93 protein-coding genes are annotated in these 111,359 nt (G+C 59.9%); 59 read left to right on the top strand and 34 right to left on the bottom strand.

The features are described from left to right. Positions 1 to 73 precede the first annotated feature (73 nt). The 6 genes from HW554_RS10240 to HW554_RS10215 form a co-directional block, all read right to left on the bottom strand. Positions 74 to 781, bottom strand: a complete 708-nt coding sequence (locus HW554_RS10240; protein WP_176908487.1) for a hypothetical protein — start codon at positions 779 to 781, stop codon at positions 74 to 76. A gap of 361 nt (positions 782 to 1,142) precedes the next feature. Beyond that, complete coding sequence (locus tag HW554_RS10235; protein WP_176908486.1) at positions 1,143 to 1,895, bottom strand: hypothetical protein; 753 nt, start codon at positions 1,893 to 1,895, stop codon at positions 1,143 to 1,145. A 324-nt stretch (positions 1,896 to 2,219) separates the two neighbouring features. After that, a complete protein-coding gene (locus HW554_RS10230; protein WP_176908485.1) occupies positions 2,220 to 5,189 on the bottom strand; it encodes a DEAD/DEAH box helicase in 2,970 nt (989 codons plus the stop codon). Between the two features lie 200 nt (positions 5,190 to 5,389). Continuing rightward, positions 5,390 to 6,679: an FtsX-like permease family protein gene (locus HW554_RS10225; protein WP_317170866.1), complete on the bottom strand. Its 1,290-nt coding sequence runs from the start codon at positions 6,677 to 6,679 to the stop codon at positions 5,390 to 5,392. Between the two features lie 24 nt (positions 6,680 to 6,703). Then, on the bottom strand, positions 6,704 to 7,543 hold the full coding sequence (locus tag HW554_RS10220; protein WP_246285186.1) for a class I SAM-dependent methyltransferase: 840 nt from the start codon (positions 7,541 to 7,543) through the stop codon (positions 6,704 to 6,706). A 110-nt stretch (positions 7,544 to 7,653) separates the two neighbouring features. Continuing rightward, positions 7,654 to 8,109: a ribosome-binding factor A gene (locus tag HW554_RS10215; RefSeq protein ID WP_176908484.1), complete on the bottom strand. Its 456-nt coding sequence runs from the start codon at positions 8,107 to 8,109 to the stop codon at positions 7,654 to 7,656. Between the two features lie 247 nt (positions 8,110 to 8,356). Between HW554_RS10215 and HW554_RS10210 the strand changes: the two genes are divergently transcribed. Then, positions 8,357 to 9,772 (top strand): hypothetical protein, encoded by a 1,416-nt coding sequence (locus HW554_RS10210; protein ID WP_176908483.1) that lies wholly within the window; start codon positions 8,357 to 8,359, stop codon positions 9,770 to 9,772. Between the two features lie 133 nt (positions 9,773 to 9,905). Here the strand turns inward: HW554_RS10210 and def are convergent, their stop codons facing one another. Together def and ruvX are read right to left on the bottom strand one after the other, a co-directional pair. After that, positions 9,906 to 10,511: a peptide deformylase gene (gene def / locus HW554_RS10205; protein WP_176908482.1), complete on the bottom strand. Its 606-nt coding sequence runs from the start codon at positions 10,509 to 10,511 to the stop codon at positions 9,906 to 9,908. Next, positions 10,508 to 10,918, bottom strand: a complete 411-nt coding sequence (ruvX, locus tag HW554_RS10200; RefSeq protein ID WP_176908481.1) for a Holliday junction resolvase RuvX — start codon at positions 10,916 to 10,918, stop codon at positions 10,508 to 10,510. The genes def and ruvX overlap by 4 nt, the downstream gene beginning before the upstream one ends. A gap of 402 nt (positions 10,919 to 11,320) precedes the next feature. Here ruvX and HW554_RS10195 point away from each other — a divergent pair, with 402 nt between their 5' ends. Beyond that, complete coding sequence (locus HW554_RS10195; protein ID WP_176908480.1) at positions 11,321 to 13,003, top strand: S41 family peptidase; 1,683 nt, start codon at positions 11,321 to 11,323, stop codon at positions 13,001 to 13,003. Between the two features lie 33 nt (positions 13,004 to 13,036). Here HW554_RS10195 and HW554_RS10190 read toward each other — a convergent pair whose 3' ends face one another. Beyond that, complete coding sequence (locus tag HW554_RS10190; RefSeq protein WP_176908479.1) at positions 13,037 to 14,017, bottom strand: transglutaminase-like domain-containing protein; 981 nt, start codon at positions 14,015 to 14,017, stop codon at positions 13,037 to 13,039. A gap of 172 nt (positions 14,018 to 14,189) precedes the next feature. On the opposite strand from HW554_RS10190, the gene HW554_RS10185 reads away from it, so the two are divergent. Next, positions 14,190 to 15,395, top strand: coding sequence for a homogentisate 1,2-dioxygenase (locus HW554_RS10185; protein WP_176908478.1), 1,206 nt, complete (start codon positions 14,190 to 14,192; stop codon positions 15,393 to 15,395). Between the two features lie 175 nt (positions 15,396 to 15,570). On the opposite strand, the gene HW554_RS10180 is transcribed toward HW554_RS10185, so the two are convergent. After that, on the bottom strand, positions 15,571 to 16,761 hold the full coding sequence (locus HW554_RS10180) for an SMP-30/gluconolactonase/LRE family protein (protein ID WP_176908477.1): 1,191 nt from the start codon (positions 16,759 to 16,761) through the stop codon (positions 15,571 to 15,573). 463 nt (positions 16,762 to 17,224) lie between these two features. On the opposite strand from HW554_RS10180, the gene HW554_RS10175 reads away from it, so the two are divergent. Beyond that, positions 17,225 to 17,746, top strand: a complete 522-nt coding sequence (locus HW554_RS10175) for an RlpA-like double-psi beta-barrel domain-containing protein (protein WP_176908476.1) — start codon at positions 17,225 to 17,227, stop codon at positions 17,744 to 17,746. A 90-nt stretch (positions 17,747 to 17,836) separates the two neighbouring features. On the opposite strand, the gene HW554_RS10170 is transcribed toward HW554_RS10175, so the two are convergent. Together HW554_RS10170 and HW554_RS10165 are read right to left on the bottom strand one after the other, a co-directional pair. Continuing rightward, positions 17,837 to 18,859, bottom strand: a complete 1,023-nt coding sequence (locus HW554_RS10170; RefSeq protein ID WP_176908475.1) for a hypothetical protein — start codon at positions 18,857 to 18,859, stop codon at positions 17,837 to 17,839. 92 nt (positions 18,860 to 18,951) lie between these two features. Next, on the bottom strand, positions 18,952 to 19,347 hold the full coding sequence (locus HW554_RS10165) for a hypothetical protein (protein WP_176908474.1): 396 nt from the start codon (positions 19,345 to 19,347) through the stop codon (positions 18,952 to 18,954). A 160-nt stretch (positions 19,348 to 19,507) separates the two neighbouring features. On the opposite strand from HW554_RS10165, the gene HW554_RS10160 reads away from it, so the two are divergent. Next, positions 19,508 to 21,529, top strand: a complete 2,022-nt coding sequence (locus HW554_RS10160) for a WG repeat-containing protein (protein ID WP_176908473.1) — start codon at positions 19,508 to 19,510, stop codon at positions 21,527 to 21,529. An 18-nt stretch (positions 21,530 to 21,547) separates the two neighbouring features. Here the strand turns inward: HW554_RS10160 and HW554_RS10155 are convergent, their stop codons facing one another. Then, positions 21,548 to 21,949: a DUF6799 domain-containing protein gene (locus HW554_RS10155; RefSeq protein WP_176908472.1), complete on the bottom strand. Its 402-nt coding sequence runs from the start codon at positions 21,947 to 21,949 to the stop codon at positions 21,548 to 21,550. 226 nt (positions 21,950 to 22,175) lie between these two features. On the opposite strand from HW554_RS10155, the gene HW554_RS10150 reads away from it, so the two are divergent. Further along, a complete protein-coding gene (locus HW554_RS10150) occupies positions 22,176 to 22,496 on the top strand; it encodes an entericidin EcnAB (protein ID WP_176908471.1) in 321 nt (106 codons plus the stop codon). A gap of 147 nt (positions 22,497 to 22,643) precedes the next feature. Here the strand turns inward: HW554_RS10150 and HW554_RS10145 are convergent, their stop codons facing one another. Further along, the gene (locus HW554_RS10145) at positions 22,644 to 24,179 is read right to left on the bottom strand and encodes a hypothetical protein (RefSeq protein WP_176908470.1); all 1,536 of its coding nucleotides are present in this window, start codon (positions 24,177 to 24,179) and stop codon (positions 22,644 to 22,646) included. A gap of 172 nt (positions 24,180 to 24,351) precedes the next feature. On the opposite strand from HW554_RS10145, the gene HW554_RS10140 reads away from it, so the two are divergent. From HW554_RS10140 to HW554_RS10110, 7 genes are all read left to right on the top strand, one after another. After that, on the top strand, positions 24,352 to 25,107 hold the full coding sequence (locus HW554_RS10140) for a hypothetical protein (RefSeq protein WP_176908469.1): 756 nt from the start codon (positions 24,352 to 24,354) through the stop codon (positions 25,105 to 25,107). A 65-nt stretch (positions 25,108 to 25,172) separates the two neighbouring features. Further along, positions 25,173 to 25,889 (top strand): hypothetical protein, encoded by a 717-nt coding sequence (locus HW554_RS10135; RefSeq protein WP_176908468.1) that lies wholly within the window; start codon positions 25,173 to 25,175, stop codon positions 25,887 to 25,889. An 81-nt stretch (positions 25,890 to 25,970) separates the two neighbouring features. Further along, a complete protein-coding gene (locus HW554_RS10130) occupies positions 25,971 to 26,687 on the top strand; it encodes a hypothetical protein (protein ID WP_176908467.1) in 717 nt (238 codons plus the stop codon). Between the two features lie 76 nt (positions 26,688 to 26,763). Further along, positions 26,764 to 26,982, top strand: coding sequence for a CsbD family protein (locus tag HW554_RS10125; RefSeq protein ID WP_176908466.1), 219 nt, complete (start codon positions 26,764 to 26,766; stop codon positions 26,980 to 26,982). A 297-nt stretch (positions 26,983 to 27,279) separates the two neighbouring features. Further along, the gene (locus HW554_RS10120; RefSeq protein ID WP_176908465.1) at positions 27,280 to 27,732 is read left to right on the top strand and encodes a BLUF domain-containing protein; all 453 of its coding nucleotides are present in this window, start codon (positions 27,280 to 27,282) and stop codon (positions 27,730 to 27,732) included. A gap of 222 nt (positions 27,733 to 27,954) precedes the next feature. After that, a complete protein-coding gene (locus HW554_RS10115; protein WP_176908464.1) occupies positions 27,955 to 28,530 on the top strand; it encodes a DNA-binding protein in 576 nt (191 codons plus the stop codon). A gap of 139 nt (positions 28,531 to 28,669) precedes the next feature. Beyond that, positions 28,670 to 29,500 (top strand): DUF1206 domain-containing protein, encoded by an 831-nt coding sequence (locus HW554_RS10110; RefSeq protein WP_176908463.1) that lies wholly within the window; start codon positions 28,670 to 28,672, stop codon positions 29,498 to 29,500. Positions 29,501 to 29,743: 243 nt separating this feature from the next. Here HW554_RS10110 and HW554_RS10105 read toward each other — a convergent pair whose 3' ends face one another. Beyond that, positions 29,744 to 30,961, bottom strand: a complete 1,218-nt coding sequence (locus HW554_RS10105) for an NAD(P)-dependent oxidoreductase (protein ID WP_176908462.1) — start codon at positions 30,959 to 30,961, stop codon at positions 29,744 to 29,746. A gap of 179 nt (positions 30,962 to 31,140) precedes the next feature. On the opposite strand from HW554_RS10105, the gene gcvP reads away from it, so the two are divergent. Then, on the top strand, positions 31,141 to 34,065 hold the full coding sequence (gcvP, locus tag HW554_RS10100; RefSeq protein ID WP_176908461.1) for an aminomethyl-transferring glycine dehydrogenase: 2,925 nt from the start codon (positions 31,141 to 31,143) through the stop codon (positions 34,063 to 34,065). 220 nt (positions 34,066 to 34,285) lie between these two features. Here the strand turns inward: gcvP and HW554_RS10095 are convergent, their stop codons facing one another. Further along, positions 34,286 to 34,921 carry a hypothetical protein gene (locus HW554_RS10095; protein WP_176908460.1) on the bottom strand — a complete coding sequence of 212 codons (636 nt, stop codon included), beginning with the start codon at positions 34,919 to 34,921 and terminating at the stop codon, positions 34,286 to 34,288. A gap of 454 nt (positions 34,922 to 35,375) precedes the next feature. Between HW554_RS10095 and HW554_RS10090 the strand changes: the two genes are divergently transcribed. The 9 genes from HW554_RS10090 (at position 35,376) to HW554_RS10050 (ending at position 47,908) form a co-directional block, all read left to right on the top strand. Then, on the top strand, positions 35,376 to 38,813 hold the full coding sequence (locus HW554_RS10090; RefSeq protein ID WP_176908459.1) for a DUF4175 family protein: 3,438 nt from the start codon (positions 35,376 to 35,378) through the stop codon (positions 38,811 to 38,813). A gap of 51 nt (positions 38,814 to 38,864) precedes the next feature. Further along, on the top strand, positions 38,865 to 39,338 hold the full coding sequence (locus HW554_RS10085) for an ATP-binding protein (protein WP_176897477.1): 474 nt from the start codon (positions 38,865 to 38,867) through the stop codon (positions 39,336 to 39,338). A gap of 67 nt (positions 39,339 to 39,405) precedes the next feature. Then, positions 39,406 to 39,888 (top strand): rRNA maturation RNase YbeY, encoded by a 483-nt coding sequence (ybeY, locus tag HW554_RS10080; RefSeq protein ID WP_176908458.1) that lies wholly within the window; start codon positions 39,406 to 39,408, stop codon positions 39,886 to 39,888. Between the two features lie 70 nt (positions 39,889 to 39,958). Next, a complete protein-coding gene (locus HW554_RS10075; RefSeq protein ID WP_176908457.1) occupies positions 39,959 to 40,645 on the top strand; it encodes a GNAT family N-acetyltransferase in 687 nt (228 codons plus the stop codon). Between the two features lie 224 nt (positions 40,646 to 40,869). Then, positions 40,870 to 42,738, top strand: a complete 1,869-nt coding sequence (gene mnmG, locus HW554_RS10070) for a tRNA uridine-5-carboxymethylaminomethyl(34) synthesis enzyme MnmG (protein ID WP_176908456.1) — start codon at positions 40,870 to 40,872, stop codon at positions 42,736 to 42,738. Between the two features lie 294 nt (positions 42,739 to 43,032). Next, on the top strand, positions 43,033 to 43,911 hold the full coding sequence (locus HW554_RS10065; RefSeq protein WP_218134686.1) for a class I SAM-dependent methyltransferase: 879 nt from the start codon (positions 43,033 to 43,035) through the stop codon (positions 43,909 to 43,911). A gap of 214 nt (positions 43,912 to 44,125) precedes the next feature. After that, the gene (locus HW554_RS10060; RefSeq protein ID WP_176908454.1) at positions 44,126 to 45,748 is read left to right on the top strand and encodes an Ig-like domain-containing protein; all 1,623 of its coding nucleotides are present in this window, start codon (positions 44,126 to 44,128) and stop codon (positions 45,746 to 45,748) included. 948 nt (positions 45,749 to 46,696) lie between these two features. Next, positions 46,697 to 47,188: a DUF4385 domain-containing protein gene (locus HW554_RS10055; protein ID WP_176908453.1), complete on the top strand. Its 492-nt coding sequence runs from the start codon at positions 46,697 to 46,699 to the stop codon at positions 47,186 to 47,188. A 237-nt stretch (positions 47,189 to 47,425) separates the two neighbouring features. Continuing rightward, on the top strand, positions 47,426 to 47,908 hold the full coding sequence (locus HW554_RS10050; protein ID WP_176908452.1) for a hypothetical protein: 483 nt from the start codon (positions 47,426 to 47,428) through the stop codon (positions 47,906 to 47,908). Between the two features lie 203 nt (positions 47,909 to 48,111). Here HW554_RS10050 and HW554_RS10045 read toward each other — a convergent pair whose 3' ends face one another. Continuing rightward, positions 48,112 to 49,518, bottom strand: coding sequence for an inorganic phosphate transporter (locus HW554_RS10045; RefSeq protein WP_176908451.1), 1,407 nt, complete (start codon positions 49,516 to 49,518; stop codon positions 48,112 to 48,114). Positions 49,519 to 49,788: 270 nt separating this feature from the next. Here HW554_RS10045 and HW554_RS10040 point away from each other — a divergent pair, with 270 nt between their 5' ends. Beyond that, positions 49,789 to 51,312 (top strand): glycine--tRNA ligase, encoded by a 1,524-nt coding sequence (locus HW554_RS10040; RefSeq protein WP_176908450.1) that lies wholly within the window; start codon positions 49,789 to 49,791, stop codon positions 51,310 to 51,312. A gap of 117 nt (positions 51,313 to 51,429) precedes the next feature. Here HW554_RS10040 and HW554_RS10035 read toward each other — a convergent pair whose 3' ends face one another. Further along, positions 51,430 to 51,828 carry a hypothetical protein gene (locus HW554_RS10035; RefSeq protein ID WP_176897461.1) on the bottom strand — a complete coding sequence of 133 codons (399 nt, stop codon included), beginning with the start codon at positions 51,826 to 51,828 and terminating at the stop codon, positions 51,430 to 51,432. A gap of 235 nt (positions 51,829 to 52,063) precedes the next feature. Between HW554_RS10035 and HW554_RS10030 the strand changes: the two genes are divergently transcribed. The 5 genes from HW554_RS10030 (at position 52,064) to rnr (ending at position 64,160) form a co-directional block, all read left to right on the top strand. Further along, entirely contained in the window at positions 52,064 to 54,496 is a 2,433-nt protein-coding gene (locus HW554_RS10030; RefSeq protein ID WP_176908449.1) for an efflux RND transporter permease subunit, read from the top strand. 79 nt (positions 54,497 to 54,575) lie between these two features. Next, positions 54,576 to 57,977 (top strand): isoleucine--tRNA ligase, encoded by a 3,402-nt coding sequence (gene ileS / locus HW554_RS10025; RefSeq protein ID WP_176908448.1) that lies wholly within the window; start codon positions 54,576 to 54,578, stop codon positions 57,975 to 57,977. Positions 57,978 to 58,240: 263 nt separating this feature from the next. Next, positions 58,241 to 58,900 (top strand): lipoprotein signal peptidase, encoded by a 660-nt coding sequence (locus HW554_RS10020; protein WP_176908447.1) that lies wholly within the window; start codon positions 58,241 to 58,243, stop codon positions 58,898 to 58,900. 206 nt (positions 58,901 to 59,106) lie between these two features. Further along, entirely contained in the window at positions 59,107 to 61,209 is a 2,103-nt protein-coding gene (locus tag HW554_RS10015; RefSeq protein WP_176908446.1) for an ABC transporter ATP-binding protein, read from the top strand. Positions 61,210 to 61,508: 299 nt separating this feature from the next. Next, complete coding sequence (gene rnr, locus HW554_RS10010; protein WP_176908445.1) at positions 61,509 to 64,160, top strand: ribonuclease R; 2,652 nt, start codon at positions 61,509 to 61,511, stop codon at positions 64,158 to 64,160. A gap of 129 nt (positions 64,161 to 64,289) precedes the next feature. Here rnr and HW554_RS10005 read toward each other — a convergent pair whose 3' ends face one another. Further along, a complete protein-coding gene (locus HW554_RS10005; RefSeq protein ID WP_176908444.1) occupies positions 64,290 to 64,796 on the bottom strand; it encodes a TonB family protein in 507 nt (168 codons plus the stop codon). 80 nt (positions 64,797 to 64,876) lie between these two features. On the opposite strand from HW554_RS10005, the gene HW554_RS10000 reads away from it, so the two are divergent. From HW554_RS10000 to HW554_RS09990, 3 genes are all read left to right on the top strand, one after another. Beyond that, positions 64,877 to 65,848 carry a polyprenyl synthetase family protein gene (locus tag HW554_RS10000; protein ID WP_176908443.1) on the top strand — a complete coding sequence of 324 codons (972 nt, stop codon included), beginning with the start codon at positions 64,877 to 64,879 and terminating at the stop codon, positions 65,846 to 65,848. 230 nt (positions 65,849 to 66,078) lie between these two features. Then, complete coding sequence (locus HW554_RS09995; protein ID WP_176908442.1) at positions 66,079 to 66,717, top strand: rhomboid family intramembrane serine protease; 639 nt, start codon at positions 66,079 to 66,081, stop codon at positions 66,715 to 66,717. Positions 66,718 to 66,816: 99 nt separating this feature from the next. Further along, positions 66,817 to 67,104 carry a PLD nuclease N-terminal domain-containing protein gene (locus HW554_RS09990; protein ID WP_176908441.1) on the top strand — a complete coding sequence of 96 codons (288 nt, stop codon included), beginning with the start codon at positions 66,817 to 66,819 and terminating at the stop codon, positions 67,102 to 67,104. A 93-nt stretch (positions 67,105 to 67,197) separates the two neighbouring features. On the opposite strand, the gene HW554_RS09985 is transcribed toward HW554_RS09990, so the two are convergent. Then, complete coding sequence (locus HW554_RS09985; protein ID WP_176908440.1) at positions 67,198 to 67,821, bottom strand: hypothetical protein; 624 nt, start codon at positions 67,819 to 67,821, stop codon at positions 67,198 to 67,200. A gap of 134 nt (positions 67,822 to 67,955) precedes the next feature. Here HW554_RS09985 and HW554_RS09980 point away from each other — a divergent pair, with 134 nt between their 5' ends. The 3 genes from HW554_RS09980 to HW554_RS09970 all read left to right on the top strand — a co-directional run bounded on the left by HW554_RS09980 (position 67,956) and on the right by HW554_RS09970 (position 70,280). Next, positions 67,956 to 68,795, top strand: a complete 840-nt coding sequence (locus tag HW554_RS09980; protein WP_176908439.1) for a glycerophosphodiester phosphodiesterase family protein — start codon at positions 67,956 to 67,958, stop codon at positions 68,793 to 68,795. Positions 68,796 to 69,024: 229 nt separating this feature from the next. Next, on the top strand, positions 69,025 to 69,423 hold the full coding sequence (locus HW554_RS09975; RefSeq protein ID WP_176908438.1) for a hypothetical protein: 399 nt from the start codon (positions 69,025 to 69,027) through the stop codon (positions 69,421 to 69,423). 284 nt (positions 69,424 to 69,707) lie between these two features. Beyond that, complete coding sequence (locus tag HW554_RS09970) at positions 69,708 to 70,280, top strand: acyl-CoA thioesterase (protein ID WP_246285185.1); 573 nt, start codon at positions 69,708 to 69,710, stop codon at positions 70,278 to 70,280. 358 nt (positions 70,281 to 70,638) lie between these two features. Here HW554_RS09970 and HW554_RS09965 read toward each other — a convergent pair whose 3' ends face one another. Further along, positions 70,639 to 70,962, bottom strand: coding sequence for a DUF721 domain-containing protein (locus HW554_RS09965; RefSeq protein ID WP_116942620.1), 324 nt, complete (start codon positions 70,960 to 70,962; stop codon positions 70,639 to 70,641). Between the two features lie 67 nt (positions 70,963 to 71,029). After that, positions 71,030 to 72,145, bottom strand: a complete 1,116-nt coding sequence (gene recF, locus HW554_RS09960; protein WP_176908437.1) for a DNA replication/repair protein RecF — start codon at positions 72,143 to 72,145, stop codon at positions 71,030 to 71,032. 69 nt (positions 72,146 to 72,214) lie between these two features. On the opposite strand from recF, the gene pdhA reads away from it, so the two are divergent. The 12 genes from pdhA (at position 72,215) to recJ (ending at position 87,284) form a co-directional block, all read left to right on the top strand. After that, positions 72,215 to 73,390, top strand: a complete 1,176-nt coding sequence (gene pdhA / locus HW554_RS09955; RefSeq protein ID WP_176908436.1) for a pyruvate dehydrogenase (acetyl-transferring) E1 component subunit alpha — start codon at positions 72,215 to 72,217, stop codon at positions 73,388 to 73,390. 54 nt (positions 73,391 to 73,444) lie between these two features. Continuing rightward, positions 73,445 to 74,215, top strand: coding sequence for a tetratricopeptide repeat protein (locus tag HW554_RS09950; RefSeq protein ID WP_176908435.1), 771 nt, complete (start codon positions 73,445 to 73,447; stop codon positions 74,213 to 74,215). 273 nt (positions 74,216 to 74,488) lie between these two features. Then, complete coding sequence (gene ribH, locus HW554_RS09945; protein WP_019948742.1) at positions 74,489 to 74,965, top strand: 6,7-dimethyl-8-ribityllumazine synthase; 477 nt, start codon at positions 74,489 to 74,491, stop codon at positions 74,963 to 74,965. A gap of 323 nt (positions 74,966 to 75,288) precedes the next feature. Beyond that, on the top strand, positions 75,289 to 75,672 hold the full coding sequence (locus tag HW554_RS09940; RefSeq protein WP_176897415.1) for a TraR/DksA family transcriptional regulator: 384 nt from the start codon (positions 75,289 to 75,291) through the stop codon (positions 75,670 to 75,672). 239 nt (positions 75,673 to 75,911) lie between these two features. Beyond that, positions 75,912 to 77,828, top strand: a complete 1,917-nt coding sequence (locus HW554_RS09935) for a pseudouridine synthase (RefSeq protein WP_218134684.1) — start codon at positions 75,912 to 75,914, stop codon at positions 77,826 to 77,828. Positions 77,829 to 78,034: 206 nt separating this feature from the next. After that, positions 78,035 to 78,778 carry a type III pantothenate kinase gene (locus HW554_RS09930; RefSeq protein ID WP_176908434.1) on the top strand — a complete coding sequence of 248 codons (744 nt, stop codon included), beginning with the start codon at positions 78,035 to 78,037 and terminating at the stop codon, positions 78,776 to 78,778. Then, positions 78,765 to 80,123, top strand: a complete 1,359-nt coding sequence (locus tag HW554_RS09925) for a porin family protein (RefSeq protein WP_176908433.1) — start codon at positions 78,765 to 78,767, stop codon at positions 80,121 to 80,123. The genes HW554_RS09930 and HW554_RS09925 overlap by 14 nt, the downstream gene beginning before the upstream one ends. 121 nt (positions 80,124 to 80,244) lie before the next feature. Beyond that, on the top strand, positions 80,245 to 80,844 hold the full coding sequence (gene lptC / locus HW554_RS09920) for an LPS export ABC transporter periplasmic protein LptC (RefSeq protein ID WP_176908432.1): 600 nt from the start codon (positions 80,245 to 80,247) through the stop codon (positions 80,842 to 80,844). A 2-nt stretch (positions 80,845 to 80,846) separates the two neighbouring features. After that, a complete protein-coding gene (locus HW554_RS09915; protein ID WP_176908431.1) occupies positions 80,847 to 81,134 on the top strand; it encodes a hypothetical protein in 288 nt (95 codons plus the stop codon). Between the two features lie 133 nt (positions 81,135 to 81,267). After that, positions 81,268 to 83,397 (top strand): peptidylprolyl isomerase, encoded by a 2,130-nt coding sequence (locus HW554_RS09910; protein WP_246285184.1) that lies wholly within the window; start codon positions 81,268 to 81,270, stop codon positions 83,395 to 83,397. A 188-nt stretch (positions 83,398 to 83,585) separates the two neighbouring features. Next, positions 83,586 to 85,418 carry a tetratricopeptide repeat protein gene (locus HW554_RS09905; protein ID WP_246285183.1) on the top strand — a complete coding sequence of 611 codons (1,833 nt, stop codon included), beginning with the start codon at positions 83,586 to 83,588 and terminating at the stop codon, positions 85,416 to 85,418. A gap of 96 nt (positions 85,419 to 85,514) precedes the next feature. Beyond that, positions 85,515 to 87,284, top strand: coding sequence for a single-stranded-DNA-specific exonuclease RecJ (gene recJ, locus HW554_RS09900; protein ID WP_176908429.1), 1,770 nt, complete (start codon positions 85,515 to 85,517; stop codon positions 87,282 to 87,284). 110 nt (positions 87,285 to 87,394) lie between these two features. Here recJ and HW554_RS09895 read toward each other — a convergent pair whose 3' ends face one another. Next, complete coding sequence (locus HW554_RS09895; RefSeq protein WP_176908428.1) at positions 87,395 to 87,889, bottom strand: hypothetical protein; 495 nt, start codon at positions 87,887 to 87,889, stop codon at positions 87,395 to 87,397. Positions 87,890 to 88,045: 156 nt separating this feature from the next. After that, positions 88,046 to 88,405 (bottom strand): DoxX family protein, encoded by a 360-nt coding sequence (locus tag HW554_RS09890; RefSeq protein ID WP_176908427.1) that lies wholly within the window; start codon positions 88,403 to 88,405, stop codon positions 88,046 to 88,048. A 179-nt stretch (positions 88,406 to 88,584) separates the two neighbouring features. Here HW554_RS09890 and HW554_RS09885 point away from each other — a divergent pair, with 179 nt between their 5' ends. The 4 genes from HW554_RS09885 (at position 88,585) to HW554_RS09870 (ending at position 93,422) form a co-directional block, all read left to right on the top strand. Then, complete coding sequence (locus HW554_RS09885) at positions 88,585 to 90,423, top strand: M61 family metallopeptidase (RefSeq protein WP_176908426.1); 1,839 nt, start codon at positions 88,585 to 88,587, stop codon at positions 90,421 to 90,423. Between the two features lie 156 nt (positions 90,424 to 90,579). Further along, on the top strand, positions 90,580 to 91,311 hold the full coding sequence (lptB, locus tag HW554_RS09880; RefSeq protein WP_176908425.1) for an LPS export ABC transporter ATP-binding protein: 732 nt from the start codon (positions 90,580 to 90,582) through the stop codon (positions 91,309 to 91,311). Positions 91,312 to 91,384: 73 nt separating this feature from the next. Continuing rightward, positions 91,385 to 92,911, top strand: coding sequence for a GH3 auxin-responsive promoter family protein (locus HW554_RS09875; protein WP_176908424.1), 1,527 nt, complete (start codon positions 91,385 to 91,387; stop codon positions 92,909 to 92,911). Positions 92,912 to 92,945: 34 nt separating this feature from the next. Next, positions 92,946 to 93,422: a toxin-antitoxin system YwqK family antitoxin gene (locus tag HW554_RS09870; RefSeq protein WP_176908423.1), complete on the top strand. Its 477-nt coding sequence runs from the start codon at positions 92,946 to 92,948 to the stop codon at positions 93,420 to 93,422. A gap of 485 nt (positions 93,423 to 93,907) precedes the next feature. Here the strand turns inward: HW554_RS09870 and HW554_RS09865 are convergent, their stop codons facing one another. From HW554_RS09865 to HW554_RS09840, 6 genes are all read right to left on the bottom strand, one after another. Continuing rightward, entirely contained in the window at positions 93,908 to 94,678 is a 771-nt protein-coding gene (locus tag HW554_RS09865) for a TIGR00266 family protein (protein WP_176908422.1), read from the bottom strand. A gap of 66 nt (positions 94,679 to 94,744) precedes the next feature. Beyond that, positions 94,745 to 95,113, bottom strand: a complete 369-nt coding sequence (locus HW554_RS09860) for a hypothetical protein (protein ID WP_176897391.1) — start codon at positions 95,111 to 95,113, stop codon at positions 94,745 to 94,747. A gap of 161 nt (positions 95,114 to 95,274) precedes the next feature. Beyond that, complete coding sequence (gene gltX, locus HW554_RS09855) at positions 95,275 to 96,816, bottom strand: glutamate--tRNA ligase (protein WP_176908421.1); 1,542 nt, start codon at positions 96,814 to 96,816, stop codon at positions 95,275 to 95,277. 204 nt (positions 96,817 to 97,020) lie between these two features. Further along, a complete protein-coding gene (locus tag HW554_RS09850) occupies positions 97,021 to 97,632 on the bottom strand; it encodes a pentapeptide repeat-containing protein (RefSeq protein WP_176908420.1) in 612 nt (203 codons plus the stop codon). Next, positions 97,632 to 97,874 (bottom strand): hypothetical protein, encoded by a 243-nt coding sequence (locus tag HW554_RS09845; RefSeq protein ID WP_176908419.1) that lies wholly within the window; start codon positions 97,872 to 97,874, stop codon positions 97,632 to 97,634. The genes HW554_RS09850 and HW554_RS09845 overlap by 1 nt, the downstream gene beginning before the upstream one ends. An 89-nt stretch (positions 97,875 to 97,963) precedes the next feature. Next, positions 97,964 to 98,353, bottom strand: a complete 390-nt coding sequence (locus HW554_RS09840) for a RidA family protein (RefSeq protein ID WP_176908418.1) — start codon at positions 98,351 to 98,353, stop codon at positions 97,964 to 97,966. Positions 98,354 to 98,420: 67 nt separating this feature from the next. Here HW554_RS09840 and HW554_RS09835 point away from each other — a divergent pair, with 67 nt between their 5' ends. Further along, positions 98,421 to 99,086 carry a 3-hydroxyacyl-CoA dehydrogenase family protein gene (locus HW554_RS09835; RefSeq protein WP_176908417.1) on the top strand — a complete coding sequence of 222 codons (666 nt, stop codon included), beginning with the start codon at positions 98,421 to 98,423 and terminating at the stop codon, positions 99,084 to 99,086. A gap of 14 nt (positions 99,087 to 99,100) precedes the next feature. On the opposite strand, the gene HW554_RS09830 is transcribed toward HW554_RS09835, so the two are convergent. The 4 genes from HW554_RS09830 to HW554_RS09815 all read right to left on the bottom strand — a co-directional run bounded on the left by HW554_RS09830 (position 99,101) and on the right by HW554_RS09815 (position 104,918). Then, positions 99,101 to 100,546, bottom strand: coding sequence for a DUF6056 family protein (locus HW554_RS09830; protein ID WP_246285182.1), 1,446 nt, complete (start codon positions 100,544 to 100,546; stop codon positions 99,101 to 99,103). An 84-nt stretch (positions 100,547 to 100,630) separates the two neighbouring features. After that, a complete protein-coding gene (gene glmS / locus HW554_RS09825; protein WP_176908415.1) occupies positions 100,631 to 102,469 on the bottom strand; it encodes a glutamine--fructose-6-phosphate transaminase (isomerizing) in 1,839 nt (612 codons plus the stop codon). Positions 102,470 to 102,583: 114 nt separating this feature from the next. Next, positions 102,584 to 104,122, bottom strand: a complete 1,539-nt coding sequence (locus HW554_RS09820) for a DUF4270 family protein (RefSeq protein ID WP_176908414.1) — start codon at positions 104,120 to 104,122, stop codon at positions 102,584 to 102,586. Further along, positions 104,106 to 104,918: a glycogen/starch synthase gene (locus tag HW554_RS09815; protein WP_176908413.1), complete on the bottom strand. Its 813-nt coding sequence runs from the start codon at positions 104,916 to 104,918 to the stop codon at positions 104,106 to 104,108. The genes HW554_RS09820 and HW554_RS09815 overlap by 17 nt, the downstream gene beginning before the upstream one ends. Positions 104,919 to 105,037: 119 nt before the next feature. Here HW554_RS09815 and panC point away from each other — a divergent pair, with 119 nt between their 5' ends. The 7 genes from panC to HW554_RS09780 all read left to right on the top strand — a co-directional run bounded on the left by panC (position 105,038) and on the right by HW554_RS09780 (position 111,233). Next, positions 105,038 to 105,892 (top strand): pantoate--beta-alanine ligase, encoded by an 855-nt coding sequence (gene panC, locus HW554_RS09810; protein WP_176908412.1) that lies wholly within the window; start codon positions 105,038 to 105,040, stop codon positions 105,890 to 105,892. Positions 105,893 to 106,040: 148 nt separating this feature from the next. Then, positions 106,041 to 106,388, top strand: a complete 348-nt coding sequence (gene panD, locus HW554_RS09805) for an aspartate 1-decarboxylase (RefSeq protein ID WP_019948715.1) — start codon at positions 106,041 to 106,043, stop codon at positions 106,386 to 106,388. Between the two features lie 41 nt (positions 106,389 to 106,429). Then, positions 106,430 to 107,485: a lysylphosphatidylglycerol synthase transmembrane domain-containing protein gene (locus HW554_RS09800; protein ID WP_176908411.1), complete on the top strand. Its 1,056-nt coding sequence runs from the start codon at positions 106,430 to 106,432 to the stop codon at positions 107,483 to 107,485. A gap of 77 nt (positions 107,486 to 107,562) precedes the next feature. Next, positions 107,563 to 108,042: a D-glycero-beta-D-manno-heptose 1-phosphate adenylyltransferase gene (gene rfaE2, locus HW554_RS09795; RefSeq protein WP_176908410.1), complete on the top strand. Its 480-nt coding sequence runs from the start codon at positions 107,563 to 107,565 to the stop codon at positions 108,040 to 108,042. 62 nt (positions 108,043 to 108,104) lie between these two features. Beyond that, positions 108,105 to 108,794 carry a zinc metallopeptidase gene (locus tag HW554_RS09790; RefSeq protein ID WP_176908409.1) on the top strand — a complete coding sequence of 230 codons (690 nt, stop codon included), beginning with the start codon at positions 108,105 to 108,107 and terminating at the stop codon, positions 108,792 to 108,794. Between the two features lie 216 nt (positions 108,795 to 109,010). Next, complete coding sequence (locus HW554_RS09785; RefSeq protein ID WP_176908408.1) at positions 109,011 to 110,150, top strand: acyl-CoA dehydrogenase family protein; 1,140 nt, start codon at positions 109,011 to 109,013, stop codon at positions 110,148 to 110,150. Between the two features lie 159 nt (positions 110,151 to 110,309). Further along, positions 110,310 to 111,233: a helix-turn-helix domain-containing protein gene (locus HW554_RS09780; protein ID WP_176908407.1), complete on the top strand. Its 924-nt coding sequence runs from the start codon at positions 110,310 to 110,312 to the stop codon at positions 111,231 to 111,233. The last annotated feature ends 126 nt before the right edge of the window (positions 111,234 to 111,359 follow it).

The raw sequence follows: 111,359 nt of genomic DNA, 5'->3' as shown, positions 1-111,359 counted from the left end.
TTTTCGATTCGAAGCGGATATAGTGTTATATATCAGTTTAAGGAATGTCGATGCAGAACGTTGAGAATATTGCCTACTGCTCTAGTTTCCGAAACACATCGAAGCGGATGTCGTACGTCACTGACGCTACATCGAGCCGCCCCAGGCGGGTGGTTTGGCCATCGGCCGCGAGTTCGGAACGAAGTACCCGGGTAGCGTTGCGCACGTAGTTGGCTTCGAGATGAAGCCGCCCCAGGCTCAGCCCCGCGCCAATTTTCACGGCCCCAACATATGGGTTGAAGGACCGGTCCAGGGCTAGGAAGATAGCCTGACGGCTGGGACTATAGGCATAGGCCTTTCTGCCTGTTGAAGCATCAAATACGTGCCACCCGGCCAATCCCGCGTGCACATGCCAGAAGCGGTGCTGTGAAACCATTAGCATGGTTGCTTCCAGGCGATTGTAGGGGTGTCCACTGCCCGAGGATATCCAGGTTTCCGCTTCCTTTTCCGAATCGTGAAACGGGTTCTGCGCGCCCGTCCAGAGACTGTGATTGACGTAACTGAGTTCGGGTCGCAGCAGCAAGCGGGTGCGCGGCAGCGCGAAGCTGGCATAGGCACCCAGCCGCAGATGATCCATATCAGTCTGCCCCATATTGACGGGGTAGCGGCCAACCATCTGGGTCAATTCATTGGCGTATAATTTCGTGTATCCAACAATAGGCCCGGCGTTACGGAACTTGAGTTGCGCCAGCGACGGGAGGCTGCCAAGTAGCAGCGCCAGTAACAGAAATTGTTTTTTCATGATGACAGCAAAATTGATCCCGTCAAGTAATTTATATACTTGGCGGGATCAATTTTTATTATTTAAAAATCATTGTTACAGTCGGGTGAGTATACTGTATGACGTCATTTTTATGAACAATCTCCTGGTATACCCTAAATCCATTTCTTAATGAGCCGCCCAAGAGTGGGATAGTATTTGTATTAAAAAATGCTTTTCGCCCATAAGTCTGATTTCCCCACAATCTGTGGTCCGTGGAATAAGTCAACGTATTTTCTAGTGAGTTATTGACAGTGTTACCTGTAGAAATAGTAAGGGCTACGCTAGTAGTTGTTTTCTGGGTTTTAGTCTGATGCGGATCGTGTTCGTAAACAGCGAAATGTTATGATTGCTCTGTTCGGTCCCAATCGGAATCGAAAAAAATATTTTTATCCACCCATCTCTTATTTGACGCGTCATACCTTCTGACGTCTGCGTTCTTAGTTATATATCCTTTTGAACCCGACTCGACCTGACCAGTTGCGTTAAGCCTTATGAATGTGTCAGAGCGTACGAAAACCACTTCGTTGTTACCATCGAACAGGCCGTCCATATTTTTGGTAAGCCGCACAGCTCCTACGTATACTTCGTTTACCGTGTCACCGATTGCGGTAGGGCGCATAACCTGTAATTGGGTATCCGGCAGCACATACGCAGCAGCATCTTCCATCACAATAAGTGTAGGATGCTGTTGAGCATACAAATCGTTAACAGTAACTTCTACTAGTTCTCCGTTAGCATTGTACTGAAAACCCGTAGAAACATCTGCGTTGTCAATTGGGTCGTACGCTACTGTAATTTCTTCAGAATAGGAGGGATACAGCTCCTCATAAGGAAAATAAATTTGTGCCCCATCTTCTACCAGAGTATTAAGTAGCTCATTACCCGTAGTAGTAACTACGGAACTAGTAGTTCGGTGCGCATTCTGATTCGCAACGGCGGCCACAAACTTGTTCGTAAAAGACTCAGTACCTCTCGATTTAATAGCGTTATCCTCTGCTACTAATTCTTTAAAAGATACGTTTTGTTGACCCGGACGACTAAGCGATATATTTGAACGAAGAGATGCGGCTAAGTCCTTGTCCGTTTTAATCATTTCGCTAAGCACACCTGCTGCTTGCTTGAAATTCTCAACACGCTGCTTTTCCTCCTGTGAGAGCTGACGCTTTTGAATAATTTCTTGCGGTTGCGGTTGATCTGCACTCTGCTCTTCGCAGGATGCGAATACTCCGCTCGTAACGGCAAAAGTAACAACTAGCAGCTTTCTAAGGCTGCGGGGGGGGGGGTAAATTGCTTAAACATAAAAGGAAAAAGGAAGGATGAATGATGCACGAATGTATAGGGAGTTTTTATTGTTTGATACCCTGCACTAAAAATAATTTTATAGCCCATTCATACTTTTGGACTTGCCATCCCGCTCTCACCCCAGCAGTTCCTCAATATCTTCCTTCGTGAGGTTCTTGATGACGGCTTCGTCGGTGGAAATCAGGTCCGTCACGAGCTGAATTTTCTTGCGCTGCAGGGCCAGGATTTTCTCCTCAACGGTGCCGCGGGTGATGAACTTGTAGGTGAACACCGTGCGCTCCTGGCCGATGCGGTGGGCGCGGTCGACGGCCTGGGCCTCCACGGCGGGGTTCCACCAGGGGTCGAGCAGGAACACGTAGTCGGCGGCCGTGAGATTGAGGCCCACGCCACCGGCTTTCAGGCTGATAAGGAACACGCGCAGTTCGGGCGTTTCCTGGAAGCGGGTGACCTCCTTGTGCCGGTCGCGGGTGTTGCCGTCGAGGTAGGCGTAAGCGAGCTGCCGCTCATCGAGGGCCGTACGCACCAAATCCAGGTGCTTTACAAACTGGCTGAACACCAGAACCTTATGACCTTCGGCTGCCACGTTCTTTATCATCCGCACCACCTCGCGCAGCTTGCCCGACTCGTGGGCGTACTCCGGGTCGGCGAGGCGGGGGTGATTGGCAATCAGGCGCAGCTTGGTGAGGCCCTGCAGCAGCACGAACTGGGTGTTGGCCGAGCCGGTTTCCTCCAGGTTCTGCAGAATCAGGTTGCGGTAGTGGCTTTTGGTTTCCTCGTAGAACTGCTGCTGCTCATCGGTCATGGCGCAGTAGTTCAGGTTCTCCACCTTGGCGGGCAGCTCGGTGGCTACTTGGGCCTTGTGGCGGCGCAGAATAAAGGGCTTGATGAGTGCATGCAGCCGGCGGCGCTTGTCCTCGTCCTGGTGCTTTTCAATAGGCTTGAGAAACTCCTTGCGGAAAAACGCCTGGGTTCCCAGCAGCCCGGGGTTGATGAACGACATCTGCGACCACAAATCCATCGTGCTGTTTTCGACCGGCGTGCCGGTCAGAATCAGGCGGTGGCGGGCCGGCAGCTGGCGCACGGCCTGCGAGGTGGTCGATCCGGGATTCTTAATGGCCTGCGACTCGTCGAGAATCACGTAGTCGAACTGGTAGGTTTTGAGCAGCTCAATATCCAGCCGCACAATGCCGTAGCTGGTCAGCACCACATCGTAGTCGGCGAACTGCGCCACGTTTTTCTCGCGGTAGGTGCCGGTATAGATGAGCAGACGCAGGCCGGGCGCAAACTTAAAGGCCTCGGTCATCCAGTTGTATACCAGCGAGGTAGGCATCACCAGCAGCGAGGCCGCCCCGCGGGCTGTAGCCATTTCCTTGCGCTGCAGCAGCAGCGCAAGCGTTTGAACCGTTTTGCCGAGCCCCATATCGTCGGCCAGGCAGCCACCAAACTGGTAGTTCTGCACGAAATGGAGCCAGTCGTAGCCGGCCTTCTGGTAGGGGCGCAACTCACCCCGGAAGGTGGTTGGCATGGGCTGCTCAGCCACAGCTTCGAACTCGCGCAGCTGCTCCAGCTTACGCGACATAAGCACGGTGGCCAGGTTGCCGCTCTGCAGGTCGGCCACCAGCGACACGTGGTGCTTGCGCAGGCTCAGGCCCTGGTTGTGCTCCTCGGCGAAGGCAAATAGCTCCAGGTACTGCGCAAACCACTCTTCCGGAATGATGGCAATCTGACCGTTGGGCAGCCGGAACTCGGGCCGCTTGTTGAGAATGTAGGGCCGCAGCTTGATAAACGGAATCTCAAACTCGCCGAAGCGCACCACACCATGCACGTCGAACCAGTCGTTGGTTTCGGTGATGCCCACCTCTACCGATACGGAACCGATGAAATAGTCTTTGCCCGAAGAGCGGCCCTGCTTCACTGTAAAGCCGCGCTGGGTCAGCTCGTCGGTGTGGTCGTGGAGCCAGCGGAAGGCGGTGGCCTTTTCGAGCATGGCGCGACCATCCTGCACCTGCAGGGCGCGGGCCTGCAGCTCGCGCACAATTTCCTGTTCCTGGTCGAGGTTCCGGATGAGGCGGTGGAAGACGTAGTTATCGGCCTGCTTTTCCAGCTTCACACACACGCGCTTGTCGTGGTCGGAGGGCACCGTGTGGGGGCCGTAGCGGAAGCTCAGGTCGAAGTGGATATGGTTGGCAGGCGGTGCCGATGCCACGGCCGCAACGGCTCCGGCCGCCCGCCGCCCTGGGCGCGGGGCAGCGGCTGGGGTGGCAAGGGCCGCAGCGGGGGCCGGCGCGTCGGAGAACGTAAGCTGGGGCCGGGCCACGTAACGCTCCGAGCGGATGTCGAAGCCGCGGGCGTGCACATCGAACGACTCGACCAGCGGAGCCACGAACTTATGGAAGTAACTGTCCTCGACCTGACGCGGAATAACGATGAACTTCTTGTTGAGGAAGGGCTTGATCTTCTTGCCGTCGACTTCGTTGCGGAAGTTATGCAGCACGTCGCCCACCAGCAGCCAGGCCGGCTGCTCGCACACAATTACCGTGTTTTTGTACTGGAAATCGAGCTTCTGGCCCTGGTACTGAATGGTAGGGAAGTAGTGGGTATTTTCCTCGTTGCGCCGGAAGTGAAACAGCACCGAGGCTGGCTCGGGAGCCAGGGAAATCTCGCGCCAGGTAGGCTCACCGTCGCGGCCCATAATAAACACGCACTTGCCCGCCAGTCGCGCCAGAATCTGGCCCATACGCTCCTGCACGTAGCGGCAGATGGCATCCTGCAGCACCTTATCGCCTTTTTCGGGGTCATAGGTTTTCAGGAAGAAATCGGCTGGTGTTGTTTTTTTCTTGGGCCCGAATTCCTTGATAACCGCGTCCTGGCTTATCTGGTCGGTGAGGGCCACCAGCTCGAAGTCGGTGGCGTCGAGGCCGGCCCCAAACTCGGCCGCATTCTTGGCCGATACAGTTTGGTGCAGCAGCGTCAGCTGCCCCCGCTCGTTGCGCTGCACCACATACGACTCGAATAAATACCCCAGATATTCATGCTCCAGCAGCGAATAAACAATCTGAAACGGCTCAGTAGTCGAGACCTTCATGGTCGGGCTTAATAGGGGCAATAAAACAAAGACAGCCCGCTAAATAGCGTAATTTTAATCAATAAGAAAGTTCGTCCGCTGAATAAACATACTAAAAGCGGGTATCCTTTCGTTTTAGCGCGCAAATTCGGCCAGCAGCATTCCGTCAACTGCCCACGGAGTGTATCAAAAACGCGGTGCAGGGGGCGCAGGCGGATGGCCTACAGGTTGTCGCGCACGTCGAGGCGCGAGGCGTTCAGGGCCGGCTGGATAGAGACGCTGATGGTGATAAAGACGATGGCAATGCCGGTGAGCACAATATCGGAGAGCTGCATCTTCACCGGGTACGCGTCCACCACGCTCGTGGCCATGCCCATGCTCACCACATGAAACGTTTGCTGAATCCAGCAGATACCCACGCCCAGCACCAGCCCGACAATGGCGCCCACCTGGGCCACAATGGCCCCCTCGAACAGGAAAATGTTGCGAATCGTCCGCTGGTCGGCCCCCATGGCCATCAGCACGGCCATATCCTTCTTCTTGTCAATCACCAGCATCGAGAGCGAGAAGAAGATGTTGATGCTGGCAATGAGCAGAATGAAAGCGAAAGTGATGAACACAAACATCTTCTCCACCTTAATGGCCTTGAGCAACGACACGTGCTGCTCGTCGGAGTTGAGCACCTTGAAAGTCGGGCCAAGCCGCTCGCGCAACGTTTTCTGCACGCTTTCGATGTCCTGGCCGTCCTTCACCTTCACCTCCAGCCCCGTGCGGCGGGTGCCATAGTTGAGCAGGTCGCGGGCGAAATCGAGCGGCACAAAAACATAGCTGTCGTCGATGCGCTGCTCGATTAGGAAAACGCCCCCAGCCAGAATATTTTTCTGGGTGAAGTAGGCGTCGGGGTCCATGGAAACCTTGAACTTACCGGCCTTGGGGTACAGCAGGCGCATGGGCGCGAAACGGTTGTCGAGGGCGATGCTGAGCTCGTGCTGCACGCCGGCCCCCAGCAGGGCGTAGTCGCGGCCCTCGCGCTGCAGGCCCGAACTGCCGTCGACAATAGCCGAGTCGATGTTACTTTGGTGCTGGTAGTTATCCGAAACGCCCTTCATCTTCACCACCATCTGCCGGTCGCGGTACTGCAGCAGGGCGTTGTCCTCAATCACCTCGGTTACCATGCGCACGCCGGGCGTGCGCTGCACGCGCACCAGCAGCGGAGCCGTCAGCTCGAACGACTTGCCCTGCACGGCCGTCACCACCAAATCGGGGTCGGACTTGCCGTAGAGGCTGCGCACCAAATCTTCGAGGCCGTTGAAAACGGAGAGCACGATAATCAGCGCCGTGGTGCCCACCGCTACCCCCACCATTGAAATGTTGGAGATGATGCTGATAATGTTGCGCTTCTTCTTGGAGAGAAAATAACGCCGGGCAATGAGCAAGGGTACGTTCACGTGCGGGGCGGGCCGAAGCTGGGCGGAGTGTGAGAGTAAAAAAGCGGCGGGTTCCGCAGCCAAGATACGCCGTTGAGCCGGAAAGGTCTATTTCCAGGCCTTCACGATGAGGCCGGTGCCCGATTCGTGCTTGGTGCTGGCATCAAGCCAGTTCAGCAGCAGGCAGAAGGGGAAGGTAACCAGGTAGTAGAAAGGCAGCAGCAGAAAAAACCACTTCGACGCGCCCAGCAGCTGAATCGGGTACTTCATGCTCAGGCGCCACGAAATCTGGCCCGGCTCGCCGTAGCTGTACTGGGCCTCAATACGCTCGAAACCGGCCGTGCGCAGCTTCTGCTGAATTTCGTGGATGTTGTAGCCGTCGCGCACGTGCTCCTCGATAAAGCTGGTTTCGCCGTCGGAATGCACGTCGGAGCCGCCTTGGTCGCTGGGGGTGGAGATGAGCAGCATGCCACCGTCTTTGAGCGAGGCATGGATGTTTTTGAACACCTCCACGTCTTCCAGAATATGCTCCATCACGTCAACCGACAAGGCCAGATCGAAGGTGTTGGGCTGCTGGTAAAGCACCAGGTCCTGCACGGCAAACTGGGCATTCACGCGACCAATCTCGCGGAAAAAGCGGTTGGAATCGGCTACCTGCTCCTCCTTCACATCGACGGCCAGAATTTCCCACTTCGGGCTCTGGCCCGCCAGCCAGTAGGTATACTGCCCGTAGCCCGAACCGGCGTCCAGAATCGTGAGCTGCTCCTGGGTGCGGCCCTTGCTCCAGGCGCGCAGCTCGCGGTGCACGTGCCAGGTACGCAGCAGCAGCAAATCGAGCAGATGATAAAAGAGCCGCCGCAGCCAGGGAGTGCGGTTGAACACGTCGCCGAGCGACTTTTTAATCGGGTCGTAATGCAAGGGGTGAGCCGGTGAGTGGGTGAAGGCCAAAGATGGTCATCCTGAGCAGCGCGAAGAACCTGTACAGATGCGAATGTCGATCGACTCGTTCTGCATGGGTTCTTCGCGCTGCTCAGGACGACAGGCGGTATTTTGTTCGGTTACTCGCCCCCAAACAGGCGCGGGCGCTTACCAATGCTGGTAGCCGCATCGGTGCTTTCGGCGGGGGTGGGCTCGGTGGGGGCAGCCGGAATTTCCAGGTCGCCGAACACGCGGTCCATCTGGGCAGCATAAGCGGCCGAGTCGTCGAGGAAAAATACCAGCTCGGGCACAATGCGCAGCTGGCGCCGGATGCGCTTGGCCAGCGCCTGCCGGATGGGCTTGCCGTTGTCCTTCACCAGCACCATCTGCGCCTCGCCCTGGTTGGCCTTGTCGGCCGCGCTACCAATGCTGAGCACGCTCAGGTATACCCGGGCCACGCCCAAGTCGGGCGATACGCGCACCAGGTTGATGCCCGGCGGCAGGCCTGGAAACAGGTGGGGCAGGTCGCGCTGAAATACGGCCGCCAGCTCCTGCTGAAGCAGGCTGGCTACTTTTTGTTGTCGTTTGCTTTCCATAAGAATAGGCAAAGGTACGAATTGGGGCCTAGAGGATTGGAGACCCGGGCGGCTAAAAGGTTGAGGGGGGCAACGGGCAAAGATACTGTCATCCTGAGCGCAGCGAAGGACCTTGTAACGCTGGATAGAGTTGTCATCATGATATTGCTTCCCTGATAAGGTCCTTCGCTGCGCTCAGGATGACAGTATCTTTGCCCACTACCCAGCCCCAGTCCCGTAGTTCCCTGGATCTTCACCTCCCTGACCTTTGCTTACGTTTTTTAAAAGCACCCTGCTTACCCGCCTGCTGCTGTTGCTGCTGCTTGCTCTGGCACTGCGGCTGCCGCTGCTCTGGTGGGGCCTGCCCCTGATGCCCATCGAGCTGCGCGCCATGCTGGTGGGCGAGCGGCTGGGCGAAGGCGTGCGCCTCTACCGCGACCTGTACGACAGCACTGCACCGCTGGCTGCTGCGCTGGCCGGGCTGCTGGAGTTGCTGAGCAGCCGGACGCTGTGGCTGTACCGGTTGCTGGCACTGGCGCTGCTCACGTTTCAGGCCATCCGCTTCAATTTCGTGCTCAACCGCGCCGATGTGCTGCCCGAGCGCGGCTACCTGGCGGCGCTGGTGTACCTGCTGGTGGGTTCGGCAACTACCGACCTCGACATTTTCTCGCCCCTGCTGCTGGGCCATACGTTTCTCATTGCCGGCTTCAGCGCCCTGCTGCCCACCTCGCGCGAGGGCTACGATAACCGCCGCCTGTTCCGGGCCGGCTTCCTTATTGGCGCGGCGGCACTGTGCTATCTGCCGCTGGCGCTATTTCTGCTGCTGGGCCTATTTGCCGTTATCATTTTCGCGGCCAACTCGTTCCGCAGCTTTCTGCTGCTCGTGTGCGGTTTCCTGTTCCCGTACGCGGTAGTGGCCTCGTTCTTTCTCTATACCGGCTCACTGCCAGGTTTTATACAGTTTCATCTGCAGCCCACCGTTAGCGGCCTGGTGGCCGGCACCGATGGGCTGCCGCTGCCCGTGCAGTTGCGGCTGCTGGCGCTGCCGGGAGTGGTGCTGGCGCTGGGGCTGGTGCGCAGCCTGCTGGGGCCGCCGGGCCTCGTGTTTCAGGTAAAATTTCGGCAGTTGATGCTGGTGTGGGTACTGGTGGCAGCCGCCATGGCCTTAGCCGGCCGCGGCGTGGCGCCCGGCACGGCGGCGCTGCTGCTGCCGCCGGTGGCCTATTTCAGCCTGTATCTGTGGCAGAAAACCGCACGGGCCTGGGTGCCCGAGGTGGGGCTGCTGGTGCTGGTAGGCGCCGTGCTGCTGGTGCGCTACCGGGCGGTTTTCTTCCTCGACGACGCCCTGCAGCTGCCGCTCGAAGCCCGCTACGCCGTGCAGCCCGACCCGCGCACCAACTTCCTGCAGGGCCAGCGCCTATTGGTGCTCGGCCCCAGCCTGCGACCTTACGTGCACAACCGCCTCGCTTCGCCCTACCTCGACTGGCGGCTGGCGCAGGTCGATTTTGGCCACCTCGATGAGTACGCGGCCGTGTTCCGGCTCGCCCGCAGCCTCGGCCCCAACCCGCCCCAGTATCTCATCGACCAGCGCAACCTGCTACCCGAGCTCCGCTACAAGCTCCCGCACCTGTTCGGCCGCTACCAGCCCACCAACACCAAAGGTGTATACCGGCTGGGGAAGTAGCTAGTCGGTACAATTTCTTGTCATCCTGAGCGCAGCGAAGGACCTGGAAAGAAGCTATTGTTCTTAGGAAGTCAGCTTCTTTCCAGGTCCTTCGCTGCGCTCAGGATGACAGGCGGTTATACTTCACACCCAACTACCGCCGGCTACCGGCCGGGGCGGCGAAGCGCATCCGGTAGTCGGCATCCACGTCGCCCTTGCTGATGCGGGCGAGCTTTCCCTTGAGTAGCTGCTTGCGCAGGCCCTTGGTGTAATCGGTGAACAGCACCCCCTCCAGGTGGTCGTACTCGTGCTGAATAACGCGGGCAGTGAGGCCCGAGAAGGTTTCTTCGTGTACCTGGCGCTGCTCGTCCTCGTAGCGCATCCGGATAACCGGGCAGCGCATCACCCGCTCGCGGATGCCGGGAATGCTCAGGCAGCCCTCTTCGAAACCCCACGGCTCGCCGGTTTCGCTCAGCATTTCGGGGTTGATGAAGACGCGCTTGACGGGAGCCGCTGTGGGCTCGTCCACAATCGGGTTGCCTTCCTCGTCCTCGTCGAGCATGGGCGCCGAGTCGATAACGAACAGGCGGATGCCTTTGCCCACCTGCGGGGCCGCCAGGCCCACGCCGTGGGCGTGGTACATGGTTTCGTACATGTTGGCAATCAGCAGGTCGAGTTCGGCCGCCGGAAAGTTGGCGGGCAGGGGTTTGGCGAGGGTTTTCAGTACCGGGTCGCCGAAGGCAACAATGGGGAAAATCATCGGGATTCGAGGTAAGATTGAAGGATAATGGTGGCCGCCACCTTATCGACGGTGGCCTTGTCGCGGCGGTCCTTTTTACCCAGCCCGCCGGCCAGCATGGCCGCGTGGGCCATGCGCGAGGTAAACCGCTCGTCGATTTCGTGCACCGGCACCTGCGGGAACTCCTTGCGAAGCCGCCGGATCAGGCCCACTACGGCACTGGTGGCATCGGTGGGCTCGTTGCCGAGGGTGCGGGGCATTCCAACCACCAGCGCCGCCAGCGGCTCACGCTCGTGGTAGGCTTTCAGGTAGACCAGCAGCTCCTGGCTATGGATGGTGGTCAGGGGCGTGGCAATCAGCTGGAGCGGGTCGGTAACGGCCAGTCCCACGCGTTTGTGCCCGTAATCAATGGCCATCACGCGCCCCATTGCATCAAAAAAAGAGTGTAGCGCGGGGCCGCCAACCAGCGGCCACCGCTCCGCAAAGGTACGACAGTCCGCCCGAATCATCCGGCCGAAGTTGGTTGTTGGCCACGGCCTCCACGCCGCCGTCGGACGAGCAAAAGCTGCAGTTGAGCGAAAAATTGAATCGTTCTATAATTATAGAAAAACCTTTGTATTGAATAGGGATTGGCATAGCTCTTTGTTAGGATAAAACAACTAAAAAGCCCTGTTTATTGACTTAATATTATAAAATATTGGACACTTATTCGAAAATTGATATACCACTATGTAATGCGCCGGATTCTTTGAAAAGTTTCAATATGTTTGAAGAACCGTTCCATACCTATTGCCCGTTTATTGACTGAACTTATACTCGCTTAGCGCTTTATGACCTTTCAGCCAAAGCAGCTACCTCGGCCCAATTCGGAGCCCGGAACCCGCAATTGGCGGTGGCAAGTGCGCCAGCCCTGGCTGCTGGGCCTGGTACTGGCCTGTGGCGTGCTGATTGGGGCCAACCCCTTCCGACCTTCCAGCCAGAACCCCGACCTGACGGCCCGCGGCTACCTCAAGTTCAAGGAAATCCTCAGCTACATCGACCGCGACTACGTGGACTCGGTGAATGCCGAAGAGCTGTCGGATTACGCCATTACCCGCATGCTGGAGCGCCTCGACCCGCATTCAGTGTTCATTCCGGCCAAGCAGCAGCAGCAGGCTTCTTCTTTTCTGCAGAGCGATTACGATGGTATCGGTGTCGAGTTTAACCTGTTCCGCGACACGGTAACGGTTGTGGCGCCGCTGAGCGAAGGCCCCGCCGAACAGGCCGGTCTGCAGCCCGGCGACCGGATTCTGGCCGTAGACGGGCAGGCCGTATCAGGGGTGCACTTCACCACCCAGGATTTGTTCGACAAGCTGCGCGGCCCGCGTGGCAGCCGGGTGCAGCTGCGGCTGCTACGCCGGGGCCTGCCCCGCGCCATCACCGTGGCCGTTATGCGCAACCGCATCCCCAATTCGTCGGTCGATGTGGCTTACATGGTGGACAACGAGACGGGCTACCTGAAAATCAGCCGCTTCGCCAGCGGTACTTACGACGAGTTTAAAGCTGCTTTGGGCGATTTGCGCCGCCAGGGCCTTACGCGGCTCGTGCTCGATTTGCGCGGCAACCCCGGCGGCTACCTCGACCGGGCCACCAAAATTGCCGATGAGTTCATCGGGGGCACCAAGAAAATTGTGTATACCGAAGGCAAGGGCGACCAGTACGACACCCAGACCTATTCGCGGGTGGCCGGCGAGTTTGAAGATGGTGCGCTGGTAGTGCTGGTAGATGAAGGCAGCGCCTCGGCCTCCGAAGTGCTGGCCGGTGCCCTGCAGGACCACGACCGGGCCCTGCTGGTGGGCCGCCGCACGTTCGGCAAAGGCCTGGTGCAGCAGCCCATCACCCTCAACGATGGTTCGGAGCTGCGCCTGACCATTGCCCGCTACTACACGCCATCGGGCCGCAGCATTCAGAAATCGTACGGCCGCGGGCTGGCCGAGTACGAACAGGAACTGCAGAAGCGAGCCCGCAACGGCGAGTATTTCCACGCCGACAGCATCCACTTCGCCGATTCGCTGCGCTACCGCACGGCCCGGGGCCGGATGGTGTACGGCGGCGGCGGTATCATGCCCGACCTGTTCGTGTCGCGTGATACCTCGGCGCAATCGGGCTACTACCTAAAGCTGCAAAGCCTGAACCTGGTGCGCGAATTCGCCCTCAGCTACTACCAAGACCATAAAGCTGAGCTGGAGGCGCTGCGCTTCGAGCAGTTCGGCGAGCAATTCCGCATCAGCGACGTGCAGCTGCAGCTGCTGGCTACGCGCGCCATGCAAAATGGCCTCCCCGCCGACGCGGCTGGACTGCGCCGCTGCGCCCCGCTGTTGCGCACCCAGCTCAAGGCCTACATTGCCCGCAACGCCTACGGCAAGCCCGCCTACTTCCGCGTCCTCAACCAAGACGACACCGAGATGCGGCAGGCCCTGAACGCCATTCGTGAGCCCGGCAACACAGCCCTGCTCGGGCTGGCCGGGCAGTAGGATTTTAGTGGTTGGTGCTGACAACTGCAGACCTTACTTATCCTGAAAGCGGAAGCGGTGGCTTACGCCAGCTAATGGCTGTCCATCGGCTTCGGCGTAGGGGTAGATGAAGTAATTGAGCGCCTGATCCTTCTGGCGCGGAGTCAGGACCAAGTCGCGGCCCCGGCTAAATTCGAGGCGGTTTTCGTCGTGGGCGCCAAAGAAGTAGTTGCGGCGGGCAGGGTTTTTGGCGGCTTCGGAAGCATCGATGGGCACCCAGCCGGTTTCGGCTGTGAAGAACTCGGCCCAGCAGTGGTAGCCCTTTATTTCGGCCGCACCGCGCTCGGCCGGCAGCGGAAAACCAATGCTGAAGCGGGCCGGGATACCCAGCGCCCGGCAGTAGCCAATGAACACGGCGTGGAAGTCGGTGCAGTTGCCGCGGCGGGCATCGCAGGCGTAGTAGATGTCGCCCCGGCCCCAGCCCTGGCCGGTTTTATCGTAGCTAACGGTGCTAACGACGTGCTCGTAAATGGCGCGGGCCTTTTCGAGGTCGGTTTTCGCGCCGGCTTTCGCTACAACTTCCGTAGCCCAGAGGCGGATTTTGGGGTCGAGCGGTACCAGGTTGTCGGGAGCCAGCCAGCGGGCCAGGTTGGGGTCGGGTGCTTCGGAAGTGGGGCGCGGGCCGGCGGCCTGGCTCAGGCTTAGGTGCTCCTGGCGGGTGGCTTCCAGGCTCATTTTCACCTCAAACCCCTTGAGTTCGGCCCCCGTGGCCCGCAGGTGCAGGATGCGGTTGCCATATTCGCCGGTCTGGATATCGTAGGCAACCGGCGCCGTTATGCGCAGCTGGCGCACCTGCTGCGAAGCATCATCGTGGGGCACGGGCAGCCATAGCTCCACGGCCTTGGTACCAGCCGGGGCAGCAGGCACGGTAGCCGTATAGTCGAAGCGAAAGGTGCGGCTACGAGGCGCCGATGCCGAATCAGCGGGGGCAAGCAGGGCCAGCAGCGGCAGCAGCGGCAGCAAGAATGAGAGCATATAAGTGGTAAAGCGCCGACAAAGGTATTTGGTTGCCAGTTGCGAAGCTGAACGTCATTGTTCGCTTCGCTCTGCATGACGTTCAGCTTCGCAACTGGCAGCCCAGGCCTAGCAACTGATAAACTTTGTACCTTCACCGACCGGTATTTCCCACCCGAAAGGTTCGTTTGTTATGCCCTTTTATCAGCGTTTAGGCCAGATTCCGCGCAAGCGACACACCCAGTTCCGGCAACCCGACGGCTCGCTCTACCACGAGCAGCTGGTGGGTACGCTGGGGTTCCACGGCGTGTCGTCGCTGCTCTACCACCGCCACGCGCCCACCGAAATCCGGCGGGTAGGGGCGGCCCGTCCGTTTGCACCCAAGCTGCTCAAAGACCGGCCGCTGGCCCCGGCCCACCTGCGCACGCTGGCCCAAACCAGCACCGGCGGCGACTACCTCGAAGCCCGCCAGACCCTGCTCGGCAACTCCGACGTGACCATGAGCGTCTGCAATCCGACGGAGAAGCGCATGGATTACTACTACAAAAACGCGCTGGCCGACGAGGTAATTTTCGTGCATGAGGGCCGGGGCGAGCTGTGGAGCCAGCTAGGCAAGCTCGCCTTCGAGCCCGGCGACTACATCGTGATTCCGCGTACCATCATCCATCAGATGCACTTCGAAGAGGGGCCGGTGCGCCTGCTCATCATCGAGTCGTTCAGCCCGGTGGAGACCTGCCGGCGCTACCGCAACCACTTCGGGCAGCTGCTGGAGCACGCGCCTTATTGCGAGCGGGACTTCCGAGGGCCTTCGGAGTTGATTGAAGACGACGTGCGTGAGTCGGGCGAGTACGAGGTGCGGGTGCAGAAGGACGGATTGCTGCACTCGCTTTTCTACGGCAACTCGCCGTTTGATGTGGTGGGCTGGGACGGCTATTTCTACCCCTACGCCACCAGTATCCACGATTTCGAGCCCATTACCGGCCGCATTCATCAGCCGCCACCGGTGCACCAGCAGTTCGAGGGCAACAACTACGTCATCTGCTCCTTCGTGCCGCGGCTGTTCGACTACCACCCGCTGGCCATTCCGGCCCCCTACAACCACTCCAACGTCGATTCCGACGAGGTGCTGTACTACGTGGCCGGCAATTTCATGTCGCGCCGCGGGGTGGATCTGGCCTCGTTCACCTGGCATCCCAGCGGCATCCCGCACGGGCCGCACCCCGGTACCGTGGAGGCCAGCATCGGCAAAAAAGAAACCCATGAGCTGGCTGTTATGCTCGACACCTTCCGGCCGCTTTATTTAACTGAAGTTGCTCTGGCCTACGAGGACGAAGGCTACCCGCTCAGTTGGCGGCCCGAGGCCCACAACCCGCCCAAGGCAGCCGATATGATGGATTAGGCGGCCTGAACGAGTACCTCAGGTTGCGCAGAACGGCGTAGGGGCGGGGCTTGTTCCCGCCCGCCAATAGAGCGGATACTCCGGCTAAATCGGCCGTTCAGCGTCTCTGTTCAATGGCGGGCGGGGACAAGCCCGGCCCCTACGCCGTTCTGTTTCTCTCAACCGCCGATGCGGTTTACTTCCCGATTGCCATTTTAAAAATATGGTAAGGCTGGTCCTGCTGGCCGACGCCCTTATTCCAGGTGGCCGTTTTGTGGATGGCCGAATTGGCGACGTAGAGCGTGCGGCCGTCGGCGGAAAAGGCGAAGGTATCGGGCCACTCCAGGCGCGGGTCCTGCACCACGGTTTCGATTTTGCCGGCGGGCGTGCGCCGCTTAATAGAGTGGTCTTCGAAAGCCGTGAGGTAAAGGTTGTTCTGGGCATCGAGAGTCATACCGTCGGAGGCGGGCACTTTGCCCAGGTCTTCGATTTGGGCGATTAGCTGCGCCTCCGTGAGGGCCGGGTTGCGCAGGGCTTCGGTTTTGATTCGGTAGAGCGCGTAGCTGGTCAGGGGCTTCCAGTACAGGTATTGGCGGTCATGGCTCAGGGCAATGCCATCGGCGTTGAACTGGCCCTGCCTGCCGCTGGGGTCCACGAGCAGCTTGCCATCGGCCTTGATATTGAGTGTGGTGTCGCCGAGCATGGATTTATGGCGCGCCAGCAGTTGCCGCGACTTCCCGGTTTTCAGGTCGATAACCACTAAGCTGCCAATACCCGACTCGGTGATGTAGGCGTACTGGGCCGCGGGGTCGACGCGCACATCGTTGAGGTAGGAGTTGCCGGGGGCCACGTTGGCGGGGATGGCAATGTTCTGCACCACTTTATCGGTGGCCGGGTCGATTTTAACCAGCTTGGGGCCGCCGGCCACCGTGCCCTTGATGCCGGGCGAGGCCGGGTCGAGCACCCACAGCATACCGCTGGGGTCGGCGTACACGCTTTGGGGGCAGATCCAGTGTTTCTGGGGTTCGTTGCGCACCGTTTCGTCCCACTTGCACCACTCAGCATCGGGGTAGGGCGTCAGCGTATTGCCGGGTCCGATTTCGGCCACCGGGGCCACCGGGTTGTTGTCCCAGCGCGGGAAGTCGCCGAACACCCGACCATCGGGTAGCACGGCTACGCCTACAATTTGCGGCTCCCGGAACTGCGCCACTATCTGCAGCGGCGAATCGGTCGGAGCTGTTGGCGCGGCTGTGCCCAGCGAGTCGGCAGCGCGGGCGGAGCTAGTGCCTGCCGTAGGGTCGGAGGAAGGTGTGGAGCAGGCGCTCAGGCAACCCAACGCCAGGAAGGCGGTGGCGCGGGCAGGTGCAAAAAACGAGTTGGAGAGCATAAAAACGCGGGTTGGCCGGAAAGGGCACCGGCTACAACAACAGTGGTCGGCTGCATACCATACGCGGCCTGCCACACCGGGTTCGGTGGCCTGGGGCAACCCTGATGCCATGCGCGCCGTATGCGCGTTCCATTATCCGAGGTCAGGCTCCCGCCCGTTGGATGAAGCTCCGCACGCCATATGCCTGCGGACGGGCCAGAAACGCCTGTTTATGGCCATATTGAAAAAATGCCTTACCTTTGGCCCCTCCAAATAGAAACGGTGTACTTAATACAATTCAATCATCGAATTATATCAATTTACATCGGTTTTCACCTTCTATTGACTGCATTCGGTCTTTCGACCGTGACCATAGAAAAAGAAAACGCTAATTTTTTCAAAAAAAGCGTTTTTGCCCTTTTGCCGAGTCGGGCCGGCTGCCTACCCTCTCCAGGCTAAGCGAGAGTTCACTGACCCAATTGCCATGTCTATTGCGTTACTGCTGCTGACTTTCCTCTTCCCCCCCCGTACTGTTTCCTCAACGGCGTTGGCCCTGCCCTCCACCGTTGCCACCCTGACCCCCCGTCCGGTAGCCGTGTCGCTACCGGTGCTGCCTGTTAAAAAGGCTCCCGAAATGCTGTCGTACAAAGTTACGGCTACCACCTACTGGCCCGAAGTGGGCCAGACCGACGACCACCCGATGGAAACCGCCGATGGCTCCATCATCCCCGAGCGCCACTCCAGCAAAACGCGCTGGCTGGCCGTGTCCCGCGACCTGCTGAGCAAGTGGGGCGGGCCATTTAAGTTCGGCGAAAAAGTGCGCGTTACCGGCCTTGCCAATGGCCTCGACGGCGTCTACATCATCCATGACACCATGAACCGCCGCTACCGCCACTGCGTGGATGTGCTGGTGAACGAAAAAGAGTGTAAAAACGGCCTCGAAGGCCGCTGGACTGGCATCCAGCTCCGCAAATATGCCCCCGAGTCGGCCTGGCAGGCGGGTTAGCCGTCAGCACTCAACGACACTTGGTTTCGGGCCTTCGAAGCCGTTGCCGATGGCTTCGGCCAAACGACGTTCTCCTTCCCTTCTCGCTTACTACTCGTCCGCTACCGGATACGCTGGCAGCTGCCGGGGTTGATCATGCGCGTCGTAGAGGTAGCTTAGCGGGCGGCTGGGGTCGGCCACAATACGCTCCAGCGGAATCTGCCAGCGCTTCCACATTTCCAGCAACGACTGGGCGTAGGCGCTGTTGTCCCAGGGGTTGAAAATGGTCCCGGTCACGTCGTCGATAAACGAATCTATTATCACCTCCCGGTCGCCCGGCTTCAGGGCGCGGGCGAAATAATCGGGCACCACATTGAGCAGGTAGGCGGCGTAGTATACGCGGGCCTTGAACTCGGCCACCTGCACCGGGTGTAACGGCCGACGCGCATCGGCATCTACGCGCCGCATGGCCTGCCCGATGATGCCGTTATCGACCAGACAGGCTATCAGCACGGCTTCATCTAGCTTGATGCTGAACGTCAGCGTACTCAGGTCGTCGTCGTACTCGAAGGGCAGCTCGTCGTGGGTGGCCTCGGTTTCGAGCACGAACAGGGAAGCCGGCACGAAATCGTCGTAGCTCATGGGCACGCGCAGGGCCTGCAGCGGCTGGAAGAACGCCTGGAAACGGCGCAGCATCTGGGCATTTTCGGCCAGCGGGTACTGCGGCATGGCCAGCGGGTTTTGCTGGTTGATGAGCTCGGTTACCAGAATGCCGTAGAACATCTTGCCCAGCCACAGAAACAGCGTCTGCTCATCGAGTTCGCGAAACCCACGCACACCCTGCCGGCTTACGGCCTCCACATGCGCCTCCAGCGGCTCGACGTGCCGCGTGCGGCAACGGGCACAGCACGCAATGCGCAGCTCCTGATAGGTAACAATGCGCAGGTCGAGCAGCTTGATGGGCCGCTCGCGCAGCTGGTAGCGGTCCATGAGCCAGTCGGCGAAAACCGGAACCGTATCCTGAGGCGGCGTGGTGGGGGTTCCGCACAGAAAGCATGCCCCCGGCCCGAAGCGCATGCCATCGAAGGGGTCGTAGAGCGTGAGGTCGGCGGCGGAAGGAGCAGATTCGGACATGGATAAGCAGCAAGCAGAGACGCAAAGTTACGTCGGCTGCTGCTCGAACTCCTTCATCCTCGGGCACAGTTTGCCAGAAGGCGAAGGAGTTTTTATTTTGACAGCTGCGAGCCGAGCTTCATCAGGGTCTTGCCGAGTTGAGCAAGCGGCGTGGCATAGTCGTTGGAGGTTTCTTCGGCCACTTTGCTGGTTTCGATGCCCAGCGAAGCCAGGGTTTCGGCCAGGTCGTGGGTGTCGGTATCTGACGAAGACAGCTGCTTATGCACCAGTTGCAGCTCTTGCGTTACTTTGGCCAGGCCGGTGCGCTCAGTTGCTTTCAGCACTTCAACCCAGCGTTCAATTTCGGCCAGCGCCTGCTTAGGATCGGGCGACTTCGTGCCGAGCAGGCTAAGTGTATCGGTGAGCAGGGCCGAGTTCTGTTCGTCGGTAACGGTGAGCGGTACGGAAGGAACGGGCTGGTTGGCAGGAGTGGAGGCGGTGGAATCCATAGGAGAAGACAGAAAAGCGGAAGAAATCGAGACAGGTCAACTACCCGGCTATACTTGCCCGCAGCCCGAAAAGTTGGCGCATCTGGCCGGCGGCGGCGTGCGTACCCTACCTTTGCGCCGGCCTATCTGGGTCGGAAAGTTGCGGCCACACCGCCCGTTCATGCTGCATCAGTACCAATCCTCCCCGTTTTTCTCGTCTATTCGTCAGCAGCAGTTCGAGGCCATAGCCGCCGCCCTGGCAGCCGAAGCCGGAGCGCCCCCCTCGCTGCTACTGGGCCAAGTACCGCTGCCGGCCGGCGAAGCGCCTATTGATGCGCTGCTACTGCGCCCCCGCAGCCTTACTATTGTGCAGCTGCTGCCTGCTGGCGGCGAGCTGGAGCTGCCCGACCTGCGCACCGGGCCCTGGTACCTCGACGGCACGCTGCTGGAGCTGCCGGCTCCCGAAACCGACGAGGCCGATAACCCTTTTGCCCGTTTCGAGCGGCAGCGAAGCGCGCTGGCGGCGCTGCTGGGGCCGCATCTGCCAGCCGAAGCAGCCAACCTGCATTTCATCACCGGGCTGGTACTGTTCAGCGCGCCCGTGCAGTTCGGGCCCACCGTAGAGGCCCGTATGGGGGCCGTGCCGGCCGCCTCCACTTTTCATCTGCTGCCCGACCCAAGCCGGTTTACGCGCCGCCTGACCCAGCTGGCCTCGCCCGAAATCGACCTCACACCCACCGATTTCGAGCAGATAGCCGCCCTGCTTACAGGCGTGGAAGGGCTGGCTGGCGGCGCCGTGCCAGCCGAAGGAACTGAGCAGACCGGGCCGCCGGTGGCTTACGGAGTATCGGAAACGGAGCCGGCTGGCCCCAGCGAGCAGCTGGGCAAGTGGGCCGGGCAGCTGTGGCGCTGGCTGGGGGCCGAAGATGTGGCCGAACTCGACCGCACCTCAACCGGCTACGAAATCGACATCGACGCGCACTACCAGGAAAAACAGGAGCTGGAGGCCCTGCGCCAGCAGATGCAGCAGGACGTGCAGCAGCAGCTAAGCGCCCTAGAAGCGCGCGAAACTGCCCGCGAGCAACGCATGACAGAGTTGCAGCAGCAGCAGCAGGCGGCCCCGGTTGCCCCCGACGCGCCACAACTGGCCGCCCGCCTGAGCGCCGAACGGCAGGAGAAACAGGCGCTGGAAGCCTCCATTGACCGCCACCGCTCCGACCTGGAAGCCCGCAACCAAGAGCTGGGCCAGAAAATCGGGCAGCTCGAACAACTCATCAGCCAGCTGGCCCCGGCCCCGGCCGGAGCTACGGCTGCCAGCCCTGCCCTGGGGGCGCCCTGGCCAACAACGGCTGGCGGGGCACATGCCCCCACGACGCACCTGCCGCCACCCGTTGCCACAACGCCGCCCCCACCCGGCCAATCGGGTACCTGGGCCGGCTATTGGGCCCGGGCACAGGCCGTCGACTGGAAACAGTTGCTGGCGCAGGGCCGGGCTACTATTGGGGAGCGGCTGGCGGACCTGCCACCCCGCACCGGCTACGTGGCGCTGGCCGGTGGCGCGGCCCTCCTTCTGGCCCTGGGCGTAACCCGCTGCGGCCCCGAAGAGCCGGTGCCATTCGAGCAGTACGGGCAGTACGGGCTGCTGCTGCCAAACGGCGACACGCTGCTGCCCGCCCGCTACGCCCGCATCGGCGAGTTTCGGGAGGGGCGGGCGGTGGTGGAGCAGGAAGGCGTATCCGGGTTTGTGGCCGCCGACGGAACGGAAGTCATCAAGCCCGCCTACGATGCCCTGTACCCCTACGCCGACGGCTACGCCCGCGCCCGGGCCGGCGGGCTGTACACGTTCCTGAACGAAGACGGCGAGGAGCTCAGTGCATTTTACTACGCCGCCCGCGACTTCTCGGAGGGTTACGCGGCCGTGCTCACCGCCCAGGGCTGGCACTACATTCAGGGTCCCGAGGAGCCCGCCGCGCCCGTCATCTTTCAGGAAGCCTACACCTTCGACCAGCAGCTGGCCCGCGTGAAAACGGGCGGCTACTTCACCTTCATCGGCCCCGACTACCTGGCCGACACCACCGCCGGCAGCGCCCCGTTCGGCCGCTACGCCAGCGCCACCGACTTCGACGACCAGGGCCGGGCGCAGGTGCGACAGAACGGCCGCACCTTTTTTATCGACCGCAAAGGGCAGGAAGTAGATAAGTAGGGCCGGCGTAGGGCCGGGCTAGTCGTCGTCGCGCTTGCGCTTTTGCTTGCCTTTGCCTTTCCGCTTTTTATCCTGCCAGAACCCGGAGCGGGTGCGCGCCTGCCCGGCCTGCATGGTGGCGGGGCTGTGCAGCACCAGGCGGCCGCGGCTATCAGATTCGGTGCGGGCGGCCTCGCCGAGCATGGTGCAACCCTGGCCGTCGCCCAGCTCGGTACGGCGGCCGTCGCGCTCCACCACCCAACCGTCGCGCGTAATGCGGCGGCCGTTGGGCAGCTGCACGTCGCGGGGCATGGGCCTGACTTCGCCGTTGCGCACGACGAACATGGTGCCGTCGCGTCGCTGGAAACCGTCGTTGGCTTGTGCGGCCGCCTGGTTAGTCAGGAGTAGAAAGCAGGCGAGCAGGAGCAGGCAGAAACGCATAAACTGGTAATGGAACGATGAAGGGCCGGGGCACTACCATACGGCAGGGCCGGGCCGGAGTTGAAAGGGGCGGGGCGAAGCGGCCCCGACGCAACGACCCAGACAGCGCAACACAGCGAGTCCGACAAAATTCTTTTAGAAACGGGTTACTTTTTCCGGTTGCGCTTATAAATCCCTGTCCGACAGGCTGTCGGTATCCATTTCTTCTCTTTTGATTTCTATTCCGATGAAAACCCTGTTCAAAACCCTCTTCGTTGCCGCTGCCGTTACGTTCTCCGCTGCTTCCTGCACCGAGCAGAGCCAGGAGAATGCCGAAGCCAACACCGAAGCTGCCGCAGAAAACGCCGCCGTAGCAACCGACGACGCTCTCGAAAACGCTGGTCAGGTAGTGGAAGCCACGGCCGAGAATGCTGCCGCTAACACCGAAGCCGCCGCCGAAAAAGCCGCTGCCGAAACCAAAGCTGCTGCCGAAAAAGCCGACAACAAAATAGATGCCGCCGCCGGCGACGCCAAAGCCGAAATCAACGCCGCTACCCGCACCAACTAGTAGCGCGCGCACCGCCTGGCCGGCAGTGCAGGGCAATCTGCCTGCCCGGTTTGTGCAAAACTAAGGACCTTGTTTAGCTGAGACGAGTCGTTTTACGGCCGTTTCAGCTAAACAAGGTCCTTTTGCTTGGCGCAGTATGGCCGGTGCCTATGCCCGGACTTCTGGTTCGGGGGCGTTGGCCAGCTCCAGCAGCACGCTGTAGTAGGGCTGGCCCGTGGCCTGCGAGCGAAGCCAGCTAAAGAAGCTCAGGGCCTGCAAATCTTCCTGCTCTACCGACACGAACGAGGGAATGTGGAGCAGGCGCTCGGCGAAGGCGGGGCAGCGGGCGGTGGCCGGGTCGTCGATAAGCTCGCCTACCAGCTGCAGGTAGTGCAGTACAGCCGCGTAGCCGCCGCCACCAGCCCCGAACCGCTCCTTCAGCAGCCGCTCGATGGCCCGCAGGCGGTTGTGGGCCAGGTCGGGGTTGCCCAGCTCGAACTGAATCAGCATTTCGCCCATACCGCGGTTGATAACCCATTCGACGCCCATTTCCTGCTCGCAGTAGTGGTCGGTGCGCCCGATGGCCTGCAGCGTCTGGTTGGCTTTCTGAAACAGGCCTTCGGCAAAGTAATGGAAGCCCAGGCCCAGGCGGGCCGTCAGCTCTTCACGGGGGCTAAGCGGCAGGCGTAATACCTGTTCGAGCAGGCAGATGCTCTCGGAGTTGCGGCGCAGAAAGGCGTAGTTGGCGGCCAGCAAAAAGGTGTAGCGCGGCCACATAGACGCCCTCAGCAGGCGCGGGCCGGCCTCCAGCAGCACCCGCAGCCGCTCCAGGTACTCCACCGATTCGGTGAAGCGGCGGGTGCGGTACAGGGCGTGGGCAATCATCAGCAGCAGCCCCAGCTGGGCCTCGCGATGGGCCGGCCGGAAGCCGTGGCGCTTCTCCATCAGCTGGTAGCAGCGCATCACGAAGGGCGCAAACGAGGCGTAGTCGCGGCGCACGAGCATGGCCGCGCGGGTGATGGACATGAGCCGCAGCAGCAGCGCGGGCCGGCGGGCAAAGGCTTCCTGCAAATCATACTCGCGCAGCACCTGCTGCAGAATCTCGTCAAACGACTCGGCGGCCCGGCCCTTTATGCGGGCCTGGCGCAGGCGCTGCCGGATGAGGCTGTCGGCAATGTTGGCCCGTTCCTCCTCGTCGGCGTCCTTTTTGTTGAGGTTGCGCTGCCGGATGATGTCGTCGAGCGGGTCGGCGTGGGGGCTGTGGGCGCGGGCAATCTGCAGGTTGTACACGGCATTCAGCTGCTCGTACTGCTCGTTGGTGCGGGCCAGCTTTTCGGCCTTGTGCAGCGTACTCCAGGCCAGCCGATCGATGCCGGCCTCGAACAGGTACTGGGCCAGCGTGAGCAGCCCACGCACCGAAGCGGCCGCCGTGGGGTCCTGCTGGTGCTGGCGCAGCAGCAGAAAATCGAGCAGGTGGCGCAGCAGCCGCTTGCGCAGGGCATAGTAGGCTACGGCGTTAGGTTCGTCGGGGTAAAGGCGGGCCAGCAGCTCGGGGGTGGTATGCTCGCGCGACTGGGTCAGCAGCTCGTAGAGGCGCACATCCATGCGGCCGTTTTGCTTGCGGCGCTGGCGCTGAATGAACTGCCGAAACTCCTTGTGGTCGTCGGGCGAGAAGGTGGCAAGCGTGGTGCGCAGGTCGTCCATGAGCGGGCGGGGTATTATAAAGTCTGAATATATTAGTGTAATTCACTGATTTGCAAGTATATTCTCTTCAAATAAAGTTGCGCAGCGGGTCTAAATATAGAACATCCTGGTTGCAACTAAGCGTGGATGAATTGGCATCTTTCCGGAGAATTTCACCCTAAGCCCTACTGCCATGCTCCCACGTTTACTCAGCTTACTGCTCCTGCTGCTGGTTTCAGCCTTCGCCGCGCAGGCCCAGGACATGCTCACCAAGCAATCGGGCGAAGAAATTGCCGTGAAAGTGCTGGAGATTTCGCCCACCGGCGTAACCTACCGCCGCACCGATAACCCCGACGGACCGCTGATTACGGTGCGCAAAACCGACGTTTTCATGATTCGCTACGCCAATGGTACCAAGGAGGTGTTTGGCACGCCCGGCGGGGCGCGGCAGCAGCCGGCCGCGCCCCCGGCTGCCCCGCCCTACACCGGCCCCGCCGTACCCGGCGACGAGCTCTTGATTGACCCGACCGTCAACCTCAGTGGGCCGCGCATTGGCTTCACGGTGCTCACGGGTGGAGCGGCCGATAAGGCCCGCAAGGATTTTAGCCTCAACCCCTTTCTTACGCAGTTCGGCTGGCAGTTCGAAACGCGCATCTTCCGGCTTTCCTCGGGCCTGTCGGGGTTGGTTGAGGTGGTACCGCTGATTGGCGGGCTGGAACAGGGCAAATTTATCCCGAGCCTGAACGCGCTGGTTGGTATCCGTGGGCCCAAGGGCTTCGAGTTCGGCCTGGGGCCGAACATAACGCCGGCCGGCGCCAACATTGCCCTGGCTATCGGCACTTCATTTAAGGTAGAAGACGTTAATTTTCCGGTGAACTTAGCCGTGGTGCCCGGCAACGGCGGCGTACGGTTCAGCCTGCTGCTGGGCTTCAACTACCGCCGCCGCTAAGGGCGCGGGCGTTTTCATCGTTTCTCATATTTTTCGTTTCTCATATTTTCTTATCTGCGGAGGCCATGCGCACCTTATTCTGCCTGCTGCTGACTGCCATGACCTTGCTGGGAGCCAGCCGGGCCCAGGCCCAGCAGCCCCCGGCCGCCGTAGCCGATTCGGCCGCAGTACAGGCCGTGCCCCCTGCCCTGGGTACTGCCACCGATGTTATTGTGCGCATCAACGGCGACGAGCTGCCGGCCCGGGTGTTGGGCGTTACGCCACAGGTAGTGCGCTACCTGCCACTGCCCGCCACCGGTGCGCCTCCCATTGCGCCCGATACGCTGCAGCTGGCCGTTGCCGACGTATTCATGATTCGCTACGCCAATGGTACCAGAGGGCTGTTTCGGTCGGCGAAGGGTTTTGCCTCCGAAGTTTCCTCGCTGGTGGGTTTAAGCGCGGCGCAACGTTACGAGTTAGGCCAACAGGACAGTCGCCGCTACTACCAGCCCGCAAAAGGCGTGTTCTGGGGCACCTTTGCCAGCACGGCCGCCGCCGGACCCGCCGGGTTGGTGGTGGGTAGCGCGGTGGCCTTCAGCTCGCCGTCGCACTTTGGCCTGAAAGCGCCCGCTCCGGTTCTGCTCCAAGACCCGGACTATTATAAGGGTTATTACCGGCAGGCTAAAAGCCGAAAAGCAGGCAAAGCCGTTCTGGGCGTTGGGCTCGGCGCGGCAAGCCTCATGCTTGTACTCGCAGTAGTCAGCAGCACAATGCTTAGTGGCAGCTTTCTGAATATGTATTAAAGCTACCCCTGAACAAGATCCAGAACAGTGCCATAGCGGCGCACAGGTAGTACAGACCCTACGATTTCATTTAAAAAAACCATGCGTACTCTACTCTTTTCCCTGCTCACTGTAACCGCCCTGTTGGGAACCGGCCAGAGCCAGGCCCAACAGACCCCGGCCGCCGTGACCGACTCGGCGGCCGCGCCGATAGTGCCGCTGGCCACAGGCGCTGCCACCGACGTTATTGTGCGCACCAACGGCGACGAGCTGCCGGCCCGGGTGCTGCGCATTACGCCCCAGCTGGTGCGCTACCTGCCCCTGCCACCCGCCACCGACTCGCTGGGCCGAGCCACGGCTGCCGATACGCTGCAACTGGCCGCCGCCGACGTATTCATGGTTCGGTTTGCCAATGGTACGCGGGAAGTGCTGCGGGCAACTTCGGCGCCGGCACCCGGCACCAGCCTGGTAGGCCTGAGCACGGCGCAGCGCACCGCGCTGGGCCGCCAGGACAGCAGGAAATACTATAAGCCCGACAAGGGCGTGTTCTGGGGGACGTTTGGCGCTACGGTAGCCACCTTTTATGGCGGGCCGATTGTGGGCGGCGCAATAGCCCTCACACCGCCCAAACGCTATAACCTGGATGCTCCCCAGCCCGACCTGCTCAACGACCCGGCCTATTACGACGGCTACCGCCGGCAGGCCCAGAGCCGCAAGCTGGGCAAGGCTGCCGCAGGCTTGGGGCTGGGTGCCGGAACGCTGGTCGTTCTTACGAGCGTTTTGTTTGTTATTTTACTCAGCTCGACCACCCATTTTTAGTAATCGCGCCCGGGGGTTCAACCTTACCGCAGGCTGGTGCGTAAAGCGGGTATATTCCACCCTAACTGGTAGTATCATGGACCTCAATAACAACGGTATCGACGACAATACGGAACTGCGCGCCCGCGGTAACTGGAACGAAATCAAAGGCCAGACCAAGCAGAAGTGGGGCAACCTCACCGATGACGACCTCGACTACGAGGAAGGCAAGCAGGACGAATGGCTTGGCAACCTGCAGCAGAAAACCGGCGAAACGATGGATGACATCAAGCACTGGTTCCAGCGCACGTTCTAGCCTCACCCAATAGCATTACTTCACGCCGCCCGATACTTCTCAAGAGTATCGGGCGGTTGTGCGTGTGCCCAGGCCTAACATGCAACGAAAGCTACAGCGTGGCTTGCCGGAGCGCAGTAACGTGCGGGACTCAGCTTTGTAGGTTAAATAAAAGGTGTCTACAGTTGTAAGACCTTCGTAAAACGGGCTGGGCGCTTGCATATCCAACCACACTACAGCCCACGTGCGTAAGTCCTGATTGCTGAACCCATCTGTAAGCGACACGTAAAAAGTCATGCCTCTATTGGCTCCGTACCCATGATCCATCTTGTTTATATTAGCGTAGCCGCGCAGGATATTGATGATCTTGAATTACGGGCTATGCTTGACAAATACCGGCATTACAATACCGCTCGTGGCATTACTGGAATGTTGTTTTACAGTAATAGGCATATCGCTCAGATTCTGGAGGGAGAGGCGGATGTAGTGGAGCCACTCTACGAAGAAATAAGCAGCGATACGCGGCATATTAACGTGGTTAAGATGATTCATAAGACCATTACGCAGCGCAGCTTTGCGGAATGGTCGATGGCCTTTCATCCCTTAGATGAGGTCGGTTTTGCCCATCTCGAAGGCTTCCTCCTACCGAGTGAGGTAAGTCAGAATCCAGCGTCGCTTAGCATGTCGGATGCGTTGGTAATCAATCTGATGCGTGATGCTGTATTCGGCGCCCCATCCTCGCCTGATACGGATAGCGCGGCAGCCTCCTAACACGCGAAGAAGCTGTTTAGGAAGCGTCCGGAACCAACCGGAACGTCATGCTTCAACTCCGCAGACGCCAGACGGAGCATGACGTTTTCTCGGTTTTCTAAAAAGCTTCGAAATTTGGTAAGCTGCGGTAGTGGCCAATAGACAGCTTATTTATTTTGCTTATAGTGATTTTATCAATATTTTATTTAACTTTATCAATAACAAAAGGTTAAATTTCTTTACATGCTGACGCTGCCGGAAGAACTGCGCACCCTTGGTAGCCCGGCCCTGCTGGCATTGCCCAAAACGGTGTTTCTATGTTCTCGCGCTTACCCGGCAGCCATTGAGCGCGACACCTACCGCTGGGCCATGGAGCAGCGGCAGCAGCAGCGGTGCATTGCATCGGGGTTTCATTCGCGGCTGGAGCAGACGGTTTATCATTTTCTGCGCCAGGGGTCCGAACAGCCCATCCTGTACGTGCTGGGGCGGGGCATTCAGCCAAACACGGCTTTTGAGCACGAAGCCGATTTGAAGCGTGGCTATTTGCTGTTCATCACGCCCTTCGAGCCCGAGGTGAGTGCTGTAAGCCTGGAAACGGCTACCATCCGCAACCTGCTGCTGGCCGATATGGCCGACGATTTTTTCATTCCTTATATGGACCCCGGCGGCAACCTGGCGCAGCTGATGGCTGACACCATGGTGCGTGGTAAGCCCCTGCTCACGCTCGATATACCAGGCAACGCAGCCCTGGCCCACCCGGATGTGCGCATATACCGGCCCGATGGCCTGCTGAACAACAGCCGCCGGGCCACCTTTTAGCGTTTCCTACCGTAAGAGGTCGGGTAGCCGGACACAGGCTGCCGGTTTGCCCGGCTGCCCTGCGCCCGGCAGGCTTTATGGTTCCTTCTGCTCCGGCAACGGCACCAAGGACGTTTCAACCTCAGCAAGCAGCTAACTTATGACACTTTCCGATACGCTTTCAAACACGCTGCCTACCAACGCCCCGTCGGGGGGACTGCGGACGCTGGCTCGCGTGGGATTCGCCGCTAAAGGCACCGTTTATGGGCTGATGGGCCTGCTGGCGCTGCTGGCGGCCACCGGACAGCAGGAAGGCCAGACGGCCGACAAGAAACAGGCCGTTCAGACGCTGCAGAGCCTGCCTGGCGGCCCAATACTGCTGGGTTTGATTGCGCTGGGCCTGCTGGCTTACATTGTGTGGCGGGTGGTGCAGGCAGTGCGCGACACCGAAGATAAAGGCAGTGATAGTGCCGGTATTGCGCGGCGCCTGGGCTACGCGGCAAGCGGCCTGCTATACACCAGCCTGGCATGGTACGCCGCCAAGCTGGCCCTGAGCGGCTCGGCCGACAGCAGCGGCAACACCCAGCAAACCCTCACGGCCCGGGTGCTGGCCTGGCCCGGCGGCGACTGGATCATTATGCTGGTAGGCGCAGTCACTATCGGCGTTGGTTTCTACCAGTTTTACCAGGCTTATTCCGGCAAGTTCCACAAGCATGTGCAGAGCAGCAACATTCCGGGCGGCCAGCAGAACACCGTGTACCGGCTCGGGCAGATAGGCTACACGGCCCGGGGCATTGTACTGGGCATCATCGGCTACTTCTTCATTCAGGCCGGCCAACAGTCGCGTGCCACTGCCGTCGGCAGCACCGATGAGGCGTTCGACCTGTTGGCCAGCATGGGGCCGGTAGTGCTGGGCATAGTGGCCCTGGGCCTGATGGCTTACGGCCTTCACATGCTGGTACAGGCCAAATACCCGGTCCTGAAGGTATAAGGTCGGTTTTCAGGTAAAGGTGAATAACCTGTTTAGCCAGTCAGCAAGTCAAACGGCCGTCAAGCTGAGCTTGTCGAAGCATCTCTACCGCTTCGCTCGATGATTACAACGAAGCGGTAGAGATGCTTCGACAAGCTCAGCATGACGGTCTGAATACAATAGACACCTTCCTAAAAAGATTAAAAGCAAGCGCGTCACCCGGCCTTGGCCGGATGACGCGCTTGCTTTTACCGAAAAGCATACCTAATCGGCCACGTAGTCGGCCAGGTACTGGTAGCGGGGCAGGAGCTTGCCGGCGCGGGCAATGGTGGCGCGCTCAATCACCTCGTCGGGGCCGCCAGTGGCCAGCAAGTGGGGCAGCACGTGGGAAATGAGCTGGCGGGCGAAGTCGCGCGAGGCATTGCGGGGCAGTTCGCAGGGCAGGTTATCGACGGCCATTACAGTGATATGCTCCGGCGCTGAATAAGCCGCGTGCAGCTCGCCGGTGGCGGAGTTGTAGTCGTAAGCAGGCTCTTGGATGGTGGTGCTGCGCTGGGTGGTGGGCACCGAGCCATCGATGTCGCAGGTAACGTCGGCAATGGTGTTGATGCGGAAACCGGGGCGGCGCGTGTCTTCCTCGGCAAACAAGCGTGGGGCCTGGGGGTGCCAGTAGGCGCAGGCAATCAGCAGGTCGGTAACGGGCAGGAAGTTGTGGAACGTGCTTTCGTACTGCTCGGGGTGGCGGTGGAAATCGGGCGTGTCCCAGACGCGGCCGTCGTGGCGGCGGTTGTAGTCGGAGCTGCGCAACTGGGTGTACACGGGCTCGTTGAAATCGAGGTAGAGGTAGTCGTACACGCTTACGCGGCGGATGCCCATCAGCTCCAGCACCTCTACCGCGCCCTGGGCCACGCGGCCGGTACCGGTCACCACCATTTTGATGGGCGGCAGCTTCTTTACCTTGAAAAACTCCTCCTGCATATCCTCCATATCCACGCACTCGTAGGCGGGCTTAAGCTGGAACAGGTCGTGCTTACGGCCGTAGGTGAGCAGGCCGTTGTAGGCACCCACAATGCCGGCCCAGCGCCCAAATGCCACAATGCGCTGGCCCTGCTCGTCGGTGAGCAGCTCATAGTCGATGAGCGTAATGTTGCGGGCCAGCACCTGGCGCAGCAGCTCGCGGTTGGCGGGCTGCTTCTTGATGGTGTGGGAGAAGAAGCAGTAGGTTTTATTGGGCAGCAGCTCGGCCACCGGCACTTCCTTCACGCCCATCAGCACGTCGCAGTCGGCCACGCTGGGGCGCACCTCCAAGCCCACGTCGCGGTATTCCTGGTCGGCAAAGGCCCGGATTTCACTCTGCTGGGCTACTATTTTCAGGCCCGCAAACTGGTCCTGGGCCTCAATGCACTTCTTGGGTGTGAGCGGCACGCGCTTGTCGGGCGGGGTTTTGCCTTCGCGCAGCAGGCCAATGGTAAGGGTGGGCATACGGTAGCAATTGGATGGGATGGGGCTTAAAGGTAGCAGTAGAGACGCGACCCATCGCGTCTCTACATATTACGCGGCAAACTTTTGCCCGCTTATTGGTTTAAGGGTGAAGCCTTTTCGCGCTACCTTTGTTGGAGGTACTACCCAAGCCTTTCGTTGCCACCCTCATCCACCCCTTTATGTTGCTGAAGACCAAGCCCGCCGATGTGTTTGTGGACCGCCACAACGGACCCGATGCAGCCGGCGTAGCCGAAATGCTGCGTGTCATCGGCGTCGAGTCGATTGACCAGCTCATCGACGAAACCGTGCCGGCGGCCATCCGCCTCAAAAAGCCGCTCAATCTGCCCACGGCCCTCACCGAGCGGGCTTTTCTGGCCAAGTTCAAAGGCATTGCCGAGAAGAATCAGCTGTTCAAGAACTACATCGGCCTGGGCTACCACCCTACCCAGCTGCCGGCCGTCATTCAGCGCAACATCCTCGAAAATCCGGGCTGGTACACCGCCTACACGCCCTACCAGGCCGAAATTGCCCAGGGTCGCCTCGAAGCCCTCATCAATTACCAGACGATGGTAATGGAGCTGACCGGCCTTGATATTGCCAACGCCAGCCTGCTCGACGAAGGCACTGCCGCCGCCGAAACGCTGCACATGTTCCACTCGCTGCGCAAGGACAAAACGACCAAGCGTTACTTCGTTTCCGAGCAGGTGCTGCCCCAGACCATCGACGTGCTGCGCACCCGCGCTACGCCGCTGGGCATTGAGCTGGTTATCGGCGACCACCGCACCGCCGACCTCACCGATGAGTCGTTCTTCGGCGCCATCCTGCAGTACCCGGCCGCCGACGGCGCCGTATACGACTACACCGACTTTATCAGCAAAGCCCACGAGCACAACCTGTTTGTGACCGTAGCGGCCGATTTGCTGTCGCTCACGCTGCTGACGCCTCCCGGCGAAATGGGCGCCGATGCCGTGGTGGGCAACTCGCAGCGCTTCGGCGTGCCGATGGGCTACGGCGGACCGCACGCCGGTTTCCTGGCCACCCGCGACCAGTTCAAGCGCGTAATTCCGGGCCGCATTATTGGCCAGAGCATTGATGCGGCCGGCAACAAGGCCTTCCGCATGGCGCTGCAGACCCGCGAGCAGCACATCCGCCGCGAAAAAGCGACCAGCAACATTTGCACCGCCCAGGTGCTGCTGAGCGTGCTGGCCGGCATGTACGCCGTGTACCACGGCCCTCAGCGCATCCGCCAGTTTGCCAGCAACATCCACGCCCAAGCCCAGACGCTGGCCGGCGCCTTGGGTGAGCTGGGCCTCAACCAGCGCAACGAGTTCTACTTCGATACGCTCGATATCAAGCTGGAAAGCGAGGAGCTGCAGAATGCGGTGAAGAAGGAAGCCGAAGCCGCCCGCATCAACTTCCGCTACTTTACCGAGCACGGCACGCCCCGCGTGGGCATCTCGCTCAACCAGAACACCGAAATTGAGGACGTGCGCGACATCGTGGCCGTGTTTGCCAAGGTGCTTGGTAAGAGCGCGCCCCAGGTAGAACTGCCGACCGAGGTGGAAGTGAACTGGGCCGACGTGCTGGTGCGCAAGAGCGACTACCTGACGCACCCCATCTTCAACACCCACCACTCCGAGCACGAGATGCTGCGCTACATGAAGCAGCTCGAAAACAAGGATTTGAGCTTGGCGCACTCTATGATTGCGCTCGGTTCGTGCACCATGAAGCTCAACGCCACCGCCGAGATGATTCCGGTTACTTGGCCTGAAATCGGCAACCTGCACCCGTTCGCGCCCCGCGAGCAGGCCCAGGGCTACGCCGAAATCTTCGCCGACCTGGAAAAGTGGCTGTGCGAGGTAACCGGCTTCGATGCCGTAAGCCTGCAGCCCAATTCGGGTGCTCAAGGCGAGTACGCCGGCCTGCTGGCTATTAAAGGCTACCACGATTCGCGCGGCGACCAGCACCGCAACGTGGCCCTGATTCCGGCCTCGGCCCACGGCACCAACCCCGCTTCGGCCGTTATGGCCGGCATGCAGGTGGTGGTGGTGAAGAGCACCGAGGACGGCAACATCGACGTGGCCGACTTGGAGGCCAAAGCCACTCAGTACGCCGACAAGCTGAGCTGCCTGATGGTGACCTACCCGAGCACGCACGGCGTGTATGAGGAAACCATCATCGACATCTGCGCCACCATCCACAACCACGGCGGCCGGGTATACATGGACGGTGCCAACATGAACGCCCAGGTGGGCCTGACCTCGCCCGCCATTATCGGGGCCGACGTGTGCCACCTGAACCTGCACAAAACGTTCTGCATCCCGCACGGCGGTGGCGGCCCCGGCGTGGGCCCCATCGGCGTAGTGGCCGATCTGGCGCCCTTCCTGCCCGGCCACGTGCTGATTGACGCCGACGGCCGCACGGCCAGCGCCGTTTCGTCGGCGCCGTGGGGTTCGGCCAGCATTCTGCCCATCAGCTACGCCTACATCAACATGATGGGCGGCGAAGGGCTGACCGAGGCGACCCGCATTGCCATCCTGAACGCGAACTACATCAAGGCCAGGCTGGAGGAGCACTACCCGGTGCTTTACACGGGAGCCAACGGTCGTTGCGCCCACGAGATGATTCTGGATTGCCGCCAGTTCAAGAAGGCCGGCATCGAGGTGGAAGACATTGCCAAGCGCCTGATGGACTACGGTTTCCACGCGCCCACGGTAAGCTTCCCGGTAGCCGGCACGCTCATGGTGGAGCCCACCGAAAGCGAAAGCAAGGAGGAGCTGGACCGCTTCATCGAAGCCATGATTGCCATTCGCATGGAAGTTGCCGAGGTGGAAGAAGGTCGTGCCGATGCCAAGGACAACCTGCTGAAGCACGCCCCCCACACGGCGGCCACCGTGCTCGTGCACGACTGGACGCGCCCCTACTCGCGCGAGCAGGCCGTGTACCCCACCGAGTACGCCCGCGCCTACAAGTTCTGGCCCACCGTCTCGCGCATCGACTCAGCCTACGGCGACCGGAACCTCATCTGCTCCTGCACCTCGGTAGACGAGTACGTGGATGCCGAAGAGCAGCTCGTACAAGCCGATAAAGGGCCGTCGTACTAGGCTTAGAGCTTAGAGCTTAGAGCTTAGAGCTTAGAGCTTAGAATGTATGTAAAAGGTCCCGCAACGGTTGTTGCGGGACCTTTTTTAGTTGGTGATGAAGCACTTCTGCGTGTATGATGTAGAGACACAATATTTTACGTCTCGTCGTTGAACGGCCTACGTCGAACACAGGCAACGTCAGCAACGACGAGACGCAAAATAGCACGTCTCTACATCTTGCTTAGCCTAAAAACCAGCTACTTACGACCCCGATACCCAACGCCACGCTCAAGCCAAGCGCCAGCCCGGCCCACACCTGGGCGGGCGTGTGGGCATCGAGCACCAGCCGGGCGCGGCTTACGGCGGCGGCTACAACCGCGCAGCCGGCCAGCCACCAGAGGCTGGCAGTTTCGGTAGTGCTACTGAGATGCAGTAGCAACAGCAAGCCGAACGCGCCGCCCATGCCCACGCCGTGGGCCGAAATCTTCCAGCGGAGCGTAATGAGCAGCGTTAGCAGTACGGCCAGCGTCATGCCCGCCATCATCCGGAAAAGCAGCGGGTCGGGCTCCTGGGGGCGGTAAAGTAGCGCGGCCGTAACGCCGAAGCTGAGCGCGGCCAGTAGCAGGGGCATGGTGCGCTGCCGACGCTGCCGCAACTCCACCGAATCGGCGTAGCCCAGCCACACCAGCAGGGCCGTGCCCAGGCCCGGAAGGCCCAGCGTGCCGCCCGCCACCAAGGCCAACACGAGCCCGCGGGCCGGCAGGGCCGGGTGCGCTGCTACGCCCGGCAGTTGGTAGCACACGATATAAAACAGATAAAGCGGCACCAGCAGCGGATGAAACACCGCCGATAGTACCGTGGCCAACAGTCGGGGCACAAGCCGGGAGAGACAAATGAGGAAGTGGCCTAAAGGTACATATCGTGGGCTGTTAGCTTTTATTCGGCGGAGAAAGGTGTCAGCTTATAGCTGCTTTAGAAAATCCGGGTTACGGCGGGCGGCGTAGGGGCGGGGACAAGCCCCCACCCGCCGTTAGCACGATGCGTTGAACGGCTAACTAAAACCCTTTGAATCCCGTCGTAGCGGCGGGCGGGGACAAGCCCCGCCCCTACGTCGCCCGCTGTAACCTAGGTTGGAAAGGAACCTGTTACCCCATTTCCGTTGTCCATCTTACACTGCCTGACGGGGTGAAAGTTGTATCTTTCCCGGACCTGAATCGGGCAGCTAAAAGACCGAGCTGGCGTCTCTTGCACAAAAGACCGTGTAATTTGTTGTCAGCCAGAACAAAGCTAACAGCTGGTAGCTGACAGCCAGCAGCTTACTGAATACGTTTATGGGAGTGGAGCAAGACCCCGCGACGACCCGGGCTTTGGACGATGTGCTGGCCCGTCTCGATGCGTTTAAGCGCAAGTTTTACCTGAGTCTGCTGGTGCGCGGGGCCCTGGTGGCCGGCGGCCTGCTGCTGAGTGTGTTCCTGGTATTCAGCCTGCTCGAATACTTCCTGTACCTACCCACCTGGGTGCGGGCCGGGCTGCTATTCGGGTTCGTAGGAGGCATGGTGTACGCTTTCGTGCGCTGGATCTGGCAGCCGCTGGCGGCCCTTACGCATCTGCGCCGCATGCTCTCGGACGAACAGGCCGCCCGCCGCGTGGGCGAGTTATTTCCGCAGGTGCAGGACAAGCTGCTGAACGCGCTGCAGCTACGCGGGCAGGCTCAGGAAAACGCACTGCTGGCCGCCAGTCTGGAGCAACGAGCCGGGCAACTGCGCGGCCTGGAGTTTTCGCAGGGCATCAATATTCAGCGCCAAACCAAGCCGCTATGGAAGTACGTAGCCGTACCTGCGGGCGTGGTGGCGGTGCTGCTGCTGGCTTACCCGGCTTTCTTCGTGCAGGGCACCGGCCGCATTCTCAACTACAACCAGAAGTATAGTCCGCCCGCGCCGTTTACGTTCGTGGTGGAGAATAAAAGCCTCACGGCGTTTAAGGGCGAAGATTTCAGCCTGAACGTGACGGTGGAAGGGGAGGTGCTGCCCAACGAAATCAGCATTCAGTACGAGGGCAAGGAGCGCCGCCTGACCCGCGAATCCGGCAACCGCTTTCGCTACGATTTCCGGCAGCTGCGCCAGAACGTGGACTTCCAGCTGGCAGCAGCCGGCTTTTCGTCGGACGACTACAAGCTGAAGGTGAAGGCCCGGCCCAACCTGCGCGACTTCGCCATCCGGGCCGTGTACCCGGCCTACGTGGGCCGGCCCAACGAAACCATTCGCAACACCGGCAACCTCACGGTGCCCGAGGGCACGGAGCTGCGCTGGGAGTTTCAGACTGAAGCCACCGATCAGCTCCAACTGAACTTCCAGAACCCCAATGAAACCGTGGCCGCCACGCCCGACGAGGCCGCCGCCGGGCAGTTTCATCTGCGCCGCCGGGCCACTCGCAGCCAGAACTACGCCGTGCGCCTGCGCAACGCCGCCAGCCCCAACCGCGACCCGATTGAGTACCAGCTGACCGTAATTGCGGACGCAGCGCCCGAAGTGACGCTGGAGAGTTTCCAGGACACCACGGCCCGGCAGTTTCTGGCTCTGGGCGGCAACCTGCGCGACGACTACGGATTTTCGCGCCTGCAACTGCACTACCGCATCCTCGGCAAAAACAACCCCAATGCCGCCTACCAGACCCGCGCCCTGCCGCTGGGCAGCGGGCCCAGCCAGAGCTACGCTTATGCCTGGGATGTGCGCCGGCTCAGCCTAAAGCCCGGCGACCGGCTCGAATACTTTGTGCAGGCCTGGGACAACGACGGCGTGAACGGCGCCAAGCCGGGCCGCAGCCGGGTGGCCGAGTTCCGGCTGCCCTCGCGCACCGAGCAGCGCCAGCAACTGGCTTCCCAGAGCGAGGCCATGCAAAGCCAGATGAGCCAGGCCGCCCAGGAATCGAAGAAGATGGAGCGTGAGCTGGCCAAGGCCCAGGACAAGCTGAAAGTGAAGCGCGACCTCAACTTCCAGGACCGCAAGCAGCTTAAAGACATGCTGGACAGCAAGCAGGAGATGGACCAAGCGCTGGCTGACCTCAAGCGCCAGTTCGAGCAGCTGCAGGAGCAGCAAAACCAGCTCGACCCGCAGAAAAACGAGGAGCTGGCCGAGAAAGCCAAGGAGCTGCAGAAGCTGATGGACGACCTGCTCGACCCCGAAACCAAGAAGCTCTACGAGGAGCTGCGCAAGCTGCTGGAGCAGCAGGAAGACCAGAACCAGCCCGACATCCAGAAACTGCTTCAGCAGCTCGAAAACAAGGAAAACACCCTGCAAAAGGAGCTGGAGCGGGCCCTCGAAATGTTCAAGCAACTGCAGTTTGAGCAGAAGCAGGACCAGGCCCTCGAAAAGCTCCAGCAGCTGGCCCAGGAGCAGCAGAAACTGGCCGAGCAAACCGAGAAGAACGACAAGCAGAACCCCGACAACAAGCTCAGCAACGAACAGCAGAAAGCCAAGAACGAGGACCTCAAAAACCAGCAAACTGAGCAGCAGCAGAAGTTTGAGGAGGTGAAGGAAGACCTCAAAGACCTCAAGGAAATGGACAAGCAACTCGACGGCGAAAACGGAGCCGACGAGATGAAGCAGGACCAGCAGCAGGTAGACGAGCAGCAGCAGCAGAGCCAGCAGCAACTGGGCAAAAACCAGAACCAGAAGGCCAGCCAGAGCCAGAGCAAGGCTGCCCAGAAGATGCAGCAGATGGCCCAGCAGATGCAGCAGCAGATGGAGCAGGAGGAAGCCGACCAGCAGCAAGAAAACATCGACGACCTGCGCGACATCCTCGAAAACCTGCTCAAGCTCAGCTTCGATGAGGAGAACCTGATGCAGCAGTTCCGGCAGGTGGATCAGAGCGACCCGCGCTTCGTGCAGCTCGGCCAGACCCAACGCAAGCTCAAGGACGATGCCCGGGTGGTGCAGGATTCGCTGTACGCGCTGGCCAACCGCGTCTCCCAGATTCAAAGCTTCGTGACCCGCGAGGTGGGCGAGATGAACGGCCGCATGGACGAGGCGCTGGGCCACATCAAGGACCGCAACGTGGGCCGCGCCACCAGCACCCAGCAGCAGGCCATGACCAGCATGAACAACCTGGCCCTGATGCTTAATGATGCCCTCCAGCAGATGCAGCAGCAGCAGCGCGATAGCCAGAGCCAGCAGCAGCAGGGCGGCGGCAAGCCGGGCCGCAAGAAGAAAAAGGGCTCCTCAGCCGGCGAGGGCCAGATGGGCCGCATGCAGCAGCAGCTCAACCAGCAGATTCAGCAGCTCCAGCAGAGTGGAAAATCTGGCCGGGCGCTATCCGAAGAGTTGGCCAAGCTGGCCGGCCAGCAGCAGATGCTGCGCCAGGCCATGCAGGAGCTGGAGAAAATGCAGGGCAACAAGCCCGGCGGTGGCAAACCCGACCCCAACAAGGACGGGCAGGGCCAGGGAGGCGCCGGCGGCCTCGGCGACATCAAGAAAATGATGGAACAAACCGAAACCGACCTCGTAAACAAGCGGCTGACGGAGCAGACTGTTATGCGCCAGCGCCAAATCCTGACCCGGTTGCTTGAAGCCGAGAAATCGGCCCGCGAGCGGGACCAGGACGACAAGCGCGAAGCCCAGACAGCCCAGCAACGTCCGCCCGTTTTTCCACCCGCGTTCCAGCAGTACCAGCGCCAGCAAACCCGTCAGACCGAGCTGCTTCGCGCCGTGCCTCCCACCCTCACCCCGTACTATCAGCGTAAGGTGAGCGAGTATTTTCAGCAAATGAAGTAGCGTTCTGCTATTTTTACCTTTTACCCGCCGCCCTTCTCTTTTTTACTCAGTATGAAGCAGGTTAAAATTCAAATTCCTTCGCTCGTTGAGAACATCCGCGTAGTGGAGAGCTTTATCGACAACTCGAAGGATACGTTTCATATCGACGACGATATTTACGGAAACATTATGGTGGCCGTCACCGAGGCCGTCAACAACGCTATCCGCCACGGCAATAAGTTCGACAAGGACAAAAACGTGCTGCTTTCGCTGCAGGTCGAGTCCGATAGGGTGCGGTTTGAGATTGAGGATGAGGGCGCTGGTTTCGACTACGACAACCTGCTCGACCCAACGGCCCCCGAAAACATCGAAAACCCCGGGGGCCGCGGTATCTTCCTCATTCGCCACCTCGCCGATGAAGTGGAGTTCAACAAGGATGGCCGCCATGTGCTGCTGACCTTCTTGTTGCCCAGTTCGGAGGCCGATGGAGAGGCTGAAGAGCGCCATTCGACCATCAACGGTGCCGAGGCTCCGGCTGCCCGCTAGGTTTCAACCCGGCTGGTTCTGCTTTTCCTTTGCCTGATTTTTCATTCCACCCCCGTTTTCGGCTGCCATGAGCGACCTGCCCACCGAGTTCGATGAGTTAGATGAGCCGGGACCCGGTGCCGAATCGCATGGCATCGAGTTTATGGTGGAAGAGGTGGATTTTGAGCTCGACGACGCCCGCGAACTAACCTCCTGGATTGAGCGCGTGGCCGAAGTGCACGAGCACGAAATCGTGCAGCTCACCTACATCTTCTGCTCCGATGAGTACCTGCATAAGGTGAACGTGGAGTACCTCGACCACGACACCTACACCGACGTCATCTCGTTCGACAACGCCGACGACGCCGATATGCTCGAAGGCGACATCTTTATTTCCGTGGATCGGGTGCGCGAGAATGCCGTCACTCACGGCGTCACCTTCCGCGACGAACTGCACCGCGTGATGATTCATGGTGTGCTGCACCTGCTCGGCTACGCCGATAAGGACCTGCTCAGCCAGACCGCCATGCGCAAAAAGGAAGATGACTGCTTGCTACTCCGCATGTTCTAATCTTCCTTTAGTTTGATTTGAAAACGCCTGCCGAAACGCGGGCGTTTTTTGTTCTACCGGCACCCCCCGTATGTCTGCCACGCCGCCGCTTGTCGTTCCCGGCCGGGCCCTGGATTTCTATCTGAGCCAGGGCTACTACCGCATGCACCAGGACCTGTTTACCTGCCTGTTTCTGCCAGTAGGGGAGCAGGTGTACACGGTGCACTGGCTCCGTATGGTGCTGGCCGAGGTGGCGTACGGCCCGGTTCAGCGCCGCTTGTTGCGCCAGGCCGAGCGGTTCACGCTTCAGCTACGGCCCTTCGAGCTGACAAACGAGTTGGAAGAGCTCTACGCCCGCTACCGCCAAAGCATCACCTTCGATGCGCCCGATACGGTGGAAACCTTCCTGCTGAACGGGGCCACCCACAACGTGTTCCAGACCGAAGTGCTGGAAGTGCGCGAGGCGGGCCGGCTAGTGGCGGCCGGTATTTTCGACGCCGGCGAGCGGACGATGGCGGGCATCATGAACTTCTACGACCCCGACTACCGCAAATTCAGTTTGGGTAAGGTACTCATGCTCCTGAAGATGGAGGAAGCGCGCCGCCGCCATTACACGCACTACTACCCCGGCTACGTAGTCCACGGCTACCCCAAGTTCGACTACAAGCTATTTCCCTGCCCAGCCGCCACCGAAGTATTCGACTGTTTGCGGGAAGCGTGGTATCCGTTTTCCTGGGAGCGGGTGGACGCCCAGAACGCTGTGTTGACAGGAATTTGAACTTGATTGAACGACGTAGGGGCGGGGCTTGCCCCCGCCCGCCTTTGAACGATTTGCGTTGAGCGAAAACCGCTTGGGTTGTTCCGGCGGTTTGTTCTTACGGCGGGCGGCGACAAGCCCCGCCCCTACGTAGTTCACTAAAGCTAACAGCTAGGAAAAAGGCGGTAAATTTGCGGCAGCATCTGCGCGTTGAACTCTTTCCGGCGCAGGCAGATTAACCAACTATGTTTCAGCAAGAAGAATACGATGTGCTAGTGGTGGGTGCGGGCCACGCCGGCTGTGAGGCCGCCGCCGCCGCCGCTAAGCTGGGCTCCAAAGTCCTGCTGGTTACCATGAACATGAACACCATCGCCCAGATGTCGTGCAACCCGGCCATGGGTGGCGTGGCCAAGGGCCAGATTGTGCGCGAGGTGGACGCGTTGGGTGGTATGTCGGGCATCATTACCGACAAGACCATGATTCAGTTCCGGATGCTGAACCGCTCCAAGGGCCCCGCCATGTGGAGCCCACGGGCGCAATCGGACCGGATGCGCTTTGCCGAGGAGTGGCGCCTGGCGCTGGAGCAAACCCCCAATGTGGATTTCTGGCAGGAGGCTGTAACGGGTCTGCTGGTGGAAGACGGCGTGTGCGTAGGCGTGAAAACCCAGCTCGGCATCGACTTCCGGGCCAAGTCGGTGGTGCTTACCAACGGCACTTTCCTCAACGGCCTCATCCACATCGGTGAGAAGCAGTTCGGCGGGGGCCGCATGGCCGAGAAGGGCAGCACCGGCCTCACCGAGCAACTGTTGGAGCTGGGCTTCGAGGCGGGCCGCATGAAAACCGGCACCCCGCCCCGTGTGGATGGCCGCAGCCTCGACTATAGCAAGATGGAAGAGCAGCCCGGCGACGAAGTGCCCGGCAAGTTCAGCTACCTCGACACGCCCGCGCTGCCCAGGCAGCGGCCCTGCCACATCACCTATACCAACCCCGAGGTCCACGAAATCCTGAAGGAGGGCTTCGAGAAGTCGCCCATGTTTCAGGGGCGTATTAAGGGGCTGGGGCCGCGCTACTGCCCGAGCGTAGAGGACAAAATCAACCGCTTCGCCGACAAGGACCGCCACCAGATTTTTGTGGAGCCCGAGGGCTGGAGCACGGTGGAAGTGTACGTGAACGGCTTTTCGAGCAGCCTGCCCGAAGACGTACAGTACCGCGCTTTGCGCAAAATTGCCGGCTTCGAGAATGCCAAGATGTTCCGCCCCGGCTACGCCATCGAGTACGACTTCTTCCCGCCTACCCAGCTCCACCTCACGCTGGAAACCAAGCGGGTGGCCAACCTCTATTTCGCGGGCCAGATAAACGGCACCACCGGCTACGAGGAAGCCGCCTGCCAGGGCCTGATGGCCGGCATCAACGCCCACCGCAAGGTGCACGGCGAGGCCCCGTTTGTGCTTTCGCGCAGCCAGGCCTACATCGGCGTGCTCATTGATGACCTCGTGAACAAGGGCACCGACGAGCCCTACCGCATGTTCACAAGCCGCGCCGAGCACCGCCTGCTATTGCGCCAGGACAACGCCGACCTGCGCCTGACGCCGCTGGGCTACGAGCTGGGGCTGGCCTCGGAAGAGCGCATGGAGCGCGTGCGCGAAAAGGAGCAGCAGACCAAAGAAGTAGCCAAGCTGCTGAAGAATTTCGGCATCGAAGCAGCCGACATCAACGGCTGGCTCACGGAAATCGGCTCGGCCGAAATCAGCGAGAAAACCCGGGCCGTGAACCTGTTGCGCCGCCCCGGCGTGGAGCTGCCGGCGTTGGCCGCCGCCCTGCCCGGCCTCGCGCTGGCGCTGGCCCCTTACCGCCCCGATGCGCTGGAGCAGGCCGAAATCCTGGTGAAGTACGAGGCCTACCTGGAGAAGGAACACCAGCAGGCCGCCCGCATGCAGGAGCTGGAAAACTTCATCATCCAGGGCCGCCTCGACTACCAGGCCATGCCCGCCCTCTCGCACGAGGCCCGCGAAAAGCTGCTCAAAATCCAACCCGAAACCCTGGGTCAGGCCAGCCGCATCAGCGGCGTCAGCCCGGCCGACGTGTCGGTGCTGATGGTGTACCTGGGCCGGTAGGTCGTGAACTGAAAACCAGAAGAACAGTCATTCTGAGCGAAGGCGCAGCCGGAGTCGAAGAATCTCTACTGCCAAAGTAATCCTACGTTAGGGTCACCATTGCAGTAGAGATTCTTCGACTCCGGCTGCGCCTTCGCTCAGAATGACTGTTCTTATGTTAGCTGTTCTTTCAGTCCCCACTAGGCGGCCGTTTTGGTTTTGTACCTTCGTCTTACGGCTGACACCCAGACCCAACCCGGTTGTTGTACTCAGCGAAATCAACCTAATCAGCGAGAATAAGTGATTTACGAGCGTTTGGATACCTGCCCGGTGTGCGGCAAAACGGAGCTGCGCAACAAGCTGGTGGTGGAGGATAGGTCGGTGAGCCACGAGAGTTTCGCCATTCAGCAGTGCGCGGCCTGCACGTTCCAGTTCACCAACCCCCGGCCGGATGCAGCTCATATCGGGCGTTATTACGAGTCGGAGGAGTACGTGTCGCACAACAGCGGGGCGGGCGGACTTATCAACCAGGCGTACAAAGTGGCGCGGGTGTTTACCATGCGCCGCAAGGTGGCCCTGCTTAATAAGCTGGTGCCGGCCAGGGGCAAGCTCTTTGATTATGGCTGCGGTACGGGCCACTTTCTGGCGGCCGCCAAGGCCGATGGCTGGCAGGTGGCTGGCTGGGAGCCCAACCCCGGAGCCCGCGAGGAGGCCAGCCGGCGGGTGGGCCAGCCTATTGGCCGGGCCGGGCTGGTCGATTTTCAGGAGGCTTCGTTTGATGCCATTACGCTCTGGCACGTGCTCGAACACGTGCACGAGCTCAACGACACGCTCAGGCAGCTCATCCGGTTGCTGCGGCCCGGCGGCACGCTGGTTATTGCCGTACCCAACGTAGAGAGCCTCGACGCCCAGCACTACGGTCCCGACTGGGCCGCCTACGATGTGCCGCGGCATCTCTACCATTTCAGCCCGAAAACCATGAAGCTGCTGCTTAAGAAGCACCGGCTGCAGGTGGAGCAGGAACTGCCCATGCCGCTGGATGCCTACTATGTAAGCATGCTCAGCGAAAAGCACCGGGGCAACCAGCGCGGTGGCCTGCTCTCGGTTCTGAAGACCGGTTATAACTCCAACCAGTACGCGGCCCGCCACGAGGGCCAATACAGCAGCGTGATGTACGTAGCCCGCAAGCGGTAGGGGAGGGGGGTGGCTAAAGCAGAAAGCCATTGCAGCTAACGCTACTGTCATGCTGAGCGCAGCCGAAGCATCTCTACCGCTTCGCAGCACTCGTTCAACGAAGCGGTAGAGATACTTCGGCTGCGCTCAGCATGACAGTAGCGTTAGCTGCAATTAGTTGCCCCCTTCCTCGTTTCCACAATCCGCGTACTTTTTTCAATCTGCACACCCTGCAATGCGCATAGCTTTCCTTCTGATTACGGCCGGAACCCTGGGTAGCTGCGCGGCCATCAGCTCGCCCGAGGGCGGTGCCCGCGACACTACGCTACCCAAGCTCATCAGCGCCACACCTGCCAACGGTGCCCGCAACGTAACGGGGCAGAGCATCCGGCTGGAGTTTTCGGAGCAGGTGCAGCTGACGGATTTGGCCAAGAACCTGCTCGTAGCCCCGGTACTCGACCCGGCCAACACCTACAAAATCCGGGAAGACCGCACGTCTGTTACGCTTACCTTCGAGCAGCCCTTCCGGCCCAATACCACCTACTCGTTCAACTTCGGCGACGCCATTAGCGACATCACCGAGAAGAACAAGGCGGCCAACGTGTCGGTCAGCTTCAGCACCGGGGCCCAGCTCGATTCGGGCGCGGTGCGGGGCAGCGTGGTGGGCCTGCTGAGCCAGCAGCCGGCCGAGGGGGTTTCGGTGCTGCTTTACCCCGAGGCCGATACCTCGGATATCAAGCGGGGCGTACCTACCTACCTGGCCCGCACCGACAAGCAGGGGGATTTTGCGTTCCGCTACCTGAAGGAAGGCCGCTACCGCGCCTACGCGCTGGCCGACAAGAACCAGACGAACCGCTATGAGGAGCCCGAGGCCGTAGCCTACCGGCCCGGCGGCGAGCTGCTGACCGTGGGCCCTACGCCCGACACATTGCGCTTCGTCCTAACCAAGCCCGACAGCCGACGCCCGCTCATCACGACCCAGAAAAACGCGCCTACCGACCAGCGCATTAGCTACAACGAGGGCCTGCTGACGGCCACGCTCGCGCCGTTGGGCAGCGCCGCCACGCCGCCAGCGGCCCTGCAGGAGGCCGTGCAACTCACCGAGCGTAATCGCACGGCCGTTCTGTACCGCACGGCTGCCCTCACCGAAGGTCGCTACCTGCTGGCCGCCACCGACAGCGCCGGCAACGTGGCCCGCGACACCATTGCCGTGAAGTTTGCCGAGCCCCCGCCCAAGGCCCCCAAGCCGGTGCCGGCCTATACCGTAGAGGGCAGCCCCAGGGAAGTGTACCGCCAGGGTCAGGTGAAATTCGTTTTCACCGAACCCATCCGGTTCGACCCCAAGAAGCCCATTGGTACGCTGGTAGAAGACTCACTGAAGCGCCGGCCGCTACGCCTGCCTCAGGATGGCAGCCTCAGCCCCGACCGCACCACGCTGGCCCTTACCCTCGACACCAAGGCCCGGAAAACCGTAACGCTGCAACTCGACAGCACCGCCATCCAGAGCATCACGGGCCGGCCGCTGGGGCTACAGCCGCTCAAGCTGCGCGTAGTCGAGCAAACCACGACCGGCACGCTCAGCGGCCCCATCCAGACCACGGCCAAGCGCTACTGGGTGCAGCTGCTCGACGAAAAAGGCTTGGTGCTCCAGCTGCTCGACTCGCCCAAAGGCAGCTACCGTTTCGACAACCTCACGCCCGCCACCTACCGCCTGCGCGTGCTCATCGACGGCAACCAGGACGGCCGCTGGCAGGGCGGCGACCCGGATCTTAAGGCCGCGCCCGAGCCGGTTTTCCTCTTCCCCAAGCCCCTCACCATTCGCTCGAACTTCGACAACGTAGAAACCCTGAGCTTCTGACGCTGCCCTCTGCGACCCCGCCCCAACGCAAAAGCCCGAATCCGTCCTCCGGATTCGGGCTTTTGCGTTGGGGCGGGACAGGCAGGCCGAAGTACGCAGGCCGCATTGCTGTTCCGCAGGCCATGTAAGCCTTCCGGTAGGGTTGGCGTAGCTGCTGCCCCAAGTCGGGCAATGAGGTCCGTTGGCTTCCGATAGGCTGCCGGCTATCCATAATCCTATTTCGCGCTATATAGGGAGCAGGCCTGAAAGATATCCACAGCGCAAAACAACGGCTGGATGCTGTCAGTGGCTTTTTGCCACCCCCGGCCAGCGCTAATCCACATAGTTTTCCACGTATGCAGTGCCTGCACGCATAACCTGTGGATAATGGTGGGGAAACATGGGGATAATGCGTGGAGAAGTTGCGGACATCTTTTTTTGGTAGTCTGACCGCCCCGACAGCCCTGTTTTCCACTAGGGGGGTGGTGGATAAGGGTGGATAACTATCCCCTGAAATTCCCACAATCCACATCGGTCCCGGGCTGTGGATTGTGGATATCGGGATAAGTCCTGTGGATTGTGAAAAACTCAATTAATCGCCTGTAAACAAGCTACTTATTATCCACATACCCTGTTGGCAGACGGTGGATAAGTCTGGTCTTGTACACATGTTATCCCGACCGTGGATAACCTTCTTTTCTTATCCACTTATCAACAGCCCTAACGATGGGGATTAAAAAGATTTATTTAAAAAAATGTTTTTCAAAAGTTATTAAGCTTGTGGATAAGCAGGCCGGCTCCGGCTTCCTGCCCTGCACCCTGGTCGGAGCAGGGCAGGAAGCTGGAGCCGGTCGGCGCAACACCACTACGGCCGAATTTGCGAGTTTCGCCGCAACTGGGGCAGCCCCGCCGAGCGAAGCCGCGTATACAGGGCGTTACTCCCTGCCGGCGGTTGCCCGGCCGCCGCCTATGCCCTTCGACTACGACCTCGATTTCGCTGCCGTGGATTTCCGCCTTCACCCCGAACTGTATCGGGTGGGCAAGGGCGAGCAGGGGGTACTGCTGGTGCAGCCCTATAAAGGCGAGATTCTGCCCCACTGGCGCTTCCGGACGCCCGAGGTGGCCCAGGAGTCGGCCGGTACCATTTACGGGCTGTTTGAGGCCTACCTGAAGGCCCACGACTTTGTGGGCGCCGACATGGCCCGCAAGTTTCTGCAGATGGGCTACACCCGTGCCCGGCGCTACGCCAACCACCGCGGGGGCAAAAAGTACGACGGCCCCGTGCCCGACGACAAAAAGGGCCAGAGCGGTGCCCACGGCCGCGCCGAGCTGCCCCGCGCCCCCGAAGACCCCGTAAAAGCCGAATCGGCCGCCATCTTCAAGGCCAAGTGGGACGAAGCCCGCGCCCACCCCGATTACCAGGAGCAGCGTGCCGAATTCCAGGAGCGCTACGGCAAGTAGATTTTAAGCTTCAAGCTGAGAACTGTTAGCTAATAGCTTTTGTCGTTTTAGCCGTAGTACAGTGGTAATACAGTTACTGAACAAGCGCATATAAGCCGGAACACTGGTTCGCCTTACCTTTGAGCCACCGAAAGGCTGAGTACATCTGAATTCGTTCGTTAGCGTTTTCGCCAGACCAAAAGCGAACAGCTACCAGCCAACAGCCAAAAACTTTCACCCCCCTTTTCCCTAGATACCATGCAAACCCCCGCCCAACCATCCAGCACCGACGAACATGAAATCCGCCTCGGCATCGGCATGGGCCCGCTCAAGTTCGGCGCTTCCCAGGACGAGGTTCGCTCGCTGATGGGCGAGCCCGAGGAGATTGAAGAGTCGGAAGATGACGACGAGTTCGAGCACCAGGCCTGGAACTACCTCGACGAAGGCTACTCGCTTTACTTCGACCGCGAAGACGACTACCGCCTGAGCTGCATCGAAACCGACCACCCCGGTATCCGCCTCTACGGGGAAGCCATTCATGGCCGCACCCCCGAGCAGATTCAGGAGCTGATGCAGCGCCACGGCCACGAGCACAGCGAAATTGAGAAAATGGACACCGGGGAGATGCGTATTTCCTACGAAAAGGAAATGATTGACATGTATTTCGAAGATGAGGAGATGCAGTTCGTCAACTTCGGCGTCTTCATCGATGAGGATTTAGAGGTGCAGTGGCCCTCTTAAGCCGCAGTTATCCACAAAAATTAGGTTTTTAGCTGTTGATAAGTTGATAACTTCTTCATTTACCGTATTTTCACCGCTTTAGTAAACAGTTTTGGGACAGTTGCCCCATTCTGACACTAGGCTGAAAAACAGCTATTCAGCAAAAAAGCCGCTCCGAAATTCGGAGCGGCTTTTTATCTTATTCCAGGATACTACTAAGTAAATTAGCTCGGCATAATGGCGCGAAATAGCAGAAACAGCAGGCCCGAGAGCGTCATGGTTACGGGCAGCGTGAGCACCCAGGCCAGGGCAATGTTGCGCACCATTACAGGGTTCACGTTCTTCACGCCCCGGCTGGCCACCATGCTACCCGCAATCGACGAGGTGAGCACGTGGGTAGTAGAAGCCGCAAAACCCAGCGCCGAGCTGATGCCAATCATGGAGGCGGCTACCAGCTCGGAGGAAGCGCCTTGTGCGTAGCTAAGGTGCTCCTTGCCGATACGCTCGCCAATGGTTTTCACGATGCGCTGCCAGCCTACCATCGTGCCCACGCCCAACGACAGCGACACGATGATGAATACCCAGGTCGGGGCGTAATCGGTAAACGACTTGAGGCCTTTCAACCCGTCATCAAGCGTCTGTCGGTCGCGGGTGCTCAAGCGTACTTTGTCGCTGTCCTGGATGAGCTTGGCGCGGTTGGAAAGCAACAGAATGGCCTTGCGGATTTCAAAACGGTCGGACTGCGGAATCTGCTCGACCTTGGTCTTGCCTTCGAAAATACGGTCAAGGGCATTGGTCTGCACCCTGATTTCGGTCACCGTTTTCTGTTCGGCCTGGCTTAGCTCAGGTACGTTTACGCGGCTCATCACCTGCTCTACCCGTACCAGCGAATCGCGCATATCGAGCGGGTTTTTGGTGTGGTCGAGGGCGAAATAGGTGGGTACGATGCCGATGAGGATGAGCATAATCAGGCCTACGCCCTTCTGGCCATCGTTCGAGCCGTGGAAGTAGCTCACCAGCGTACAGGTAACTACCAGAATCAGCCGGATCCAGAGCGGTGGTGGCTTGTGCTTATGCGGCTCTTTAAAGATGGATTTATTGTTAATCGTCCGCCGAAGCAGGAACATGAGCAGAATGGTGAGCGTGAAACCGAAGGCTGGGCCAAGGAGAAGGGCTATACCGGTTTCGCCGGCTTTACCCCAGTTCACACCCGAATTGGTTACGCCGGGCAGAAAGCTGTAGGCAATACCCACACCCAGAATGGAGCCGATAAGCGCGTGCGACGACGACGAGGGCAGGCCGTAGTACCAAGTGCCGATGTTCCAGATAATGGCCCCGATGATGAGCGCACCCACCATGGCAATGCCGTGGTACACGTTGCCATCTACGAGGCTTTCAACGGGCAGCAGATACACAATGCCCATGGCCACGGCCACGCCGCCGGTGAGTACGCCGATGAAGTTCCAGAATGCCGACCAGATAACGGCCACCCAGGGGCGCAGGGCATTCGTGTAGATGACCGTGGCCACGGCGTTGGCCGTGTCGTGGAAGCCATTCACGAATTCGAAGGCGCAGGCTGCTATTAGGCATGCAGCCAGTAGCAGCAGCACATGAGGCTCTAAGCCGAACATAAGGGAGTAGTTGGGTGAGAAATAGGGAAAAACAGGCTCAAAGGTACTTCGCACCTAAGGCAGGGCAAGATTATGAAATTGTTACTGGTCCGGCCCATTGGCTGGCTGGAGTGCTAAACGCAGGATTGCCAGCCACGGCTGAAACATGCCTTCTGACCGTTGGCAGAGCCGTTTTGCACCAGGGTGCGGTTGCGGGCGAGGCTTTGGCTACTTTTGTCTGTCGTCACGCGCTTTGCCCGAAACGACTCTCCTCTCAACCCCGCATCTGCCATGAGCAACGCCCCCAAACCCGCCGCCGCGGCCACTACCGAAGGCACGCTGGCCAACATCGTGTCGCACGCCAAGGAGTACGGCTTCGTATTTCAGTCGTCGGAAATTTATGACGGCCTGGCCGCCGTGTACGACTACGGCCCCAACGGCGTGGAGCTCAAAAACAACCTCAAGCAGCTCTGGTGGAAAGCCATGACCCAGCTGCACCAGAACGTGGTGGGCCTCGATGCGGCCATTTTCATGCACCCGCTCACCTGGAAAGCCTCAGGCCACGTTGATGGCTTCTCGGACCCCATGATTGACAACCTCGACAGCAAGAAGCGCTACCGCGCCGACGTGCTGCTCGAAGACAAAGCGGCCGAGCACGAGAAAAACGGCGAAATAGCCCGCGCCGAAACCCTGCTGGCCGAAATGGGCCGCCTGCTGACGGCCGAAGACCTGGCCGGCGTCAAGCAGCTCATTATTGACGAGCAGATTCTGTGCCCCGTCAGCAAAACCGGCAACTGGACCGAGGTGCGCCAGTTCAACCTCATGTTCTCGACCCAGGTGGGCGCGGTGGCCGAAGATTCGAGCCAGATTTACCTGCGCCCCGAAACGGCCCAGGGCATCTTCGTCAACTTCCTGAACGTGCAGAAGTCGGCCCGCCAGAAGGTGCCGTTCGGCATTGCCCAGATCGGCAAGGCCTTCCGCAACGAGATTGTAGCCCGGCAGTTCATCTTCCGGATGCGGGAGTTCGAGCAGATGGAGCTGCAATTCTTCGTGCGCCCCGGCACCGAAGGCGAGTGGTACGCGCACTGGAAAACCATGCGCCGCCGCTGGCACGAGGTGATGGGCCTGCCGGCCGAAAAGCTCCGCTTCCACGACCACGAAAAGCTGGCCCACTACGCGAAGGCCGCCGTCGATATCGAGTATGAATTCCCCTTCGGCTTCAAGGAAATCGAGGGCATCCACTCGCGCGGCGACTTCGACCTGACCCAGCACCAAGCGCTGAGCAAGAAGAAGCAGCAGTACTTCGATGCCGACATCGACCCCGAAACCGGCAAGGCCTACGGCAACTACGTGCCCTTCGTGGTGGAAACCTCGGCCGGCGCCGACCGGCTGTTCCTGGCCACGCTCTGCCAAGCCTACCAGGAAGAAACCATTACCGAGGGCGAAGGCGAGCAGCAGCAAACTAAAACCCGTACGCTACTGAAGCTGCACCCGGCCGTGGCGCCAATCAAAGCCGCCATTTTCCCACTCGTGAAAAAGGACGGCATGCCCGAAAAGGCCACTGAAATTTTCAACAGTCTGCGCCACGATTTTCGGGTGATTATGGAGGAGCGTGACGCCATTGGTAAGCGCTACACCCGCCAGGACCTCATCGGCACGCCCTTTTGCATCGTGGTGGATGGCCAGACGCTGGAAGACGACACCGTAACGGTACGCCACCGCGACTCGCGCGAGCAGACCCGCATGCCCATCTCGGAGTTGCGCGGCTACATCGGCGAGGCCGTGAGCTTCTCGCGCATATTCGAGCAGCTGTAAACAGGAAGGCAGCCAGAGCTAAATCTGGCTGCCTTTCCCGAAAATAAAAGCTCAGTAAAGCAAAAAGCCCCTGACGTCCGTGCGGCGTCAGGGGCTTTGCGTTTGGTTGGGGCCTGCTTAGTTCTCGCTCAGCCACTGGGTGGCATCGTGGCGACAGGTGAAGTAGTTGAACTCGACTTGGGCCGGCGGCAGCGAGGAGGAAGCCAGCGAATTGCCAATTTGGTACTGGTACTGGCCTTCTGAAACGAGGGCGGCAATAAACAGGGATTGGTCGGGCTGTCGGGCTACTGCTTCGCCGAGCGGGGCCAGCAGTTCCTCTAGGTCGTCGGTGGGGGGGGCGTTGCGTTTGAGGTCGAGTAGCAGCCTGCCAATGTTCTGGGCCAGCATTTCCTCTAGCGCCAGCTGGTAGGCCTGGCCAAATGAAACCGACAGTCCGGTGGCCGTGTAGCTCAGCAGCAAGGTGGCCGAATCAGAATCGAAAGTGAGCGATGTATCGGGTGAATGGTACAATACCATGTTGATTTGAAAATAACAAGACAATATTCCGATAGTGCAATTGAAGGTAATTGCAACCATCTGAAAAAGGTGTGTTTACGGAAATGGTTGCGCAAAATGTTTCATATATTCCGAATAAAAAATGTTTCTCCTGAAATAATTATTCACCAAAGCAACTGTCCGTCCGCCACTTACTGGTTGATCCAGTCCCGCTACCTGAACCGGGTTGCGTACCTTTGCTGCATTTTAACGGTCTATGTGGCGGAATCTTGCCCTGTTTGTAATTAAGAACCGCCGGCTGCTGGTAGGGCTGCTGGCGGCCATTACGGTGTTTATGGCCTGGGAGGCGCGAAAAGTCGAAATGACTTACGACTTCGCCCAGGTAGTAGCGCCCGACGACCCGGACATGGTGTACTTCCAGCAGTTCAAGCGTCAGTTCGGCGAGGACGGCAACGTGCTCGTGCTGGGTATGCAGGACAGCTCGGTGTACAAGCTGGGCAAGTTCAACCAGCTCCGGCTGCTCACCGATACGTTGAGCAAGGTGGAGGGCGTGAACGGCGTACTGAGCGTGACGCGGCTGCCGCGGCTCGAAAAAGACACCGTCAACCGCACTTTCCGGGCTATGCCCATCTTCCGTGGGCCGCCCGGCTCACAGGCCGAGCTCGACTCGCTGATGCGGGTGGTGAACGAGCAGCAGTTTTATAAAGGCCAGCTGATTTCGCCCACCACCGGCGCCACGCTGCTGGCTCTTACCATCGACCCCAAGTACCTCAATTCGAGCCGGCGCGAGGCCGTAATGGCCGAAATTCTGGCCCACGCCCACCGCTTCGAGAAGGACACCCAGATTCGGCTGCACTACGCCGGCCTGCCCTACGTGCGGGCCACCATGACAACCAAGGTAGCGTCGGAAATGAAGCTGTTCGTGGGCCTCACCATCGTGATGATGGCCCTGACGCTGTTCATGTTTTTCCGGACCTGGTCGGCGGTGGTGTTTCCGCTGCTGATTGTGCTGATTGTGGTGACCTGGTGCATCGGGAGCATGGTGCTGATGGGCTACAAAATCAACCTGCTCACGGGCCTGATTCCGAGCATTATTATCGTTATCGGCATCCCCAACTGTACCTACCTGCTCAGCCGCTACCACTACGACTACCGCAAATCGGGCAACCAGGTGCTGGCCATGACGCGGGTGGTGCGCAAAATCGGCCTCGTTACGCTGATGAACAACACCACCACGGCCATTGGCTTCGTGGTGTTCTGCTTCACCAACATTGCTATTCTGTTCCAGTTCGGGTTGGTGGCCACCATCAATATCTACGTCGCCTTTCTGGTGTCGTTTATTCTGATGCCCATCATCTTCACCATTCTGCCGCCGCCCACGCCCAAGCAGCTGGATCACCTGGAGGCCAAGCCGCTCATCAAGCTGCTGGAGTTTTTCGATTACCTGGTGCTGGAGCGCCGCCGCACGGTGTACCTCACGACGCTGGCGCTGGGCATACTGGCTGCGGTGGGGGTGAGCAAGGTGAAGTCGGTGTCGTATATGGTCGACGATTTGCCCAAGGATTCGTCGGTGAATTCCGACCTCAAGTTCTTCGAGCAGCACTTTAATGGGGTGATGCCGCTGGAAATTGTGGTGGACACCGGCAAGGCAAAAGGCCTGCTGAAGCTCAAGAATCTGGAGCGCATCGACCGGCTCGAAAACTACCTGCGCACCCTCCCGGTGCTCACGAGTCCGGTGAGCGTGGTAACGGCCCTCAAGGCCTCCAATCAGGCCTTTTATAACGGCAGCCCCGACTTCTACCGTCTGCCCGATAACTCCGAGAAGAACTACATTTTCAGTTACCTGGCCCGCTCGCAAAGCCAGCCGGGGGCCGAGGGCAACCTCACCGGCAAGCTGCTCCGTTCGTTCACCGATAGTACCATGCGCGAGGCCCGCATCTCGCTCAAAATTGCCGACATCGGCTCGCAGAACCTCGACACGCTGCTCACCAACCAGATTCGGCCCGAAATCGACAAGATTTTCAAGGACACCGACCTTACCGCCCGTCTCACCGGCACCACCATCATCTTCACCAAGGGCAACGAGTTCCTGATCGGAACGCTCAAAAACAGCCTGCTGCACGCCTTTATCCTGGTGGGCCTGGTGGTCCTGATTCTGTTCCGCTCCTTCCGGACGGTGTTTTTCGCGCTGCTGCCCAACTTCTTCACCCTGCTGCTCACGGGCGGCATTATGGGCTATTTCGGCATCCCGCTCAAGCCTAGCACGGCTCTTATTTTCAGCATCGCGCTGGGTATTGATGGCGACAACTCCATCCACCTGCTGGCCAAGTTTCGGCAGGAAATGGCCATCAACGGCCGCCGAGTGCGGGCCGCTATCAGCACCACGCTGTCGGAGGCAGGCACCAGCATGATTTACACCAGCATCGTGCTGTTTCTGGGCTTTTCGGTGTTTGCCTTCTCCGAGTTCGGGGGCACCAAGGCGCTAGGCTTGCTCATGTCGGCCAGCTTGCTCATCACCAACTTCTCCAACCTGATTCTGCTGCCCTGCCTGCTCGTTACCTTCGAGCACGGCACCAAGGAAGAGGAAATCGACCAGTCCAGCATCCGCCACTACGACGACAACTACCACGCCGAGGACGACGACCTGGAGCTGGATTTGGCGAAAATGAAACCGAAAAGCAGCGGATAGCGCTTAGCTTTTCTTCAATAACTACACGAACGTCAAAAAGCTGACAGCTAACAGCTGTCAGCTAATAGCTCAACATAAAATGTCCTACCCCGAATACAAGCAGCCGCTCAACTACGGCCAGGTTGGCACCGATATCCTGGCGTGGTGGAAGCAAAACAGCATCTTTGAAAAGAGCGTGAGCAGCCGTGAAGGCCAGCCCACATTCGTGTTTTACGAGGGTCCGCCCTCGGCCAACGGCGCGCCCGGCATCCACCACGTGATGGCCCGGACGGTAAAGGACATCTTCTGCCGCTACCAGACGCTGCTCGGCAAGCAGGTGCCCCGCAAGGGCGGCTGGGACACCCACGGCCTGCCCATCGAGCTGCAGGTAGAGAAAGAGCTAGGCATCACGAAGGAGGACATCGGCAAGAAAATCAGCATTGAGGAGTACAACCAGCGCTGCCGCGAAACCGTGATGCGCTTCAAGGCCCAGTGGGACGACCTCACCGAGAAGATGGGCTATTGGGTAGACCTCGACGACCCCTATATCACCTTCGAGCCCGAGTACATCGAAAGCTGCTGGGCGCTGCTCAAGAAGCTTTACGACAAGGGTTTTCTCTACAAAGGCTACACCATCCAGCCCTACTCGCCGGCGGCCGGCACCGGCCTGTCGTCGCACGAGCTAAACCAGCCCGGCACCTACCGCGACGTGAAGGACACGACGGTGGTTGCTCAGTTCAAGGTAGTGCGGGATGCGGCTTCGGAGAAGCTGTTCGCGGCTGATGACGCCGCTCCACTCCACATTCTGGCCTGGACGACGACGCCCTGGACGCTACCGGCTAACACGGGTCTGGCGGTGGGTAAGAACATTCCCTATGTGCTGGTGCGCACATTTAATCCCTACACTTATGCTCCTATTCGGGTAGTACTGGCGGAGGCGTTGGTTGGTAAGCACTTCTCGGAAAAAGGCAAAGAGGCTTCGTTTGAGGACTTCAAGGCTGGCGATAAGGTGATGCCCTGGCGCATCGAAAACACCTTCAAAGGTGCTGACCTCGTCGGCATTAAGTACGAGCGTCTCTTCGGCCACGCCACCGGCTTCCCAGTTTTCGAAAACGAGGAAAACGCCTTCCGCCTGATTGTCGGCGACTTTGTGACCACGGAGGACGGTACCGGCATCGTGCATATTTCGCCCACGTTTGGCGCCGACGACTTCCGGGTGGCCCAGCAGAACGGTATTCCGGCGCTGATGGTAGCCGACGACGAGGGCAAGTTGAGCCCCATCGTGGACCGTACCGGCCGCTACGTGGCCCAAATGGGCGAATTCGGCGGCCGTTGGGTGAAGAACTACGATGGCCACGACCAGAGCGGGGCCGACTACAAAACCCTCGACGAAAGTATTGCCATCCGCATGAAAGGCGACGGCACGGCCTTCAAAGTGGAGAAGTACGAGCACACCTACCCGCACTGCTGGCGCACCGACAAGCCCGTGCTCTACTACCCGCTCGACTCCTGGTTTATCCGCACCACGGCCGTCAAGGACCGGCTCATCGAGCTCAACAAAACCATCAACTGGCAGCCCGCCAGCACCGGCGCCGGCCGCTTCGGCAACTGGCTCGAAAACCTGGTGGACTGGAACCTGAGCCGCTCGCGCTACTGGGGTACCCCGCTGCCCATCTGGCGCACCCAGGACGGCACCGAGGAAATCTGCATCGGCAGCATCGCGCAGATGAAGCAGGAGATTGACAAGGCCGTAACGGCCGAAATCATGACCCACAACCCCTACGCCAACGGCGAAAAGGTAGACCTGCACCGTCCCTACGTGGACGATATTTTCCTGGTGAGCCCCAGCGGCCAGCCCATGTACCGGGAGCCGGACCTCATCGACGTGTGGTTCGACAGCGGCGCCATGCCCTACGCCCAGTGGCACTACCCGCTCGAAAACGGCGAGAAATTCCAGAAGAATTTCCCGGCCGATTTCATTGCCGAAGGCGTGGACCAGACCCGTGGCTGGTTCTTTACCCTGCACGCGTTGGCCGTGATGCTGGAAGACTCTGTCGCCTACAAGAACGTGATGGCCAACGGCCTCGTGCTCGATAAAAACGGCAATAAGATGAGCAAGCGCCTCGGCAACGCCGTCGACCCGTTTGCCACCATCAGCCAATACGGCCCCGACGCCACGCGCTGGTACATGATTGCCAACGCCCAGCCCTGGGACAACCTTAAGTTCGACGTGGCCGGCATCACGGAGGTGCAGCGCCGCTTCTTCGGCACGCTCTTCAACACCTACTCGTTCTACGCGCTCTACGCCAACCTCGACGGCTTCCAGGCCCGCGAATTCGACCGGATTCCGCTCCAAGACCTGGGTGAGCTGGACCGGTGGGTGCTCAGCAAGCTCCAGTCGCTCATTCTCGAAGTGCTCGGCCATTACGACGCTTACGACCCCACCAAAGCGGCCCGGGCCATCCAGGATTTTGTGACCGACCAGCTCTCCAACTGGCACGTGCGCCTCTCGCGCCGCCGGTTCTGGAAGGGTGAGCTGACCGACGACAAGCGCGCCGCCTACGAAACCCTGCAACAATGCCTGGTAGTAGTTGCCCAGTTGATGTCGCCCATCGCGCCCTTCTTTGCTGATTGGCTTTATAAGAACATGACCGACGGAATGCGCGCCGAAGCCGTTGCCAAAAACACGCCCCTGGCTCCCGAATCGGTGCATTTAACGCTGCTGGTTGCCGCCGAAACCAACCTCATCGACAAGGCCCTGGAGGAGCGGATGGAGCTGGCCCAGCGGATTTCCTCGCTCACCCACTCGCTCCGCAAGAAGTCGGTGTTGAAGGTGCGCCAGCCGCTGCAGCGCATTCTGGTGCCGGTGCTGAATGACCGTACCCGCGAGCAGGTAGGCAAGGTCGAGGACCTGATTTGCGCCGAGGTGAACGTGAAGCATGTGGAGTTTCTCGACGATACCAGCGGCGTGCTGGTGAAGTCGGTGAAGCCCAACTTCAAGCGCCTGGGCCAGCAGTACGGGGCCAGGCTGAAAGCCGTGGGCGCCCGCATCCAGCAGATGACGGCCCAGGAAATCAGCCAGCTGGAGAAGGAGGGAAGCCTGACGGTGGAAATCGAAGGCGAAACCTACACCCTGGCTCCCGACGACGTGGAAATCCGCACCGACGACCTGCCCGGCTGGCTCGTGGCCACCGACGGCCCCCTCACGGTAGCCCTCGACGTGACCCTGACCGACGAGCTGCGCCAGGAAGGCGTGGCCCGCGAGCTGGTGAACCGCCTCCAGAACCTGCGCAAAGACAGCGGCCTGGAAGTGCAGGACAAAATCCGCGTGACGCTGGGCCAGCAGCCCGAGCTGGAAGCCGCCGTGCAAAGCTTCGGCGACTACATCAAAGCCGAAATTCAGGCCCTGAGTCTAGTCTTCGCGCCCGAAATCAGCGGCGCCACGGTGCTTGAATTCGACGAGTTTTCGGTGCCTGTGCAGCTGCAGGTGGCAACTGCCTGAGGCTGAAGCGCCAACCGCCGGCGCTAAACCGGCGGTTGGCACACCGGCGCACAAAGCGTTGGGCAGGCCTCGAAATCCGGCTCAAAAGGGCACAAACCGACCACCAGAACATATACTGCCCGGCAATCAGTCGGGCTTCACGGCCACGGGACCAAGTCTAAAAATCTTCGTCCCTTTGTGCTACGAGAGGAGAGAGGCAACAACGCTGACAGCCTGTCAGACCGAAGTCTCACTTCTCACTTTTAACCGCTCACTTCTCCTGAATGAAGTACTGGAAATACTACCTCGTGGCGCTGCTCGTCATCGCCATCGACCAGCTCTCGAAATGGGCCGTACACCGCTATATGCCCATGGGTATGGCCGGCGAAATCCCCGTGTTCGGCGACTGGTTTAAGCTGCACTACACGCTCAATCCGGGCATGGCTTTCGGCGTAGAGCTGCCCGAGCCCTACGGCAAGCTGCTGCTCACGCTGTTCCGGCTGGTGGCTGTAACGGGCATCAGCTACTATATTTACCGCCTCTGGAAGCAGCACGCGCCGAATGCCCTCATGATTTGCATCGCCCTGATTCTGGGCGGCGCCATCGGCAACCTGATTGACTCCATTTTCTACGGTGTTATCTACAACAACGCCCCTTTCGGCGCGCCCACGCCCTGGCTGCACGGGCAGGTTATTGATATGCTCTACGTGGACATCTACGAAGGTATTCTGCCCTCTACCTGGCCGCTGGTCGGTGGTTCGCACCTCTCACTTTGGCCCATCTTCAACATTGCCGATGCCGCTATTTTCGTGGGCGTAGCCCTGATTCTACTGTTCCAGAACCGTTTCTACGGTGAGCATTTCGAGGCCGCCGAGGCGGAAGAGCGCGCCGCCCAAGAAGCCGCCCAAGCCCGCCGCGACGCGGAGGCTTCGGGAGTAGCGTAGTAATAGAACGTCATGCTGAGCGAAGTCGAGGCATCTCTACCGCTTCGTAGCAGTCGTTCAACAAAGCGGTAGAGATGCTTCGACTTCGCTCAGCATGACGTTCTGTTGATTTTCTAAACAGCTTCGATAGCCAGTTACACGGCCCGCCTCATGGTGGGCCGTTTGCGTGTCGGACCAACCAGCGCTTCGCCCGTTATCTTTACCCCATGCCCGCTCCCATCCTCTCCGTCCGCGACCTGACCATCGACTTTCACAGCCACCGCGGCAATACGCGGGCCGTGGAGGGCATTTCGTTTGATTTGCACCGGGGCGAGACGCTGGCTATTGTGGGCGAGTCGGGCTCGGGTAAATCGGTTACCTCGCTGGCCCTGATGGGGCTGGTGCCCATGCCGCCCGGCCGGATTGCAAGCGGCGAAGCCCGGTTTCAGAGCGAGGTGCTGGGCGATGTGGATCTGTTCACGCTCACCAGTGAGCAGCTGCGGCAGGTGCGGGGCAATGATATCGGGATGATATTCCAGGAGCCCATGACCTCGCTGAACCCGGTGTACCACTGCGGCCCCCAGGTGGTGGAGGCCCTGCGGCTACACACCAGCCTGAGCTCAACGGAGGCCCACACCCGCACCGTCGAGCTGTTCACGATGGCGCAACTGCCCCGGCCCGAGAAAATCTTCACCAGCTACCCTCACGAAATCAGTGGCGGGCAGAAGCAGCGCGTGATGATTGCCATGGCCATGGCCTGCAACCCCGCCCTGCTGATTGCCGACGAGCCCACCACCGCCCTCGACGTAACCGTGCAGGCGCAGGTGCTCCGCCTCATCGACGAGCTGCGGCGCGAGCACAACACGGCCGTCATCTTCATCACCCACGACCTGGGCGTGGTAGCCGAAATAGCCGACCGGATTCTGGTGATGTACCGCGGCCACGTGGTGGAGCAAGGCCCCGTGCTCGACATCTTCACCAACCCCCAGCACCCCTACACCAAGGGCCTGCTGGCCTGCCGCCCAAAACTTTCGGTGGGCCGCAAAAAACTTCCCGTAGTGGCCGATTTCATGCAGGAAACAGCCGATGGGGGCTTTATTTCCACTGAAAGCGCCACCGCGCAAGTAATTGAGGCTGAAACGGCTGCTGAAGCTGGACCATTACCTGCCAGCGAAGCCGACACCACCAAAATGTTTCCCGTGGAACATTCTGTTTCACGCCCCGCAACCCCGCATTTCGGCCTCGAATCAGCCCCGTCGGCCGAATCGGGCCTACCGCTGCCGCTCACTGCCGACCCATTGGCGCAGGCTTCGCAGACAGCTCAGGCGGACCTTTCGGCTCCCGCGTCTCAGGGCTTAGGCACTGGGCTGGTCAGTGCCTCGCAGGACGATGGGGGACAGGCAAACGGGGGAGAAGCAGCTTCAGACAAGGCTACCAAAGCTGCCGCTACTACTACCGCCCGCTTCGTAGCTCAGGGTTTCAATCCTGGAGCATCAGGTTTTGGTAGCCCCCTTCTGCAGGTCGAGAACCTGCAGGTATACTTTCCGATTCGCAAAGGCTTTTTCAACCGGAAGCCGGAGTTTGTGCGGGCCGTGGATGGGGTGAGCTTCGCCATTTACCCGGGCGAAACTGTCGGGCTGGTGGGCGAATCGGGCTGCGGCAAAACCACGCTGGGCCGGGCGCTGCTGCGGCTGGTGGAACCAACGGCCGGCCGCATCCTGTTTGGGGGCGACGATTGGGCCACGCTGCCGGCCGAAGCCCTGCGGCGGCGGCGGCGCGATTTTCAGATGGTATTCCAGGACCCCTACGCCGCCCTCAACCCCATGCTGACGGTTGGCGAGGCCATCTGGGAGCCTATGCGGGTGCACGGCGTGGGTGGTAGCGGCGAGCAGCAGAAGGCCCGAGTGCTGGAGCTGCTGCGCACGGTGGGCCTGCGTGAGGAGCACTTTATGCGCTACCCGCACGAGTTCAGCGGCGGTCAGCGCCAGCGCATCTGCATTGCCCGCGCCCTAGCCCTGCAACCCAAGTGCATCATCTGCGACGAATCGGTTTCGGCCCTCGACGTGTCGGTGCAGGCGCAGGTGCTCAACCTGCTCAACGACCTCAAACGCGAGTTCGGCATCACCTATCTATTCATCACCCACGACCTCTCGGTGGCCCGGTTTATGAGCGACCGGCTACTGGTTATGCGCCAGGGCCAGATTGTGGAAAGCGGCCCTGCCGCCGACATCTACGCCAACCCCCAGCACGCGTACACCCGGCAGCTATTAGCCGCCATCCCCCGCGACTCCCCGGCCGATATCCGCGCCGCCGTGGCGGGCAGGAGGTAACAGGTAGTAGCAGGCTCACCAGCACGTCATGCAGAGCGTAGCGAAGCATCTCGCGTGCTGATGTTGAGTCAGGCATTGCAGCGTCAGCACGCGAGATGCTTCGCTGCGCTCTGTATGACGGCCTGTTACACGCTCTATTAACCCTGATATAGTTATTCGCCGTTATATTCCGTAGTATCTTACGGCGGCCGCTGTGCCGCTTCCTTTTTCAATTTCCCGAAGGCATTCAAGCTGAAGCCTTCCCCTCATTCAACTTCTGCCGCCTGAGAAAAGACACACCCGGCGGCCCGACTGACTACATGAAACAACCCTCCCAATCGGCCCCCCGCGCCTCCCGCGCGAAGGCCTCCTCAACCGAAACTGCGGCCGCCGCAACTCCCATCAGCCAGGATCAGATTATGCGGATTTTCCGCGACAACCCCGGCAAGGTGCTTACCTACCGCCAGCTCTCGCGCCGCCTTGGCGTGACTACCAAAGACCAGCGTGAGGTGGTGTTTGCCCACCTGCGCGAGCTGCGCCAGGAAAACCAGTTGCTCCTGATCCAGAATGATGAGTATCGCCTCACCGACGAGGCCCAGCAGGCCCAGGCCGCCGCGCCCAAAGGCCGTCGTAAGGGCGGTAAAAAAGGAGAAGCCGGCGAAGAAGCGGCAGCTCCTGCGGCCCCCGTTACCGAACCCGGCGAGCTGCCGGCGGGCAAGCGGCTGCCCCGCGGCGGCCGGGTAGCCGAAAGTGAATTCGGCCAGGACCCTGTGGTGCACCGCCGCCGCGAGGCCGGCTTCGACTTCGCCGATGCCGACGACCCGCAGGCCCCGCGCCGCCGCCGCGAAAGCGGAGGCGACACCATTGTAGGCACCGTGGCGCTGGCCACCGAGAAGTACGCCTTCGTGATTAGCGAGGAGACGGAGAACGACGTGCGCGTGTTCACCGACCGCCTGCGCTTTGCCATGCAGGGCGACACCGTGCGCCTGCGCCTGCGCGGCTCCCGCGACGGCCGCCCGGTGGGCGACGTGGTGGAGGTACTCGACCGTAAGCGCCCCGAGGTAGTGGGCCGCCTGCAGATTCGCGACCATGTGGCCTTCGTGAAGGCGGACAACCGCAAGATGTACTTCGATGTGTACGTGAGCCAGGACGACCTCAACGGCGCCGAGCACGGCGACAAGGTCCTCGTGCACGTCACCGAGTTTCCGGAAGACGGCTCCGACCGTTCGCCGGCCGGCGTAGTGGTGCGCAGCTTCGGCCAGGCTGGTGGCAACGAAGCCGAAATCAACGCCATCATGGCCGAGTTCGGACTGCCCTTCGAGTTCCCGGCCGAAGTGGAGGCCGATGCCCAGGCGATGCCCGTGGCTATTCCGGCCGAGGAGATTGCGCGCCGCCGCGACTTCCGCGACGTCACCACCTTCACCATCGACCCGGCCGACGCCAAGGACTTTGACGATGCGCTTTCTATCCAGCAGCTCGAAAACGGGCACTGGGAAATCGGCGTGCACATTGCCGACGTAACCCATTACGTGCGCCTCGATACGGCCCTGGAGAACGAGGCCCGCAGCCGCGCCACCTCGGTGTACCTCGTGGACCGCGTGATTCCGATGCTGCCCGAGCACCTGAGCAACGGCCTCTGTTCGTTGCGGCCCAACGAGGACAAGCTGACGTTTTCGGCTGTGTTTGAGCTGGATGAGAACGGCAAGCTGTACTCCACTTGGCTGGGTAAAACCGTCATTCACTCCGACCGTCGCTTTGCTTATGAAGATGCGCAGGAACGGATTGAAGGCCTGGAATCGGACTATACCCAGGAGGTACAGCTGATGAACCGCATTGCCAAAAAGCTGTGCGCGGCCCGCTTCAAGCAGGGTGCCATCAGCTTCGAAACCCAGGAGGTGAAGTTCCGCCTCGATGAGGACGGCAAGCCGCTGGGCGTGTTCGTGAAAGAGCGCAAGGATGCCCACAAGATGATTGAGGAGTTCATGCTGCTGGCCAACCGCAAGGTGGCCGAGTTCGTCTTCAAGCTGAAGAAAACCAAGCCGCGCTTCACAATGGTGTACCGGGTGCACGACTCGCCCGACCCCGAGCGTCTGCAGAACTTTGCCCTGTTCGCCAAGAAATTCGGCTACCACCTGGAGCTGAAAGACGTGCAGAAGCTGAGCACCGAACTCAACGACCTGAACCTGGAAGTGGTGGGCCGCCCCGAGCAGAACGTGCTCCAGACGCTGGCTATCCGCACCATGGCTAAAGCTACCTACACCACCGACCCGCGCGGGCACTTCGGTCTGGCCTTCGAGCACTACTCGCACTTCACCTCGCCCATCCGTCGCTACCCCGACATGATGGCCCACCGCCTGCTGGAACACTACCTGGAGGGCGGTAAGAACGTGGAAGTGGAGCCGATTGAGGAGGAGTGCAAGCACTCGTCGGAGCGCGAGAAACTGGCTGCCAGCGCCGAGCGCGCCAGCATCAAGTTCAAGCAGGTCGAGTTCCTGCAGGACCACATCGGCGAGCAGTTTACCGGCGTGGTGTCGGGCCTTACCGAGTGGGGCATGTACGTGGAAATTGCCGAGAACAAGTGCGAGGGCATGATTCGCATCAGCGACATTCCCGGCGACACTTTCGAGCTCGACAAGGACAACTACCGCCTCGTGGGCCAGGGTAGCAAGCGCATCATCCAGTTCGGCGACGAGCTGCAGGTGGAAGTGAAAGCCGTGAACCTGCTCGACCGCACCATCGACTTCGCCCTGGTAGACGACCGCCCCGACGACGTGAAGCAGCGCGAGCAGCAGGAGCGCCGCGAAAGCGGCAGCCGTCCGCGTGGCGGCCGTCCGGAGCGCGGCGGCGGCGGCAAGTCCGGCGGCCGTGGCGAAGGCGGCCGCTCCGATGGCAAAAACAGCAGCAATAGCGCTGGCGGCCGTTCCGACGGCAAGAGCAGCAGCAAAGGCGGCGGGGGCAAGCGCCGCCGGTAGAAACCGAACCCGCTTGTCATCCTGACGAAGGAAGGACCTTATTTTGTTGAAACGAGTCGTTGATACGGCTGTTTCGGCGGGGTAAGGTCCTTCCTTCGTCAGGACGACAAGCGGGCTCAAGGGTAAGCGCTACCGAAACTCCACTGGCACCGTCAGCACCATATCGACGGGCTGCCTGCCGCGCTTGCCCGGCGTGAAGGTGTTCAATCGGCTTACCGCCGCTACTGCCGCGGCATCGTAGGCCGGGTTCAGGCCCCGGCCCGGCACTACCCCGATGCCGGATAAGGCCCCTGATGCCAGCACTGTGAACTTCACCATCACCTGCCCGCGCTGCCGTGGGCCACCGGGCCGTTTCAGGTTCCGGCTGATGGCTGTGTACATGGCCTGCGCCCCACCCGGGAACGTTGGTAGCGTCTCCACCCGCATGTATCTGCCCGTCGTAAGCGCCACCGAATCGGGGGCGGCGGGAGTTGGCGGGGTAGCCTTTGGGGCTGTTGGCTGCCGGTTCGTTTTTCGGGGCAGTGGCACAATGGGGTCGGGTGGACGAGCGTCCCAGCGGTTGTAGGAGTGCTGCGCTACGGCTATTGCGGGGGGTAGCAGCAAAACCAGCAGCACTAATGAGGTTTTGGCGCTCATGGCAGGGAAGATACGAAGTTGGGCGGAGCACCGCTTCCCACAACCCGCCGTACCTTTCCCTGCTCAATCTGTTCTCTTGCATGGACCTATCTTTCTTCACCGATAAACTCACGGCCGGCCTCGCCGACCTGCGCTACGGGCAGGAGCCGACCAGCCTCTACGAGCCCATCCGCTACATCATGCGCCTTGGCGGCAAGCGCATCCGGCCGGTGTTGGCTCTCATGGGTGCCCACCTGTTCACCGACGAGCTCGGTGCCGTGGTGAAGCCCGCGCTGGCCACCGAAGTCTTCCACAACTTCACGCTGCTCCATGATGACCTGATGGACCAGGCCCCGCTGCGCCGCGGCCAGCCCACGGTGCATGAAAAATGGAACCCCAACGTGGCCATTCTGAGCGGCGATGTGATGCTGGTGCGGGCCTACGAGCTGCTGTTTGATATGCCGCCGGCCCTGCTGGCCCCGTTGCTGCGCCGCTTCTCCCAAACCGCCGCCGAGGTCTGCGAGGGCCAGCAGTGGGACATGGAGTTTGAAACCCGCACCGACGTCAGCATTGCTCAGTACCTGGATATGATCCGGCTGAAAACGGCCGTGCTGCTGGGCTTCGCGCTGGAGCTGGGCGCCCGGCTCGGGGGTGCTTCGGAGGAGGATGCCGACCACCTGCGCCAGTTCGGTGTGGGCATCGGCATTGCCTTTCAGCTGCGCGACGACCTGCTCGACGTGTACGGCGACGCGGCCACCTTCGGCAAGCGCGTGGGCGGCGATATTCTGGCCGATAAAAAGACCTTCCTGCTGCTCACCGCGCAGGCCCAGGCCAACCCCGCCCAGCAGGCCATCCTGGCCCAGCACGTGGGCCAGCCGGTAACGGATGAGGACGGTAAAATCCGGGCCGTGCGCGCTATCTACGATGAGCTCGAAATCCGCCCCCAGACCGAAGCCCTTATCAACGACTACTTCGTGGATGCCCTGCAGCACCTGGAGCGCGTGGCGGCCCCCGAAATGCGCAAAAAGCCTCTGCACCAATTGGCCCTGCAGCTGCTGGAACGCGAGCAGTAGGAGGGAACAGCCGAAAAAAGGGTGAGTGATAAAGAACGTGTCATGTTGAGCGTAGCTGGAGGCGAAGCATCTCCACTGCTTCGTTGCAATGGCAATCCAACGACAGGGTTAGCATTGCGGTAGAGATGCTTCGACTCCGCTCAGCATGACACGTTTTTTATCACTCACCGTTTCTTCCACCTCTGTTCACTCATCACCCAATCACTACTTATCACCCCTTAGTCCCCTGAATGGAAATTTCCGCCACCCTGGTGCTGGCCGTAATTACGGTTGGCATTTCTCTCTATGCCTGGTCGAACCCCGACTTTCTGGAAAGCTGGATTCTGGAGCCTTACCAGATGAAGCGCAAGAACGACTGGTACCGCTTCCTCACCTCGGGCTTCCTGCACGCCGACTTCACGCACCTGCTGTTTAATATGATTGCCTTCTACTCGTTCAGCCGGGTAGTCGAAACCATTTTCGGGTATGCCTTCGGGACTACGGCGGGGTTGTTGTGGTACCTGCTGCTGTATCTGGGAGGTATTATAGTTTCCAGCTTGCCCACTTACCTGCGCCACCGCGACGACCCCAACTACCGCTCGCTCGGAGCCTCGGGCGGCGTGTCGGCCGTGGTGTTCTCGGCTATCCTGTTCAACCCGGCGGCCGGCCTCTACATCTTCCCTATTCCCTTCGAAATCCCGGGCTTCATTTTCGGCCTTCTATACCTGGGCTATTCCTACTACATGAGCCAGCGCCAAGGCGACAACATCAACCACGACGCCCACTTCTACGGCGCCCTCTACGGCGTCGTGCTCACCTTGGTGCTCATCCCGAAGGCAGCCGGTATTTTTCTGGAGCAAATCCAGTTATATGTAGGTAAGTATCTGTAAGTCAAATAGTTAATATATATTATTATAGATTTTCAATATCTATTTTGAGTTCGTTGCGTAAAGGGGCCCATAACTCTCCAAACCTAACCTTTCCCTGCCATGAACGCCATCAACACGCTCACCAAACGCCTGCCCGGTGCCGGCCTGCTTCTCTCGCTGCTCACGGTTTCGCTGCTCACTTCCTGCAGCCGCTTCAACAACGACGGCAGCCTGGCCACTTGGGGCTACATCATCCTGGCCCTCGACGTATTCGCGCTCTTCGACATCTTTCGTCAGAACTGGGGCATCGGTAAGAAGATCCTGTGGGCGGCCATCGTGTTCCTCTTCCCGTTGGGTGGCCTGATTCTCTACTTCCTGTTCGCAGGTCGTGGAAAATCCAGCACCTAAGCCGCCCGGCTATTTATCAGCCAGCAACCAAAAGCCCCGCTGTACTTCGGTACGGCGGGGCTTTTTGCTTGAAGTAGTGGTGGGGTGGTGGCTCTATTTTCCGCTCACTAGCCGGCGCTTTTCCATGCGTGCCACGTGCTTCAGAATATCCCCCGTGTTGGTGATTTCGGTGGCCTGCCAGTAGTCGCCGCGCTTGCGCATCTGTACTTCCAGCACCATAGTGGTATCGTAGCGGGGCTGCGTGAACTCCAAGCCTACTAGTGCCTGCTCACCTTCCTCGCGCGAGTAGGCGATGCCCTGAAACTTGCTGTTCTCGCCCACTACTTTGCTGGCCAGTCCCATCATCGACACGTTTACCAGCCGGTTGGGCGCGGCGGCTGCGGCGGCCTCTGCCGAGCCGGTTTCTATATACCGCTGCACCTCCTTGCGGGCCGCCTTAGCCAGTTGCGGCTTTAACAGGCGCAGAGCGCCCGTCATGGCCATGCCACCGGGGTTGAGCACGCCCAGGGCCGAACCGTTCTCGGCCACATCGTCCACGAGGCTGCCCGTTACGCTATTCACATCCACGTACTGCTCAAAGGCGGCCGGATCGTGGTCGTCGATGGCCTTGTAGGCCTGCATAAGCGAATACTCGGGCGCGGTGCGCACCTTATAGTAGTAGAGGTAGGCCCCAACGCCTACGGCCGCTAGTACTAGCAGGATGATAAGTTTTTTCATGGGTTGCAGAGGTGAAGCAGTGAGGGGATGAGGATTGAGAAAGTAAAAGTAGGCCGATTTGCTTACGCCGGAGCGCGGGCTGCGTAAGCAACGGGGCCAGCCACATTGTTGTGGCCGGTACCATGTTTTCGTCTATGTCATTGTCTTTGTCCGGGCGTTTCCCCGAAGTTCACGGCCACCGCGGTTGCCGCGGGCTACGGCCCGAAAATACGCTGCCCGCCTTCCGCGAAGCCCTGCGCCTGGGCGTCGATGCCGTAGAGCTGGATGTGGTGGTTTCGGCCGACCGCCAAGTGGTCGTGTCGCACGAGCCCTGGATGTCAGCCGCCATCTGCCGGCTGCCTTCCGGCAAGCCCATTGCGCCTTCCGAAGCCCGCCAGCACAACCTCTACCAACTGCCTTACGCCCGTATCCGCGAGTACGACTGCGGTCTGACGCGCCACCCCAATTTCCCGGAGCAGCAGCCCGAGCCGGCCATCAAGCCCCTGCTGCGCGAAGTGGTAGCCGACCTCGAAAACCTGACCCGACAGCTGGGTCGCAGCCCGGTGAAATACAGCGTCGAAATCAAAAGCGAGCCGGCGCACGACGGCCTGTTTCAGCCCCCACCCGCCGAATTGCTGGCGTTGGTTCTGGCAGAGATACAGGCGCTACAAATCATGCCCCGCACCACGCTGCTCTGTTTCGATAAGCGTATCCTGCAGCTGGCCTACCATGCGGTGCCCACGCTGCCCTTGTGCCTGCTCATCGAAGATGCCCTGCTGCTGGCCGGGCACCTGTCTGCATTGGGTTTCACGCCAGCTGTAGTTGGCCCCGACTTCCGGCTACTCACGTCCGCGCTGGCTGCAGAGCTGGCCGGTCAGCACATCCGCCTGGTGCCCTGGACCGTGAACGAGCCGGCCGACCTGCGAGCAGTGCTGGCACTGGATCCCTGGGGTATTACCACCGACTACCCCGAGCGGCTATTGGCGCTCCGTTAGCGTTTTGTGCTAAAGTGAGGTAAAGCTATTTTGCCGAAGGTGTTACAAAATTGATGTAACGTGTCATGTGTAACGTTTGTTTTGTTGCGTTACACTGTGGCAAGGTGTTGTTTAAGCGTACGATTTTGTTGTACTGTATCAGCGTATCATCATAACATGATCGTACGCTTTGGTAACGCGGATTGTATTGTACATATTTACACCTCGAACTCCTTTACAACCTCTATCTATGCCGCACCAGGGCGAAATACTGCAGGATGCTATCAAAAACAGCGGAATATCCATTACGCGGATAGTGGATGACCTGGGTATTACACGTCCGACAATGTATCGTAAGTTCAAGGAACGAGAGCTTGATTACACCTTTGTAAAGCGTGTAGGCGAAATAATCGGACACGATTTCAGTAACGACTTTACGATTACGCAGCAAACCGACTTATCGTTTAACGTTACACATGCTCCTAAAAACGTAACGAATGTGTCCGAGAGTGGCAATGTGTCTCGTTCCACTGTTACAGTCGTTGCCAGTTCAGATAGTTTAAAAGACTTAATGCAGCTTCAGCAGAAGTATATCGCCCTGCTGGAGGCTTACAACGAGTTGCTATTGAAGGTGTACGGTCCGAAGTAGAACAGAAGTGTTCCACGTGAAACATATCTGTTTCGCCCACTTTGCACACCGATGATACAGCGCTGGATAAGCTACGGCCCTATAAGGCCCTGTCTGGCAAACCAGCCACAGAGGACAGCTGTTCGCCCGTTTGTTCCGGCCCGTTATTAACAGGTTCGTTGAGAGCAAAGAAGTGGTGGCTACACGGTTGTCTTGTAATCAAGCCGGACAAGGTAGGAGAGGGGCAAGTGGCACGATGGAAGCGCTAGCTTTGCACACCTCCTGTTCGTTTATCCTGCCAGCCCATGCCCCCTTTTGTACTCCCCGACTATCGTCCCGTTTCCTACTCGCGCGTCACGCTCACCGAGCTGATGATTCCATCGTATGCCAACTTCGGCGGCAAGATTCACGGGGGTATCCTGCTCTCGCTGATGGACAAAGTTGCCTATGCCGCCGCCTCCAAACATGCCGGCACCTATTGCGTAACCGTGAGCGTAGATGGAGTGAATTTCATGCAGCCGGTGGAAGTAGGTGAGCTGGTTTCGCTGCTGGCATCGGTGAACTATGTGGGTCGCACCTCGCTGCTGGTAGGCATCAAGGTAACGGCCGAAGATGTGCGCACCGGCCTGATGAAACACACCAACACGAGCTACTTCACCATGGTGGCTAAAGACGAAGGCGGCCAGCCTACGAAGGTGCCCGGCTTGGAGCTGGAAACCCGCGACGACGTGCGCCGCTTTCAGGAAGCCATCAAGCGCCGGCAGTTTCAGCAGCAGTACCGCGAACAGTTCGATAATGCCCGCACCAGCCTAGCCATAGATGACCAGATGGGGTTGCTGGATGGAGAGCGTTGCCGAATTGCTTACCACAGCAGTTGAGTGGCTACAGCGCAATAGCAGGGGCGGCGCACGGGTGCAGGCTCATTGCGTAGGAGTACGTTTGGCTCTGGGGGTCTTGCAACACTTGCCTAATCATCTCTACACGCCACTAACAGCCGCTCGCAGTGGCGCAAGGAGTGTTCTTACCCCACTATGTACCTCATGCTGCAGAAGGAGTTTCCACCAGCTGCCTGGATACTTTTAAGCTGGATAGGTTGGCATGGCGGTAGGAGCGCGGTTTGCTGTAGCTGAGCAATGATGCTCACTGCCTACTCAACGCCTGGGGAGTTACCGTTCCTTCGCGGCGAAGGCAGCCACCATAAAACCGGGTGCTGCGAAGCCGGCTTCTGTAGATCGGCTATAGGAAGACGACTTCCTTGATAATGTCCTCGCCAACCTCGGCGTTAAGGTTGGCCAGCACTTTGGTCTTGGCCATTACCAACTCGTGCTTGAGGGGTGCGGAGGAAAGACGCACGAACAGCTTGTTGTTGCTCACATAGAGCTGCTGGGTTTTCAGAGCCACGGCCTTGCCCATCACCTTCTCCCAACTGGCCACCACCGTCACCTCGTTCAGCTTGCCCTGCAGGCGGTAGGCGCGCAGCATAGACGTGATGCTGTCTTTGAGCGAGACAATGTCGGCCTTGCGGGAATTTTCGGGAGCGTAAGGTTTTTTGTAGGCCATTTCAGTAAGTTAACGCGCGGAGAAAGCACCCCGCTGGCTAACTCAACAAAGATACCCCGCCCGTCGGCTACAACCGCGTCACGGTGCCGGCATCTACCCGGAACCGGCGGATATCTTCCGACAGCTCAGCCAGTACCCGGTCGGTGCGTTCGAGGTGAGTGTCGGTCAGGAAAATCTGGCCGAAGGTGTGGTTGGCCACCAGCTGCATAAGCCGGGTGATGCGCTTCTCATCAAGGCGGTCGAAAATGTCGTCGAGCAGCAGCAGGGGCTTCTGGTGCTGGCGCTCGGCCAATAGCTCGAACTGGGCCAGCTTGAGGGCAATGGCGAACGACTTCTGCTGACCCTGCGAGCCGTAGCCTTTCACCGGCTTCTCATCCATCAGGAAAGTGAAGTCGTCGCGGTGGGGGCCGGTAGTGGTGCGCTGCAGCGTCAGGTCGCGGCGCTCCTGCAGCCGTAGCAGCTTGCCGAAGTCGGTGCCGGGTAGCTCGCTTTTATAAGTGAGCGTAACCTGCTCCTGACCATCGGCGAGCTGGGCGTAGTGACGCTGGAAGAGCGGCTCGAACCCGACCAAGAACTCTTGGCGCCGCTGCACGAGCTGCTCACCCAGCGGGGCCAGCTGCTCGTCAATCGTTAGCAGGTAGTCACGGTCGTAGCCGGCCTGGCGGTCAGCAGCCAGCTTAAGCAGGGCGTTGCGCTGCTTGAGCAGCTGGGTGTAGCGGATGAGCAGCTCCAGATACGCGTGGTCGAGCTGCGACATGAGGCTGTCGAAGTGCTTGCGCCGCTCCTCGCTGCCCTGCCGGATCAGGTCTGTATCGTAGGGTGAGATGAGCACCACCGGGTAGCGGCCGATGTGGTCGGATACCCGCTCATAAGGCTGCTTGTCGTGAGTAACGCTTTTCTTCTGGCCCACCCGCAGGCTGCACTGGATGGTTTCGGCCGGCGCCTCGTCGGGCCGGCCCTCGAACCGGCCGCGCACCACAAAAAACTCCTCGCCCTGCCGGATACTTTGGGCATCGGCCTGGGTGAAGGCACTCTTGGTCAGCGAGAGGTAGTGAATGGCATCGAGCAGGTTGGTTTTGCCGCTGCCATTGTCGCCGATAAAGCAGTTGATGTGCGGGGAAAAGGCGAGCTGAGCTTCTTCGTAATTCTTGAAGAAGAGCAGGTGAAGGTTCTCCAGGTTCATGCGCGGGGTTCGGACATTGCAATCCTTTTACGTACTTTCGCCTCCCAAACGCGAACAATCGAAACTAAGATGGCGGAGACGAAAGTACAGGCTGCGGCTAAGGCTTCCAATTCGGCGAAGAAAACGTCGGCAACCAAAGCGCCCGCTAAGGGTAAGGCCAAGGTGGAAACCGCCCAGCAGCCCCAGAACGTGAAAACGGCGGTGAACAAAGAAGCTAAGGCTGCTACCGATGCGCCCAGGGCCTCGTCGCCGGCTACGGCCAACTACCCGAAAGAAATCTACCTGACCTGGTATGAGCAGATGATGCTCATGCGCAAGTTCGAGGAGAAGGCCGGGCAGCTGTATGGTCAGCAGAAAATTAAAGGCTTCTGCCACCTCTACATCGGCCAGGAGGCCTGCGTAGCCGGTACCGTCTCGGCCCTGACCAAGGACGACAAGCACATCACCGCCTACCGCGACCACGCCCATCCGCTGGCGCTGGGCACCTCGCCCAACGCCATCATGGCCGAGCTGTATGCCAAAGCCACCGGCTGCTCGAAAGGCAAGGGCGGCTCGATGCACATCTTCGATAAGGAAGTAAACTTCATCGGTGGCCACGGCATCGTGGGCGCGCAGGTGCCGATGGGTGCCGGCATTGCCTTCGCCGAGAAATACAACAAGACCGGCAACCTCTGTGTCTGCTCGATGGGCGACGGTGCCGTGCGCCAGGGCGCCCTGCACGAGGCCTTCAACATGGCCATGCTCTGGAAGCTGCCCGTCATCTTCGTGATTGAGAACAACGGCTACGCCATGGGCACCTCGGTGCAGCGGACCTCCAACGTCACGGAGCTGTACACGCTGGGTGAGTCGTACGATATGCCCTCCGAGCCGGTGAATGCCATGAACGTAGAGGAAGTGCACGAGGCCGTATCCCGCGCCGCCGAGCGGGCCCGGGCCGGCGAAGGCCCCACGTTGCTGGAGTTCAAAACGTACCGCTACAAGGGCCACTCGATGAGCGACCCGGCCAAGTACCGCACCAAAGACGAGCTGGAGGACTACCGCTCACGCGACTCCATCGAAGCCGTGCGCCACACCATCCTCACGCACAAGATGGCCACCAAGGCCGACCTGGAAGCCATCGACGAGAAGATAAAGGCGCAGGTGCAGGAGTCGGTGGAGTTTGCCGAGAAGTCGGACTACCCGACTGCCGACGAGCTTTACCACGACGTGTACGTGCAGCAGGACTACCCATACATTCGCGACTAAGCAACCGGACGATTTTCCGGCCGTATTCAGCGGCCCCTTTTTCGAGCAACTTCCATGTCCAAGATTCCTTTTACGGGTAAAAGCCAGCAGAACCGCCCGCAGCGCGTCGTTAGCACCGACCCGCTGGCCCCTGCGCAAGCCTACAACCCCGAGCACCCGCTGATGGAAGACCCCGACGCGCTGGCCATGCGGCTGGTGGAGTCGGAGGATTTCGTGCGCCGCAACAAGAACGTGCTGCTGGGCCTGCTGGCCGTAGTAGTGCTGGCCGTAGCGGGTGGCTTCGGCTACTACCTGTGGCGCAACTCGCAGAACGAGAAAGGGCAGGCGGCCATGTTCCAGGCGGTAAGCTACTGGGAGGCCGACTCGTTGCAGAAGTCGCTGAAAGGCGACGGCCGTAACCTGGGTCTGGAGCGCGTGGCTTCGGAGTACGGTGGGTCGGATGCCGGCAACCTGGCCAGCTTCTACGCCGGTGTGGCTGCCCTTAAGCAAGGCCAGTACAAGGCGGCCATCGACTACCTCGAAGACTTCAGCGCCGACGACTACCTGGTGCAGGCCCGCGCCTACTCGCTGATTGGCGATGCCCACCTGGAGCTCAACCAGCCCAAGGAAGCTGCCGACTACTACAACAAGGCCGCCAACTACAACGCCAACGAGTACTTCTCGCCCGCTTACCTGCTCAAGGAAGGCACTGCCCGCGAAGTAGCCAAGGATTACGCCGGCGCCATCACAGCTTACGAGAAAATCCTGACCGCCTATCCTGCTGCCGCCGAAGCCAACGAAGCCAAGCAGTACAAGTCGCGCGCCGAAGGCCTGAACAATAAGTAAGTGGTTTGAACTGCTAGCTTTCGTTCAGCCTAAAGAGTATAATTCTTCGCAAAAAGCTTATAGTTAGTAATTTACAGATAAAAAGGCGGCTTTCGGGCTGCCTTTTTTCTTTAGGTAGACACCCGGCTGGTCCGACTATCTTTGCAGCAAAACCGGCGCGCTGGTTTCGGTAAAGCCCGCCGCTACCGCCAAGGCCCGCAGTGCTTTTGGTAAGCAACTCACTCCCAGAACATAAGCTAACAGCTAGCAACTGATAGCTAACAGCTAAAACAAATGGCAACTTCCCTCAAGAACCTGAGCGACTACACCTCCGACCACTTCGTTGACATCTCCGAGAAGCGCTTCGGGTTGGTAGTGGCCGAGTGGAACCGCGAAATCACCGATACGCTGGCCCAGGGCGCCTACGATACCCTGCTCAAGCACGGCGCCAAGCCCGAGCATATCTTCCGCAACACCGTGCCCGGCAGCTTCGAGCTGACGCTGGGGGCGCAGCTGCTGGCCCAGCACGACGAGATTGACGCCGTAATCTGTCTGGGTGTGGTTATTCAGGGCGAAACCAAGCACGACGACTACATCTGCCACGCCGTGGCTAGCGGCATCACCAACGTGGGCCTCAAGTTCAACAAGCCCGTCATATTCGGGCTGGTAACTACCAACACGCTGGAGCAAGCCTGGGACCGGGCCGGCGGCAAGCACGGTAACAAAGGCGTAGAAGGTGCAGTAGCCGCCATCCATATGCTGGGTTTCTAAGCTCAAAAACTGAGCTAGCTCATCAATTCCGGCAGCTGCTGCCTGTTGGTCCCAGTCCAGACCGCTTCGGGTAAGGCATTGCCACTTAGGCAGGGGTGATGCGCAATCCGCCGACAAACTCGTAGCTTTGCGGCCGATTACCGGCATTGAGCGGTTGCGGAGGGTGTGCATTTTGGTTTCCGCCAAAGCAGCTAAGCAAACCAATTCGATTCTGCTGCTGTTCGGCTTACTTGGCTCAACACCCAGATGTGCCGGCCAGTCGGTGTCACTATCAACCAGCCTCCCCAATCCCACCTCTCTCACTATAATCTTCCTTTACCATCATGAGTGAAGCACCCCTACGCTATTCCAAGGAAGAACTGGCCGAGTTCGAGCAAATCATCCAGGACAAGCTTACCGCCGCCCGCAAAGAAGTTTCTTTTATCAAGGAAACCCTGAGCCGTAAAAACGACATGGGTACCGACAACACGGCCTCTTCATCGAAGGTGCTGGAAGACGGCGCCGACACGGCCGAGAAGGAAAGCATGAACCAGTTGGCGTCGCGCCAGATGAAGTTCATTCAGCAGCTCGAAAACGCGTTGGTCCGCATTAAAAACGGTACCTACGGCGTATGCATCGGCACTGGCAAGCTCATCCAGAAGGAGCGCCTGCGCGCTGTACCGCACACCCAGCATTCGATTGAGGCCAAAATGGCCCGTCGCGACTAGACTGTAGCTTAGGTTTTAGCGGGTAGTGCTTGGTCAGAGAGACAATTTTCTCTTCACTGGGCACCCTCGGCTAAACTTTAGGCGCTAAATAACCCGGTAGCCCGGATTGGCTGCCTGAACTCCGCCTCGCGCGGGGGCGGGCTACCAGTCCGGGCACTGTTTTCCCCGGAGCTTCGTTTGTAAGCTCTCCCGAATCATTCATCTGTACCGTAGCGATACGGCACGCACGCTTCACCATTATGGGTAAGAAACACCACTCCGACGACGCGCCTAAGGGCCGCGGCCGCTTCTCCAGCTCCAGCCGGCCTACGAGCCGCGATGCGGGCAGCAAATTCATTCAGCCTGGCCAGGAGCGGGCCAACCGCGACCAGGCCCGCGGTGGCGCCGGCCGCGACGACTCGCGGCGCGGCGGCGACCGGCCCGCCTTTGGCGGACGCCCGGCGGAGGGAGGCTACGGCGGCCCGCGCAAGTTTGGCAACGGCGGCGGCAGCTTCGGTGGCCCACGTAAATTTGGCAACAGCGGTGGCGGCAGCTTCGGCGGCCGCGATGAGCGCCCGGCCCGCGACAACCGCTTCGGTGGTGGCCGCGACGAGCGTCCGGCCCGTGACAGCCGCTTCGGTGGCGACGCGCGCAATGCTGGCCGTGGCGACGACCGCCGCGACCAGCGCGACGAGCGGCCCGTACGCAACTTCGAGGCCAAGCAAACCTGGAAGGGCCAGCCCTACCGCCGGGAAGATGGGGAGCAGTCGGTGCCCCGTGGACAGCCGGGTGAGCGGAACCGCAAATTCATCAAAGGCAACCCCAACGCCGTAGACGAGCCGCGCCAGGAAGCCCCGCGCCCACGGCCCCAGGAAGACCACCTAGGTTCGCGCGAGTACGGCCCCGACCGTCCGGTGCGTCCGGCCCGTTCCTTCGACCCCGACCGCCGGCCCGAGAGCCTCGCTCCGCAGCACCCCGATTTTTCGGATGACGCCACCTTCCGCGCTACCCGCCGGGCCGAAGAAGCCGGCAGCCGGGAGCCGCGCGAATCCGACGACCGGAAGCCTTCCGGCTTCGGGGGCGGTGCCAGCGGCGAGCGGCGCAGCAGCTTTGGCCGCGACGAACGGCGCAATGAGCGTCCCGACCGCGACCGGCGTGACGACCGGCGCTCCGAGCGTCCGGCGGGTACTGACCGGCCCGCGCGGCGCAACGATGCGGATGCACCCCGTGGCGCCTTCGGGCGCGACGAGCGGCGTGCGCCCCGTGAGGAGCGGCCCCGGCGCGCCTACGACGAGCGCCCCGGCCGCCCCGATGCACCAGCTTCCGCCGCCGACTCGAACCAGGCCGGCAAGCGCAAGCGTGGCGAGGTAACCGGCGAAGCGCCCGACTACAAGAACCTGCGCCATTACGACGAAGACAAAAACCGGGGCAACAAGCGCCGCCGTGAAGAGGAGGAGGACTCGGCCGAAGGCACGACGCGCCTCAACCGCTACATCGCCAACGCCGGCGTGTGCTCGCGCCGCGACGCCGATGCGCTGATTGCGGCCGGCGAAATAAAGGTGAACGGGGAAGTAGTGACGGAAATGGGCTACCAGGTGCAGCCTTCCGACACGGTGCAGTATGGCAAAACCAACCTCAGCCGCGAAAAGCAGGTGTACCTGCTGCTCAACAAGCCTAAGGACTTCCTCACCACCACCGACGACCCCGAAGGCCGCCGCACGGTAATGGAACTCATCAAGAGCGCCTCGAAGGAGCGCGTGTTCCCGGTTGGTCGCCTCGACCGCAACACCACTGGCCTGCTGCTGTTCACCAACGACGGCGAAGTCGCCCAGAAACTTTCGCACCCCTCGCACCGCAACAAGAAAATCTATCAGGTGGAGCTTGACAAGCCCCTGACGGAAGAGGACCTGCGCCAGATTGCGGCCGGTGTGGAACTGGAAGACGGCAAGGCTGAGGTGGACGATGTGGCCGTAGTGGCCGGCAACCCGCACTTCGTGGGCGTGGAAATCCATATTGGCCGTAACCGAATCGTGCGCCGCATCTTCGAGCATCTGGGCTACGACGTGGTAGCGCTGGACCGGGTGCAGTATGCCGGCCTCACCAAAAAGGACCTGCCCCGGGGCAAGTGGCGCTTCCTCAACGAGAAGGAAGTTATCCGCCTCAAGTATTTCATGTAAGCAGGCAACCCCGGGGGCCTAAACCGGCTCCCGGAGTTATCGACTGCCAGAAAGAACGTTATTCAGAGTGAAGCGAAGAATCGCGCTCGGGGCCGTTGCAACAACACACCAACGGCTTCGCGCGGAATTCTTCGCTTTGCGCTGAATGACGTTTTTTTGCTTCTCGCTACTTTTGGCTTGCAGCTACCAACCTCTTACTTCTCCCATTGCGCACGCTCGCCCTCGATATTGGCAACACGGCCGTGAAATACGGCTGCTTTGAGCGGGACGAACTGCTGGAGTGGGCCAGCGGACAGACGCCGGCGCAGGTGCGGGCGGCCGTGCTGCGCCTGCAGCCCGAGCACGCAGTGGTGGCCTCGGTGGCCGAGCCGACTGCTGCCTGGGCCACTGAGTTACGGGCGCTGGTACCGGGCCGGGTGTTGGAATTTATGCCCGCTACCACGCCGCTACCCCTCACCAACGCCTATGCCACGCCCCACACCCTCGGAGCCGATCGGCTGGCGGGGGCTGTGGGAGCAGCCTGGCTACTGCCAGGGCGTGATGTGGTGATTGTGGATGCCGGCACGGCCATCAAGTTTGATGTGGTGGAAAGCGGGCAGGTGTTCCGGGGCGGCAGCATTGCGCCGGGGCTGGCCATGCGGTTTAAGGCACTGCACGCGTTTACCGGGCGGCTGCCGCTGATAGCCCCGCCGGCCAATAGCACCGATGAGGTGCCCCTAACCGGCACCGACACCGAAAGCGCCATTCGCAGCGGCGTATTGAACGGGGCGGCGGCCGAAGTGGCCGGCTTGCTGGCCGCTTACGCCGCCCGTTACCCGAAGCTGGCCGTGGTACTGGCCGGCGGCGATGCACCATTTTTTCGTGCCCGCCTGAAAGGACCTATCTTTGTTGTTCCGGAGCTGGTTTTAATTGGGCTCCACCGAATTTTAGTACATCATGTCGCAACTTAATTTTGCTGGTCTGGCCGGCGGTTTTTCGCTGCTGGGCCTGCTGGCTGCCACGCCGGGGGCGCTGGGTCAGGGTCAGGGCTTGGGCAACTCGCCTTATTCGCGCCTGGGGCTGGGCGACGCCAGCCAGAACCTGGGTGGCGTGCGGCAAATGGGCATGGGCGGCACGGGCGTCGCAGCTCCAAACGGCACCAACGTCAACGAGCTGAACCCGGCGCTGCTGTATTACACCAACCGCACTACGTTCGAAGCCGGCTACACCGGCCAGTTCAAAACGCTGCGCAACAATGTAAGCAGCCAGCGCACTGGTACCGGCACGCTGGGCTACATAGCCCTGGCGGTTCCCATCAGCCGCAGCTGGGCCGGCGCCGTTGGCCTCAAGCCCTACAGCACGGTCGACTACGAGTCGAAGACAGTGAGTAACGGCGTGGCCAATGACCCGGATTCCCAGCTGGAGCGCCAGTACAGAGGTGATGGCGGCCTGGCCGAGGCCTACATGAGTCACGCGGTACGGGTGCGCAAAAACCTCGTTGTGGGCGTGTCGGCGGCTTACGTGTTTGGCAGCATCAACCAGCAGGCCAGCACCCGCGTGGGCACTCCTACGTTGCCCTTGGCGCTGGCCAGCCGCTCTATCTACGAGCAGCAGGTGCGCTACACCGATTTTACCTTCCGCTCGGGACTACACTACCGCGGCAAGCTTACCGACAAGCTCAATTACAATGTAGGCGGGGTGTACAGCTTCCAGAGCAAGCTCAACGGCGACCGAAGCACTAACATTCTGCGCGAAGATGCCGACGGGGCCCTGATTAACGCCAACGTGCTTAGCAGCGGCGAAAAGGGCAAAGCCCAGGTACCCGCTCTGTCGCAGGTGGGCATCAGCTTCGACAACAACCGCAACTGGAGCCTGAACCTCGACGGTAGCCTGCAGCAATGGTCGCGCTTCAAGTCGTTTGGCCAGGAGGGCGGGCTGTCGAATATTGCGCTCAGTGACACTTACCGTGGGTCGATGGGCGGCGAATTCACCCCCGACCCCACGTCGGTTGATAATTACTTTAAGCGCGTTACGTACCGTGCCGGCCTGAGCGTGGCCCAGCTACCGTACCGCCCCGGCGGCAACGCGCTGCTCGACCGGGCCGTGAGCTGGGGCTTTGCCCTGCCGCTGCCCTCGGCTTCGGCCCTCGATGCTACCACCGTCAACCTGGGCTTCACCTACGGGCGGCGCGGCAACACCGATGTGCTCGTGAAGTCCGATGGCAGCAACGAGCGTAACGTGCAGGAAAGCTACATCCGGATGCAGTTGGGCGTGACGCTCAACAACCGCTGGTTCATCAAACGCCGGATTGAGTAGCCGCAGCAGGCAGGGGGAAGCAGGGAGAGGCGGGCGAATAGCGCTTGACCGTTTTTCAGACCCGTACGCTCGCCTTCCGCCGCCAAGGATACGTCTCTAATCCTTCATCCGACCACCAGATATGAAGTCAGGACAATGGCTGGCAGGGTGGCTGCTGATGGGGCCAGTGCTGCTAAGCGCTGGCTGCCACAAAGCCGATGAGGTGGCAGCCAAGCCCATCGACTACCAGGGCCCCACCGTGGAAACCCGAAATGTGCTGCTATTGTACAGCGACTCGGCGCGGCTGCGGGTGCGCCTGAAGGCCCCACTGGAGCAGGGTTTCGAGTCGGGCGACCGGGTGTATCCCGAGGGAGTAGCGCTGACGTTTATGGACCAGGAGGGTGAAACGGTGGCGAACACGATTACCGGCAAGTACGGCCGCTACCAGCGCAACCAGAACCTTTTTACTATCCGCGGCGACGTGCGCGTAACCAACGTGGCCAAGCAGCAGCGCATGAATACCGAGGAGGCTTTCTACGATCAGAACAAGGCCAGCATCTATACCAAGCCCGAAACCGAAATAAAGGTAACGACGCCTACCGAGGTGCTCACCGGCCGGGGCCTGACGGCCAACCAGGACTTTTCGCTTTACAAAATCCTGGACCCTACCGGCGAGTTTACCGTGCAGGAAGGGTCTCCGGTGGCTGCCCCTGTTACTCTATCCACTGATACCGCTCCGTAGCCATGAAACGATTCTGGGAACCTGGCATCAGCCGGACCATATTGCTGGTTTTTGGCGTGTTCACGTTCGTAGTGGCCTCCTACCGTACGCTGGCTACCGGCGGCATGGAGGGCCTCTACGACAACTACTGGCTGTATATGATAGCCTTTGGCTGCGTCATCTGGATGCGGTATCAGCGCCAGCGCCAGAAGGAGGTCGACCTGCGGGCCGAAGATGCCCGGAAGGCCGAAACCAGCAAAGCAGCCCGTAAACCCGGGAAAGCAGCCGGTAAGCCCAAGAAGCGGAAATAGCAGCCTGGAGCCCGTTGTGCCCGGCCAGCGCCGTGTCCTTTACCTATCTGACAGAGAATGTACCAAATGACCGGCATTTTTGGTTATTTTGCGCCTCATTCACCATTTTCTACCCGCGCTTTTTTTCAAGTTCATGGCATTAATTAATACAATCCGCGAAAAATCGGGCTGGGCAGTTGGCGCTATCGTCATCGGCCTGCTCCTGTTTATGGTGGGCGGCGACCTGTTTACGGGGCAGAACAGCTTCTTCGGCCGCTCCGACCGCTCGGTGGGTGAAATTGCGGGGCAGGAAATCGACTACGACGAATTCAACGCCACGCTGGAGCAGGCCAAGCAGGCCTTCATTCAGCAGCAGGGCCGCCAGCCCGACGAGCAGGCCATGGGCTACCTGCGCGAGCAGGCCTGGAACCAGCTGCTCTACCGCATTGCCTTCCAGAAGCAGTTCGAGAAACTGGGCCTGACCGTTTCGGACGACGAGCTGACCGACATGGTGCAGGGTACCAACATTCACCCCAGCATCCGCCAGGCTTTCACCGACTCGACCGGACAGTTCGATGTGTTGAAGGTGAAAGAATACCTGCGTAACCTCGACAAGATGGACCCGCAGGCGCAGGCCGCCTTTGCCAATTTCGAGCAGAACCTGCGCCCTGAGCGCCTGGGGCAGAAGTACACCAACCTGCTCAAGATGAGCACTTACGTGACTTCGGCCGAAGCCAAGCGCTTCAACGAGGGCATGATGGCCCAGGTAAACCTGCGCTACCTGTTCGTGCCCTATTTCGCCCTCTCTGATTCGAGTGTGAAAGTAACCGACGAGCAGCTGCAGGCCTACATCGACAAAAACCAGGGTCGCTTTAAGGTCGAAGATGGCCGTAGCATCGAGTACGTATCCATCCCGGTTACGGCTTCGGTAGAAGACAGCACCGAAATTGGCAAAACGGTAAACGAACTGGCTACCCAGTTCGCCGCCGCACCTGCCGACTCGGTATTCGTAAAGCTCAACTCCGACAACCCCGTTGCCCCCGCTTACCTCACGGCTGCCGACATGCCCGAGAAACTGCGCGAGCAGCTGCCGTTGCAGGAAGGCAAGGTGTACGGCCCTTACGCCGAAAACGGCACCTACTCGCTGTATAAGGTAACGGGCCAGAAAACCGGCGACCAGGCTGCCGCCCGCGCCAGCCACATCCTCATCAAGAGCGACGGCACCACGCCCGAGGCGGATGCTGCTGCCAAGGCCAAAGCCACCGAGGTGCTCACCAAGATTAAAGGCGGTGCCGATTTCGCCGCCATGGCCCGCCAGTACGGCTCGGACGGTACTACCGCCACCGGCGGCGACCTGGGCTGGTTCCAGCAGGGCCGCATGGTACCCGAGTTCGAGAAGGCCGTGTTCGGCGCTTCTTCGCTTGGCTTGCTGCCCAACCTCGTGAAGACCTCGTTTGGCTACCACATCATCAAGGTAACGGCCGCGCCTACCAAGCAGACCTACCGCGTGGCCACTGTGCAGAAGAGCATTCAGCCTACCGAGGGCACCCGCGACGCGGCCTACAACAAGGCCCAGGAGCTGAAGGGCCAGGCCATCGACCTGGAGTCGTTCCGCAAGGCTGTAGCCGCTGACAAGAGCCTGCAGAAAGCCGAAGCCAAAAATCTGGGCCGTGGCGACCAGGCTGTAAACAACCTGCAAGATGCCCGCGCGCTGGTGCGCTGGGCCTACGGCGCCGACGACTCGGAAGGTGCCGGTGCCAAAGAGATGGGCGACGTATCGCGCGTGTTCGAAATCGGCGACACCTACGTGGTGGCCGTGCTGACCGGCGAGCGGAGCAAAGGAACGGCTGATCTGGCCAGCATCAAGCCCGAAATCACTGCCCTGGTGCGCAACGAGCTGAAGGCTGAGCAAATCAAGCAGAAGCTGAGTGCCTCCAAAGGCACGCTCGAGCAGATGGCCCAAGCTTATGGCGCCGCCGCCCAGGTAAAAACCGCCGATAACGTGGTACTGGGCCAAAGCATGATTGCGGGTGTCGGCAGCGAGCCAACCGCCGTGGGTCGTGCCTTCGGCCTGAAAGTGGGCCAGAAGTCGGCCCCGATTGCCGGCGAGCAGGGCGTGTTTGTGGTAGAGCCCACCAGCGCCCAGCCTGCCCCCCCCGCCACCGACGTAGCCGCCGCCCGTCAGCAGCTGACGGCCCAGCGCGCCGCTCGCACCGATGGCCTCATCTTTGAAGCCCTCAAGCAGAACGCCGACGTAAAAGACAACCGCGCCAAGTTCTTTTAGAGCCTGAGTTAGCACCCTGTCATCCTGACGAAGGAAGGACCTTATCCTGCAAGACCGACCAGAACACTGGTTTAGTTTTGCAGGATAAGGTCCTTCCTTCGTCAGGATGACCGTATCTTTAGGATAGCAACATTGCTTCCCGGACTTCCTTCCGGCACTTTCCGGCCGCTTCAACTCGTTAGCTCTGCATGAAAAACCCGTTGCGTGGAATGATACGCGGAGCCGGCCTGCTGGCGCTGCTGACCTTGGCTGCCCCGGCCGCCCGGGCCCAGGCTCCCGATGGTGGGAGCATTCAGCTGGCTCGCGAGTATGAGCGCAAAGGCGAGCACGAAAAGGCCGCGTACCTGTTCGGCCGCCTGCGCACCGACGAGCAGACGGCCCCCAACGTGCTGCCCGATTATCTGGCTGCGCTCCAGGGGTTGCGCCGCACCAAGGATGCCGAGAAGCTGGTGAAACGCGCCATCAAGCAGCGCCCCCAGGACCAGACGCTGGGCGTAACGCTGGGCCTGGTAGCCGCCACCGCCGGCGACTCGACGGCCGCCGCCAAGCAGTGGGAGCGGGTTGTGCAGCTGCTGAGTCCCGAACAGGTGGTGCCCGTGGCCGCCAGCTTTCAGCAGGCCAACCTGCCCGCCTGGACTACCCGCACCTACCTGCGCGGGCGGCAGCTGGCCGGCAACGAAACCGAGTACGCGCCCCAGCTCATCGGCCTGTATACCCAGCAGGGCCAGACCGATAAAGTGCTGGTGGAAACCCTGCGCCTGGTGCGCGACGACGAGCAGCAGCTGCCCTTCGTGCGCAACATGCTCCAGAACAACCTGCAGGATGAAGCCGCCTTTGCCACCCTCGAAAAGGAGCTGCTGACCCAGGTGCAGCGCAACCCCGACCGCGCCGTGTACAGCGAGCTGCTGCTGTGGTTGCAGGTGCAGCGCCGCGACTTTACCGGGGCGCTGGTGCAGGCCAAGGCCCTCGACCGACGCGGCCGCACCCAGGGTCGCCGGGTGCTGGAAGTAGCCGAAATTGCCCGCCGCAACAAAGACTACGAAAGCGCCATTGCCGGCTTCGAGTACATCACCCGCGAGTATGCCGGCCAGCCGTTCTATGCCCTGGCCCGCCAGCGCCTCGTGCAGACCCGCGAAGACCAGGTGCGCAACACCTACCCCATAAACCAAACCCAGCTGCGCGGCCTGCTGATGGAGTATGAGCAGGTACTCACCGACCTGGGCCGCACCCCCGAAACTGCCCCCGTACTGCGCAGCATGGCCGCGCTGCTGGCCTTCCAGCTTGGCGAACAGGCCCCGGCCATGAAGCTGCTGGAGGAGGTAATTGCCATGCCGCGGGCCAGCTCCGACGTGGTAGACCAAGCCAAAATTGACCTGGCCGACATATACGTGCTGCGGGCCGAGCCCTGGGAAGCCACGCTGCTGTATTCGCAGGTCGAGAAGTCGCACAAAGACACGCCGCTGGGCTACGATGCCAAGCTGCGCAACGCCCGCCTGAGCTATTTCGCCGGCGACTTTAAGCTGGCTAAGTCGCACCTTGATATTCTCAAGCAGGCCACCACCCGCGAAATTGCCAACGATGCCATGCAGCTCAGCCTGCTCATCACCGACAACACGGCCCAGGATACATCCGGCGTGGCCCTGCGCGACTATGCGGCGGTCGAGCAGCTCGTGTTCCAGAACAAGCTGCTCGAAGCCCTGCGCGGCCTCGATGGGCTGCTGATAAAGTACCCCGGCCATGCCCTGCAGGACGAAGCCTGGTACCTGAAGGCCCAGCTACAGCGCCGCACCAGCGACTACGCCGGGGCCATTAGCACGCTGGAGCGCATCACGAACAACCCTAAGTACGACGTGCTCAGCGACGACGCCCTGTTTCTGGCCGCCAGCATTCAGCAGGAGAATCTCCAGAACCGCGAGAAGGCTCAGCAGCTCTACCAACAGCTAATCACCAAGCACGCCGGCAGCATTTATGTAGCCGAGGCCCGCAAACGCTTCCGCCAGCTGCGGGGCGACGCGCTATAAAACCACGAGTTCGATAGAATTAGTGCTAGTCTGTGGTCGTTTGGGTACTTTTGAAGAAGGCCTGCTTTTACGGGCCGTTTAGTACCTGCTTCAACGATGCTACAGAAACGATGGATCCGCAAGCCGGCGCCCGAGGCGGCGCAGGTGGCGCACCTGACCGAGGCGCTGCGCGTGAACGAGGCCATTGTGCGGCTGCTGTGCCAGCGTGAAATCGGCACCTTTGAACTGGCGCGGAGCTACTTCCGTCCCGACCTCGGCCAGCTCCACGACCCGCTGCTGATGCGCGACATGGACCGCGCCGTGGCCCGGCTCGTGCAGGCCCTGCACGGCGGCGAGCGGGTGCTGGTGTACGGCGACTACGACGTGGACGGCACCACCTCGGTGGCGCTGGTGTACAGCTACCTGCTCCGCTTTTTCGGCCCCGGGCGCATCGAGTACTATATTCCTGACCGCTACAAGGAGGGCTACGGCGTGTCGGAAGCCGGTATTGACCACGCCCAGGCCGAAGGATTCCAGCTTATCATTGCCCTCGACTGCGGGGTGAAATCGGTGGACAAGGTGGCCTACGCCAACGAGCGGGGCATCGACTTTATTATCTGCGACCACCACTTGCCGGGCGCCGAACTGCCGGACGCCGTGGCCGTGCTCGACCCTAAGCGCGCCGACTGCGCCTACCCATTCAAGGAGCTGTGCGGTTGCGGCGTGGGCTTCAAGCTGCTGCAGGCCTTCACCGAACACCAGGGTCTGCCTGAAGACAACCTTTACGAACTGCTGGACCTGGTGGCCGTGGCCATTGCCGCCGACATCGTGCCGATCTACGGTGAGAACCGCACGCTGGCCTTCCACGGCCTGCGCCTGCTCAATGACCGCGCCCGCACTCAGCGGCCCGGCTTCGAGGCCCTGCGCGAGCTGGCTGGCCTGGGCGACACCGAGCTGAACATCACCAGCCTGGTATTCGGCTTCTCGCCCCGCATAAACGCCGCCGGCCGCATGGGCGACGCCAAGCGCGCCGTGGCCATGCTGCTGGCCGACAGCGCCGACCAGGCCAAGGAGAAGGCCGGCATCGTCGACAAAACCAACCAGGAGCGCCGCAGCGTCGATACCAGTACCGCAAAAGAGGCGCTGGCTATGATTGAGGAGGATGCCGCGCTGCAAGCTGCCAGCAGCACCGTGCTCTTCAAGCCCGACTGGCACAAGGGTGTGGTGGGCATCGTGGCCTCGCGCTGCATCGACAAGTACTACCGGCCCACCGTTATCCTCACCGAAAGCAACGGCAAAGCCACCGGCTCGGCCCGCTCGGTGGTGGGCTTCGATGTGCACCAGGCCATTGAGGAGTGCGCCGAGCTGCTCGACCAGTTCGGGGGCCACATGTACGCCGCCGGCCTCACGCTGCCCCTCGAAAACGTGGCCCTGTTCCAGCAGAAGTTCGAGCGCATCGTGGCCGGCCGCATCACGCCTGAGCAGCTTATTCCGCCCGTCGATATCGACTGCACCGTTGCACTCAGCGACATCACGCCCTCATTCTACAAACTGCTGAGCCAGATGGAGCCCTTCGGCCCCGGCAACGCCAACCCGGTTTTCGCCTCCGAAAATGTAACCGCCGCCCCCGACTCAGCGCGCATCGTGGGCAACTCCCACCTCAAAATTGCCCTCACCCAGAACGGTGGCCGCAACCGTCTCGAAGCCATCGGCTTCGGCATGGGCGACCACCTCGAACGCATCCAACAGGGCGAGCCGTTCAGCGTCTGCTACAACGTCGAAATCAACGAGTACCGCGGCGTAAAGTCGCTGCAGCTCAAACTGAAGGATATCCGGTGGGAGAGTGATTTGGTGCCGGAGGTGGCCGGTAGCCGGGAAGGTGTTTGATTAAACAAAACGCGGTGGCCGGGAGCCCATACTGCAGTATGGGCTCCCGGCCACCGCGTTTTGTTTAATCAGATAGCTGCTGAGCGGATGAGGTGATTGGGGCGGCGGCGCTACTTGATGGTGGTGGGCAGGATGTACTGTGCCTGCTTCCAGCGAAGATGACCGTTGGGCAGGTATTCGCCATATCCAATGGTCAGCGGCGAAGGTGTGGCGGCGCTGGCCGTTTTGCCTGTGATGTAGTGCAGCCACAGGTACGTAAGCTCACCGTCTACCGTGCGCTGCTTCATACTGGTTACGCCATCGGTATAGGCTGTAAAAAGCTCCTCCGTAGTGCCATTGAAGCGGTGCAGTCGTTTTATTTCCCAAACAGGCCGGCGTGAGAATCCGACGACATAGCCCCTGATACGTTGCCGCCGTTTGCCCGCCCGCCCGGCCCGTATATTAAACCGGCTGGTCTGGGACTCAATACCCAATCGGAAATTGGTAGCTGCCTGCAGTAGCGAGTCGCGGGCGGCAGTGGCACGGGGGCCATCAGTAATTACCTGTGCGGAGGCCTGTACCGACCCTAGCAGGAGCAGGCCGAAGAGTAAAGTTTTGGAAATCATAGATAAATGGAGAAAAAGGACGGCGGATAAGTGTGAACTGCGCCGCTACAAAAAAAGCGCCGTTTCCGCCCATGCCAGTGGCTTGTAGCAGGCAGAATCAGCCAATTCATTGGCAGATAAAAAGATAAAAAACACTATATCTTGATTGTCCTTATCTCACCGCCGCACCCACCACACCCAGGCCATGAGCGCCAGCTGCAGCGGCAGGCGCAACCAGAGAGCCCACTCGGGTACGGGCATACCTGCGCCGTGGCTTTGCAGCATGTACACGTTGGCCGGAAACACGGCCACTAGCAGCGCCAGCAGGCCCCAGGCGGCCCAAAGCCGGGTGGCGGGCACCAGCAACCCCAGCGCCCCCGCAATTTCGGCGGCGCCGCTGAGCTGCACCAGCAGCAGCGGGTTGGGCAGGTAAGGCGGCACGATGCGCAAGAACCCGTCGGGCCGGAGGAAGTGCAGGATGCCGGCCGTGAGGAAAAACAGGGCCAGTACGAGGCGGGCAGGTTCTTTGAAATTCATTGGGTGCGGATGAGGCGTAAAGGAACGTCATTCAGAGCGAAGCGAAGAATCGCGCGTGCTAATCGTGGGGTTGGCTTTTAGCATCAGCACGCGCGATTCTTCGCTTCGCTCTGAATGACGTTCATACACTACGTACCTTCGTGAGGGCGTTAGCCTGCTATTCTACTCGCACGTATTGCATGAAATTTTTTCCGTTGGCCTTCGGGCTGAACCTGGCGGCGGCCGTGGGGGCGCTGGCCCAGCAGCCCGCCGGCTACCGCATCAACCTCGATTTTGCCAGCGTAGTCAACGACCGGGTGAAAGTAGTCGTCCAGACGCCCGTTATGCAGGAGGAGCAGGCCACCTACGTGATGCCTGCGGTGGTGCCCGGTTCGTACTCCCAAAAGGATTACGGCCGCTTCATCACCAGCTTCAAGGCTTTCGATAAGAACGGCAAGGCCCTGAAGGTGAAAAACGACGGACCCAATCTGTTCGTCATCAGCAACGCCCGCCAGCTGGCCCGCCTCGAATATCTGGTAGACGATACCTGGGATGCCAAGCAGGACGACCAGTTCATCTTCCAGCCCGGCGGCACCAATATCGATGCCGGCCGCAACTTCACGCTCAACCACTACGGTTTCTACGGCTACTTCGAGGGCTACAAGCTCCAGCCCTACGAGGTAACCATTGAGAAGCCCGCCGACCTGTACGGGGCCACCGCGCTGCCCGTGCGCCGCGTGTCGGCCACCCGCGACGTACTTACAGCCCCCGACTACGTGACGATGGCCGACGGCCCCGTGCTATACGCCCGGCCCGATACGGTTAGCTTCAGCACCGGCGGGGCCCGCATTTCGGTGGCCGTGCTATCGGAAACCGGGGCGGTGAAAGCGGCCGAAATCAGCCGGATGCTGCGGCCCATGTCGGAGGCGCTGACGAAGTATTTCGGGAAGATGCCGGTGCCGCGTTACCAGTTCCTGTTCTATTTCCCCAGCCTGAATTCGCCGCTCAGCAGCGAGAAGGGCGGTTATGGGGCCATGGAGCACAGCTACTCCTCGCTCTACTTCCTGCCCGAAATACCCGACCCGGAACGCCTGCAAAGCATGGTGCTGGAGGTGGCCTCGCACGAGTTTCTGCACATGCTGGCCCCGCTCAACATTCACTCGCGCGAAATCGGCGACTTCGACTTCCGCAGCCCCAAAATGTCGCAGCACCTGTGGCTGTATGAGGGCGTAACCGAGTACGTGGCCCAGCAGGTGCAGGTGCAGGCCGGCCTGATTTCGCCCGCCGAGTTTCAGGCGCGCATGAAGGGTAAAATCGACAAGGCCGACAGCTACGGCCCGCCGGTTTCGTTCACTGAGATGAGCAAGCGGATTCTGGAGCCGCCTTACCAGGACATGTACGAAAACGTGTACAACAAAGGCGCGCTGCTGGGTTTGCTGCTCGATATCCGGCTGCGCGAGCTGAGCCAGGGCCGCCAAACCCTGCGCGACGTGCTGCTGGCCCTGCGCGAAAAGTACGGCCCCACCCGCTCGTTTGAGGATGACGCGCTCATCCCCGAAATCGTGGCCCTCACCAACCCCGAAATCGGTATGTTTTTCCGGCGCTACGTGCAGGGCGCCGAGCCGCTGCCGCTGGCCGAGTACTTCGGCAAGATGGGCTGGACCTACCAACCCACGGCTCAAACGCGTATCAAAGCCTTCGGCAAGCTCGGCTTCGCCTACGACCAAAGCCTGGACCAGTTCCGGGCCGCCCAAACCCAGGCCGACCAGAACGCGTTCGGTCTGGCCGAGGGCGACGTAATAGTGGCCGTGAATGGCCAGGCCCTGAACATGCAAAATGCCGAGCAGCTGTTGCGCCCCCTGGTCGAGCCTGCCACGGCCGCTGCCGTGCGCCTCAAGTTCCGGCAGGGCAAAGGCCCGGTGCAGGAGCGCGAGGCCGTACCCCGCGAGTTCGAGGTAGAGGTGAAAAATCTGGTCGAGACGCTGCCAACCGCCACACCTGCCCAGCAGCAGCTCCAGAACGCGCTGCTGAAAGGGTAGGGGGTGATGATGTCGAACCAACCAAAACAGCGTCATGCTGAGCGGAGTTGAAGTATCTCTACCGCAATGGTGAATTCAATCAACAGCATTAGCATTGCAGTAGAGATGCTTCGACTCCGCTCAGCATGACGTTCATTTACCAATATTTCCCTCTCCATGATACTCCGCGCTGAACATCTGGTAAAGAAGTACAAGGCCCGCACGGTGGTCAACGACATGAGCCTGCATGTGGAGCAGGGCGAGATTGTGGGGCTACTTGGGCCCAATGGGGCGGGCAAAACCACCTCGTTCTACATGACGGTGGGTATGGTGAAGCCCAACTCGGGTAAGGTGTTTCTCGATGACCGCGACATCACCAAGCTGCCCATTTACCAGCGTGCCCGCCTCGGCATCGGCTACCTGGCTCAAGAGGCCTCCGTGTTCCGCGACCTGACGGTGGAGGAAAACGTGCTATCGGTGCTCCAGATGACGGATATGAGTAAGCAGGCCCAGCGCGATAAGGTGGAGGAACTGCTCAACGAGTTCAGCCTGACCCACGTGCGCAAAAACCTGGGTCGGGTGCTAAGTGGCGGCGAGCGGCGGCGCACCGAAATTGCCCGCGCCCTGGCCGTCGACCCCAAGTTTGTGCTGCTCGATGAGCCGTTCGCCGGCGTCGACCCGATTGCGGTGGAAGAAATCCAGGGTATCGTAGCCAAGCTCAAGCACAAGAACATCGGTATCCTCATCACCGACCACAACGTGAACGAGACGCTCAGCATCGTCGACCGCGCCTACCTGCTCTTCGAAGGCAAACTGCTGAAAGCCGGCACCGCCGAAGAACTGGCCGCCGACGAAATGGTGCGCCGCGTGTACCTGGGCAAGCACTTTGAGCTCAAGCGGAAGGTGTGAGTGCTTAGTGATTAAGCCCCGCCCCTACATCGTTCTTCATTGGCGTTATAGCCATTAATCACGAAGCACAACCATGATTGGTACCGTACTGACCTGGGCCGTGCAGCGCCGGTTGGCCAGCATCGAGCATTTCCGGCGCCACCCGCACGAGGTGCAGCAGCAGTTACGCCAGGAGTTGCTGCGCACGGCTCGTGCAACCGACTGGGGCCGCCGCTACGGCTACGCTGATGTGCCCTCGGCCCGCGAGTTTGCCCAGCGGGTGCCCGTAAGCAGCTACGAGGAACTGTACCCGCAGCTGGAGCGGGTGTTGCTGGGGGAGGCAAACGTACTGTGGCCCGGCCGGGTGCAGTGGTTCGCCAAAAGTAGTGGCACCACCAACGCCCGCAGTAAGTATATCCCCGTCACCCGCGAATCATTGCACGAGTGCCACTACCGCGCCGGCCGCGACATGACTGCCTTGGCCACTCTGCACTACCCTGAGCACGACTTTCTGGGTGGCAAAACTCTCTCGCTCGGCGGCACCCACGGCCCCAACCCGCTCCGCCCCACGGCCCCCGATTCGCGGGCCGGCGACGTGTCGGCCGTAATTATGCAGAACCTGCCCGCCTGGGCCGAGTTCATCCGGACGCCTCCGCTGGAGCTGGCCTTGCTGGATGAGTGGGAGGAAAAGATTGAGCGTATTGCCCGCCATGTGATGCAGGCCGATGTGCGGGTGCTGGCCGGCGTGCCCACCTGGATGATTGTGCTGCTGCGCCGGGTACGCGAGCTGGCCGGTACCGACGATTTGCACGCCGTCTGGCCCCGGCTGGGCTTGTTTCTGCACGGCGCGGTGGCCTTCGGCCCCTACCGCGAGCTGTTCCGCCAGCTCATCCCGAGCCCGAAAATGCACTACCTCGAAGTATACAATGCCTCCGAGGGCTACCTGGCCCTGCAAGACGAGCCCGATTCCGAAGATCTGCTGCTGCTACTCAACCACGGCATCTACTACGAATTCCTGCCCCAGAGCCAGTGGGATGAAGCCGAACCCCAGGCCATCGGGCTGGATGAGGTGGAACTGGGACGCACGTACGCCCTGCTCATCAGCACCAACGCGGGCCTGTGGCGCTATAAAATCGGCGATACGGTGCGCTTTACCAGCTTAGCACCCTACCGCATCCGCATCTGCGGGCGTACCAAACACTTTCTTAATGCTTTCGGGGAAGAAGTGGTGATTGAGCACGCCGATGCCGCCCTGGCCGCCGCCTGCCGGGCCACCAACACCACCGTCGGCGACTACACAGCAGCTCCTATCTACTTCGCCGAGGGCACTGGCAGTTCGCGCGGCAGCCATCAATGGCTCGTCGAGTTCACTCGCCCGCCCGCCGACCCCGCCCACTTCACGCAGGTGCTCGATGATACATTGCGCCAACTCAACTCCGACTATGACGCCAAGCGCCACCGCGACCTGGCCCTTATGCCGCCCACGCTCACGGTGGCTCCGGCCGGTACGTTTGGGCGCTGGCTGGCTAGTCGGGGCAAGCTTGGGGGCCAGCATAAGGTGCCCCGCCTCAGCAATTCACGGGAGTTACTCGACGAAATCCTTTTACAACTAAATAATTAGTTGTAACTATCGGCAGGCTTATTCCCCTCCTGCTATGCGTCGTACTTCCTGGTTGTGCTGGCCGCTGCTGAGCGTGAGCCTATTTGTGCTCAGCAACTGCACCCGGGCTCCTGTTGGCTTCTGGTCACGCAATCGTTTCGATCAGCAGGAGCTACGCCATGGGCCTTGGCACATCTACCTCGATGCGCAGCAACAGCACCTGCTTAACAAGGGCCGCTACCGGCATGGTCGTGAGGTGGGGAGTTGGCGCTACTTCAGCTCTAGCGGCCTGCCCGAACGCACCGAGCAGTTCCATCGTCGTCCGGCGGGCCTTATTACGCTAACCGTGTACCATCCCAATGGGCAGATAGCCAGGCGGGGTAAGGCCCGGTACCTGTCTACGGCCGCCACTGAACGGTTTTTCTGGTTTGGCGAGTGGCGCTGCTACGATGAAGCGGGCCACCCGCTACCGTCGGAGTTCTACGTGAATGGCATCCGGACCGGCATGCCGCTGGTACCACTTGGCCCCTGAACCGATGCAGGTAATGGCAGAATAGGACATTACGCCGGTACGTGCTGTGTCTGCCGCTATGCCGGAAAATCCGCTAGCGCGCTACGTCACGTAAGTTAGGTCCGGCTGCCACTGATTGACCGGTAGATTTTTTGGTGGCCGGCATTGTATTATAATCGGATAAAAACCTATATTTCGTTTCGTCCTGATCTGAGTTCCAATCTAAATTCCCACGCATGTCCAGTGCTACTCTTGTTCCCGATTCCTCCTCCTCCAGCCGGCGGCGGCGGCGCACTAGCAGCTATGTCCGTCTGGAGAAGGAAAAAAAGTCTCAGAAGCGGGCCAATTACATTACGGCGGGCATATTAGGCGCTATTGCGCTTGCCCTGCTGATTAGCCTGGGAGTTATTGCGTTTAGTGCGGCAGGCTGATTTATGGCCAAAAAGACTGGCGCGGCAATCCGGCATGCGTACTTGCCGGACTGCCGCGCCAGGGAATATGTACGCTTATTCCTGAAACAGATTGCCGAGCAGGCCGCCGCTTTCTTTGCCGACATTGCCACCAGCCGGGGCCAGCGCCTGAATAAGCTTCTTCACAGGCATAGATTGCAGCCATACCCGGCCCGTACCGCGTAGCGTGGCCAGCATCAGCCCCTCGCCCCCAAAAATCATGGATTTGAGGCCGCCAGCGCGGGCAATGCTGAAATCGATGCCCGGTTCGAAGGCCACTACGCAGCCGGTATCAACGCGCAGCAGCTCGTTGTTGAGGCGCTTTTCGATGATGGTACCGCCCGCGTGCACGAAGGCTTTACCGTCGCCGGTTATTTTCTGCAGAATGAATCCCTCGCCCCCGAAAAAGCCCGCGCCGAGCTTCGAGTTGAGATGCAGGCTGATTTTGGTGCCCCGGGCGGCGGCCAGAAACCCGTCCTTCTGCACAATCAGGCCCTGCGGCAGTTCCCGTAAATCGAGCGCGATGATGGTGCCGGGGTAGGGGGCCGAAAAGGCTACTTGCGCTTTGCCGGTGCCACCGCGGTGGGTGAAGTGCGTCATGAACAGCGACTCGCCTGTGAGCAGCCGGGTACCGGCCGAAAACAGCTTGCCCATCAGGCCCTGGTTCACTTCCGAGCCGTCGCCCATCTTGGTTTCGAAGGCAATAGCCTCGCTCATGTACACCATGGCCCCGGCCTCGGCAATCACCGTTTCGTTTGGGTCAAGCTCTACTTCGAGCACCTGAATATCGTTGCCGAGGATTTTATAGTCGATTTCGTGGGACTGCATAAGATGGCCTTATCGGAGTTGATGGAAAGAAGCTCAAGTATAGCGAAAGATGAATAAACGACGGGTTTACTCGTCTTCGTCGTCCGTTACTTCGTCCTCATCCACCTCCTTGCCTTTCGCGTCGGCTTTGGGTTTTTTGCTTTTTGCCTCGGTGCTGCTGCGGCGCACAAAATCCTCCTCCGACTCCTCTACTTCTTCAATTGGCAGGTCGTCATCTTCTTCGTCCTTCTCCCCAAAAGCCCCGTCGCGGTTTACCAGCTTCTTGTCGCGCACATGGCGGTTGAGAAACTGGTTTATCTCCTCAATGGAGTAGTTGGAGGTGATTTCGCCCAGCGGGTTCACCTTAATTTCGAAGCCTTCCAGCTCCTTATGAACCCGGGCTTTCTTTTCGGGCTCTTCTTTTTTGCTTTTCGACTTGGCAGGTTTCTTAGCCATAATAATGCGGGGGCAGTGGAAGTAAACGGAAGCGCGCCGGCCCACAGCCCGCGCCCTGTAGGTACGCAACCGTCGGCGCGAAGGATATACCACTGGCCCCCACGCAAAAGCCCGCCCGACGTTTTGTCGGGCGGGCTTTTACAATCGATAAACCAGAAACGCTAGGCTGCGGGCAACGCCGCTACGGCCGTCTGAATCCGCTCGGCCGTTTCCTGCGGGCCCAGAATGTGCATGATGTGCATCAGGTCGGGGCCGGCCGCGGCGCCGGTTACGGCCACACGCAAGGCTTGGAGTACCTGCCCGATTTTCAGTCCCTGGCCTTCCACCACCTGCGTGAGCAGCGCCTTAATCTCGTCGGGCGTGGCATCGGCAGCGGTGGGCAGCTGGGCGGCAAATTCGGCCAGCGCTGCGGCTACCGGCGCGTTCCACTTCTTGCTGATTACCTGCTCGTCGTAGCTGGTGGGCCGCTCGAAGAACAGCTGGGCTTCCTTGGCCAGATCGGCCGGGAAGGTGGCGCGCTCCTTCACCAAGGCGGCAATCTGGGTGGCTTTTTCAGCCGAAACCTCCACGCCCTGCTTCTGGAGGTCTTCGATGAGGTACTGGGCCAGCTCGGCGTCGGGCTTGGCGCGCAGGTACTGCTCGTTGTACCAGCGCACCTTGTTCTGGTCGAAGCGGGCCGGCGACTTGCTTACGCGCTCAATCGAGAAGTTCTCGATCAGCTCGTCCATGGTAAACAGCTCCTGCGGCGTGCCGGGATTCCAGCCCAAAAAGGCCAAGAAGTTGATGAACGCCTCGGGCAGGTAGCCCGCCTCGCGGTAGCCACTGCTCACCGTGGGCTGGCCGTCGGCGTCGGTGCCGTGGAATTCGAGCGGGAAAACCGGGAAACCGAGCTTGTCGCCGTCACGCTTGCTGAGCTTGCCAGTGCCATCGGGCTTGAGCAGCAGCGGCAGGTGGGCAAACTGGGGCATAGTACTCTCCCAGCCCAAATAGCGGTACAGCAGCACGTGCAGCGGCGCCGAGGGCAGCCACTCCTCGCCCCGGATAACGTGCGTGATTTCCATCAGATGGTCATCCACGATATTCGCCAAATGGTAGGTCGGCATGCCATCAGACTTCATCAGCACCTTGTCATCAATGGCCGACGAATGCACCACTACCCAACCCCGAATGAGGTCTTGGAAGCGCACTTCCTCCTTGCGGGGCACCTTCAGGCGGATAACGTAGGGCGTGCCGGCGGCCAGCAACTGCTCGGTTTCCTCGGCGGGCAGCGTGAGCGAGTTACGCATCTGGGCCCGTGTAATGCTGTTGTACTGCGGGTTAGGCACCTTGGCGGCCGTCAGGCGCGCGCGCATGGCGTCCAGCTCCTCGGGGGTATCGAAGGCGTAGTAGGCGAAACCATCCTTAATCAGCTGGTCGGCGTACTGGCGGTACATCGGCTTCCGCTCGCTCTGGCGGTAGGGCGCGTGGGGGCCGCCCTGCTCAATACCTTCGTCAATCTCGATGCCGCACCAGCGCAGCGCGTCCATAATATACTGCTCGGCGCCGGGCACAAAGCGGTTCTGGTCGGTGTCTTCGATGCGTAACAGCATCTTACCGCCCAGCTTGCGGGCCAGCAGGTAGTTATACAGCGCGGTGCGCACGCCGCCGATATGCAGCGGGCCGGTGGGGCTGGGCGCAAAACGCACCCGTACTTCTCTTTCCATACGTTCGTTGTGCGGCTTTATTCAGGTTGAGAAACCGCGCTGCAAAGGTACGAAAGGTGAGTTGGTGAAATAGCGAAAGAACTGTCATTCCGACGGCGGAGGAATCAGGGACAACGTTACCGAACAATTTTGTTCAATGGCTGCACTCAGATTCCTCTCTCCTCTCAAGTCGCGTAATGGCAGGATGACAGCCCTTTCACCGGTTCACTCCACCACTAATTCGAATTTCGTCAGCAGGCCCGGTAGGCTTTCGAGGGCGAAGCGGGCGCCTTTCACTTCGTTGAGGGCCGGGTCGAGTTGAAGGTGGCGGGCAGTGCGTAGGTCGGCATCCGCCAGCTTTGTGTTCTCAAACAAAGTGCCTGTCAGGTCGCAGTCGGCAAACACGCTCCCGGTTAGGTTGGTATCGGCGAAATCTGCCTCTCGTAGCGAGCAGCCTTCGAAGCGCGTACCGGCCATCTGTTTGCCTCCGAACAAGGCGTAATCGAGCTGACAACGGTCGAAGTGTACGCCAAACAGCAGGTCGCGGCAGACGGTGAACTGCAAGCCCAGCAGCTTGCAGCCGTCGAAAGCTACATTCTGCAGGCTGGTATTGGCCAACGAGGCCCCGGCCAGGTTGCAGGTCTCGAACAGGCAGTCGGTAAACCGGCAGCCAACCAAATCGGCTTGGCTTAAATCGAAACCGATAAAGTGGAACTGCTCGAACTCACGCTGGTCCACCAAGGCCGGGGGCAGAACCCGCAGGAGCACGTTTTCGGGTGGAAAGTAGTCGGGCCGGGCCTGGGCTTTAGCCGGCTTACGGATATTGGGTCGGCGCATTATTCGCGGTTTCGGAAACCCAGCCAGAGGCCCAACCCCAGCAGCACCGCGCCGCCCTTGATGGCCCAGGCTACCGTCGGCCCCCAGTTATAAATCCAGTCAAGCAGCAGAAACCGAAAGTTGGCCGGCAGCAGATAGGGGGCCACCAGAGTAACTAGTCCAACCAGAAAGAGGAAGATGCCTAGTTCGCGCATGCGGTGAGATGACGAGATGGTGAAATAAGGTGTTTGGCCTAGTGTCATCCTGGGCGGGGCGAAGAGGCTGGCGAGTGTCAGCTGATGGTAGCTGCCAGATACTTCGTTCCGCTCAGGATAACGGTATGGTGGCTCGTTTACGCCTCCACAGCCACGCACGAAATTTCTACCTGTACGTCTTTGGGCAGCCGGCTCACTTCCACCGTTTCACGGGCCGGAGCATAATCTGCATCGAAGTAGCTGCCGTAGATGTCGTTGATAAGGCTGAAGTTACCAAGGTCCTGTACGAAAATGCTGCACTTCACGATGTGGCGCATCGAGAGGCCGGCTGCCGCCAGTACCGCCTGCAGGTTGCGCATCACCTGGTGTGTTTCGGCGGCTACATCCCCGCCGCCTACGAGCTGGCCGGTAGCTGGGTCGAGGGCAATCTGACCCGAAACGTACACGGTGCTACCGGCCCTGATGGCTTGGCTGTAAGGACCAATGGGAGCAGGGGCTTGGGGCGAAAAAACAACGGTGTGGGCCATGGATAGGGCAGAAAACGGGGTGGGCAAACGAAAGAACTATCTTTGGGCTAAAGTAAGCCGAAAATCTATGCATCTGTTTATCGTGGGCGGCGAAACCGTCGAAACCGAGCTGCGCCGCAAGTTTGGCGCGGCTCACCAGTACGACTTCTGCCCCGCCACCGCACCCGATCTGCCGGCCCGTCTGGCTGCTGCCGATATACTCTTCGACCTGCGCGACTGGCCCGAACTGCACTACGAGCGGCCCCGGCAGCCTTTGTTCTACGATACCACTGCCCGCAGCCTGGCGCAGCTCTTCCACGGCGAAGAGCTCCCGCTGGGCCCCGTGTTCGGCCTCTGCGCCCTACCTACCCTTCTTGATCGGCCTCTGCTGGAAGTTACGCTGCTCGACCCCGCCTCGGCCCCTACACTGGCTACCCTTTGTGCCAACCTCGGTACCGACTACCGCCTCGTGGCCGACCGTGTGGGCCTGGTAACGCCGCGCATCGTGTGCATGATTATCAACGAGGCTTGTTACACGCTGCAGGAAGGCACGGCCTCGGTACAGGATATTGATCTGGGCATGAAGCTGGGCACCAACTACCCGCACGGGCCTTTCGAGTGGGCCAATGCCATCGGTGTAGCGCGGGTATACGAAACGCTGGAAGCCCTTTACCAGGATACCCACGAAGAGCGTTATAAGGTATGCCCGCTGCTGAAAACGATGTATCTGCGCGGCGAATCGTTCGCGCTATAAGGCGAAGCTGCCAGCTAGCGTGCCTCCGGTGGCGGTTGCACCCACACAGCTTTCTTACCGAAAAACTGCGCGTAGGCCTGATTGCCCCACAACGCGGGATTATATGAAATATCGTAGTAAAACAGAGTCCGGGGCCGCGTGGGTAGCGGCAGTACCTGAACGCTGTCGGTAGAAATGGTCCGTAACTGCTGATAGCGGGCTTTCTGAGTTTGGTGGTAGCGCCGGGCGTCGCCACTGAGCCAGTCGCGGTACGCCTGAACTACGGTATTGGGCGCTCGTCCGATATCGTCGTGCAAGAGGTTATGGTTGTGGTCGGTGAAAAACAGGCAGATGAGGGTAATGCCCGCGGCTCCGCGAAGTGGCCACGCTGTTGGGTAATAGAGTTGCCACGCCGGAGCATAACGCCCCACAACCGCGTGCGTGCTTAAAAACCAGCAGATCAAGAAGTAGAAGTATAGGATATTTTTGACCCGCAGAGCTGGCCCAATGCCTTGCACTGTATAACAAAACCATACGGAGCCAAACAAGCCAGTCAGTAATAGTAAAGGCCATAGCCAAATTGGTCCGGTTGTCAAGCGGTTGAGCAGGCTACGGCCCTTATAACGGGCAGTGGCCTGGCTAACTGGCAGCATCACCATGGTAAGGGCCAGCAACAGCGCGCTACCAATCCAGTTAATGAGCAGATAAGTAGTACCTGTCAACGCTAAAATAACAGAATGTACCACTTGTACTTGGTGGCCCGGCCGGGCGTGCAAACGCTGAAAGTTGCCCGGAGCTAGGAGCGTTAGCAGGCAGCCCGTCGTAATGGCGATGCCCACCCAGTGCGCCTGCCACCGAACTGGCCGCAGGTCTGGTAGGACCCATAACGCGCCGCTTACCAACAGCAGCAATAACGCACTTATCTCAGAAAAACCAGGGATTAGCAAGCCTAGCACTCCGATCAGCAGCCACTGGCTGGAATGGTGTTTTTGTTCGGGGCTGCTGTACTGGCGGGCTAATAATATCAGTAGTCCGCAAGTTAGAAAGAGCGGTGTGAGGTAGGCAACTGCGCCCGTGAGCCAGAACAGTCCTTCGGCAGGCCAGGGGAAATAGCTGAGTCCCAGAATAACCAATGTGCTGCCGGTGAGTGATTTGGCTTGTTGCGGCCCCGGTACCAACGCGGCGGCGGCCACAAACAGACCGCTACAGAACAAACCAATAAAACCGAAAATCAGGTAAGGGTACGCACTGGGGTAAAAGCTAAACAGCAGAAAGACGGCGCTGAACAAAGAAGAAGAAAACCTGCCGGAATGAACCATGTACACATCCCAGGTATAAGATAGTATAGGTTGCGTGCGCAAGGCAGTGCCGATAGCAAAATCATCGAGGGCGGGATGACTATAAAATGCTAGCACAAGGAAAGGGAGTACGCAACCAAGTGCTCCCGCTGCGAATAGGGTACTAGTAGCTAATCGGGGCATAATACGCGGGCAATTAAAGGGAAAAAGCAAAAAATCCGCCCATACCGGGCGGATTTTTTGCTTCCGTTATACACATGCAAATCCTTATTCTACCGTTACCGACTTAGCCAAGTTGCGGGGCTGGTCGACGTTGCAGCCGCGCAGTACGGCAATGTGGTAGGAGAGGAGTTGTAGCGGAACCACCGATACGAGTGGCATCAACACCTCGCTGGTAGCAGGTACCTCAATCGTGAACTCGGCCATGGCCGGAATTACGGTGTCGCCCTCGGTTACCACAGCAATGATGCGGCCTTTGCGGGCCTTCACTTCCTGAATGTTGCTCACTACCTTCTCATACGAGCTGTCCTTGGTGGCAATAACCACTACCGGCATGTTCTCATCAATGAGAGCAATCGGGCCGTGCTTCATCTCGGCCGCGGGGTAACCTTCGGCATGGATGTAGCTGATTTCCTTGAGCTTAAGAGCGCCTTCCAAGGCAACCGGGAAGTTGTAGCCCCGGCCCAGGTACAGGAAGTTGGTGGAGTCCTTGAAGATTTCCGCAATCTGCATGATTTCGGTATTCAGCTCCAGGGCCTTTTCTACTTTGGCCGGAATAGTCTCCAGTTCCACCATCAGCTCGCGCAGACGGGTGTCGGTGAGCGCGCCGCGCTTGTGGCCCACAATCATGGCCAGCAGCGTGAGCACCGTTACCTGGGCCGTGAAGGCTTTGGTTGAGGCTACCCCGATTTCGGGGCCGGCGTGGGTGTAAGCGCCGGCGTCGGTGGCGCGGGCAATGCTCGAGCCCACCACGTTGCAGACACCAAAGATGGTAGCTCCGCGGCTTTTGGCTAGTTCTAGAGCGGCCAGTGTATCAGCCGTTTCACCACTTTGCGAAATAGCAATTACGATGTCGCGCTCCGTAATGATGGGGTTGCGGTAGCGGAACTCGGAGGCGTACTCCACTTCCACCGGCACCCGGGCCAGGTCTTCGAACAGATACTCGGCCACCAGACCAGCGTGCCACGAAGTGCCACAGGCCACAATCAGGATACGGTCGGCATTCACGAACTTGCGCTCGTAGGCCCGCACGCCACCCATGTTTAGGTGACCAGCTTCCAGCTCCAGACGGCCGCGCATCGAGTCGAGGATAGAGCGGGGCTGCTCGAAAATCTCCTTCAGCATGAAGTGCTCGTAGCCGCCTTTTTCGATGCGGTCCAGCTCCAGCTCCAGCCGCTGAATGTAAGGCGTCTGCTTCACGTCCTCGCGGCTGCGCAGGTCCATTTCGCCATCCTTGATAATAACCAGCTCGTAATCGTTTACATACACTACATCGCTCGTGTACTCGATGATGGGCGTAGCATCGGAGGCCAGGAAGAACTCGTTCTCGCCGATACCTACTACCAGAGGCGAGCCTTTACGGGCCGCAATCAGTTGGCCGGGGTTATCCTTACTTAGCACTACAATAGCGTAAGCACCCACTACCTCATGCAGCGCCAAACGCACGGCTTGCTCCAGCGAGCATTGATTCTTTTTCTGAATCTCCTCAATCAGATTCACGAATACCTCCGTGTCGGTATCGGAGTGAAATACGTGACCCTGCTGCTGCAAATGCTCCTTGAGAGCAGCGTAGTTTTCGATAATGCCATTGTGGATAATGGCAATTCGCTCGGAGGTGGAGTAGTGCGGATGGGCATTCGCATCGTTTGGCTCGCCGTGGGTAGCCCAGCGGGTATGGCCCATACCAATATTAGCGTGCGTATCCTTCTCGGCAATGAATTTCTCCAGCTCGGCAACCTTGCCCTTTTTCTTATATACGCTCAGTTCACCGTTATTCAGCAGCGCCACGCCTGCCGAATCGTAACCCCGGTATTCGAGCCGATGCAATCCTTTAAGAATAATGGGGCAGGCCTCACGGTGCCCGATGTAAGCAACAATTCCGCACATAGTGTCGACGTGTTCAGAGCCGCAGCTCGAAAAGAAAAAAGTACAAGACAAAAGTAGGGCGACAACGGCAAAGGCCGTGCCGCCCTTAGGCCAATTGAAGGCCGATGCTCCTTATTACTGGAGCTTGGAGTAGTATACGCGCAGCCGGATGTTATTGGCATCGAGCTGAGCGCGGTTCAGGTTGAGGTTAGCCACTGTGCCACTTTGCTGCGGTAGCAGCAAGCCTTCGCCGTTGCGAAGGGCGGGTGAGAGCAACAGCCCCGAAGGACGATCCTCGCCCGCATTGAAGCGGTTCTGCAGGAAAGCCTGTAAGTATTGCGTGATACCAACCGAGTAAAACTGGGTGGGATTCTGCCCTAATGGAACTGAAACGGAAGCTGGATAACCTACTCCGGTGGAAGACGGCAGAATGAGCGACCCGTTTGGCAGCGCAACCGGCTCTTCCTGCTGCACGAGGCGGTCAACCGTCGAGGCCCCATTCAGGCGCGTCAGAATCTGGTTGGCCTCGTTTACCTCATAGAGATAAAGCGAAGACGGATATGGGAACAGGCCGTTGCTGAGCTGCCGAACCGGGATGAGCAGCTCAGCCCGGTTGATGACCAGTGTAGGTTTGTCGCGCAATGCTTCCAAGCCTTCAAACTCCAGCCGGGTACTCAGCCCCACGCCTTCCTGCACATATGTCAGGCCGTTGGTGGCGCTGGAGGGCAGCGGGTTTTGGGGCGTCAGGCCAGCCAGCGGAGTTCCGGCTAAATCGGTTGTAAGCTGCGTGAAGTACCGGCCGTCTGTGAAAGAACCACTTAGCGGCGCAATGTTGGCCAAATAGATGGAGTACGTGCGCTTCTTGCCTTCCGCACCCGTGCGGAAATAGAAGGTAACTACATTAACCGTGCGGGTAGAGGCTCGTGGAATGCTGATTACATTGCCCACATGACCTTCGGAGGGTCGTAGCAGCACGCCCTTCCATAACCCGTCGAGCGTGTTCTGATTGAAGGCGGAGTTCGACGTCATGGCCGCAAACACCGAATTGACCAGCGGTGCGGCGCTACTCGATTTAAGCAGCGGAATCCGGATGGTGCGCTGGGGCGAAGCCACGCTGATCGTATCAGGCGCGTTGCTGGCTGGCACCCGCACCGTATTGTCGCGGTTGAGTACGGCCGTAAAGTTGCTCACCAGTGCGGCGCCCGTTGCCACCGCAGTGGTCGAATTATACACTGTCCGTGCGTCGAGCGGCTGCTGCAGTGGCAGTACATCGAGGCGCAGTGGCTGAACCGCAGAGCCGTACACTTGGTCGAAAGCCAGAACAAATACCGCCGAATCGAGGCGGGGGTTGACGAACTTGGCCGGCAGCGAATCGAGCGGCGAAAGGCCTGGCAATACCAGCAAGTTTAGGGCGGCCGCGGCTGTGGTAGTACCCACGAACGAGTCGCGCACGCGGCCTACCAAGACACTGTTCGCCTTCACGGTCTGCACCACTGGCTGGCGCACCGTAGACGCCCTAAGCGGCAAATCAAGATAAGTTGCGGAGATGGGCGACGTGCCGGGCAGTTCAAGGCCGAGGTCGTTGGCTTTTTCGCAGCTGCTGGCTAGGGCCAACAGGGTAATTCCGAGCAGAGTAACCGACGAAAGTCGGCCGGCGCTAGTTGGCCAGTTCATTATAGAGCGCGTAGTAAGAAGTCAACAGGTCGTCATCGGCGGCTACCTGGTCAATTTGCTTTTTAGTCGAATACTCGGTGAACAATGCCTCCATGTTCTCGCTGAAATCCTCATCGGACTTCACAACCTTATCGGCATACTGCATGCCCGTTTTAATGAAGCCGCCAAAGTCAGCCGTCTTCAAAGAAGCCAGCATGTCGTCATCAATATCAAGCATCTTAGCCTTTTCGATAATGTCAGCGTCGAATTTGAAATCGAATTCGTTGCTGTAAATCGTGAAGACCGATTTGGCATCCTTGAAAATCGGATCCTTCTTGTAGGTCGTTTTCATATACATCGGAATCAGGCCCGTCATCCAGTCGTTGCAGTGCACGATATCAGGAGCCCAGCCGAGTTTCTTTACAGTTTCCAGTACGCCTTTGCAGAAGAAGATGGCCCGCTCGTCGTTGTCTGAGTGAAACTTGTCATTCTTATCAACCAATACCGACTTACGGTGGAAATAATCCTCGTTATCGATAAAATATACCTGTAGCTTGGCATTAGGGATAGAAGCCACTTTAATGATGAGCGGCTTTTCGTCTTCGCCCACCGCAATGTTGATGCCCGAGAGGCGTACTACCTCGTGCAATCGGTTTTTACGCTCGTTGATAATGCCAAAACGGGGTACGAAAATGCGGATTTCCATCCCCATTTCCTGCATTCCCTGCGGCAAGCGCCGCAAAAACTCCGCTACCTTGGTGGTCTGCAGAAACGGGTCGATTTCCGTGGCAGCATAGAGTATTTTCAACTTCGACATAAACGGTCAGTTGGGATTATTAGAGGTAGGCAACACTTTGGGATGCACAAAATTAAGCATTTTTGAGGGAAATTTCATTCTGGTCCGCCTCCCGGCCCCTGGCCGGCCCCCTTTGCTTTATGGAGATACTCACTACTGCCGCCGCGTTGCAAGCTCACACCGAAAACTGGCGCCGGGCCGGCCAACATATTGGTCTGGTGCCCACTATGGGTGCGCTCCACGAAGGTCATTTGCAGCTGGTACGGGCCGCCGCCACCGAGTGCGATGTAGTAGTAGCCAGTATCTTCGTCAATCCCACCCAGTTCAATAACCCCGACGATTTTCGCCTGTATCCCCGCCTGCCCGAGGCCGATGCGGCCCTGTTGGCTCCGGCTGGTTGCACTGCCCTTTTTCTGCCCTCGGTATCCGAAATGTATCCTCGCCCGACGGTGGTGCAGTTCGGTTTTGGAGCTCTGGAGCGGGTAATGGAGGGGGAGCACCGCCCCGGCCACTTCAACGGAGTGGCTACGGTGGTCAGCAAGCTTTTCCACCTCAGTCGGCCTCACCGCGCCTATTTCGGCCAGAAGGATTTCCAGCAGGTGGCCATTGTGCGCCAGCTCATCAGCGACTTAACCTTCGATCTGGAGTTGGTGGCTTTCCCAACGGTACGCGAGCCCGACGGGCTCGCCATGTCGTCGCGCAACCGGCGGCTGAGCCCCGAGGCCCGCGCATTGGCCCCGCGCCTGTACCAAAGCCTGCAGGCTGCTGCCGAACTGCTCCGTGGTGGGCATACTGCGCCGGCGGCGGTGCAGGCGGCGGTGCGCGAGCAATTGGCTGCCGTGCCGGGGCTGGAGTTAGAATACATTACTGTGGCCGACGCCCACACCCTGCAGCCCCTGACCGATACGTACGCCGGCTGCCCCGCAGTAGTGTGCTTGGCCGCCCACCTCGGCGGTGTCCGGCTGATTGATAACGTGGTGGTAGAGGGTAAATAAATGGCTGACGAGTTGCTGAACCTGTATTTAGGGAACGGCGAATACAGCATCAGCAAGATCCGTGGGTTCAATATGCCTTTACCTCACGGCTTCACTATCTCCCCTTCTGTATCTTTGGGTCCCCAAACAGTATCTGTTGCTTTTGCACATGCATATAGAGGTTCTCAAGTCGAAAATTCACCGCGTTAAGGTTACTCAGGCCGAGTTGCACTACGTGGGCAGCATCACCATTGATGAGGACCTGCTCGATGCGGCCAACATGGTGGAAAATGAAAAGGTCACCATCGTCAATATCAACAATGGCGAGCGGTTTGAAACCTACACCATTAAGGGTGAGCGGGGCTCGGGCATGATTTGCCTGAACGGCCCGGCCGCCCGCCGCGTAGCCGTGGGCGACATTGTCATTATTATATCCTACGCCCTCATTGACTTTGCCGAGGCCAAGGCTCACCAACCCACCGTCATTTTTCCCGACCAGCACAACCGGGTAGCGTAACTGCCGATGGTTTGTGCTTTAGCCCTCCCTGATCCTGCTGCATGAAGCAAGTACTCAACTTTGTAAAGTATACGCTGCTGCTATCCGTGTCGGGCCTCCTGATGTGGTATGCGCTGCAGGGGCAGGATCTGAGTCGCATCGGGCAGTACGTGCGCGGGGCTAACTACTGGTGGCTGTTGCTTACGCTGGCACTGTCGGTGCTGGGCTATTTCAGCCGGGCTTACCGCTGGAAAATGCAGATTGAGCCCACCGGCTACCATCCGCGCTACTGGGACGTGTACCATGCTATGATGGTGGGATACCTGGCCAACCTGGTGCTACCGCGTATGGGCGAGGTTATTCGTTGTTCGGTGCTACGGCGTACCAGCGGCGTGCCGGTACAGGTGGCGCTTGGTACGGTGGTAACCGAGCGAGTAATCGACGTACTGGTGTTGTTTGGCTTGCTGGGCACTACGCTGCTGCTCGACTTCAATACCTTCTGGAGCTTCGTAACCGACAAGGTGCTGGCTGGTCGCTACGATGATCTGGCCCGTAACCGCACGCCGTTGCTGGTGGCCCTAGGTATTGCCCTGCTGCTGCTGTTAGGCCTCGGCTATGCGGTGTTCCGCAACTTGGAGCGACTGCGCCAGAACGCGCTGTTCAGCAAGGCCGTAGGCTTTGTAAAGGGCGTATTGGCTGGGGCATTCAGTATTCTGAAGCTGGAGAACAAGGGGTTGTTCCTGTTCCACACCTTCTTTACCTGGGCCGTATATTACCTCATGGACTACCTGGCTTTTTTCGCTTTTCCTGAGACCTACGATCTTGGAATGCGTGCTGGTCTGGCCGTGCTTACGTTCGGAGCCCTGGGTATGGCCGCGCCGGTAGCAGGCGGTATCGGGCCCTTCCATGTGATGGTGCAGAGTGTGCTGTTAGCCTACGGTATCAGTAAGGAGGCCGGCATTGCGTATGCGCTGGTCGTACACGGCTCCCAGACACTGCTGGTTGTGCTTATGGGCGGCATCAGCTTTGCCGCCAGTATGGTTAAATCGGGCAAAAGCCATAAGCACCGGGCACCGGTCGGTGTGGCACTAGAAACCGAAGTAGTACGGCCGCAATAGGCACCGTTCAGGGTTTAAGGATGCGAGGCCTATCGGCCGTGCTGGCATGCCAGCTTCCCAACTTATCAGCTCAAGCCATGTGGTCTAAAGATAAAATACTGAGCCGCGAAGCCCTCATAACTGCCGTAGCTGCTTGGCAGGCGGCTGGCGAGCAGGTGGTGTTTACCAATGGCTGCTTCGATCTGCTGCACCTAGGTCATGTCGACTACCTCGAAAAAGCCCGGCACCTAGGCCAACGGCTGGTGGTGGGCCTGAACACCGACGCTTCGGTTAGCCGGCTCAAGCCCGGCCGGCCGTTGCAGGACGAAGTGTCACGCGCGCGGGTTCTGGCCTCGCTTTTGTTTGTTGATGCCGTGACGCTCTTCGACGAGCAAACTCCGCTGGCCCTCATTGAAGCCGTGCAACCCAATATTCTGGTGAAGGGCGACGACTACGCCGTAAGCCAGATTGTGGGCCACGAGGCGGTGCTGGCCCGCGGTGGCCAAGTGCTGACGGTGCCGCTGGTGCCGGGTTACAGCACCACGCGCATCGTCGAGCGCATCAGCCACACGTCGTAGTGCCGGCCGGCACGAAATCCGGCGGGCCATTGTTCAACCTGCATACCTGACCTTCTTCCTTCATGTTTTCTCCTATCTACATCGTTTTGCTGGTCGCCATGGTGGTCAGCTGGCTCGTGCAGCGTCGCCTCAAAAGCAAGTTCGAGCAGTATTCCCAAGTTGGCCTCCAGAACGGCTTGTCGGGCAAACAGATTGCCGAGCTGATGCTCGCCGACAACGGCATTACCGATGTGCGCGTCATCAGCACCGAAGGCCGCCTGACCGACCACTACAACCCGGCCGACAAAACGGTGAACCTGAGCGAAGCCGTGTACGCCGAGCGTAGCGCTGCCGCTGCTGCCGTAGCCGCCCACGAGTGCGGCCACGCTGTGCAGCATGCCACGGCCTACAACATGCTGCAGTTCCGCTCGGCTATGGTGCCGGCCCTAAGCGCTGTATCGCGCTTCATGCCCATCCTGCTGATTGCGGGCGTGTTCCTGCTCAATCGTACGCCTTGGCCGCTGGGGGCCGGTGTGGTGCTGTTTTCGCTCACTACGCTGTTCGCCTTCGTTACGCTGCCCGTCGAGTTCGACGCCTCGAAGCGCGCCCTGGCTTGGATTGATAAGCGGGGCATTGTAACGCCTCAGGAGCACGCTATGGCCAAAGACGCACTGTGGTGGGCGGCCATGACCTACGTGGTGGCCGCACTCAGTTCGCTGGCTACCCTGCTGTACTACGTTAGTCTCTTTCTGGGCGGTCGTCGCAACAGTTAACGTAGCGCAACCCATTATAAAAAGCCGCTTCCGGATCTTCGGAAGCGGCTTTTTAGTTGCCAAGGCAAGCAGAGTGGCGCTGACGGCCAACTCTTTGTGCGGGTTTTGTGTTAGAACGCTACTGCCCAACGCCTGATTGCGTAATTTTGTCCGGCCGCAGCCCGCTCGTCGTGCTGGCCCAACTGTTTGATTTTCCCACCCCACCCACTTTACTGCATGGATTTCCAGCTTACTGAAGAACAACTGGCCGTACAGGCCGCTGCCCGCGACTTTGCCCAGAGCGAACTATGGGCTGGCGTAATTGAGCGCGACGAGCACCAGAAATTTCCGGCCGAGCAGATCAAAAAGATGGGCGAGCTGGGCTTTATGGGTATGATGGTGAGCCCCGAATACGGCGGCGGCGGCATGGATACCGTGAGCTACGTGCTGGCCATGGAAGAAATCAGCAAGGTGGATGCCTCGTGCTCCGTTATCATGTCGGTGAACAACTCGCTGGTATGCTGGGGCTTGGAAAAGTACGGCACTGAGGAGCAGAAGCGCAAGTACCTGCCCGGCCTGACGTCCGGCGAAATTATCGGCGCCTTTGCCCTGTCAGAGCCAGAGGCTGGCTCCGATGCAACGAGCCAGCGTACCACCGCCGAGGATATGGGCGACCATTACCTGCTCAACGGCACCAAAAACTGGATTACTAATGGTACCACCGCTTCGGTATACCTTGTAGTGGCCCAGACAAATCCCGAAGCCAAGCACCGCGGCATCAATGTGCTTATCGTTGATAAGGGCATGGAAGGTTTTGTAACCAGCCCCAAGGAAAACAAGCTCGGTATCCGTGGTTCCGATACCTGCTCGCTGCAGTTTACCGATGTGAAGGTTCCGAAGGAAAACCGCATCGGCGACGACGGCTTCGGCTTTAAGTTCGCTATGCAGGTGCTGGCTGGCGGCCGCATTGGTATTGCTGCCCAGGCTCTGGGTATTGCTTCCGGTGCCTACGAACTGTCGTTGAAGTACGCCCAGGAGCGCAAGGCGTTCGGCGTGCCGATTTCGCAGCATCAGGCCATCCAGTTCAAGCTGGCCGATATGGCTACCAACATCGATGCCGCTCGTCTACTGTGCCTACAGTCGGCCCACGATAAAGATGCCCACCAGGACTACGCCAAGTCGGGCGCTATGGCCAAGCTGTTTGCTTCGAAGGTTGCTATGGACACAGCTGTAGAGGCCGTTCAGATTCATGGCGGCTATGGTTTCGTGAAAGAATACCACGTGGAGCGGATGATGCGCGACGCCAAAATCACCCAGATTTATGAGGGAACCTCTGAGATTCAGAAAATTGTAATCTCTAGGGAAATTCTCAAATAGAAACAGAATTGCCTATTATTCAGAAGTATTGCACAAAACCCAGCCAGTAAATGGCTGGGTTTTGTGTTTTTGTGAATTTTTATATGTTATTTTGCATTTGTTAAACCAGAGGTGCTATAATCTGGTTTACTACTCTCAAATTTCTCGCCCTACCTACCGATGGAAGATTATAATAAAGTAATAGAGTCTTTGGGTGTCCGGTACATCAAAGCAAAAAACCTGGTGCTGCAGCAGCCCTTTACGGTGCGCAACTCCTACGATGTGGGCAACAACCTGATTCTGCTCCATAAGGGCCACGTTTCGTTTGGCGATGAAAGCCACGCGGTGGAGGAGGGCGAAATGCTCTTCATCCCCGGCGGCCGTGCCACCAAGGTCACGTATGGCCACGACCCCAGCAAGAGCATTACCAACGACGACCTGATCACCAACAAGGACAAGTTTTTTCACTCCAACTCCGACCTCGACCTGATCGGGGATGCCGAGGAGAGCCACTCGTTTGTGAGCTTTGAGGCCAAGGTGTTCGATTCGGTGAATTTCTTTGCCTCGCTCGATGTGCCGGCCTTCCTCATTACCGACAATTCCAAGCTGGCCAATCTTATCATTAAGGTGGTAGAGGAGAGCCTGCAGGAGCTACCCGGCCGCGAGCGGCTTATCACGATTTACACCGAGAACATCGTGGTGGAAATCGTGCGCTACATCCTCAAAAACAAGATGTTTGTGGAGCAGTTGGCCACCAACAGCACGTACTTCAAGGATCCGCGCCTCATCGACCTGTTCAACTACATCAAGGAGAACATCGGCGGCGACCTGTCGAACAAGGTTCTATCGGGCGTAGCCAACGTGAGTGAGGATTATGTGGGCCAGTACTTCAAGATGCTCACCGGCATCAACCCGCAGGACTACATCGAATACCAGCGCATGGAGCGCGCCGTGTTCCTGCTCCGGACCACTAAAAAGAGCATCCGCGACATCGGTAAGGAAGTGGGCTACAAAGACACCGCGTACTTCTGCCGCCGCTTCAAGATGATGTTCGGCATTCCGGCCGGCAAAATGCGTCGTCGCGAATCGGCCATGAACATCTAATCACAGATGTTGCAGATGGTCGGATGCCTCAGATGCAGGTGTCAGCAAGAGTAGCAGAAAAGGAGAGAGCCCGGCCAATCTGGCCGGGCTCTCTCCTTTTCTGCTAAAGGAATGTACGTAGTAGTA

Source organism: Hymenobacter lapidiphilus, from assembly GCF_013377885.1.
GTDB lineage: Bacteria > Bacteroidota > Bacteroidia > Cytophagales > Hymenobacteraceae > Hymenobacter > Hymenobacter lapidiphilus.
Note: the sequence above shows the minus strand (reverse complement) of the source record. Positions and strands in the feature narration are given on the sequence as shown.

Bases quoted from the DNA above. Each gene is read 5' to 3' on its own strand.
- HW554_RS10240 (WP_176908487.1), bottom strand. From the start codon at position 781: ATGAAAAAACAATTTCTGTTACTGGCGCTGCTACTTGGCAGCCTCCCG.
- HW554_RS10235 (WP_176908486.1), bottom strand. From the start codon at position 1,895: ATGATTAAAACGGACAAGGACTTAGCCGCATCTCTTCGTTCAAATATA.
- HW554_RS10230 (WP_176908485.1), bottom strand. From the start codon at position 5,189: ATGAAGGTCTCGACTACTGAGCCGTTTCAGATTGTTTATTCGCTGCTG.
- HW554_RS10215 (WP_176908484.1), bottom strand. From the start codon at position 8,109: ATGGAAAGCAAACGACAACAAAAAGTAGCCAGCCTGCTTCAGCAGGAG.
- def (WP_176908482.1), bottom strand. From the start codon at position 10,511: ATGATTTTCCCCATTGTTGCCTTCGGCGACCCGGTACTGAAAACCCTC.
- ruvX (WP_176908481.1), bottom strand. From the start codon at position 10,918: ATGGGGCGCGTGATGGCCATTGATTACGGGCACAAACGCGTGGGACTG.
- HW554_RS10195 (WP_176908480.1), top strand. From the start codon at position 11,321: ATGACCTTTCAGCCAAAGCAGCTACCTCGGCCCAATTCGGAGCCCGGA.
- HW554_RS10190 (WP_176908479.1), bottom strand. From the start codon at position 14,017: ATGCTCTCATTCTTGCTGCCGCTGCTGCCGCTGCTGGCCCTGCTTGCC.
- HW554_RS10185 (WP_176908478.1), top strand. From the start codon at position 14,190: ATGCCCTTTTATCAGCGTTTAGGCCAGATTCCGCGCAAGCGACACACC.
- HW554_RS10180 (WP_176908477.1), bottom strand. From the start codon at position 16,761: ATGCTCTCCAACTCGTTTTTTGCACCTGCCCGCGCCACCGCCTTCCTG.
- HW554_RS10175 (WP_176908476.1), top strand. From the start codon at position 17,225: ATGTCTATTGCGTTACTGCTGCTGACTTTCCTCTTCCCCCCCCGTACT.
- HW554_RS10170 (WP_176908475.1), bottom strand. From the start codon at position 18,859: ATGTCCGAATCTGCTCCTTCCGCCGCCGACCTCACGCTCTACGACCCC.
- HW554_RS10165 (WP_176908474.1), bottom strand. From the start codon at position 19,347: ATGGATTCCACCGCCTCCACTCCTGCCAACCAGCCCGTTCCTTCCGTA.
- HW554_RS10160 (WP_176908473.1), top strand. From the start codon at position 19,508: ATGCTGCATCAGTACCAATCCTCCCCGTTTTTCTCGTCTATTCGTCAG.
- HW554_RS10155 (WP_176908472.1), bottom strand. From the start codon at position 21,949: ATGCGTTTCTGCCTGCTCCTGCTCGCCTGCTTTCTACTCCTGACTAAC.
- HW554_RS10150 (WP_176908471.1), top strand. From the start codon at position 22,176: ATGAAAACCCTGTTCAAAACCCTCTTCGTTGCCGCTGCCGTTACGTTC.
- HW554_RS10145 (WP_176908470.1), bottom strand. From the start codon at position 24,179: ATGGACGACCTGCGCACCACGCTTGCCACCTTCTCGCCCGACGACCAC.
- HW554_RS10140 (WP_176908469.1), top strand. From the start codon at position 24,352: ATGCTCCCACGTTTACTCAGCTTACTGCTCCTGCTGCTGGTTTCAGCC.
- HW554_RS10135 (WP_176908468.1), top strand. From the start codon at position 25,173: ATGCGCACCTTATTCTGCCTGCTGCTGACTGCCATGACCTTGCTGGGA.
- HW554_RS10130 (WP_176908467.1), top strand. From the start codon at position 25,971: ATGCGTACTCTACTCTTTTCCCTGCTCACTGTAACCGCCCTGTTGGGA.
- HW554_RS10125 (WP_176908466.1), top strand. From the start codon at position 26,764: ATGGACCTCAATAACAACGGTATCGACGACAATACGGAACTGCGCGCC.
- HW554_RS10120 (WP_176908465.1), top strand. From the start codon at position 27,280: ATGATCCATCTTGTTTATATTAGCGTAGCCGCGCAGGATATTGATGAT.
- HW554_RS10115 (WP_176908464.1), top strand. From the start codon at position 27,955: ATGCTGACGCTGCCGGAAGAACTGCGCACCCTTGGTAGCCCGGCCCTG.
- HW554_RS10110 (WP_176908463.1), top strand. From the start codon at position 28,670: ATGACACTTTCCGATACGCTTTCAAACACGCTGCCTACCAACGCCCCG.
- HW554_RS10105 (WP_176908462.1), bottom strand. From the start codon at position 30,961: ATGCCCACCCTTACCATTGGCCTGCTGCGCGAAGGCAAAACCCCGCCC.
- gcvP (WP_176908461.1), top strand. From the start codon at position 31,141: ATGTTGCTGAAGACCAAGCCCGCCGATGTGTTTGTGGACCGCCACAAC.
- HW554_RS10090 (WP_176908459.1), top strand. From the start codon at position 35,376: ATGGGAGTGGAGCAAGACCCCGCGACGACCCGGGCTTTGGACGATGTG.
- HW554_RS10085 (WP_176897477.1), top strand. From the start codon at position 38,865: ATGAAGCAGGTTAAAATTCAAATTCCTTCGCTCGTTGAGAACATCCGC.
- ybeY (WP_176908458.1), top strand. From the start codon at position 39,406: ATGAGCGACCTGCCCACCGAGTTCGATGAGTTAGATGAGCCGGGACCC.
- HW554_RS10075 (WP_176908457.1), top strand. From the start codon at position 39,959: ATGTCTGCCACGCCGCCGCTTGTCGTTCCCGGCCGGGCCCTGGATTTC.
- mnmG (WP_176908456.1), top strand. From the start codon at position 40,870: ATGTTTCAGCAAGAAGAATACGATGTGCTAGTGGTGGGTGCGGGCCAC.
- HW554_RS10060 (WP_176908454.1), top strand. From the start codon at position 44,126: ATGCGCATAGCTTTCCTTCTGATTACGGCCGGAACCCTGGGTAGCTGC.
- HW554_RS10055 (WP_176908453.1), top strand. From the start codon at position 46,697: ATGCCCTTCGACTACGACCTCGATTTCGCTGCCGTGGATTTCCGCCTT.
- HW554_RS10050 (WP_176908452.1), top strand. From the start codon at position 47,426: ATGCAAACCCCCGCCCAACCATCCAGCACCGACGAACATGAAATCCGC.
- HW554_RS10045 (WP_176908451.1), bottom strand. From the start codon at position 49,518: ATGTTCGGCTTAGAGCCTCATGTGCTGCTGCTACTGGCTGCATGCCTA.
- HW554_RS10040 (WP_176908450.1), top strand. From the start codon at position 49,789: ATGAGCAACGCCCCCAAACCCGCCGCCGCGGCCACTACCGAAGGCACG.
- HW554_RS10035 (WP_176897461.1), bottom strand. From the start codon at position 51,828: ATGGTATTGTACCATTCACCCGATACATCGCTCACTTTCGATTCTGAT.
- HW554_RS10030 (WP_176908449.1), top strand. From the start codon at position 52,064: ATGTGGCGGAATCTTGCCCTGTTTGTAATTAAGAACCGCCGGCTGCTG.
- ileS (WP_176908448.1), top strand. From the start codon at position 54,576: ATGTCCTACCCCGAATACAAGCAGCCGCTCAACTACGGCCAGGTTGGC.
- HW554_RS10020 (WP_176908447.1), top strand. From the start codon at position 58,241: ATGAAGTACTGGAAATACTACCTCGTGGCGCTGCTCGTCATCGCCATC.
- HW554_RS10015 (WP_176908446.1), top strand. From the start codon at position 59,107: ATGCCCGCTCCCATCCTCTCCGTCCGCGACCTGACCATCGACTTTCAC.
- rnr (WP_176908445.1), top strand. From the start codon at position 61,509: ATGAAACAACCCTCCCAATCGGCCCCCCGCGCCTCCCGCGCGAAGGCC.
- HW554_RS10005 (WP_176908444.1), bottom strand. From the start codon at position 64,796: ATGAGCGCCAAAACCTCATTAGTGCTGCTGGTTTTGCTGCTACCCCCC.
- HW554_RS10000 (WP_176908443.1), top strand. From the start codon at position 64,877: ATGGACCTATCTTTCTTCACCGATAAACTCACGGCCGGCCTCGCCGAC.
- HW554_RS09995 (WP_176908442.1), top strand. From the start codon at position 66,079: ATGGAAATTTCCGCCACCCTGGTGCTGGCCGTAATTACGGTTGGCATT.
- HW554_RS09990 (WP_176908441.1), top strand. From the start codon at position 66,817: ATGAACGCCATCAACACGCTCACCAAACGCCTGCCCGGTGCCGGCCTG.
- HW554_RS09985 (WP_176908440.1), bottom strand. From the start codon at position 67,821: ATGAAAAAACTTATCATCCTGCTAGTACTAGCGGCCGTAGGCGTTGGG.
- HW554_RS09980 (WP_176908439.1), top strand. From the start codon at position 67,956: ATGTCATTGTCTTTGTCCGGGCGTTTCCCCGAAGTTCACGGCCACCGC.
- HW554_RS09975 (WP_176908438.1), top strand. From the start codon at position 69,025: ATGCCGCACCAGGGCGAAATACTGCAGGATGCTATCAAAAACAGCGGA.
- HW554_RS09970 (WP_246285185.1), top strand. From the start codon at position 69,708: ATGCCCCCTTTTGTACTCCCCGACTATCGTCCCGTTTCCTACTCGCGC.
- HW554_RS09965 (WP_116942620.1), bottom strand. From the start codon at position 70,962: ATGGCCTACAAAAAACCTTACGCTCCCGAAAATTCCCGCAAGGCCGAC.
- recF (WP_176908437.1), bottom strand. From the start codon at position 72,145: ATGAACCTGGAGAACCTTCACCTGCTCTTCTTCAAGAATTACGAAGAA.
- pdhA (WP_176908436.1), top strand. From the start codon at position 72,215: ATGGCGGAGACGAAAGTACAGGCTGCGGCTAAGGCTTCCAATTCGGCG.
- HW554_RS09950 (WP_176908435.1), top strand. From the start codon at position 73,445: ATGTCCAAGATTCCTTTTACGGGTAAAAGCCAGCAGAACCGCCCGCAG.
- ribH (WP_019948742.1), top strand. From the start codon at position 74,489: ATGGCAACTTCCCTCAAGAACCTGAGCGACTACACCTCCGACCACTTC.
- HW554_RS09940 (WP_176897415.1), top strand. From the start codon at position 75,289: ATGAGTGAAGCACCCCTACGCTATTCCAAGGAAGAACTGGCCGAGTTC.
- HW554_RS09935 (WP_218134684.1), top strand. From the start codon at position 75,912: ATGGGTAAGAAACACCACTCCGACGACGCGCCTAAGGGCCGCGGCCGC.
- HW554_RS09925 (WP_176908433.1), top strand. From the start codon at position 78,765: ATGTCGCAACTTAATTTTGCTGGTCTGGCCGGCGGTTTTTCGCTGCTG.
- lptC (WP_176908432.1), top strand. From the start codon at position 80,245: ATGAAGTCAGGACAATGGCTGGCAGGGTGGCTGCTGATGGGGCCAGTG.
- HW554_RS09915 (WP_176908431.1), top strand. From the start codon at position 80,847: ATGAAACGATTCTGGGAACCTGGCATCAGCCGGACCATATTGCTGGTT.
- HW554_RS09910 (WP_246285184.1), top strand. From the start codon at position 81,268: ATGGCATTAATTAATACAATCCGCGAAAAATCGGGCTGGGCAGTTGGC.
- HW554_RS09905 (WP_246285183.1), top strand. From the start codon at position 83,586: ATGAAAAACCCGTTGCGTGGAATGATACGCGGAGCCGGCCTGCTGGCG.
- recJ (WP_176908429.1), top strand. From the start codon at position 85,515: ATGCTACAGAAACGATGGATCCGCAAGCCGGCGCCCGAGGCGGCGCAG.
- HW554_RS09895 (WP_176908428.1), bottom strand. From the start codon at position 87,889: ATGATTTCCAAAACTTTACTCTTCGGCCTGCTCCTGCTAGGGTCGGTA.
- HW554_RS09890 (WP_176908427.1), bottom strand. From the start codon at position 88,405: ATGAATTTCAAAGAACCTGCCCGCCTCGTACTGGCCCTGTTTTTCCTC.
- HW554_RS09885 (WP_176908426.1), top strand. From the start codon at position 88,585: ATGAAATTTTTTCCGTTGGCCTTCGGGCTGAACCTGGCGGCGGCCGTG.
- lptB (WP_176908425.1), top strand. From the start codon at position 90,580: ATGATACTCCGCGCTGAACATCTGGTAAAGAAGTACAAGGCCCGCACG.
- HW554_RS09875 (WP_176908424.1), top strand. From the start codon at position 91,385: ATGATTGGTACCGTACTGACCTGGGCCGTGCAGCGCCGGTTGGCCAGC.
- HW554_RS09870 (WP_176908423.1), top strand. From the start codon at position 92,946: ATGCGTCGTACTTCCTGGTTGTGCTGGCCGCTGCTGAGCGTGAGCCTA.
- HW554_RS09865 (WP_176908422.1), bottom strand. From the start codon at position 94,678: ATGCAGTCCCACGAAATCGACTATAAAATCCTCGGCAACGATATTCAG.
- HW554_RS09860 (WP_176897391.1), bottom strand. From the start codon at position 95,113: ATGGCTAAGAAACCTGCCAAGTCGAAAAGCAAAAAAGAAGAGCCCGAA.
- gltX (WP_176908421.1), bottom strand. From the start codon at position 96,816: ATGGAAAGAGAAGTACGGGTGCGTTTTGCGCCCAGCCCCACCGGCCCG.
- HW554_RS09850 (WP_176908420.1), bottom strand. From the start codon at position 97,632: ATGCGCCGACCCAATATCCGTAAGCCGGCTAAAGCCCAGGCCCGGCCC.
- HW554_RS09845 (WP_176908419.1), bottom strand. From the start codon at position 97,874: ATGACACTAGGCCAAACACCTTATTTCACCATCTCGTCATCTCACCGC.
- HW554_RS09840 (WP_176908418.1), bottom strand. From the start codon at position 98,353: ATGGCCCACACCGTTGTTTTTTCGCCCCAAGCCCCTGCTCCCATTGGT.
- HW554_RS09835 (WP_176908417.1), top strand. From the start codon at position 98,421: ATGCATCTGTTTATCGTGGGCGGCGAAACCGTCGAAACCGAGCTGCGC.
- HW554_RS09830 (WP_246285182.1), bottom strand. From the start codon at position 100,546: ATGCCCCGATTAGCTACTAGTACCCTATTCGCAGCGGGAGCACTTGGT.
- glmS (WP_176908415.1), bottom strand. From the start codon at position 102,469: ATGTGCGGAATTGTTGCTTACATCGGGCACCGTGAGGCCTGCCCCATT.
- HW554_RS09820 (WP_176908414.1), bottom strand. From the start codon at position 104,122: ATGAACTGGCCAACTAGCGCCGGCCGACTTTCGTCGGTTACTCTGCTC.
- HW554_RS09815 (WP_176908413.1), bottom strand. From the start codon at position 104,918: ATGTCGAAGTTGAAAATACTCTATGCTGCCACGGAAATCGACCCGTTT.
- panC (WP_176908412.1), top strand. From the start codon at position 105,038: ATGGAGATACTCACTACTGCCGCCGCGTTGCAAGCTCACACCGAAAAC.
- panD (WP_019948715.1), top strand. From the start codon at position 106,041: ATGCATATAGAGGTTCTCAAGTCGAAAATTCACCGCGTTAAGGTTACT.
- HW554_RS09800 (WP_176908411.1), top strand. From the start codon at position 106,430: ATGAAGCAAGTACTCAACTTTGTAAAGTATACGCTGCTGCTATCCGTG.
- rfaE2 (WP_176908410.1), top strand. From the start codon at position 107,563: ATGTGGTCTAAAGATAAAATACTGAGCCGCGAAGCCCTCATAACTGCC.
- HW554_RS09790 (WP_176908409.1), top strand. From the start codon at position 108,105: ATGTTTTCTCCTATCTACATCGTTTTGCTGGTCGCCATGGTGGTCAGC.
- HW554_RS09785 (WP_176908408.1), top strand. From the start codon at position 109,011: ATGGATTTCCAGCTTACTGAAGAACAACTGGCCGTACAGGCCGCTGCC.
- HW554_RS09780 (WP_176908407.1), top strand. From the start codon at position 110,310: ATGGAAGATTATAATAAAGTAATAGAGTCTTTGGGTGTCCGGTACATC.